Consider the following 115,343-nt stretch of genomic DNA (forward strand, 5'->3'; position numbering starts at 1 on the left):
GCACCCGGCTGGACGACGAAGAAGTGCGCCGTTCCTACTCGATCTGCACCGGCATCAACGACAACGAATTGCGCGTGGCGGTGAAGAAAGTCACCGGCGGGCGTTTCTCCGCCTTCGCCAACGAAGCCCTGGCGGCCGGTGACGTGCTGGAGGTGATGCCGCCGTCCGGCAGCTTCCACGTCGCCCTCGATCCGGCGCGCCACGGCCATTACCTCGCCGTGGCGGCGGGCAGCGGCATCACGCCGATCCTGTCCATCGTCAAGAGCACCCTGGAGGCCGAGCCGAACAGCCGCGTCACCCTGCTCTACGGCAACCGCGCCAGCGGCGGCGCGCTGTTTCGCGAACAGCTCGAAGACCTGAAAAACCGCTACCTGCAGCGCCTCAACCTGATCTTCGTGTTCAGCCGCGAACAGCAGGACATCGACCTCTACAACGGCCGCATCGACGCCGGCAAATGCGAGCAACTGTTCAGCCGCTGGCTCGACGTGCCCAACCTCGACGCCGCGTTCATCTGCGGCCCGCAGGAAATGACCGAGACCGTGCGCGATGCGCTGAAGGCCAAGGGCATGGCGGCCGAGCGCATCCACTTCGAACTGTTCGCCACTGCCGGCAACAGCGAACGCCGCCAGGCCCGCGAAGCGGCGCGGCAGGTGGATGCGGCAGTGAGCCAGATCACCGTGATCAGCGATGGCCGCGCCCTCTCCTTCGACCTGCCGCGCAACACCCAGAGCGTGCTGGAAGCCGGCAACGCCATCGGCGCGGAATTGCCGTGGTCGTGCAAGGCGGGCGTGTGCTCCACCTGCAAGTGCAAGGTCATCGAAGGCGAAGTGGAAATGGACAGCAACCATGCCCTCGAAGACTACGAAGTGGCGGCCGGCTACGTGCTGTCGTGCCAGAGCTACCCGGTGAGCGAGCGCGTGGTGCTCGACTTCGACCAGCTCTGAGTATCGCGAGCAAGCTCGCTCCTACACGCCCAAACGCAAATCCAGTAGGAGCGAGCTTGCTCGCGATAGGCCCCAAAACCAGGCAACACCGTTTCACCGGAAATACCCAGGGTCCGCTACCCATCGCGGGTAAACCCGCTCCCACAACACAACTACAACAAGATCAAGAGAGCGCCCACCCATGACTCCCAGTCATATCGAATCCATCAGCAATCACCCCGACTTCCAGCAACTGGTCCGGCGCAAGCGCCGGCTCAACGGCACGCTGACCGCCGCCATGCTGGTGATCTACTACGGCTTCGTCCTGCTCGTGGCCTTTTCCCCCAGCACCCTGGGCCAGTCCCTCAGTGGCGGCGTGACCACGGTGGGCATGCTGGTGGGGGTGTTGATCGTGCTGTTGTCCTTCGCCCTCACCGGTATCTACGTGTACCGCGCCAACAACGTCCTCGATCCGCTCAACGACAAGGTCAAGCAGGAGTGCGCGCAATGAACTGGACCGCCATCGGCATGTTCCTGCTGTTCGTCGTCTTCACCCTCGGCGTGACCCGCTGGGCCGCCCTGCGCACCCGCTCGGCCAGTGATTTCTACACCGCCGGCGGCGGCCTGACCGGGATGCAGAACGGTCTGGCGATCGCCGGCGACATGATCAGCGCCGCGTCCTTCCTCGGCATCTCGGCGATGATGTTCCTCAACGGCTACGACGGCCTGCTCTACGCCCTCGGCGTGCTCGCCGGCTGGCCGATCATCCTGTTCCTGATCGCCGAACGCCTGCGCAACCTGGGCAAGTACACCTTCGCCGACGTGGTCTCCTACCGCCTGGCGCAAACGCCGGTGCGCCTGACCTCGGCCTTCGGCACCCTGACCGTGGCGCTGCTGTACCTGGTGGCGCAGATGGTTGGCGCCGGCAAGCTGATCGAGTTGCTGTTCGGCATCAGCTACCTCTACGCGGTGATGCTGGTGGGCGTGCTGATGGTGTTCTACGTGACCTTCGGCGGCATGCTCGCCACCACCTGGGTGCAGATCATCAAGGCGGTGATGCTGCTCTCCGGCACCACCTTCATGGCGTTCATGGTGCTCAAGCACTTCGGCTTCAGTACCGAGGCGATGTTCGCCAGCGCCACCGCCGTGCACGCCAAGGGCGCGGCGATCATGGCCCCGGGCGGCTTGCTGTCGAACCCGGTGGACGCCATTTCCCTAGCCGTGGGCATGATGTTCGGCACCGCCGGCCTGCCGCACATCCTGATGCGCTTCTTCACCGTCAGTAACGCCAAGGAAGCGCGCAAGTCGGTGTTCTACGCCACCGGCTTCATCGGCTACTTCTACCTGCTGCTGATCGTCATCGGCTTCGGCGCCATCGTCATGGTCGGTACTGAGCCGTCCTACCGCGACGCCAGCGGCGCAATCATCGGCGGCGGCAACATGATCGCCGTGCACCTGGCGCAAGCCGTGGGCGGCAACCTGTTCCTCGGCTTCATCTCGGCAGTGGCCTTCGCCACCATCCTCGCGGTGGTCGCCGGCCTGGCGCTGTCCGGCGCTTCGGCGGTGTCCCACGACCTCTACGCCTGCGTGATCCGCAAGGGCAAGGCCACTGAACAGGAAGAGATCCGCGTCTCCCGCGTCGCCACCCTGGTGATCGGCGTGCTGGCGATCATCCTCGGGCTGATGTTCGAATCGCAGAACATCGCCTTCCTGTCCGGACTGGTGCTGGCGATCGCGGCGTCGGTCAACTTCCCGGTGCTGTTCCTCTCGATGTTCTGGAAAGGCCTGACCACCCGTGGCGCGGTCGCCGGCAGCATGGCGGGCCTGCTCTCCGCCGTGATCCTGCTGGTGTTGAGCCCGGTGGTGTGGGTCAACGTGCTGCATCACGACAAGGCGCTGTTCCCCTACAGCAACCCGGCGCTGTTCTCCATGAGCGCGGCCTTCCTTAGTGCCTGGGTGTTCTCGGTCACCGACCGCTCGGCCCAGGCCAGCGAGGAACGCGGGCGCTACCTGGCGCAGTTCATCCGCTCTATGACCGGTATCGGCGCCGCTGGCGCCAGCAAACACTAATTCACAAGAAAACGACTCGGGAATAATAACAATGAACCCTGTTCGCCTTCTGGCAGGACTCACCCTGCCCCTCGCCTGCGCCCCGGCCATGGCCGGCTTCGTCGAGGACAGCCACGCAAAAATCGAGCTGCGCAACCACTACATCAACCGCGATTTCCGCCAGGACAACGCGCCGCAAGCCAAGGCCGAGGAATGGGCCCAGGGCTTCACCGCCAAGCTGGAATCGGGCTTCACCGACGGCACGCTGGGCTTCGGCGTCGATGCCATGGGCCAACTGGGCATCAAGCTCGATTCCAGCCGCGACCGCCGCGGCACCGGCCTGCTGCCGTACGGTCGCAACAGCCTGGAGCCGGCGGACGACTACAGCGAACTGGGCCTGACCGCCAAGGTGCGCCTGTCGAAAAGCGTGCTGCGCCTCGGCACCCTGCAACCGCTGTTGCCGGTGGTGACCTACAACGACACCCGCCTGCTCGCCTCGACCTTCAAGGGCGGCCTGCTGACCAGCCAGGAACTCGACGGCCTGACCCTCAACGGCGGTCGCCTGACCAAGGCCAACCTGCGCGACTCGTCGAGCAATGACGACATCGGCTACGGCGCCGCCAGCAGCGACCACTTCGACTTCGGCGGCGGCACCTACGCCTTCAACCCGCAACTGGCAGTGACCTACTACTACGCCAAGCTGGAGGAGATCTACCGCCAGCAGTTCGTCGGCCTGGTGCACACCCAGCCGCTGGGCGAAGGCCTGAGCCTGCGCAGCGACCTGCGTTATTTCGACAGCCGCGGCGACGGCGCCGAACGCGCCGGCCGCATCGATAACCGCAACTTCAACGGCATGTTCACCCTGGCGGTGGGCGCGCACAAATTCAGCGGCACCTTCCAGCAGATGTCCGGCGACAGCGCCTTCCCGTTCCTCAACGGCGGCGACCCGTACACCGTCAACCTGGTCACCTTCAACACCTTCACCCGCGCCGGGCTGGACTCCTGGCAGGCGCGCTACGACTACGACTTCGCCGCCCTCGGCATCCCCGGCCTGACCTTCATGACCCGCTACACCGATGGCCGCCACGCCAAGGCGGCGGGCATCGACAACGGCCGCGAGCGCGAACGCGACACCGACCTCGCCTACGTCATCCAGAGCGGCCCGCTGAAAAACGTCAGCCTGCGCTGGCGCAACGTCACCTTCCGTTCCGGCAACGGCCTGACCAATGCCCTGGACGAGAACCGCCTGATCGTCGGCTACACCCTGGCGCTGTGGTAACAGCGCCGTCTTGAAAGAATCGGAGAACACACCATGCCTGCTGCCCCTACCTTGCAAAGCTTCATCGCCGGCCGCTGGATCGGCGAGCACGGCGCGCAATCCCTGCGCAGCGCCCTGGACGGCCACGTCCTGGCCCATGCCCACGAGGAGCGCCCGGACTTCGCCGAAGCCGTCGAACATGCCCGCCGGCGCGGTCGCGCGGCACTGATGAGCCTGGATTTCCAGCAACGCGCCCAGCGCCTCAAGGCCCTGGCGTTGTACCTGGCCGAGCGCAAGGAACAGCTCTACGCCCTGTCCCATCACAGCGGCGCGACCCGCGCCGATAGCTGGATCGACATCGAAGGCGGCAACGCCACGCTGTTCTCCTATGCCGGCATCGGCGCCCGCGAACTGCCGTCGGGCAACCTCGTGCATGAAGGCCCGGCAATCCCGCTGGGCAAACAGGGGCGCTTTGCCGGCAGCCATATCCTGGTGCCGCGCACCGGCGTCGCGGTGCACATCAACGCCTTCAACTTCCCGATCTGGGGGATGCTGGAAAAGTTCGCGCCGACCTTCCTCGCCGGCATGCCGTGCATCATCAAACCGGCCACCGCCACCAGCTACCTGACCGAAGCCGTGGTGCGCCTGATGGATGAATCCGGCCTGCTGCCGCAAGGCGCCCTGCAACTGGTGATCGGCAGCACCGGCGACCTGCTCGACCGCCTCGACGGCCAGGACGTGGTGACCTTCACCGGCTCGGCCGACACCGCGGCGAAGCTGCGCGTCAACCCCAACCTGATCCGCCACTCGGTGCCCTTCACCGCCGAGGCCGACTCGCTGAACTGCGCCATCCTCGGCCCGGATGTCACGCCGGACAGCGAGGAATTCGACCTCTACATCAAGGAGGTGGTGCGCGAGATGACCACCAAGGCCGGGCAGAAATGCACGGCCATCCGCCGCGCCATCGTCCCGGCCAAGCACCTCGATGCCGTGGCCACGCGCCTGCGCGAGCGCCTGAGCAAGGTGGTGGTGGGTGATCCGTCGGTAGAGGGCGTGCGCATGGGCGCCCTGGCGTCTCATGATCAGCAGGCCGACGTTGGCGAGCGGGTCGAACAACTGCTGCAAAGCTGCGACCTGCTGTTCGGCGCCCGTGACGGTTTCGAACCGCGCGGTGAAGGCGTCGCCAACGGTGCGTTCTTCGCCCCGACCCTGCTGTTGGCCCGGGATGCCCACGCCGAAGGCGGCGCCCACGACATCGAGGCGTTCGGCCCGGTCAGCACCCTGATGACCTACAACGATCTCGACGAAGCCCTCGACCTCGCCGCGCGCGGCAAAGGCAGCCTGGTGGCGAGCCTGGTCACCGCCGACCGCGCCGTCGCGGCCAAGGCCATTCCGGTGGCGGCGGCCTGGCATGGCCGGCTGCTGGTGCTGGACCGCGAAGCCGCCACTGAATCCACCGGCCACGGCTCGCCCTTGCCGCAACTCAAGCACGGCGGCCCCGGCCGCGCCGGTGGCGGCGAAGAGCTGGGCGGCCTGCGGGCGGTCAAGCACTACCTGCAACGCGCCGCGATACAGGGCTCGCCGAGCATGCTGATGGCGGTGACCGGCGAATACGTGCGCGGTGCCGAGGTGATCGAAACCGACGTGCACCCGTTCCGCCGCCACTTCGAAGACCTGCGCATCGGCGAGTCGCTGCTGACCCACCGGCGCACCGTCACCGAGGCCGACCTGGTGAACTTCGGCTGCCTGTCGGGCGACCATTTCTACATGCACTTCGACGAAATCGCCGCCCTCGAATCGCAGTTCGGCAAGCGCATCGCCCACGGCTACTTCGTGCTGTCGGCCGCGGCGGGCCTGTTCGTCAGCCCCGCGCCCGGCCCGGTGCTGGCCAACTACGGCCTGGACAACCTGCGCTTCATCAATCCGGTGGGCATCGGCGACACCATCCAGGCGCGCCTGACCTGCAAGCGCAAGATCGACCAGGGCAAGAAGAGCCCGCAGGGCATCCCGCAAGGGGTGGTGGCGTGGGATGTGGAAGTGACCAACCAGTTGGGTGAGCTGGTGGCGAGTTACGACATTCTGACGTTGGTGGTGAAACGCGAAGGTTGAGGAAACCGGGGGGGCCGCTGTGCGGCCCCCTTCGCTTCAACGACCAGGCTTTGTACGAAAAGTGCCTGCGCCCCCCCTCCAGTAGCCATGCGGAGGAATCGTTCCCCGGCAGAAACTACCGACGATTCTGTCGTAGTGAAAACCACGGGTATGAGCCTTTATGAGCAGCTCACTCACCCCCTTGTAATCCAGCGGCTTGGAGATATCGATATCCAGGGCTTGAGCCGCTATCAGGTCAAGCCACGGCACATCAGACAGCTCCCTTATGGCGGCTCTGAACTGCCTCAAAAGATAGTTATCAATACCTCTTGCACGGCGCGCTGATGGCACCCAATCAAGCCAACGAAGCCCCGCTTCGGCGGACTGCATCCCCAGCCCCGCCACCCCGTCAATCACTGTCTGCGATTTGTGCGAGCCTCCTCGGGCTGAATGCGCAAGGCTGAGGCTGTCGACCCTGCGACCATCGCCTGCCGCACTCATCCAGCTAGCACTTGCTCGGTTAGTAGACTTGCCTATTACACCCGGCGCATTGCCGAATGCCGTCACGATCCCGGCACCAGCCTCCATTGCCCCTGTCGCCATCCCGACGTACCCGAAAATTTTCGACAACTTGGGATCGCTGTCCTTGAGCAGCGTCGAGGCGATATCGAACGCTGCCGTTATGGCCGCAAGCCCGGTCAGCCCGATGCCGAGGGCAAGCGATCCTCCTGCCGTGAACGGCGCCGCGAGCACCCCCAGCACACTCGTCGCAATGTTGAATTCGGCGCTGTACATCCACGGGGCGGTCTCCAGGCGGCTGAACTGGGCGACCCGCTGATGACCCTGCGGATCACAGTAATTGACCGGGTCGCCGTTGCAGAAAACATAGGCCGCCGGGCCGCCCTCGCCGAACGGGCTCCAGTCATCAGGCGCCTGGAAACGCTGAAGAAGCGGGTCATAGAGGCGGTAGCCATTACCAAGGTGGTACAGCCCAAGCGCATTCTGCGGCTCACCTTTGAACCCCAGCCAAGTGAACGACTCACGGCTGGACTTGCGCTCGCCATAAGGGGTGTAGGCCTGGTAAGTGATCGTCTTGAGCTTCAGGTTGAAGCTGGCGAATACCGTCCCGGCGGCGTCGCGAAGTTCGAAGGTGTCGAAGCAAAGGCCTTGGGCGGGATTGACCCTACTGGCGGCCCTGACTTCCTGCATCCAGCAACCGGGGCTGTCGTTTTGCAACACCATCATCCGCCGCCCGCTGTGGTCGCGATTGAAGTTGACGAGATTTTGTTCGGTGCAGGCATAAATGCGATCGCCGCGATAATGATAATAATCGCGTCCATCCCCACGGACTCGGCCAAGGTCGTCGTACAGGAAGGCTTGCTCCATATCCTGATTGAGGCCATTGCGAGGCATCGCCTCTTCAGGGCTTTCTTCACCGGCGTAGCGTTTGACCTGGCCGTTGTCGTGGTAAGTGATTTCACGGCAGAAGCGATTGGTCACCCGGCCCCTGTCATCGTTTTGCATGCCATGCCCGTCAGCGCTCAGCAGCACCCCGGGTTTCAGCGGGTCATAGCGATAAGTCGTGGTACTCGTTTCGAGCGTGTCAGGGCGCTGCTTGTGCTCGGTCAAATAGTAATCGTCCTGACGCGACACCACGTTGCCGAACGCGTCGTAGCTGAAAACCTGCTTGACGTAACGCCTGTCATTACCCGTGTCTATCCCCTCACCCGTGCACGACCACGATGCCAGGCGCTTGAGTTCGTCATATTCATACTGATCGCTGCGCTGTTCCTTCTTGTTGATTGACAGGCTGCTCTTCTGCACGCGCCCATCGCCCAGTAAGGTCCGCTCGATCACATGAGGCGCGAAGCCCTCGCAGTCGAATGAGCGACTGATCTCCAGGCCCATCTCGTCGTAGCCGTAGGTCACCGTCATGGTGACGCCCTCGGCCAGGGCCTTGATGGTTTCCTTGGCCAGAAGACCGTTATCGGCGTACACGAACCGCGCCTCGCAACTGTCATTGGTCGACCCCAGCACTCGGCCGCAGGCATCGTACTGGTAGTGAGTCACGCCGCCCGATAACCCTTCGAACGTCAACAGCCTGCCACCCCGGCTGAGCACGGTGCGGGAGGTGTGGATGTAACCACCGAATCCCTGGTCGTAGGTTTCACTGAATTCCAGGCCCGTGACGTCGCGGGTGCGGGTGAAATGCTTGTCCGCCTGAGGCTGCTTGTCTGCATCACCCCCCGTGGCCCAGCGGCTGGTCCCTGCGTAGGTGACCGTTGTCTTGAAGCCGTTGACTGTCCGGCTGGTAATCCGCCCCAGGCCATCGACTGTCTGGCTTCCCAGCAGAACCTCGTCGTCGGCCTCTTTCACAAATCCGGTCGTTGCCACGGGCAAGCGCGATGCATCGGCATAGGTGTTACCGACCTCGACACCGCCGGTGGTGGTGCCGAGCAGGCGGCCAAAGCGATCATAGCGGTACGTGGAAGCAGCCCCGAACGCAGGCGTCATGGTCTCGGCCAGCCCCTGCCAGTTGTAGGCGATCGCCAGGCTGTCCCGCTCGGTCTCCTTTTTATCCGCAGCGACCTTGAGGTATCGGGCCGAGAGCAACTGGCCGGCGTCATTCACGGTGCTTTGAATCTTGAAGTGAGCCTTGCTCGCGTCCCCGAACGTTTCGGTCAGCACGCCAGCGTCCGGTTCGAACCGGCGTTGCACCTCGAAGCCGTTGGAGATCACCGTCTCGCTATCGGCTGTAATCACCATCCGTTGGGACTGGCGGTCGATTTCCTGGTCGCTGGCATCCTTGAGCACCTGGGTGATTGTCGTGCCGCTGTCGGTGTACGCCCACGTGGTGAGCTGCGTGCTGTGCCGTTGATGCTGGCTGTCGTAGTCGTACTCACACCGGCTGGCGCTACGACCCGCCGAATCATAGCTGTAGCTGTTCATCAACAGCCACAGCGCGCCCTCCTGCTCCCAGTGCTCGCGCACGCGGCCCAACTCATCCACCACGGTCCGGATGCCCTGTCCAGTCTCGGTGTCGTGGCGTTCATGGCGCCACAGATTGCCCTTGAGCGGGCTGGAAGCATGCGCCACCTCGCGCAGCACCTTGCCGTCCAGCGTCAGCGTTTCCTTGCTCAGCAGGCCACGCTCGTCATAGCTGAACGTAGTGACGACGCCCAGGGTATCGACTTGCTCAAGCTGCCGCCCGCTCAGCACCGAACGGGTCTGGCTTGTGGTGAGGGTGATTGCATCGGTGGTTTCCACCGTGGTTTTTACCGTCACCTTGCGCGCGTCCTCGGCAGCCAGGCTGTAATCGAACGCGGAGGTAACCCTGGAGCCTTCGATTTCCTTGCCGTCGCCGCCCAGCAAATAGGTGGCACTTGACTTGAGCAGTCCGAAGCCGGGTTTGCCGGCCTGGTTGTGGTAGAGCAGATCCTCGACCTGCATCGCCCCTTGCGGCCACGGCGTGTGCAGCCTGAACCCTCGGGCATTGGCTTTGCTTTGCGCCTCCAGGCTGGTATTCAGTTCGTCCAGCGACTCCTGCTGTTTCTCCTTCAATTTATTGTCGGTGGCGGCCTTGAGTTCCCTGGCAAACAGGTCCAGCACCGCCTTGGCGGCCTTTCTGGCAACGGCCAATTGTTCTGCCGATACATCCACTTCGTCATACTGTGGCGCGAGCACCGTCAACTTGCGCTTAGGAACAGCCGCGTGGGTGCGCCCACCCGGCACCGGCATCGGTTTAAAGGCTTCGTAGCCATAATAGGTCAGGCTCAAGGCATGCTTCTTATCGCCTTTCTTGCGGTACACCAGTTCTGATTCGACATGCGCGGCGAAGTTTTTGACATCGCCCGGATAGTTGATTTCAACGGGAAGTTGAAAGGCGCTTTGGGCATAGTTATTGTCAGAGGTTGACATCGAGACTGTCGATGTCAGCACTGTACCCCAGGTTAACCCGCCGTTGCCGAATGCAACAAAACCCAATCCGACAGGGTTCAGGTAGTCGACGACTTTTAAAAGAATCCCGAAAAAACTTGTATCCTGCTGGCTTTCACGCTTTTCGGAAACGCTATACGCCTGGTAATTGTTGTAGTAAGTCCATTCCGTCACCGTATCGCCTTGAATACGTGTAATCAGGTTGCCGCCCGCGTCATATTCCAGGATCAACTCGTCAACAATACTGCCCCCCTGCGTTTTTGTCGTTTTGACGACCGCGACGCCACGGGCATCATCAATTTCAACTGTCTGCTCGGTGGTAACAACCACGCCACCGGAGTGCAATGACTCGGAAAAAAGTTCTTCTCCGAACGTGTACACACGGGTTGCGACGCTATTGTTCTCCGCTGTCTCGGTATTTTCCGCACGCAGGGTGCAAGTAATCGACGTCTTGCCGCGCTGGTAGGTGTATTGCTCGACCCTGACTGCGCTACCTCCACCGGATGCAACCGAATGCTGGCTGACTTTGCCGTCGGTGTACGTCAGTGATTCGACGTGACAGCGAGTCTCAAGTCCCTCCTTGTCGCCTTCTTTCTCAGGGGCGAGGGTCACCTGGTTTTCCAACGTGAATGTCGCGAGCCGGCCTTCACTGTCGTTTTCAAGCTGGTAGCGCTGCTTGGCTGATGCGCCATTGACATCGATGCTCAACACCTCGCCTTCGCGAGAGAACAGGTAGCACGCCGTTTCCTCGCTATCCGGGAATAGCGTCAGGCTTTCGAGTTCAGGGCGCTCGTTTGTAGTTGTCCATGTTGCGCACAGCAGGCACTTTTTTTCACTCTCGATTGAAACCAATGTTGGATGCTTGCCCTTGTACTCCCACTTAAAGTTCAACGACCGCCCTGAGGGGAGAACATAATGGCTTAGCAGCAGAACCCCGGAAATATTATTATAGGCACCCTCACCTTCTTCTCCATCAGGAAACTCATAACCATATAACTCACTGACACCATTTTTATGATAAATAGCAAAGCACTGACTTTTCCCTTCTGCCCGCCAAGCTGACAATACACCCACTTTTGCGCACAGCGCCGACGCATCCAGCAGGAAATCAACACCTACCAGAGTTCCTTCATTAATAAGTGTAGGACTGACTATGCGTCCATCGCACAACCGCAAGTAACACGAACAATACCGTCCTTTATCTTCTTCAAACGTCCAAAAGCTTTCAAAAGTACCCTCTGGGAAAAACTTCAACATGGGACTGTCAAGATCCCGATAGATATCAATATCAAGCCCTGCACCCGCACCCTCATCGGCAAACAGACGCCCCAGTGGAATTTTCAACACCCCAAGCCCGGTTTGCGGATTAATTGAAATAGTGTGATAACGAGGAACCTCCTGCCCCCCACCAGTCACTGGTCCCTCAGAACTTCCTGATGCAGGATCCGCACCCGCGTCCTTCGGGATAGAGGGAATAACAGCGGCGCCTTTCTTTTTATCGGACATGACGTCTCCCTCGCGTGGTAATAACCACCCGGCTTTAAGCGCACCATAAACAAGCATTTACGATGACGTTAGATTCGAAGGCCGTCGGCAACAACTGATAAAAATGACAGGTCGCGATAACCCTTCGAAATAACAGCGCACTGGGATACTTCCAACGCCTCGACACGGCGACGGGCCTGGCAGCCAACACGCCATGCGCGGCAATCAACAGCGGATTGCTGCTGGAGCAACAGGCATTCCACAGCCGCCTGCTGCCCAACTAGCAGTCATCACCGAAAAATCACGTTTTATTGATGTAAATCAACACCTTATAAAACTGGCACAAACCCTGCTCTATCCCTGCATCTGCAACGCTCGGGGAGAAGCAGCATGTTCCAGATCAATCCAATCACTAAAGGCATCGGCCTCAGTCTGTTGTTGGCCGGCCAGTTCGCTCACGCCGAAGACGACACCACCACCACGTCACTCAAGGCCGTCACGGTCACCGCCCAGCACCGCGAGGAAACCCTCCAGGAAGTGCCGGTGGCGGTTTCCGCGGTCCAGGGCAGCAACATCGTCGCCGACGGCGTTCGCGCCATGGGCGATATCACCACCTTCATTCCCAACGCCTCGGCGAAGAACCCGGATGGCGACGGCCGTCCGCGCTGGTACATCCGCGGCCTGGGCACCGGCGACACCGGCGCCGCCACCGTCTACCCGGTGGGCATCTACGCCGACGACGTCTACCTCAATGCCCCGGTGGCTGGCGGCGGTCCGCTGTTCGACCTGGAACGCATCGAGATCCTGCGCGGCCCGCAAGGCACCCTGTACGGCAAGAACACCACCGCCGGCGCGGTCAATGTGATCTCCAAGAAACCCACCTTCGAGACTGACGGCTACGGCACCATCGGCTTTGGTAGCAAGAATGAACGCATCCTCAACGGCGCCATCGGCGGCACGCTGGTGGAAGACCGCCTGGCCGGCCGGGTGTCGCTGTACTCCGAGGAGCGCGACGGTTTCACCCACAACCTGACCAACGACCAGACCTACGGCGACGTCAACAAGAAGGCCGTGCGCGTGCAGTTCCTGGCCAAGGTCACCGACGACCTGGAAGCGCTGCTGAAGATCCACAGCCGCGAGTTCAAGGGCGACGGCAGCAGCGGCTCGCTGCCGCTGGGGCGTTATTACAACATCGGCTACCAGCGTCCCGAAGGCCGGCGCATCGAGTTGAACACCGACGAGGACTACAAACTCGACCACAGCGGCACCTCGCTGACCCTGAACTGGAACCTCGGCGACTACACCCTCACCTCGATCACCGCCTACGACTACCTGCGCAACCAGTCCCTCGCCGACGCCGACTACACCCCCTACGAAGTCAACGGCGCCACCGACAGCGACAACCGCTACGACCAGTACTCGCAGGAATTCCGCCTGGCCTCGCCGCAGCAGGAAACCCTGCGCTGGATGCTCGGCACCCACTACTTCCACGAAACCCTCGACAGCAGCGCCGTGCGCCGCGTGATCCCCGGCCCGACGCCCAACGGCACCGGCTCCAACCAGACCGGCGGCGCCGTGGGCTTCCGCGACCTGAACTACGACCACCGCACCGACAGCTATGCGCTGTTCGGCAACCTGGCCTACGACTTCACCGACAACCTCACGGTCACCGGCGGCCTGCGCTGGACCACCGAGAAAAAGGACATCGACCTCAACCTGACCCAGTTGACCCGCGCCACCGCCAACGGCCCGCTGATCCCGCTGACCGCCGCCGGCAGCAACGGCAACCAGGAAGAAGAAAAACGCTGGGACGCCTGGACCTACGACCTGACCCCGGAATACCGCATCAACGACAACCTGCGGGTGTTCTTCCGCTACGCCCACGGTTTCCGTTCCGGTGGCTTCAACACCGGCCTGTCCACCAGCCTGGCGCAGTTGACCACGGTGGACCCGGAAGAACTGGACGCCTACGAACTGGGCCTGAAATCGGAGTGGTTCGACCGTCGCCTGACGGTCAACGCCAACGTCTTCTACTACGACTACCAGGACATCCAGGTCAACCTGCTGACCGTGAACAGCGGCATCCTCACCACCGCGCTGACCAACGGCGCCAAGGGCAAGGTCAAGGGCGCGGAACTGGAGATCGAGGGCCAGCCCACCGATCGCCTGCACCTGCGCGCGGCGCTGTCGTTCCTCGACACCGAATACACCGACTTCAAGAACACCAACCCCACCACCGGCGCCGTCACCGCCGACTACAGCGGCAACAGCTTCGTCCGCTCGCCGCGCCACGTGGTGTCGCTGGGCGCCGACTACACCCTGCCGCTGGACATTCCCGGCAAACTCGTGGCCGGTGGCGATGTCAGCTACCGCGACAAGGAATACTTCCTCGCCGACCGCCAGAGCAGCGCCGATGAACCGCTCAACCAGCCGCACTACACCCTGGTCAACAGCCGCCTGACCTGGTTCAGCGCTGACGAAAAACTCAGCGTCACCGGCTTCGTCAACAACCTCACCGACCGCCGCTACCAGGTCCACGGCCGGCCCAACGGCACCGCCGGCCAATACGTCATCACTTACGGCGACCCACGCACCGTCGGCCTCAGCGTCACCAGCCGGTTCTGATCCCGCCCTCGCCGGCGGCCCGCGCCGCCGGCACCTCTTTCGTGTTACAGGAGTAGCCCCACATGTTCCGTCTCGATCCCTTGGCCGGCGCCATCGCGCTGGTCATCGGCAGCCTTGCCGTGCCCGTCGTTCAGGCTCAGGAGCCCGCCACCGGCAATGGCGCCAAGAGTGACAAACTCGACACCGTGGTGGTGGTCGGTACTCGCCGCAGCGACGTCACCGCGCTGGAAAGCGCCGCGCCGGTGGATGTGCTGAGCGCCGAACGCCTCGAAGAAACCGGCGCCAAGGACTTGTCCGGCGCACTCACCGCGCTGTCGCCGTCCTTCAGCTTCCCGCAATCGCCGCAGGGTGCCTTCGCCGGCTCCATCGCCCAGGGCGCCTCGCTGCGCGGGCTGGCCTCGGACCAGGTGCTGGTGCTGGTCAACGGCAAGCGCCGCCACAGCAGCGCCAACATCACCCGCCAGAGCCTGGCCAACGGCCGCGGCGCGGCGGCGGTCGATCTCAGCCTGATCCCGCTCAGCGCGGTACAGCGGGTGGAAATCCTGCGCGACGGCGCGGCCGCCCAGTACGGCTCCGACGCCATCGCCGGGGTGATCAACATCGTGCTCAAGGAAAACGATGACGGCGGCAACATCGGCTACCGCTTCGGCGGCTACGACAAGGGCGACGGCCTGCAGCGCAAGCTCAGCGGCTGGAAAGGCTTTGCCCTGCCCAATGACGGCTTCCTCACCCTGTCGTTCGACGCCGGCAACCAGGACCCGGCTAGCGACACCCGGCCGGACAACCGCATCTTCTATCCCGGCAGCACCAGCATCAACACGCCACGGGAGCAGAACAACCGCTACCGCACCTGGAACTGGGGCTCGGGCGGGGTTTCCGATCAGTACAACCTCGTCGCCAACAGCGAAATCGGCCTCGGCGACGGCCTGACCGCCTACGGCTTCGCCACCTACGCGCACAAGAACACCGACGCCGAAGGCTTCTTCGACCCGCCCACCACCCTGCGCAGCAACTACGGCAGCGTGGCGTTGTCGCGCTACCCGGACGGACGCCTGCCGATCACCCGCTACGCCCTCGAAGACTATGCGTTGACCGGTGGCCTGCGTTACGAGAACGAGCAACTGGGCAAGTTCGACCTGGCGGCCAACTACGGCAACGACACCCTCAAGTCCACCGACCGCGATGCCATCAACCCGAGCTGGGGCACGGCCAGCCCATACAACATTTACACCGGTGAACGCGAGAACGAGCAGACCAACCTGACCCTGGACTGGGTGCGGGACTTCCCCACCGACCTGCTGTCCAAGCCGCTGACCGTTTCCGCGGGCCTGGCCTGGCGCAAGGAGAATTACGCCCTGAGCGCCGGCGAGGCCGCCGGCTGGCAGAACGGCGCACTGTTCAACACCCTCGACCCGATCACCGGACGGCGCATTCCCGGTTATTACTCGGGGATCACCCAGGTCGATGCCGCCTCGCTGGAGCGCAAGGTCCTCGGTGCTTATCTGGATTTCGAAGGGCAGATCACCGACAAATTCCAGGCCGGCCTGGCGGTGCGCTCCGAGCACTACTCGGACTTCGGCGACACCACCAACGGCAAGCTGTCGCTGCGCTACGACTTCACCCCGCAGATCGCCGCCCGCGGCAGCATCAGCAGCGGCTATCGCGCGCCATCGCTGGTGCAGAGCGGCTTGTCATCGTTCAGCGTGCAAGTGGTCGAGCAGCCGGCGGGCAGCGGCAACTGGGTTGAAGTGCAGCAGCGCACCCTGCGTGCCGACAGCCCGGAAGCGGCGCTGCTCGGCGGGCGGGCGCTGAAGCCGGAAGAGTCCACCAACTACTCCCTGGGGCTGGTCTGGCGGCCATTGACCAACGCATCGCTGAGCGTGGACGCCTACCGCATCGACATCGACAACCGCATCACCCTCTCCGACCAGTTGCCGGCCAACGTGGCCGGGCCGATCTTCGCCGGCACGCCCTACGCCAACATCCAGAGCGCGGCGTTCTACACCAACATCGCCGACACCCGCACCGACGGCATCGAGCTGAGCGGCCAATACCAACTGGACCTGGCCGCCTATGGTCGCCTGGACCTGAACGCCGGCGTCGCCAAGACCCGCACGCGGATCACCGACCTGCGGGACGTGGGTGGCATTCGTGGCGACCAGATCGTCGGGCGCAACACCCAAGGCCTGATCGAACACGGCACCCCGGAGAACAAACTGACTTTCAGCGCCAACTGGCTGTACGAAAACTGGGGCCTGACCCTGACCCAGCGGCGTTACGGCGAATGGAAAAACCTCAACGCCAGCAACCCGGCACTGGACCAGACCTTCAGCCCGCAATGGGTGACCGACCTGGACCTGAGCTACCGCTTCGACCTCGGGCTGAAAGTCTCGGTGGGCGCGATCAACCTGTTCGACAGCCACCCGGACAAACTCAAGGGCGCGCAGTTGTACGGGGTGCCGAAGTACTCGATCACTTCTCCCGAAGGCGCCCAGGGGGCGTTTTACTACTCCAGCGTGAGTTACGACTTTTGACCGGCTGAGCCAGGGAGCGCGACGCGGTCCTTGGCTCGATGAACGCTTCATGCAACTGGGCCACCACGCCTTTGGCGCCGTAGCAGCGGAAGCGGAACTCGCCATTGAGGTGCCTCACCACCACGATCCCGGTGAGCCAGCCGAACTCGTATCCGATCGAGGTCATATTCGCCGTGGGGATATGCACCTCGTTGAGATGATCATGAACCAGGCGGTTGGCGAAGTTGGCCGAGAAAACCAGGACGTCCTGCGTCACCTCAACCGTTCCGCCAACCCACCAGCTTTCCATCTTTGGGGCCATCGGCACGGTGGTGAACGACGGTTGTGAGTGCGAGTCGAGGAATGACGACTCCTGAATGTAAGCGTTGACGATTTTTTTGAGATAGAGAGGTTGCATGTCGGCCCTGACTGAGGAACTGCTGAAATTCAGCGCTAGAAATGAATCGCGGGGCGGCCCCGCGATGTCATATTGCCAGACTATGACAGGGGTCAGTAGTAAGCGTTCCACTTCGCGCGCGGCGTATCGCTGGCAAGCCACCACAAGGGCATAGCATGCCGATAAAAGAGAATCCCCAGACAAAAAAACGGAGCCATCTGGCTCCGTTTTCTGTGCTTAGTAGTAAGCGTTTTCTTTCTGCGTGTGGTCAGTCACGTCGCGAACGCCTTTCAACTCCGGGATGCGCTCGAGCAGGGTGCGCTCGATGCCGTCCTTGAGGGTCACGTCGGCCTGGCCGCAACCTTGGCAACCGCCGCCGAACTGCAGCACGGCGATGCCGTCCTCGACCACTTCGATCAGGCTGACCTGACCGCCGTGGCTGGCCAGCCCCGGGTTGATTTCGGTTTGCAGGTAATAGTTGATGCGCTCGTTGACCGGGCTGTCATCGTTGACCATCGGCACCTTGGCGTTCGGCGCCTTGATGGTCAGTTGGCCGCCCATGCGGTCGGTGGCGTAGTCGACGACGGCGTCGTCGAGGAACGGCTCGCTGACGGCATCGATGTAGGCAGTAAAGCTCTTCAGGCCCAGCGCGGTGTCTTCTGGCTTCTCTTCACCCGGCTTGCAGTAGGCAATGCAGGTTTCGGCGTATTGGGTGCCGGGCTGGGTGATGAAGACGCGAATACCTATGCCCGGGGTGTTCTGCTTGGAGAGCAGATCGGCCAGGTAATCGTGCGCGGCGTCGGTAATAGTTATAGCGCTCATGGAATTTCCTCACAGACTTGGCGGCAGTTTACGCCAAGCGCGTCAACGAACAAAGTCCTAGCAATTATGTCGGGAAAGAAAGGACCAAGCCGCAAGCTACCAGCGGCAAGAAAAAGCAGCCAGCCGCGCCGCTGTTCTCTCTTGCCGCATGAGGATTGAGGCTTGTCGCTTCAAAGATTCTCGTACCGATTCATATCCAGAACCCCGGACTCCACCGGATCGGTCTCCTTGATGTAGCTGTTCAGGTCATGGAAGTACTGCCAGAACTGCGGGTGACTGCGGCGCACGCCCCAGCGCATGACGATCCGCTCGAACTTCGCCGTGTCGTCACGCGCTGCTTCCATGTCCTCGACGAACTCCGGCACATCGCTGGCCGGCACGTTGAACATGAAATTCGGGTAACTGCTCATCACCCCCGGGTAAATGGTCAAGGTGTCCAGCCCCGGCTGATAGCGGTATGCCTCGCCCAGCATGAAAGCAACGTTACTGTGCGCACGGTTGCGCAACATGCTGTAGACCTGCCGTTTGCCGCCCTGCCCCTCGATACGCAGCATCGTCGCCTCGGGCAACTGGCCAATCACCTTCAAGCCCGCCGCCGGACGCGATGCCAGCCGGCTCAGGGCCTGCTCGACATCACGGAATTCCTCGCTGACGGTGTTCCGCGAGCAATACGCGCCGGTACAGCGGTTGATCGGATCAGGCGAAGCATTGAGGCTGCCGGTGCGCTCGATCAGCTTGAGGCCGAAATCACGCGTGGGGTTGCGCGGATCGAGTTTCAGCGCGGTCGGCGTGCTGGTGTCGATTTCCTCGTAGTCCATCCACATCTTCACCTTGCCACTGTTCTGATACCAGTTGCTGAGGATGTCGCCACGCTGGTCAGCCGGCATCAGGCGCAGGAAGTTGACCTCCGCGCCGTTGCGGATCAGGTCGAAGTACAGGCGGGTCTGGGCCTGGTGCGAAACGTTGCCGTACACATCGAAATTGACCGCCAACTGATAGTAGGTGCGCTCGAGCAGCGGGTAGTCGAACAGCCACATCGTCAGCGGCACGTCGCCGATCAGGCCCTTGGTCACCGACGCACTGTCGAAGTGGCGGAAGATGGTCAGCAGCGCGTTGTCATTGCCCGCCCACAAGCTCGACCAACTCGGCGCCGGCATGTCGGCGTAGGTGTCGCGGCGCAGGCTTTCGTACTCGTTGCGCTTGTCGCGGTAGGCGTGCCAGAGGCTGAGAATGCTGCCAACGTCGTCGATCTGGCCGGGCATGGCCAGCAATGGCGTGGCTTCGGCACGGTACACCGCGTCAGTGATATAGCGGTCGTGGGCCGGCTCCTGGAACAGCGCCCAGAAGTTGTCGCGGATCACGTCGGTGGCGATCTGTCCGCGGCACACCGGGCCGCGGATAAAGGTGCGAACGAAGTATTCGGCGTTATCCAGCATGAACTGGTAACGCGCGACCGCCGGAATCGCCTCGAAGGTCTCGAACGGATTGGAACGGTGCCGCGGGCCATAGCCCGGCAGCGAGGCGGCGTGCCAGTCACCGCTGTAGAACAACTGTTTCACCCGCTTGAGCTTCTGCGGCCCCATCGGGTAGGTGATGTGGGTCTTGTGCACGATCACGCCCTGCACGGGCATCAGCCGGTAATAGAAATCGGTGCCCGGCGGGTCGTTGGGGCGGCGCGTGGCGATCAGGTCGACCGGCTGGCCGCTCGGTGTGCGCGAGCGCACCCACTGGAAGAAATGCCCCGGTTCGCCGCCGACGAAGTAGATGTGCGCGAGGAACAGATGTTCATAGAGCCAGCGCCCCACCAGCGCCTCGGTGGAACCCGGACGGTTGAGCAGTTCCTCCCATTCCGCGACCTGCGCCGCTTCCGTCGCGCTCGGCTGCACCGGGTTGTGCTCAACCGGCGTGCCCTGGGCCAGCCAGCGTTGCAGGGTCTGGTACTCGGCCTCGGTCAGGCCGGTCACCGCCAGCGGCATGCCTTCCTTCGGGTGCGCCCCGGCGTAGGCGTCGAATTCGCCGGGCAGCGGGCACATGTTGCTGCGGTTCAAGCCCAGGACGATGTCCTCGGGCAGCTTGGCATTGGGCGTCAGCGGCGTGGTGTGCCCGAGTTCGAGCATCCGCGCCATCAACGCGGCCTGGCTGCCCTGGCGATCCAGCACCGAGCTGAAACCCATGCGCTGCCAGGCGGCCGGGCCGCTGGCGTCATAGAACAACCGGGTCGGGGCGACCGCCTGGCTGCGGTCGCCCTGGTAGACGGGCACCTTCGACATGCCCCGACTGGCGCCCTCGGCACTGCCGAGGTTGAGCTGGCAGGCCGCGTCGTTGCAGGCGTGGCAGGCCACGCACTTCTCGGTGAAAATCGGTTGGATGTCCCGGGTATAGGAAATTGCCGGAGCGTTCTGAGGGGCTTGTCCGAGCGCCGCGCCACTGATGAGCAGAGCGAAGGCGCCGGCAAGAAAGCGATGCACCATGTGCCGTATGTCCTGATTTCATAAAGGCTTTTCACGATTCTACTTCGGGTCGCGGTGCCAACATGAATGAAATTCATGCAAATGTGCAACGCGTCTAAAAAGCGCGCAGCTTTGTTATCATCCCGCAACTTTCGTCTTTGTCTGACCCAGGTAGTCCCAATGTCTGACCGCAGCGCTCGTTTCCAAGCACTTCAGCAAGCACTCAAAGAGCGCATCCTGATTCTAGATGGCGGCATGGGCACTATGATCCAAAGCTATCGTCTTGAGGAAGAAGACTATCGTGGAACGCGCTTCGCCGACTGGCCGAGCGACGTCAAAGGCAACAACGACCTGCTCCTGCTGAGCCGCCCGGACGTGATCGCCGCGATTGAAAAGGCCTACCTGGACGCCGGCGCCGACATTCTCGAAACCAACACCTTCAACGCCACCCAGATTTCCCAGGCCGACTACGGCATGGAAGCGCTGGTGTACGAACTGAACGTCGAAGGCGCGCGCATCGCTCGCCAGGTGGCGGACGCCAAGACCCTGGAAACCCCCGACCGGCCGCGCTTCGTCGCCGGCGTGCTCGGCCCGACCAGCCGCACCTGCTCGATTTCCCCGGACGTCAACGACCCCGGCTACCGCAACGTCACCTTCGACGAACTGGTGGAAAACTACATCGAGGCCACCCGCGGCCTGATCGAGGGCGGCGCCGACCTGATCCTCATCGAAACCATCTTCGACACCCTCAACGCCAAGGCGGCGATCTTCGCCGTGCAACAGGTGTTCGAGGACGACGGCATCGAACTGCCGATCATGATTTCCGGGACCATCACCGACGCCTCCGGCCGCACCCTGTCCGGCCAGACCACCGAAGCCTTCTGGAACTCGGTACGCCACGCCAACCCGATCTCCGTCGGCCTGAACTGCGCCCTCGGCGCGAAGGACCTGCGCCCGTACCTGGAAGAACTCTCGACCAAGGCCGGCACCCACGTTTCCGCGCACCCGAACGCCGGCTTGCCCAACGCCTTCGGTGAATACGACGAGACGCCAGCGGAAATGGCCGTGGTGGTCGAGGAGTTCGCCGCCAGTGGTTTCCTCAACATCATCGGCGGTTGCTGCGGCACCACCCCCGGCCATATCCAGGCGATCGCCGAGGCCGTGGCCAAGTACAAGCCGCGGGAAATCCCCGAGATTCCGAGGGCCTGCCGCCTGTCCGGCCTGGAACCCTTCACCATCGACCGCAACTCGCTGTTCGTGAACGTCGGCGAGCGTACCAACATCACCGGTTCCGCCAAGTTCGCCCGGCTGATCCGTGAGGAAAACTACACCGAAGCACTGGAAGTCGCCCTGCAGCAGGTCGAGGCCGGCGCCCAGGTGATCGACATCAACATGGACGAAGGGATGCTCGACTCCCAGGCCGCCATGGTCCGTTTCCTCAACATGATCGCCGGCGAGCCGGACATCTCCCGCGTGCCGATCATGATTGACTCCTCCAAGTGGGAAGTGATCGAGGCCGGCCTCAAGTGCATCCAGGGCAAGGGCATCGTCAACTCGATCTCGATGAAGGAAGGCGTCGACGCTTTCAAACATCACGCCAAGCTGTGCAAGCGCTACGGCGCCGCCGTGGTAGTGATGGCCTTCGACGAAGTCGGCCAGGCCGACACCGCCGCGCGCAAACGCGAAATCTGCCAGCGCAGCTACGACATCCTGGTCAACGAAGTGGGCTTCCCGCCGGAAGACATCATCTTCGACCCGAACATCTTCGCCGTCGCCACCGGCATCGAAGAGCACAACAACTACGCCGTTGACTTCATCGAAGCCTGCGCCTATATCCGCGACCACCTGCCCTACGCCCTGTCGTCGGGGGGCGTGTCCAACGTGTCGTTCTCGTTCCGCGGCAACAACCCGGTACGTGAGGCGATTCACTCGGTATTCCTCTACCACGCCATCCAGAACGGCCTGACCATGGGCATCGTCAACGCCGGCCAACTGGAAATCTACGACGAGATTCCACCGGCGCTGCGCGAGCGCGTCGAAGACGTGGTGCTCAACCGCACCCCGGAAGGTACCGACGCCCTGCTGGCGATCGCCGAGGATTACCGTGGCGGCGGCGCGACCAAGGAAGTGGAAACCGAAGAATGGCGTTCGCTGCCGGTGGAAAAGCGTCTGGAACACGCGCTGGTCAAGGGCATCACCGCCTTCATCGTCGAAGACACCGAACTCTGCCGCCAGCAATGCGCGCGCCCGATCGAAGTGATCGAAGGCCCGCTGATGAGCGGGATGAACATCGTTGGCGACCTGTTCGGTGCCGGCAAGATGTTCCTGCCCCAGGTGGTCAAGTCGGCGCGAGTGATGAAACAGGCCGTGGCGCACCTGATCCCCTTCATCGAAGAAGAGAAAGGCGACAAGCCGGAGGCCAAGGGCAAGATCCTCATGGCCACGGTCAAGGGCGATGTCCACGACATCGGCAAGAACATCGTCGGCGTGGTGCTCGGCTGTAACGGCTATGACATCGTCGACCTCGGCGTAATGGTGCCGGCGGAGAAGATTCTCCAGGTCGCCCGCGAGCAGAAGTGCGACATCATCGGCCTGTCCGGCCTGATCACCCCGTCGCTGGACGAAATGGTCCACGTCGCCCGCGAGATGCAGCGTCAGGACTTCCATCTGCCGCTGATGATCGGTGGCGCCACCACGTCCAAGGCCCACACCGCGGTGAAAATCGAGCCGCGCTACAGCAACGACGCGGTGATCTACGTCACCGACGCCTCGCGAGCGGTCGGCGTGGCCACGCAACTGCTGTCCAAGGAGTTGAAGCCGGCCTTCGTCGAGAAGACCCGCACCGAGTACGTCGACGTCCGCGAACGCACCGCCAACCGCAGCGCCCGCACCGAGCGCCTGAGCTACGCGCAGTCGATCGCCGCCAAACCGAAGTACGACTGGGCCGACTATCAGCCGGCAGTTCCGAGCTTTACCGGCGTCAAAGTGCTGCAGGACATCGACCTGAACGTGCTGGCCCAGTACATCGACTGGACGCCGTTCTTCATTTCCTGGGACCTGGCCGGCAAATTCCCGCGCATCCTCACGGATGAAGTGGTGGGCGAAGCGGCGACCGCGCTGTACGAAGACGCCCGGCAGATGCTGAGCAAACTGATCGACGAGAAACTGATCAGCGCCCGCGCGGTATTCGGCTTCTGGCCGGCCAACCAGGTCGCCGATGACGATATCGAGGTCTACGGCGACGACGGCCAGCCGCTGGAGCGCCTGCACCACCTGCGCCAGCAGACCATCAAGCCGGACAACAAGCCGAACTTCAGCCTGGCCGACTTCGTCGCGCCGAAGGACAGCGGCGTCACCGACTACGTGGGCGGCTTCATCACCACCGCCGGCATCGGCGCCGAAGAAGTGGCCAAGGCCTATCAGGACAAAGGCGACGACTACAGTTCGATCATGGTCAAGGCCCTCGCCGACCGCCTGGCCGAAGCCTGCGCCGAATGGCTGCACGAGCAGGTGCGCAAGGACTACTGGGGCTACGCGAAAGACGAGCACCTGGACAACGACGCGCTGATCAAGGAGCAGTACGCCGGCATCCGCCCTGCCCCTGGCTACCCGGCCTGCCCGGACCACACTGAAAAAGCCACCCTGTTCCGCCTGCTGGACGGCACCGCCATTGGCGAAACCGGCCAGAGCGGCGTGTTCCTCACCGAACACTTCGCCATGTTCCCGGCAGCGGCGGTCAGCGGCTGGTACTTTGCACACCCGCAGGCGCAGTACTTCGCGGTCGGCAAGGTGGACAAGGACCAGATCGAAAGCTACAGCGCGCGCAAAGCGCAGGATGTGTCGGTGAGCGAGCGGTGGCTGGCGCCGAACCTCGGCTACGACAACTGATGATCTAAAAGCCGCTGCACGGCGGTTCGGGACACCGAACCGCCGTGAATGGCGCGCAAGCGGCTCTGCCAGCGTCCTCAGCGACTAGACTCTCTGTCAAACCTGAACAGGGAGCCCATCATGGAAGACCCAAGCCAAAGCAAACCACCTACCTTCTGGCAACTCCTGCACAGCACCCTCGCCGCCGCGTTCGGCGTGCAGAGCGGCAAGAACCGCGCACGCGACTTCACCCATGGCAAGCCCTCTCACTTCATCGCCATGGGCATCGCGTTCACCCTGGTGTTCATTCTGGTGCTGTACGGGCTGGTCCAGCTGGCCCTGCACCTTACCGCCCGCTGAAACGAAAACCGCCCGCGGGGTCCATGCCGCGGGCGGTTTTCATTTCAGGTCGCAAGATCACGGTTGTTGCGGGCAGCTTCAGCGCTCCATCACTGATGACTGACCCAATACACAGCGGTCACGACAACCAGGACAATCAGGCAGAGGATTGCCCAAGCGTCGACATTGCTGTCGCTTTTGACGGCTTTGGTCGGGTTTCCCATTGCATTGCCTCTTTTATTGGTGGTTATGGGAATGCATACCCCCAGCAGTAAAGTCCAGCAATGCCCATTGCTCAAGCAGGGACTTTGACGAGTCGACGGACGCCCTGTCCGACCTTAGTTTCGCCGGCTGACGGCACCTGCCAAGCCCCTCGTAAAGACCGATAAATGCCAGCCAATCTCACTTAGTCCAAATGGTTCTTTTCATATGCAAAAACATCACTTTTGCGCATAAATACAACCTGCTATCTTTCCCCGGCTCCGCATCCGGAGTGCGCGGCCGTGCGCGCGATTAGCTGCAAGCAGCTTGAGAACAGGACCCCTATGTACGTATACGACGAGTACGATCAGCGGATCATCGAGGACCGCGTCAAGCAGTTCCGGGATCAGACCCGCCGCTACCTGGCCGGCGAACTGAGCGAAGAAGAATTCCGCCCTCTGCGCCTGCAGAACGGCCTCTATATCCAACGTTTTGCCCCGATGTTGCGGGTTGCCGTGCCTTACGGCCAGCTGACCTCGCGTCAGACCCGCCTGCTGGCGAAGATCGCTCGCGACTATGACAAGGGCTACGCGCACATCAGCACCCGGCAGAACGTCCAGTACAACTGGCCTGCCCTGGAAGACATCCCGGACATCCTCGCCGAGCTGGCCACCGTGCAGATGCACGCGATCCAGACCAGCGGCAACTGCCTGCGCAACGTCACCACCGACCAGTTCGCCGGTGTCGCCGCCGACGAGTTGATCGATCCGCGCCCATGGTGCGAGATCGTCCGTCAGTGGACGACCTTCCACCCGGAATTCGCCTACCTGCCGCGCAAGTTCAAGATCGCCATCAACGGCTCGACCAGCGACCGCGCGGCCATCGAAGTGCACGATATCGGCCTGGAGCCGGTGCACAACGAAGCCGGCGAGCTGGGCTTCCGCGTTCTGGTCGGTGGCGGCCTCGGCCGTACCCCGGTAATCGGCGCTTTCATCAATGAGTTCCTGCCATGGCAGGACCTGCTGAGCTACCTGGACGCCATCCTGCGGGTTTACAACCGCTACGGCCGGCGTGACAACAAGTACAAGGCGCGGATCAAGATTCTGGTCAAGGCCCTGACGCCGGAAGTGTTTGCCGAGAAGGTCGAGGCCGAAATGGTCCACCTGCGCGGCGGCAGCAGCACCCTGACCGATGCCGAAGTGCATCGCGTTGCCAAGCACTTCGTCGATCCGGACTACAAGGCCCTCGACAACCTCGATACGCAACTGGCCGAGCTTGACCAGCAGCACCCGGGCTTCGCCCGCTGGCGCGTGCGCAACACCCTGGCGCACAAGAAGCCGGGCTACGTTGCCGTCACCCTGTCGCTCAAGCCTACCGGCGTCGCCCCGGGCGACCTGACCGACAAGCAACTGGACAAGGTCGCCGACCTCGCCGAGCGCTACAGCTTCGGCCAGCTGCGCACCTCCCACGAACAAAACATCATCCTCGCCGATGTCGAGCAGAGCGAGCTGCACACGCTCTGGCTGGAACTGCGCGAGCATGGCTTCGCCACGCCGAACATTGGCCTGCTGACCGACATCATCTGCTGCCCGGGTGGTGACTTCTGCTCCCTGGCCAACGCCAAGTCGATCCCGATCGCCGAATCCATCCAGCGCCGTTTCGACGACCTGGACTACCTGTTCGACATCGGCGAACTGGACCTGAATATCTCCGGTTGCATGAACGCCTGTGGTCACCACCACGTCGGTCATATCGGTATTCTCGGCGTGGACAAGAAAGGCGAAGAGTTCTATCAGGTCTCCCTCGGTGGCAGCGCCAGCCGTGACGCCAGCCTGGGCAAGATCCTCGGCCCGTCCTTCGCCCAGGACGCCATGCCGGACGTGATCGAGAAGCTGATTAACGTCTACGTTGAAAAACGCAACGAAGACGAGCGCTTCATCGACACCTACCAGCGCATCGGCATCGACCCCTTCAAGGAGCGCGTCTATGCAGCGAATCATTAAGAACAACCAGATCGTCGACGAAACCTGGCACCTGCTGCCCAAGGACGTGACCCTGGACCAACTGAGCAACTGCGACGACTACATCGTGCCGCTGCAACTGTGGCGCGAACACGCCCACGCCCTGAAAGCCCGCGACGGCGGCCTGGGCGTGTGGCTGGACAGCGACGAAGAAGCCGAGGAAATCGGTGAAGATGTCGCGCATTTCCAGGTCATCGCCCTGAACTTCCCGGCCTTCACCGACGGGCGCAACTATTCCAATGCGCGTCTGCTGCGTGATCGCTACAAGTTCACCGGTGAGCTACGTGCCATTGGCGACGTGCTGCGTGACCAGTTGTTCTACATGGCTCGCTGCGGTTTCGACGCTTTCGCCGTGCGCGCCGACAAAGACCCGGAAGATGCACTGCAAAGTCTCAAGGACTTCTCGGTGACCTACCAGGCCGCCACTGACGAACCGCTGCCGCTGTTCCGCCGCCGCTGATCGGTCAGGCAAAGGCCCCATTGCCGGGGAATGCCTGGTCAGTCTTCGCGAGCACGCTCGCTCCTACACCATCGACGCATGTGTAGGAACGAGCTTGCTCGCGAAGGGCTGCCCGGTAGCGGGCCTTTGTACATTCAGCCAATCCCGCCCCTAGAGTTCCTCGACCGCCTCGTCCTCCGCCTTGGTCAAGCGCGAAATACAGTCGACCTCAGCCTTGTGGTGAGCATCCCTCACGGCATTGACGACATTCAGGTAGCGCTGACCGCTCAGTTCCACCCTGCGTAACACTCCATTTCCGTCCAGCGGACTTTCACCGAGGGCGGTACTCAATACCTCCAGCACGCGCTGGTCCAGTGTGGGAACCGGGCCCTGGTAAATCTGCGCACAGTATTCCAGGTACTCCAACCCATCGGCCCATGGCGCCACGACACTTTCGAACTGCAGAGGAAAACGCCGTTTGAGGTAGCGTTGCCAACTCGCATCCGCGGCCATCCACTGTTGCCGGTTTGCAGCGGTCTCATTCACCAGCACCGCGTCCCTGACGTTCATCACCGTTCTCTTCGAAAGGTTCGCTTCCGCCCTGTAGTGCATGCCCTTCGACAGTTCGGGGTAGTTCAGCGCTTTCGCAAGGCCTTGGCGCAGTGCCAGGCGGATCTCGATGTCGTCCACATTCTCACGCATGAGCAACCCGTCACTGATGTCGTCCTGAACGGCCAGATCAGGCAGTGTCTCCTGCCTGATCAGCGCCCGGCGCCGCAACACCCGGCGCTGGGCCACAAGTTCGCTCAGGCGCTGCACTTCATGGCGCCGAAACAGTTTTCGGTAGAGGTGAACCAGCACATGGCTCAGTTCGATGTTGTTGGCCGCCTCCGCGCCAAAACGGTGAACCAGCGCAGTGGTTTCCAGCTCGCTGAAGGCATCCGTGCCGGCATCGCCGCAGGTAAACGGAAAGCTTCGGGCAATCTCGATCAGTTCCTCGCGCAGTTCGTCATGTTGCGAACTGTACTCAAGCAATTCCCAGACCCTGTCGTTCAGGCCAGATTTGTTGATCTGGTATTCCCGGGATTCGGCCAGACGGTCCAGAACGTCCATCAGTTCACTGTTACCGCGGCGAACGAACAGTTCGCTCCACAGTTCGCGCTGTTCGGCGGTACACCCCACCAGCCACGGCAAGGTCGGGTGCTGGAACTGCCCCGAGGCGTGAAAAATCGAGCCCGTGGCTTCGAGCCGCGCCACGCTCTCGGCCAGCAGCGGGTTGTAATTGACGTGCAGCCGGCTCTGATTGGTATCGCTATGCCGCAGAATCTCGGCGAAGCGGGTGTTCTCCAGCTCCGGGAGTTCAGTCATGAAGTTCGAACTCAGCTCGACCTGGCGCAAGCGGCAACGTGGCGAGCTCATCAGCCGGGAAAGGCCTTGGGGCCAGGCGGTGATGGCGCATGACTCCAGGTCCAGGTGCTGCAACATCGCCAGGTTGCCGACATCCGGCGCAAGCCCCAGCGGATTGGATGACAGTGACAGCACCCGAAGCTGCGAAAAGCGGCCGAATGCCCGTGCGCCATCGGCATCGAGGACGATCCGGTTACTGCCCAGGCTCAGACGCTCCAGCGGCAGGACCGACAATGCTTCGAGGTCGCTGGCACTCAACACCAACCCATTGAACCGCATGCTCAACCGGCACAGCGAAGGCAGGCCGCAAAGGTCGCGCAATACCGGGCCCGGAAGGCTCGCCAGGCGATTGCTGGTCAGGTTAAGCGACTGCAGTCCGTGGAACGAACGCAGGGGCGCGAACACATTCAGCGAGTTGGACAATGAATTGATACTCAGGTCGAGCGTGCTCAAGCTGGCCATGTGAGCAACCGACGCGGGAACGGTGCTCAAGTTATTGTTGAGCAATATGAGCTCACGCAACTCGCCGAAGCAGCCCAGAAAGCTCTCGGGGAGTTCTTCCAGCCCCATGCTCTCCATGTTCAGTAGTTTTATGTGATCGAATCGGGCCCCCAGTACAGGCAGCCGGGAAACGCGCTGCCCGGACAAGTCGAGGGTATGTGATCGCTCGCCGTCACCGGCAAGGCGCCAGGCCTCCTTCAGGCGCTGTCCTATCCGCCAGCGGTAATCACGCTCGATGGCACTGATCCGCAGCTCGAGCTGCCATTCGCGCAGGCTGTGTGAAAGCTCCCCGTATTCGTTTTCCAGCGCCTCGATCGCGGTGCCCAGATGCTCGTACTTCGATAGCAGACGGACCTTGAGGTCCCGTATCTGATTGCGGTTCAAGTCTGGGTAAAGCTCACTCAGCCTTCGCCCCGTTGCTTGAGTGCTCTGTGTGCCACCGAGCGTATAACCGATTCGCCCGTCAGCCAGCCGCATCGGTGAACGAAACCCTGGCTTCACCGGCTGCAGGCCCAACAACTGCGAAGCCTGCGAACGGTCGTCCGTCGCCAACCGGTACAGCAACGCCTGCAACGGCGGCTGTCCGGGCAAATCCAGCATCAGCTCGGCGCGCTTGTTGGCTGGAAGGGCTGCCAGGATGGCCGCGGCCATGGACTCGTTCTTGGCGAGCACCTGCCCGTCAACGTCGTACGTGACATAGCTCCCGTGCTCGCGCACGAACGTCCTCTTCAACGCCGCACCCGTGCCGCCTAGCTGTTCAAGCAAATGCCCGTCCGGGGTGTCTCTGCGCAGCTCGAAACGAACCCCGCCATTCCAGCTGGGCAGCTTTTCCACCAAGCGCAAGGCCAGTCGATCACTGTCCCGGTTTGCCATGGTTGACCGATACAGGCCCTCGAATGCTCGACTCAATCGAATCTGGCGCTGATACAGGCGGGCTTCCTCTGCCAGGGTCAGGGGAATCCGCTGATTGCCGTCCTCCAGGCCGCTGGCGTGGCTGAGCAGTTCATCGACGACCTCATCAGGCAGCGAGGCATACCGTTGCTGAAGAATCCGGGCCCTCGGCGACCTGGGCACCTCGCCTTGATCGTACAGGCTTTCGAATATCGTCCTCCGACGCCGGATGATACGTCTGACCAATCGCTCACGTACGACCTGCGCCCGCGTATCGGGCGCCACACCCGCGCCCAACAGGTGATTGATCTCGTCTTCATCAAGCTGCGCAACGATGGCTTCGGGCAGGCGGTTGTCAAACAGGTCCCGGGCAAGCACCTTGATCGATCGGCCCTCCGGCCAGAGCTGCCGCCCATAGGCCGTCGAAGTACCCGAGAACGCAGGCCCTTCGAACACTTCGATAACCCGCGCCGGCCAGCCCGGCAACTCTATCGCCAGCCCTGCACAGAAGCCCATGTCCACCCCGCCGGGCAAGCCGCTGCGCATGTGTTCGGCCATCCGGCTGATACGCTGATCCAGGCGCAGCCGTCGCAGGGTATCGACCAGCAACGGCGGGATCGGGGTGTTCTCCAGGTACACCCGACGCAGCATATCGTCGCTGATACCACTGATATCGGCTGCGTGCGCCAGCTCGATATCATCCAGCCCGTGAGTCACCGGGCCCATGCGGCACAACAGTTTCCGCCGGCTCCAGGTCAGGGGCTGCTCGCCCTTTGCTACCCAGGTACCCTGGCCGTTATGCCTGAGCTGCGGTTGATAGGCTTCGGCGTTGGCGGGATGGAGAATCCGCCATTCGCCATCCGCGCCCTGGGCGATCTCATGAACGCTATCGTGCAGGCGCAGGTAGCGTTTGCCGGCGAGCGCGTATACCCCCTGTGCGTCGCACACCTCTTTGGCCAGATCGACCTCACTGGCATAGGGCTTCAGGTCCGGCTTCCACAGACGAAGCTGGCCGTCCGGCCGACTGACCTGGATCAGCCCGTCCATGAATTCGCTTGAAGCGGCTCTCGACGCGTGATGACCGACCACGCCCAGCCCCGCCATCAGGGCGACATTCAACCCCACCGCTTCAAAAACCGACCAGGCCTCGTCCCGATCACCCTCCTCCCAGAGATGAACGCCATCGACCACCTGCGAGAACAATTGCTCTGCTGCCACGGCCGCCATGACCAGGTCGAGCCCGGGCACAAAGAACGCGGCGGCGTTAAGCAGGTCGAATCCCATGCTCTCCCAGTACGCCAAGCGGGCCTTGCGTGCTTGCTCATCGGCATCGGCGCTGGGGACGGCCAGCGTCCTGGCATCGGCCTTGAGCTTTTCGACATAACGGTCCTGCAGATGACCGAACAGCTCAGCCTCAATGGGCACCGCACTCAGACTGAGATTGGCGTTGGGATCAGGCTGGCGCTCATGCACGCCATTGGGCTGGCGAACCTGGTGGTACAACACCCCTTCGAGGCGGTGCATGACATGGGCTTCGCTGGCCTTGGGCACGTGCCGGCGCAACAGTGCCTGATAGTCGGGCAAGCGCAGCTTGACCCGCAGGTCGCGTATGGCAGCGCTGGCCGAGGGATACTCCTTCAATGGGCTCGACGGCGCTCCCGGCAAGTAGACCAGCAGCGGCTCAGCCCTGTCCCCTCTACCCAGCCCGCCGCTGATCAGCAACACCTGGGCCAATGCGGTCTCGAACATCGACAACTGCCAGTAACGGACCGGCCTGTCATTGAAGCGTGGGGCCCGCTCTCCTTCCAGCAACGCCAGCAGCATCTGCCGGGCCGACGGACCGATTTCCTGCTTCAGGAAGGCGATCTGCATATCAACCCGCAATTGATCCTTGCAGGCGACAACGGATTGCTCACGCACCGTGTTGCGAGTGGCAGGGCTATCGAACACCTGTGTCAGGTGCCGCTGGTACTGCCCGCCGAGGTCAAGATCGTGACACAGGCGGGCGAACCGCGCCGGCTCGATGGATAACTTCTCCCGATAGCGATAGCGAAAGCGGGGATAAGCACCCGGGCTGGCGGGAACCAGCTCCAGGCTGAACGCATCCTTGGGCGCCAGTGCGGTGCCGGCTTCGAATTCGACGTCACTGGCAAAGTTCTGCAGGGCGGCCTGCATCAGGCTTTGGCGCTGCGGAACGGTTCTGAGCATCGAGCCCGCCATGTCCGGCTCGCGGGTGATCTGGACGAATTCGTCCTTGTTCAAGTCGACCGCCACGCCCAGCGCAGCGGCGATACGCGCCTGGAGCAAGGGCTCGGCGAACTCGCCAATCCCTTTCAGCGGCTTGAGCGTGACGGCCAGGGCCTTTCTTGAGTGGCGGCGACGGGCCTGATACTCCAACAGGGCCTGACGCTCTACCTCGGGGGCGCTATTGAACCAATGCTCAGGTGCCGAGGCGCCGTTTTGCTCGGCCAACTGACTGTCGCGAAGACGCTTGAAGTCGGCAGGAGTGGAGTGCTTGAAGTAATCGGGCAAGCGCCCCTGGATAAAGGGCGCGTGCAGATCGGGGACAGCGAGGGGCTGGGCGGACGTCATCGCAGGTTTTCCTAAGGCAAATGAGCACGAAGGAAACCTGCTTGAGCTGCTGCAACGGTGCTACATACTGCTTAACGCCAGCGGCTGAGCCGGCTCCACAACCCTAGCAACGCGTTCTCGACCGAGCCGCTGGCCGCCAGCCCTACCCGTTCCTGCAGGCTTTTGCGCTCGGCATAGTGCAGGTGATAGAGGTTCGAATCACGCGCCCGCTCGCCAAGGTACTCGTCGCTGGTCTTGAGTTCGTCGACCAGTTGCTTGTTCAGCGCCGCCACGCCCAGCCAGACTTCACCGGTTGCGACATCATCGATGTGCAACTGCGGGCGATAACGCGAAACGAAGTCCTTGAACAACTGATGGGTCACATCCAGGTCTTCCTGGAATTTCTCCCGACCCTTCTCGGTATTCTCGCCGAACACCGTCAGCGTGCGCTTGTACTCGCCGGCGGTCAGCACTTCGAAGTCGATATCGTGCTTCTTCAGCAGGCGGTTGACGTTGGGCAACTGCGCCACCACGCCGATGGAGCCGAGGATGGCGAAAGGCGCACTGACGATACGCTCGCCGATGCAGGCCATCATGTAGCCGCCGCTGGCCGCGACCTTGTCGATACACACCGTCAGCGGCACGCCGGCCTGGCGAATACGCGCCAACTGGGACGCAGCCAGGCCGTAGCTGTGGACCATGCCGCCGCCGCTTTCGAGACGCAGCACCACTTCATCGCGCGGTGTTGCCAGCGTCAGCAAGGCGGTGATTTCGTGGCGCAGGCTGTCGGTGGCCGAGGCCTTGATATCGCCGTCAAAGTCGAGGACAAACACCCGCGGCTTGTCTTCCGCGGCTTTCTTCTGTTTCTTCTGTTCCTTGGCCTGCTGCTTGCGCAGGGCCTTGAACTGGTTCTTTTCCAACAGGCCCGACTCCAGGCGCTCACGCAAGTCCTTGTAGAACTCATTGAGCCGAGTAACCTGCAATTGCCCGCCGGCCTTGCGCCGTCCCTTGCCGCGAAGACCGGCGATAGCCGACAGCACAACCAGAACCGCGATCACCAGAGTGGCGGTCTTGGCGAGAAAGCTTGCGTACTCTGCAAGAAACTCCACGATAACTCCTTAGCTGACCTGCGCCGCGAGGGCGCGAAAACGATAGTGAAGCATACCGGCGCCGACAGGCCGTCGCCAGCGTAGGAAATTTCCAGCAACGCAGTTCAAACGCCCTTTTCAAACGCTTGTATGTTTTTTCGTTGACAGCCCGCCGGTGGCAACCTAACCTCGCCAAATCCTACTTACCCAGGCGTACGACGTGGGCAGCATCTACCTCATTCGACATGGCCAGGCCTCATTCGGTGCAGATGATTACGACGTGCTGTCCCCGGTCGGCACACGCCAGAGCAAAGTCCTCGGCGCACACATGGCCCAGCTTGGGCTGAGCCTGGATCGCTGCCTGGCCGGCGACTTGCGCCGCCAACAAGACACCGCGAGCCTGGCGATGGCCAGCATGCAAGCGGGCGGCGCCCTGGTGCCAACGCTTGAAACCGATGCCGCTTTCAATGAATTCGACGCCGACGCGGTGATCCGCGCGCTGCTCCCCGGCCTTCTGCCGGATGAGCCCGAAGCCCTGCATATATTGCGCAACGCCCGCGATAACCGGGCCGAGTTCCAGCGCCTGTTCGCGCTGATCGTGCAGCGCTGGCATGGCGGGCAACACGACACCGATGGCCTGGAAAGCTGGGCCGGCTTCGTCCAGCGCACCGGCGACGGCTTGCAGCGGGTCCTGGAGCAGGCCGCCAGCGGCGACAACATTGCGATCTTCACCTCCGGTGGCACCATCGCCGCCCTGCTTCACCGCGTCACCGGTATCAGCGCCAGTCAGGCTTTCGAGCTGAACTGGCAGATCATCAACACCTCGCTCAGCCAACTGAAGTTCCGTGGCGGCGAAGTGACCCTGGCCTCCTTCAACAGCCAAGCCCACGTGCGGCTATTGAGGGTGCCGGAACTCGTCACCTATCGATGAATTCCGGCTCACCGCGACCCCCTGCGTCGCTGAAATCACTTAATAAGGAAAACACCATGAGCGATGTCGCCAAAGCCGTTGAAGCCATGAAAGCCAAATTCAACCCGGCTGCCGCTGCCGGCCTGGACCTGGTCTTCGGTTTCAACATCACCGATGAAGACAAGCACTACGCCCTGATCGTCAAGGATGGCACCTGCGAAATCCAGGAAGGCGAAAACGCCGACGCCAACTGCACCTTGGTGCTGGACAGCGAAACCCTGAAAGGCATCGTCAGCGGCGAAACCGACGGCATGCAGGCCTTCATGGGCGGCAAGCTGCGCGTCGAAGGCGACATGATGCTCTCGATGAAGCTCAGCGAGCTGTTCCCGGCCTAAGCATCACGCCCATGGCGAAAAAAGAACCGAAGCCCTCACCCGCTTCGGTTTTTTTTCGCCCGCGAATCGGGCGGCATCAGGTGCGTTGATCGACCGGCAACACCCACGCCAATAAGGCATGGCGACGCTTGGCAGGTACTCACGCGAGAATTAGATTAGCCAATGTTCCATGGCTACCAAAATAAGGGAAAAGCATGACGCTCACCGACCAGTCCACCCAGGTCCGCCCCGGCGAAGAACTCGATCCCACCCTGATCGACCCGTACCTGAAGGCGAACATCCCCGGCCTCAGCGGTGTTCCGACCATCAGCCAGTTCCCCGGCGGCGCCTCCAACCTGACCTACCTGGTGACCTACCCGGAGCGCGAATTCGTGCTGCGCCGGCCGCCCTTCGGCCACAAGGCCAAGTCGGCCCACGACATGGGTCGCGAGTTCCGCATCCTCAACCAGCTCAACGCCGGTTTCCCGTATTGCCCCAAGGCCTACGTGCACTGCACCGACGCGTCGCTGATCGGTGGCGAGTTCTACGTGATGGAGCGGGTCAAGGGCATCATCCTGCGCTCCGACCTGCCGCCTGAACTGGGCCTCGACGCCCAGCGCACCGAGGCGCTGTGCAAAAGCTTTATCGATCGCCTGGTGGAACTGCACCAGGTCGATTACCACACCTGCGGCCTGGCCGACCTGGGCAAGCCGGACGGCTATGTGCAGCGCCAGATCGAAGGCTGGAACACCCGCTACGAAAAGGCCCTGACCCCCGACGCGCCGCGCTGGGAAGCGGTGATCGCCTGGCTGCGCGAGAAAATGCCGGCGGACCATCACCGCCCCGGCATCATCCATAACGACTACCGTTTCGACAACGTGATCCTCGACGCGGAAAACCCGATGCGCATCATCGGCGTGCTGGACTGGGAAATGACCACCATCGGCGACCCGTTGATGGACCTGGGCAACACCTTGGCCTACTGGATCGAAGCCAATGACCCGGCGCCGGTGCAACTGATGCGTCGCCAGCCGAGCAATGCCCCCGGCATGCTCACCCGCCGCCAGTTCGTCGACTACTACGCCGAACGCGCGGGCATCGAGATCACCAACTTCGACTTCTACTACACCTACGGCCTGTTCCGCCTGGCCGGGATCGTCCAGCAGATCTACTACCGCTTCTACCACGGCCAGACCCAGGACAAACGCTTCGCCCAGTTCATCCACATGAACAAGCTGCTGGAACACATGAGCCTGCAGGTCATCAAAGCGTCCAGCCTCTGACAACTACAACAAGGAACCGCCCATGTCCAAGACCCAACTGTTCGACCTCGACGGCAAGATCGCCTTCGTCTCCGGCGCCAGCCGCGGCATCGGCGAGGCCATCGCCCACCTGCTGGCCCAGCAAGGCGCGCATGTGATCGTCTCCAGCCGCAAACTGGACGGCTGCCAGCATGTCGCTGACGCCATCATCGCCGCCGGCGGCAAGGCTACCGCCGTTGCCTGCCACATTGGCGAAATGGAGCAGATCGGCGCTGTGTTCGCCGGTATTCGCGAGCAGTTCGGTCGCCTGGACATCCTGGTCAACAATGCCGCCACCAACCCGCAGTTCTGCAACGTGCTGGACACCGACCTCAGCGCCTTCCAGAAGACCGTGGACGTGAACATCCGCGGCTACTTCTTCATGTCGGTGGAAGCCGGCAAGCTGATGCGCGAGAACGGCGGCGGCAGCATCATCAACGTCGCCTCGATCAACGGCGTCTCGCCAGGCGTGTTCCAGGGCATCTACTCGGTGACCAAGGCCGCCGTGATCAACATGACCAAGGTCTTCGCCAAGGAATGCGCGCCGTTCGGCATCCGCTGCAACGCCCTGCTGCCGGGCCTGACCGACACCAAGTTCGCCTCGGCGCTGGTGAAGAACGAGGCCATCCTCAATACCGCGCTGCAACAGATCCCGCTCAAGCGCGTGGCCGATCCGAAAGAGATGGCGGGCGCGGTGCTGTATCTGGCCAGCGATGCGTCGAGCTACACCACGGGTGTGGCGTTGAATGTGGATGGAGGGTTCCTGTCCTGATTTTTCGGGCCTCATCGCTCCGGCTCGGCACCCCACAAGCCAGCGATGAGGCCCTCAACCCAACACAAAACCTGACGACAGCGGTAACATACAGCCCTTCCGGCGAGCCCATTCCCGCCTGCCCCTGTCGCTCAAGAAATCCCCATGCCTTTCGAACTCAGCGTTGACCTCACCACCCTCGCCATTCTCGCCGCCGTAGCCTTCGTTGCCGGTTTCATCGATGCCATCGCCGGCGGTGGCGGCCTGCTGACCACGCCCGCCCTGCTCACCGCCGGGATGCCGCCGCACCTGGTGCTGGGCACCAACAAGCTCAGTTCCACGTTCGGTTCGGCCACCGCCGGCTTCACCTACTACCGGCGCAAGCTGTTCCATCCGGGGCAGTGGAAGCACGCTCTGGTGGGCACCCTGGTAGGTGCGCTGATCGGCGCGGTCATCGCCCACTACCTGCCGGCAGAATGGCTGAACAAGATGTTGCCGGTGGTGGTCTTCGCCTGCAGCGTTTATCTGCTGTTCGGCGGCACGCCAAAGGCGCCGCTGGACGCCGATGCGCCCATCAAGAAGAAATGGCAGTTCCCGCAGGGTTTCACCCTCGGTTTCTATGACGGCGTCGCGGGCCCCGGCACAGGCGCCTTCTGGACCGTCAGCACGCTGCTGATCTACCCCATCGACCTGGTCAAGGCCAGCGGCGTAGCGCGCAGCATGAACTTCGTCAGCAACGCGGCGGCGCTGTCGGTGTTCATCTTCTCGGGTCAGGTGGATTGGCTGGTGGGGCTGTCGATGGGCTCGGCGTTGATGGTCGGCGCCTTCTTCGGTGCCCGAACCGCCATCAGCGGCGGTTCGAAGTTCATTCGCCCAGTGTTCATCACCGTGGTGCTGGCGCTGACCGTGCGCCTAGCGTGGCAGCACTGGTTCGGCCAGGCCTAAGCGCCGCGCCACATAGAGGTCGATCAGGTAGCGGGCGATGGAGCGCCCGGCCGGCAGTGGCGGCAGCGCATCGATGCGGAACCACTGGGCGTCCTCGATCTCGTCCGGCTGCATGACAATCTCGCCACCCGCGTACTCGGCATGGAAGCCCAGCATCATCGAGTGCGGGAACGGCCAGCACTGGCTGCCGACGTACTGGATGTTCTGCACCTCGATCGCCACTTCCTCGCGCACCTCGCGCACCAGACAATCCTCCGCCGACTCGCCCGGCTCGGCAAAGCCGGCCAGGGTGCTGTAGACGCCGGTGACAAAGCGCGGCGAACGCGCCAGGAGGATTTCGTCGCCACGGGTGACAAGCACGATCATGCTCGGGGAAATCCGCGGGTAGCTGCGCAGATCACAGGGCTGGCAGTACATCGCCCGCTCCAGCGGCACCTGGGTCATGGCCTGGCCGCAACTGCCGCAGAAGCGGTGCTCGCGGGCCCAGGTGGAAATCTGCGCGGCATAGCCGAGGATCTTGTAGGTATCGAAGTCGCCGTCCAGCATGAACTGACGCAACCCTTGCCAGCGGCACCCCGACAACGCCTGGGCGCCGTGCAACTCGATCAGGTAGACCGGCTGGCCATCGTAGTGGCCAATACCGTGTTCGAAGCGGATATCCAGCTCCTGGCGCTTGAGCCAGTCGCGGGGGAACAGCGCGCCGTTGGCGTCCAGCATGAATCCTTCGGCGCTGCGCACGACCGCCAGGCCGCCATTGAGAGTCGTATCCAGTACCGCTGTGGTCCAACGCGCTGACATGTTCCCTTTCCTTAGCGGGTCGCCGCCCTGCTCAGTCGGCGAACTCCGGCTTCTGTTTGCTCATGTGGGCGGCCACGGCCACCCGCAGGTCGGTGGATTGCAGCATGGCGGCGTTCCAGGTGGCGATGTACTCGAGCCCGTCGTCGATCCGGTGATCGCGCATATAGCTGAGCATCTCCTTGGTGCCGGCCACGGCAATCGGGGATTTTCCCGCAATTTCCGTGGCAATGGCAAAGACTCCGTCAAGCAGGCTGCCGTGATCGTCGAACGTCCGGTTGACCAGGCCGATGCGCCGCGCCTCTTCCGCGTCGATGGTGCGCCCGGTGTAGGCCAGTTCGCGCACCAGGCCATCGCTGATGATCCGCGGCAAACGTTGCAGGGTGCCGACGTCGGCGGCCATGCCCATGTCGATTTCCTTGATGGAGAACTGGGCATCGCTGGCGGCATAGCGCATGTCACAGGCGGCGATCAGGTCGATGGCGCCGCCGATGCAATAACCCTGGATCGCCGCCAGCACCGGCTTGCGGCAATTGTCGACGGCGTTGAAAGAGGCTTGCATCTGCAGGATCTTGCGGCGCAACAGGCGGGCGTTGCGGCCGACGTCCTTGCCCAGCTCGTTGGCCACCGAGGCCAGCAGCATCAGGTCGATGCCCGAGGAAAAGTGTTTACCGGCGCCGCTGATGACCACCACCCGTACGGCATCGGTCTCGTCGATCCACTGGAAGATTTCGACGATCTCGCTCCAGAACGCGGCGTTCATGGCGTTGATCTTTTCCGGGCGGTTGATCTGGACGTGGGCGATGTTGTTCGACAGCTCGACCTTGAACGCGGTGTAGTCGGTCACGGCGACGCTCCTTGAGCAGCAGATGTAGGAAAGCTCGGACTATATCGCAACCGCCACGCCGCACTTGTGCCAAAACCGGGACTGCGTGCCTTGATCTTGAGTGACGCTTGCGGCACCGTGCGCAGTTCTTTGAATCATTAGGAAACACCTTCATGCCCCGCTCCCTGGCCGGCGCCTTGGCCCACAATTTCCTCGGCCAATCGCCGCGCTGGTACAAGGCCACCTTGTGCCTGTTCCTGCTGCTCAATCCGCTGCTGCTGTTCACCCTCGGTCCGGTAGTCACCGGCTGGGTGCTGGTGGTGCAGTTCATCTTCACCCTGGGCATGGCGCTCAAATGCTACCCGCTGATGCCCGGCGGCCTGCTGCTGGTCGAGGCCCTGCTGCTGGGGATGACCACGCCACAGGCGCTGTACGAAGAACTGCAGCACAACTTTCCGGTGATCCTGCTGCTGATGTTCATGGTGGCCGGGATCTACTTCATGAAGGATCTGTTGCTGTTCGCCTTCTCGCGTATTTTGTTAGGAATAAAGTCCAAGTCATTGCTTTCAATGACTTTCTGCTTCCTTTCTGCTTTCCTGTCCGCCTTCCTCGATGCACTGACCGTGACCGCAGTGATCATCAGCGCCGCAGTCGGTTTCTACGCCGTCTATCACCGCGTGACCTCCGGCAGCAATCCGCGGGGTGAAGCACAGATCGACAGCGACCAACAGATTCCCGAACTGGCCCGGGAAGACCTGCAGCAATTCCGCGCCTTCCTGCGCAGCCTGCTGATGCACGGCGCCGTGGGCACCGCGCTGGGTGGCGTGTGCACGCTGGTGGGCGAGCCGCAGAACCTGCTGATCGGGCATGAGATGGGCTGGCACTTCCAGGACTTCTTCCTCAAGGTCGCGCCAGTGTCGCTACCGGTACTGGCGGCGGGTCTGGTGACCTGCGTGCTGCTGGAGAAGCTGCGCTGGTTCGGCTACGGCACCTTGCTGCCGGACCGCGTGCGCCAGGTACTCGCCGCCTACGCCGCCGAAGACGATGCCCAGCGCACCGCCCAGCAACGCGCCGCGCTGCTGGTGCAGGGGATTGCCGCGCTGATCCTGATCGTCTGCCTGGGGCTGCACATTGCCGAAGTGGGGCTGATCGGCCTGCTGGTAATCGTGCTGATCACCTCGTTCACCGGTATCACCGACGAGCACCGCCTGGGCCGGGCGTTCCAGGACGCCATGCCGTTCACCTCGCTGCTGGTGGTGTTCTTCGCCGTGGTCGCGGTGATTCATCAGCAGGCGCTGTTCACCCCGCTGATCCAGGCGGTGCTGGCGCTGCCGGCGGAGCAGCAGCCGGGCATGCTGTTCATCGCCAACGGCCTGCTCTCGGCCATCAGCGATAACGTGTTCGTCGCCACCATCTACATCACCGAGGTCAAGCAGGCGTTCCTCGACGGTGCCATGAGTCGCGAGCATTTCGAAACCCTCGCCGTGGCGATCAACACCGGCACCAACCTGCCCAGCGTGGCCACGCCGAACGGCCAGGCGGCGTTCCTGTTCCTGCTGACCTCGGCTATTGCGCCGCTGATCCGGCTATCTTACGGGCGGATGGTGTGGATGGCGTTGCCGTATACCGTTGTCATGGGCGGCTTGGGCTGGTGGGCTGTGACCTACTGGTTGTGACGCGCAAATCCTCGAAGAACGCCTTCTTCCCATCCACCTGCACCGAAGCCCGGGGCAGGTTTGCCTGCTCCCCGTTAGGCACTTCCACGTGCCAGTAGCAGTGGCGCACCGCCCGGGTAATCGCGACATAGGCCAGCCGCAGGATCTCTTCCTTCTGCGCCGTATCGAAGGCTTCCGGATCACCCGAGCGGCCCAGTCCCGCCAGTCGGTAGACCTGATTCTTGTACGGCGAACGGGTCACATACTGGCAATCCCCGAGCATGAACACCGCGTCCGCCTGCAGGCCCTTGGCGCTGTGATAGGTCAATTGCCGCAGCCGGCGCTGCCCAGGCGGCAAGCTAGAATCCACATTAACAACAGACTGAATATGCTCTGAAATCAATGCCTTATCAGAACCTTTTCGAAACAGGATCATGATCGAATCGCCGCGCCGGTAGTGCTCCATCACCTGCTGCGCCAGCGCTGCCTCGTCCCGCTCCTGCACCTGCACCGGCCAACGCTCTTCAGCCGCCGCCCCCACCGCCTTGGCCTTTTTGCCGGTAATCGACGGCGCGGACTTCACGATGTGCTCGGCGGCGTCGATGATGTGCTGGTGGCTACGGTAGTTGTCGGTGAGCATCACCCGGGTGCTGGAAGGCGCAACGAAGGTCTTGGCGAACTCCATGAAGTACTTCGGCGAGCTGCCGCGCCAGCCATAGATCGACTGCCAGTCATCGCCCACGCAGAGCAGCGAGGAATGCTGCGCTTTGCGCCCGACCTGCATGGCTGGCCCACGACGACGGATCTCACGCAGGCTGGCCCGCAGCCAGGAAACGATCTGCGGCGAGACGTCCTGGAACTCATCGATCATCAGGTGCGCCAGCGGCCGTAGCAGCGGGTCGGGCAGCAGGCGCAGGTTCTCGGGGTTGTTCTCGCCGAACAGGGCGAACATGCGGTTGTAGCTCATCACCGGCGGCGACTGCCCCAGCAGATGGTCCTCCAGCGCCTTCCAGTACAGGCTCAGGGCCTCGAAGAACTGCGCATCGCTATCGCCCTGCGGGAAGCTCATGCCACTCACCGCGACCGCGACATCCAGCCCCAGGTTTTCGATAAAGCCCGCCGCCGTGACGAAAGCATCCAGCAACGGCACCGCGGCCAACTCGCCCTTGACCTTGTAGTCGAAGCCCGGCCCGGCCACCGCATCGCCCGCCAGGGACGCCGTCAGGCGCTTGGCGGCAGCATAGTTTTCCAACCAAATCACAGGCTTATCGCAGAAAGCTTGAAACAGGGTGCGCTTGATCACCCACTCCGCCCACACCGGCAGCTTGGCGCTCGGGCGTTTGTACTGCTGGTTTTCCCCGGGATCGAAGCCCAGCACCACCCAGGCATCCAGCTCGGCGATATGACCATGGAAGTGGAAACGGCTGCCGTTGATTTCGACCGTCTCACGGCTCGGCTCGATGCCCTTGATGGGCCAGGCACCGGCGCCAAACCACAGGTCTTCGATGGTGTCGCACAGTTCTTCATCGCGACTGGCCGAGAGCTGGGTCACCGCCATGCGTTTCTGCACGTCGGGATGGTCTTTTTCCAGCGACTTCAGTTGCACCGCCTCGCGGCGCAGCCCGCCGATCAACGCGGCAAAACGCGGATTGGCCCGCAGCAGGTCGCGGTAGCACAGGTTGAGTTGCTGACGCTGGGCGTCGTTGATGCGCAGGTCGAAGGGGTTGCTCTCGGCATCGGCTTCCGCGCCGGCGGGCAGCTCGCTGCCGAGGGTCTCGAAAGCGCGCACCTGGCTGAATCCCGGCAGGCTGCGCACCAGCGGCAGGATCCGCGAGTGGAAGGTGCGCACCAGCTCCCGCGCCTGCGCCGGGTTCAACGCCACCTGCCAGAGGCTGAACACCTGCAGCAGACGGGCAATGAAGTCCTTGCGCGACTCGCGGGTGAACGTCACCACGGTCATGGCGTCCAGCTCGTAGCCGAGATAGTGGCGCAGCAGCAGGATGCGCAGCACCAGGGACGTGGACTTGCCCGCTCCCGCGCCGGCGATGACACAAGTGGAAGGCGTGTCGCTGAAGATCATCTTCCACTGCGCGGCGCTGGGTTGGGCGTGCTCCGGCAGGTGCCGGGCGACATCGGCCTTGAAGCGCTTCTTCAGCTCGGCGGTGAGCGGCAGGCGCCAGTCGTCGAACAGGCTGTCGTCAAGGCCGGGAATGCCATGGCCGTCGGGGCGAGTGTCGCGGATCACCAGCACCTGACGCCCGGCTTCGTAGCCATCGACACGCCCCTGGTCGTAACCCTCGCGCAGGCCATCAGCGTGGCCAGTGCGCTGACCACTGGCATGGCCCTGGAACCACGAATCACGGTGTTGCGCCCGCAGGCGGTTGAGGCCACGGCCAAGCAGGCGCGCGGTGAGGCGCCGAATCCACGGCAACTGGGCGGGAGGGGTCAATTCGAGGGGTTGCGGGGGAAGCTTGTCTGACACACCGGCTCCGGCTGGAAAATCACATAAGCCGGAAGTTTTACCCCATTCGGGCGCAATGGGACAGAACTGATTGTCTGGAAAATCAGGGAATTAGCAGAGGGATTTGAGAAAGGTCATCGCTGCGGCAAGGCGCCCGGCAAGCCGGCTCCCACAAGGTGGAAGCCGGCTTGCCGGCGATCGGGGTCAGGAAATCGCCTTGTCCACCAGCTCCTGCGCCTCGCTCACCAGACGCTGCAGGTGCGCATCGTCGATAAAGCTTTCGGCGTAGATCTTGTAGATGTCTTCGGTGCCCGACGGCCGCGCGGCGAACCAGCCGTTGGCGGTCATCACTTTCAGGCCGCCGATGGCCTGGTCGTTGCCCGGCGCATGGCTGAGGATCTGCTGGATCGGCTCGCCCGCCAGTTCGGTGGACTTGACCTGCTCCGGCGCCAGCTTGCCCAGCAGGGCCTTCTGCTGCGGGTTGGCCTTGGCCTCGACGCGGGTGGCGAACGGCTCGCCCAGTTCGGCGGTCAGTTCGGCATAGGCCTGGCTCGGGTCACGGCCGGTACGAGCGGTAATTTCAGCCGCCAACAGTGCCGGGATCAGGCCGTCCTTGTCGGTGGTCCAGACGCTGCCGTCCTTGCGCAGGAACGACGCACCCGCGCTCTCCTCGCCACCGAAGCCCAGCGAGCCGTCGAACAGGCCGTCGGCGAAGAACTTGAAACCCACCGGCACTTCGTACAGGCGACGGCCCAGACGCGCGGTGACCCGGTCGATCAGGCCACTGCTGACCACGGTCTTGCCGACCGCGGCATCGGCACGCCACTGCGGACGGTTCTGGAACAGGTAGTCGATGGCCACGGCCAGGTAGTTGTTCGGCGCCAGCAGGCCACCGGTCGGAGTGACGATGCCGTGGCGGTCGTGGTCCGGGTCGCAGGCGAAGGCCACGTCGAAACGGTCACGCAGGCCAATCAGGCCTTGCATGGCGTACGGCGAGGACGGGTCCATGCGGATCTGGCCGTCCCAGTCCACCGACATGAAGCGGAAGGTCGGATCGACCTCGGCGTTGACCACTTCCAGGTTGAGCTTGTAGTGATCGGCGATTGCCGACCAGTAGCGCACGCCCGCGCCGCCCAGCGGATCGACGCCCAAGCGCAGGTTGGCACCGCGAATGGCATCGAAATCGATGACGTTGACCAGATCGGCGACGTAGCTGCCGACATAGTCATGGCGATGGGTGGTGGCCGCCTTCAGTGCCTGCTCGTAAGGCAGGCGCTTGACGCCCTTGAGGCCGTCGGCCAGCAGTTCGTTGGCCTTGGCCTCGACCCACTTGGTCACATGGCTGTCGGCCGGGCCGCCATTGGGCGGGTTGTACTTGAAGCCGCCACTCTGCGGCGGGTTGTGCGACGGCGTGATGACGATGCCGTCGGCAAGGCCGGCGGTGCGGCCGCGGTTGTAGCAGATGATCGCGTGGGACACGGCCGGGGTCGGGGTGTACTCGTCGTCCTTCGACAGCATCACTTCGACGCCATTGGCCGCCAGCACTTCCAGAGCACTGGCCAGGGCCGGGGTCGACAGCGCGTGGGTGTCGGCGCCGATGAACAGCGGGCCATCAATGCCCTGGGCCTGGCGGTACAGGCAGATGGCCTGGCTGATAGCCAGCACATGGTTCTCGTTGAAACTCAGGTCGAAGGAACTGCCGCGATGGCCGGAGGTGCCGAAGGCGACCCGCTGGGTGGCCACGCCCACATCGGGCTGGCCAGTGTAGTAAGCGGTCAACAGACGCGGGATATCGACCAGTACGGAAGCGGGAGCCAACTTGCCAGCCAGAGGACTGAGCTTCATGCAAAACCTCAAGAAAAGAGTTTCGGGGTGATGAAATCACGCAGTTTACTGGCACTTCGACTACAAGGCGACGATGAAGATCCACGCCACCTGACTATTTATCCTGAGGCGCCCACCAGGCCGGAAACATCCCTTGCACGCGGGCTTCAGCGAAACGGTCGTCGATCAGCATGACGGTGCCACGATCCTCGGTGCCACGGATCACCCGCCCGGCCGCCTGGATCACCTTGCGCACACCTGGGTAGAGATAGGTGTAGTCGAAGCCTGAACTGAACAATGCCGCCATGCGCTGTTTGAGTTGCTCGTTCACCGGATTGACCTGGGGCAGCCCGAGGGTGGCGATGAAGGCGCCGATCAAGCGCGTTCCCGGCAGGTCCACGCCCTCGGCGAACGCCCCGCCGAGCACCGCAAAACCAATGCCGTGGCCGTTTTCGACAAAGCGATCGAGAAAGCCCTGACGCTGCTCTTCATCCATGCCCGAGGATTGCGACCACTGCTCGATGCCCGGATAACGCTCGGCCAGCAGCGCCGACACCTGCTGGAGGTATTCGAAGCTGCTGAAGAACGCCAGGTAATTACCCGGCTGATCGCGAAACTGGCGGGCAATCAGTTCAACGATGGGCGCCAGGGAAGCCTGGCGGTGCTGGTAGCGGGTGGACACCTCGCTGACGATACGCACCTGCAACTGCTCGGCCACGAAAGGCGATTCGACCTCCAGCCAGGCCGTGTCGGCAGGTATGCCCAGCAGGTCGGCGTAGAAATGCCGTGGGCTGAGCGTGGCGGAAAACAGCACGGCGCTGCGCGCGGCGGCGAAACGCGGGGCCAGCAGCGGTGCCGGCACCACATTGCGCAGGCACAGGGTCGAAAGGCTGCGGCGCCCTGCCCCGTTGCGCTTGCTGATGTCGAACAGGAAGTGCTCGTCGAACACCTCGCTCAAACGCAGGAACTGCAAAGACTGGAAGAAAAACTGCAACAGCGCCGGGTCCACCGCCTGGGGCGTGCGATTCATCAATTCCTGGACCAGACCGACGCAGCGCAGCAACGCCTTGAGAAACGCCGTCGGCAGCTCGTTGCCCGCCTGATACGGCGCCACCTGGTCCTTGTGCAGGCGGTTCCATTCGCGGTTGAGGCTCTGCAAGGCGCTGGCCATGCCCGCCGGCGGTTCGCGGCGCAAGGCCTGCAACTGGCCCTGGTCAAGGCTGGCGCTGTACATCTGCCGCGCCCGCTCCACCAGGTTGTGCGCCTCGTCCACCGCCAGCGCCAGACGCCATTGATCGGTCTGGGCAAGGCCGAACAGCAACGCACTCTGTTCGAAGTAGTAGTTGTAGTCCGCCACCAGCACATCGACCCAGCGTGCCAGTTCCTGGGCGAGGTAGTACGGACAGACCTGATGAGCCAGGGCCAGTTCGCGGACCTGGGTTTTGTCCAGCAGCGGCAGGCGCATCGCTGCCTCGCGGGCGGCTGGCAGGCGGTCATAAAAGCCTTTGGCCAACGGGCAGGCGTCGCCGTGGCAGGCGGTGCCGGGGTATTCGCAGGCTTTGTCGCGAGCGACCAGCTCCAGGCTACGCAGGGCCAGCTCGGGATCGGCCGCCATTACCTGACGCAGCGCATCCAGGGCCAGCCCGCGGCCCGGGGTCTTGGCGGTGAGAAAGAGGATCTTGTCCAGCGGCTGGCGGGGCATGGCCTTGAGCAACGGAAACAGCGTGCCGAGGGTTTTGCCGATGCCCGTGGTGGCCTGGGCCATCAGGCAGCGTCCGGTGCTGACCGCCTTGTACACGGTCTCGGCCAGCTCCCGTTGCCCCTTGCGAAACGCCGGCCAGGGAAAGCCCAACGCCTGCAGCCCGGCATCGCGCAGCGTCAGGCGCCGGCTTTGTTGCTCGGCCCACTGTACGAAGCGTCCGCATAGCTGGTGGAAATAGGCTTCGAGCTCGGCGGCGCTGGCGGTGCATTCGAAACGGGTTTCCTGGTCGCTGTCGACATCCAGGTAGACCAGCGCCAGGTTGATCGTTGCCAGGTTGCGCTGCTGGCACATCAGCCAGCCATAGACCCGCGCCTGTGCCCAGTGCAATTGCCGGTGGTTGTCCGGCTGGGTGTTCAGGTCACCGCGATGGGTCTTGATCTCTTCCAGGCAATTGCGGCCCGGCGCATAGCCGTCGGCACGGCCACGGACTTCAAGGCTGCCGAATACCCCGTCCAGCGCAACCTCGGCCTCGTAGTCGCTGCCGCGCCGCCCCACCACCCGGCGATGCCCGGCCACCCCTTCCTGCGCAGTGGGTGACGGGGTAAACCGCAGGTCCAGGTCGCCGACCTTGGCGGTGAACTCGCACAAGGTGCGCACCGCCACCCGATAGCTCACGGGCTCGCCCATTCGACGTGGCAGACATCCACCGGCAGCCCGTGGGTGGAGCAGAATTCGATCCAGCGCAGCTGGTTGTCCTGCAGGCGGTCGCCGGGGCCTTTTACCTCGATCATCCGGTAGCGTTTCTCTTCGGGCCAGAACTGGATCAGGTCGGGCATGCCGGCGCGATTGGCCTGGATATCCTCCAGCAAACGCAGGAAACACTGCTTGAGGTGCGCGGGCGGCAGGCATTCCAGTGCCTGTTCCAACAATCCCAGGGTCAGCAGTTCCCAGTACACGAACGGTGATTGCAGGCCGTGCTTGGCGGCGTAGTTGGCGAGAATGGTCTGGCGGTAGCGGCCATCCTCCAGTTGCCCGAGGCAATCGGCGAACAGCTCCGCGCGGCGAGCCTGGAAGCCGGCATCCAGCAGGTCTTGCGGGCCGCTCTGGAACGGGTGGAAGAACGCACCGGGCAGCGGCGCGAAGATCGCGCTCCAGCACAGCAGGCCGAACAGGCTGTTGAACAGGGTGTTCTCGACATAGTGAACCGGCGCCGCCTCGGCCTGTTCCAGGTGAACCTGGACGGCCCGCTCCACGCCCAGTGCCGCCAGCTCCTGCGAGAGACACAGGTCCAGGCGACTGATTACGTGCGGCTTGCGCCGTGACTGCGGCGGACCGCCGAGCTTGCGCTTGAGCCGCGGCAAAATCCGGCTCAGCGCCTGAGCTTCGGCGGCGTTGCCCGGCTGCTCCGAGGCCAGCAGCGCCAATTCGAGGGCTGCGGGGTAATCGCCGCTGCGCTCGAGCACGCGGATATGCCGCTCCCGCGCCTGCGGGTGGGCGCAGTCCGGATAGATCAGCAACGCCCGCGGCCAGTCGCCCTGGCGCTCGCAGTGGTAGGCAAGCTGGTATTGAACGCGTGCCCGGCGGCGCTCCAGCCACGGGTTGGCCGTGCTCAGGGCGGCCAGCTGTCCGAGCAACAGGTCGATATCCGGTTCGCTTTCCAGTTGCTCGGCACAGGCATGCAACGTCAGGCACAACTCGATATCGGCCCGCTCGCGCAAGGCCCGGGAATCAGTGCTGAAACCCACTTGCTCATAGCGCAGCAAACCCAGGTCGGCGAGGACGAACTCGGACCAATCCTGATAGAGATTGCCGAAGAACATCAGCCGCAGACGGTCGCAGAGCGCCTGCTGGCGCAGCACATAGATCGCCTCCTCGCAGTCCGGCCACCACTGCCGTAACGGCCGCGGCTCGGGAAACTGCTCGTGCAACTGCTCGAACAGCTCGTGCTTGGCGGCTTTGGGTCGGCTCAGCACGGCGGCAAAACAGGTACTGATTTCCTCCTTGAGCAATACCTCGAACAGCGCATCCAGCCCCAAGGGCGCGTCATCATCGACCCAGCCCAGCGCCAGCAAGGGTTCCAGCGCCTCGCGGGGCGCACCTATCTCGGCGTAGACCAGCCGGCGCTCACGGAACAGCACGCCTTTGCGCATCACCATCCGCACCAACAACGCCTGGCTGGCCTGCGGCAGGCGCTCGAATTGCTCGATGAAGGCGTGTTCGCCGGCATCCAGCAAATCGGTGTAGCGCGCACGCAGCCAGTCCAGCACTTGGCGGAAATTGTGCAAGTAATAAAGCGGGTCGTTGACGGAGTGGGCGATCACGAGCGGTGCAACCAACGGAAAACGGACACTGGTTATACATACAGATCAGCGCTATTGGCAACCGCACAAGATCAATGGTCGGGCGCGTCCGCGCATGCCTCGATCAGCGCCTTGCGCCGATACAGCGCCTGCAGCGTGGCCATTGGCAGCCCACTGGTGCCGGTCAGCCATTGCACCACCGACTCCGACGACGGCTGCCCGTGCAGGGCCTTGTGCAGATAAGGCAACGCCACCACCATCCCCGGGTGACAGCGCCGCAAAAAGCCCTCCAGCGCCCTGCCCTGGCTGACGAAGGGCGAGAACAGCAGGCAGATCAGTTGCGCCTCGCTGGCACCAAACGCCTGCGAGGCAAAATCTCCGGCAAGACGCCTTACCTGCAACAGGTCATCGGCCTTCTGCCAGGGCCCGAGCAACTGTTCACGCAGGGCCATCGGCAATTGCTCGCGCTGCATCCCCTCTTGCGCACGTCGCAAGCAGTCTTCAAGCCCATCCTGATAGCAGCGCCCGTCGACGAACTCGCTGCGCAGGCCCTGCAGATGCGCGCGCAACAACGGGTTGCCGGGCTCCGTGACGGGAAACGCGAACGACCATTCATCGTGGCGGTAGCGCAGCAATTCGAGCAGAAGCTGCCCGGAGCCACAGGACGGGTCGTGGACCAGGTCGTCCACGGCGATAAAGCGCGGCATGCGGCTGCGAGGTTCGGGCGCTTCGGGCTTTTCCGCTACACCATCGACAGATGCAGGCGCCCGGTATTCCTGGCGCACAGCGCAGGCCAGCTCGAACAAGGCGCGAGGAAAGGCCTCGACCGGCCGCACCCGCGGCAGCCCGACCTCACGCATCATCCGCAGGGCACCGGCAAGAAAGCGCTTGCGCCGTGGACCGGGGTCACCGCTGACCAGCACGTCGACACCGCCGTTCCAGGCTGCGCCGAGGCGATGCAGGTCGGCCAGGTCGAGGTAATGGCGGTGGGTCAGGGCCAGGTGCGGGTGGCCCGGCGTCAGATGACCCGCCATCAGCACCGCGTGGCGGTCCGCCTGCTGCTGCGGCCGGGAAATTGCCTGACGGGCATCGAAGGGACGCACCTGGCCATCATCGACCATCAGCAGCTCGACCCGCGGATCGTCATGCACCACCAGCGCGGCGAACGCCCGCTCGATGTTGCTCAGCACGACGGCGGGCATATCGGTATGCCGCGCCGTGGCCACCCGCAGGTTGAACGTGCCGGGCGAGCGCGCCGCCAGGCTCAGTTGCGCAGCCCTGAGAAAGGCCAGCGTGTGGGTGCTGTCCTGACTGCCGGTGTGCACCAGCATGACCTTCAACCCATGGATGCATTCAAGACCTCCGGCAATCACCATTAGCCGCTGGATCAGCAACTGCAAGGACGCGCGTTGGCCCTGGGTCAGGCGTTCGAGCAGTCGCTGCAGGACTTGCTGATAGACATATTGCATGGCTTGGTCATGAATCGCGCCCATAGTATTTCCCTGATATTTATTGCAACTATTGAAAACTGGAAACACACCCGAAAAGATGCCCAAAGAAGAAACTCTCCTTCTCTTCGGATTCAATTTTTACTTTCAATGTAGGAATCTAATTCCAGCTTGCAGGAAGTTTCTTACATCCCAACCAACACACTTAAACACGCACTCCCGACAGGCTTCGCCGGAAGCCCCGACACCCGGAACGCGCCTGCTCCGGCTGGAATTCAAGGCAATCAATAATTCAACGTACATATCTCGCTCCTTGAGACGACAACGGCAAGGCGGGTTTGATTACGTGCGGGAAGTCCTCTGCGGCCTGATGCAACTGATACTTTTGCACAGCGCAGCGTAATTCTACGGACACTGGAATACCTTTATTCCCACAGCAACAACATAGCCGAAGCAAAGTCCTTAGTCCGCATAAGACTAATAGGAAATTTCTGAAATTTTAGGAGGTAAATTTCACAAAAAAGCCCGAGCATATTCTCGGGCTTTGCAGGAGGGAGCTGAAAATGCTGTCAGGCGTCGGGCAGTTCCAGTACTACACGGCCACCACACGGGCACTCGTCCATATGCCGGTGAGCGTCGACGACACGCTCGAACGGGTAGACCTGGATGATTTGCGGCAGCAACTGGCGGTCAGCGGTGAACTGGTTGATATCCCGCAGCGCCCGGTGCAAGGCGACCTGGTCCTGGGTGATGCCCAACTCCGGCTTGCCGGTGAAGTTGCTGATGCAGTGGACAAAGAACTGGATGTTCTTCTGGAACGCCGCGCAGGCCGGGAATGGCGTCTGGTTGCCACCCTGCAGGCCGTACAGAACCAGGCTTCCGCGCGGTGCGAGGACATCGCCGAGCAGCGACATCTGCGGCCCGCCGAGCCCGTCCAGGACCATGTCGACCCCACGGTTGTCGGTGTACTTGTTGATCTGCATGAGCAGATCCTGCTCCTCGGTGACGATCACCTTGTCGGCGCCCAGCTTGAGCAGCGGCTCGCGCTGTTCGGCGTCGCGGGTGGCAGCAATCACCTTCAGACCCAGGGCCTTGCCCAGTTGCACGAACGAAGGGCCGGCGCAGTGGCTGGCATCAGTGACCAGCGCAGTCTGCCCGGCCTTGGCACGGGCCAGATCGACGTAGGCGAAATAGGCCATCAGCAGCGGCGTGTAGTGCACGCTGGCTTCGATGGGGGTCAGGATATCGGGGTAGCGGGTCAGCGCCAGCCGCGGCAGAACGATGATTTCGCCGTAGACCGGGTGATCGTTGGGGCTGCTGGCCGGGAAGCTGGCGACCTTGTCGCCCACCGCCAGGTCATCGACACCTTCGCCCACCGCCGTCACCACGCCCGCCATCTCATGGCCGATGCCGACCGGCAGACGCGCCTGGGACGGCGCCAGATTCTGCCGCCAGAGCACGTCATACCAACTGACGCCGATCGCCTGGACACGAATCTGCACTTCCCCGGCAGCCGGTGCGGGTGTTGGTTGCTCTTCGATCTTGAGCACCTCGGCCGGACCGAACTTGTGGAAACGGATCATGCGGGACATCGCAAACCTCGCCTAGTGAACCTCTAATGCCCTGAACTCTATCGGGGCTTTCACGGTTAGACCATCAGTGGTCATTAATAGTCGACATGCTTGTCATCGATTGGGCTCATGCCGGGCTGCTTGCCGTACACTGGCACACAGCCACAATTTACGGTGCAGGGTAACAGCCTTTGCTCGTAAGATTCACCCCTTGCCCCGAACCGCCAGCGAAGCGAAGCCGATGAACCGTAACGACCTGCGCCGCGTCGATCTCAATCTGCTGATCGTCTTCGAGACCCTGATGCACGAACGCAGCGTCACCCGGGCTGCGGAAAAACTCTTCCTCGGCCAGCCGGCGATCAGCGCCGCGCTGTCGCGGCTGCGCACCCTGTTCGATGACCCGCTGTTCGTCCGCACCGGACGTGCCATGGAGCCTTCGGCGCGGGCAACGGAGATCTTCGCCCTGCTCTCGCCGGCACTGGACTCCATCTCCACCGCCGTCAGCCGCGCGGCCGACTTCGATCCGGCGACCAGCACCAACGTGTTCCGCATCGGCCTGTCGGACGACGCCGAATTCGCCCTGCTGCCACTGCTGCTCAAGCGCGTCCGTGCCGAGGCGCCGGGCGTCGTGCTGGTGGTGCGTCGGGTGAATTACCTGTTGATGCCGACCCTGCTCGCCTCCGGCGAAATCTCCGTCGGCGTCAGCTACACCGCCGACCTGCCGGCCAACGCCAAACGCAAGGTGCTGCGACGCAGCAAGCCGAAACTGCTGCGGGCCGACAGCGTGCCCGGCTCGCTGAGCCTTGATGATTTCTGCAAACGGCCCCATGCACTGGTGTCCTTCGCCGGCGACCTCAGCGGCTTCATCGATGAAGAACTGCAAAAGCTTGGCCGCGAACGCCACGTGGTGTTGGCGGTGCCACAGTTCAATGGCCTGGGCAGCCTGCTTACCGGCACCGACATCGTCGCCACCGTCCCCGACTACACCGCCGACATCCTCACCGCCGCCGGCGGCCTGCGCGCCGAAGAACTGCCGCTGGAGGCGCGGACCTTCGAACTGCATATGGCTTGGCGCGGAGCGCAGGACAATGATCCGGGGGAGAAGTGGTTGCGGTCGAGGATTCAGATGTTTTTTGGGGATCCGGATAGCTTGTAATAGACTTCCACTGAATTCCAAAAAACCCATTAAGAACATAAAGTTACAGCAACAATAAGTCCAAGGCCGTCTGTCCAATCCCACCGGTTTCCAGAGCTCATGGGGGCATAATTGGGGGCAAATTTCGATTGTTATAAAAACGGTGCCCCCACCGATGGCCCTAGGCTCTGTACGAAATCCCGAGAAACCCAATCGGCGCTCCTCGGAAGCTGAAGTTTTGTAGAGTTTCCAGCCATCTACGGAAAGGAATCCTATGATGGCTAAGCATTACGAACTCTCGGATGAGGCCTGGGCTGTGGTTACTGATCTCTTCACCGAAACCCATGGCCGGGGGCGGCCCCGCCTGAGCGACCGCCTGATGCTCGATGGCGTGCTCTGGGTGCTCTGCTCAGGTGCCGCGTGGAGAGCTAAATCACAAATGGAGTGCCGACCCGTTCAGCACAGCACCATCTACTGAAGGAACGCGCACACGCAGTGCAATCAGCAGCGCGGCCAGCAGCATCAGCACGGCCGCCGCCACGAATACGCCTGCGCTGCCACCGAGGCTGAACATTGCCCCACCAGCGGCAGCGCCCGTGGCGATGGCCGACTGCACAGACGCTACCACCATGCCCCCGGCGCTTTCCGCCTGGTCAGGAACCGCGCTGGCGACCCAGTTCGACCACGCCACCGGCACACCCCCAAAGGCCAGGCCCCAGACCGCCAGCAGAACGGCCTGCCCTGGCACCGACGCCGGCAACAGGACCAGCGCCAGTGCCGCAACGCCCACCAGCGCAGGCATCAACACCAGGGTGGCCAACGGGTGGCGGGTAAGCATCCACCCGGCCACCAATGTGCCGACAAAGTTCGCCACACCAAAACCCAGCAACATCAACGACAGCCCCTGTGGGCCAATGCCGGTCGTACCTTCGAGGAATGGCCGAACATACGTGAACATCGCGAAGTGGCCGCTGTGCACCAGCACACAACCGAACATCCCCATTGCAATGCCTGGCCGCTGCAACACCTCAAGCACCGTGCGCAGGCGTGCCGGCTGACGCGGCGCAAGGCTCGGCAGCGTGAGTGACTGGAAAACCAGGGTCGCCACCCCCACCACCGCCGCTGCAAAGAACGCGCTGCGCCAGCCATAAAGCCCGCCCAGATAACTGCCCAGCGGGACCGCAACCACCGTCCCGATGGCGATGCCGCTGAAAATGATCGAGAGCGCTCGCGGCAACAAAGCCCCCGGCACCAGGCGCATCGCCACCGCCGCCGCCATGCTCCAAAACCCGCCAAGCGCGATGCCCAACAAGATGCGCATCAACAACAGCACCGCGAAACTGGAGGAAACGGCGACCAACAGATTGGAAGCGATCATCAACGTGGAAAAACCCAGCAACACCCAGCGGCGATCGATACTGCGAGTCAGGCCTGGCACCAACAGGCCGGCGAACAGCGCCACCACGGCTGTCACCGTGACCGCTTGGCCAGCCAGCGCTTCGGATACCCCCAACTCGGTCGCCATCGGCGTCAACAGGCTGGCCGGAAGGTACTCAGCGGTCAGCAAGCCAAACACGCCCATGGCCAACGAGAATACGGCCATCCACGCGGGGGTTGCAGGTTCTGCATCCGGCCCGGCGCCGGAACGGCTGTCGGGTACGGCATTGCATACAAGGTCAGTCATTGCACGGATCTCCCAATCTTCAAGTGCGACCCGCAGTCTAGGCGCGAGAATTCGGATGATCTATGATCGAAAAGCTCAACTTTTTGACCAAAACACCTGAACAATGCCGACAGACCCATTTGCCCTCTCTTCCGATCTCATCAACGAGCTGTTGCGCGGCATGCGCCTGCGCGGTGTCGAGTACCGGCGTATCCAGGCGGGCCCGGCCTTCGGCTTGGGCTTCGCTGCCAAACCCGGGCATGCCTGGTTCCACTTCCTAGCGTTCGGCAACACGGTGCTGCGCATGGAAGACGGGACAACCTATGCGCTGTCCGCCGGTAACGCCGTCTTCATCGCCCATGGCGCGGCCCATCAATTGCTCTCGCATACGCACGTGCCCGTGCAGGACATCGACCTTCTGGACGGTGAGCCTCTCGGCGACACCGTCAGCGCGGTGGACACCGGAACCGATGCCGGCCCCATGCCGGCCACGCTTTTGTTCAGTGGATGCATGGAATTCGAATTGGGCAGCCTCCATGGCCTTGGCAAGCTGATGCCGGGCCTGATGCTGATTGATGCCGGTGGCCAGCGTTACCCCGGGCTGGTGCCTATTCTCACCACCATGGAGCGCGAGGTCAGCGCCGCACGCGTTGGCTTCGCCGGTATCCTCGCGCGATTGGCCGACGTGGTCGCCGCCATGGTCGTTCGAGGTTGGGTCGAATGCGCCTGCGGCAACGCCTCCGGCCTGGTTGCCGCCCTGCGCGATCCGCGGCTGGCAGGTGCACTTCTGGCGCTGCATCAACAACCGGGCCGCGACTGGACCGTCGAGCAGTTGGCGGAGCAATGCAATGCGTCCCGCTCGGTCTTTGCGGAGCGTTTTCAATTGACGATCGGCATGACCCCGCTGCGCTACGTCACCGAAGTGCGAATGCGGCTTGCCAGCCAGTGGCTGACGCTGGAAAGGATGCCAATTGAAGAGGTCGCGCAGCGTTTGGGCTATACGTCTCAGGCGGCGTTCAGTCGGGCGTTCAAGCGTGTTACGGGCAAGACGCCTGGGTTGAGTCGGAGGTTGAGGCCGTCGGCTGCCACCTGAAGCTGAGTGGAATTATTAGTGGATGGGCCACAATGGGCGGCATTGGCATTATTCAAGGTAAACGAATGGCAACGGACGACGGCCAGCCAAGTGACGTCGAAGCCATCACCCGCCAACTGGTTGACGGTGTCCAGCACCGCCTTGTGCTCCAGCCGGCTGGAGATGATGTGTCGTCGCTGCCCTGCCGACGCGGCGACGCCCTTGAGGGCGAGGTTGTTGGATTCGGTTGCACCGGAGGTCCACACCACCGCCCCGGTGCCTTTATGGCGACCTAACCGTGCAGGAAGCGGTCAGTTTCTCGGTACAGCACATCGGCAGGGATCGCATGGTCTGCACCGGGTACCACAACCAGTCGGGCGCCCGGCAGGTGCTCGGCGATGATCTTCGATTGCACCGGATCGCAGATCCAGTCTTCAGCGCCGCAGATCACCAGCGCCGGGCATTTGACCCGAGCCAGTTGCTCAACCACATCAAACGCATGCCATACCTCGGGCTCGTACAGGTCGTTGTGCACTTTCGCCCGGTAGATGCCGGTGCGGCTGCGTTCGAGCAGGCCGTCCAGATCCGGGGCGACGCCGTCCGGCACGTACATCGGCGCCAGGGCGAACATGATCAGGCGGAACTCTTCGTCGTCCACAAGCGTGGGCGTGAAGATTTTCTGCAACATGGCTTCGGTGGCCATCGGCGCTTTCTTCGCCGCCCGTGCCTTGAGGTTGGCGGTGGCCTCCACCTCGTGCCGATAGCTCGGCGCGGTGCCGCGCAGGATCAGGTGCGACAGATGTTGCGGATACCGCACCGCATACGCCTGGGCAATAAAGCCGCCGAACGAGCCGCCCTGCAGGATCAGCTTGCGCCCGCCGCCGAGGGTCACGCGCAGTTGCTCGATGTCTTCGACAATCTGATCGAAGGTGAACGGCGGCGTCACGCTCGAATGGCCGTGGCCGCGCATGTCGAAGCCGATGACTTTGTAGCGGTCGCCAAACGCGGCGTGGGCGGCGAATACGCCGTCGTGCTGGCCTTGACCGCGACCGCCGTGGAGAACGATCAGTGGCTGTTCATTGGTTTCACCGGCGATCGAGTAGTTGAGGGTCGCGCCGTTGATGACGATGGATTGGTTACGCTTGATGTCCGGCATGTGCCTCGCCTTGCGGTTGTCGGGTTGGCCGGCACGCGCCAGCAGCGGCGCCAATGCGGCGCCCGCGGTGAGTGTGCCGAGGGTCTGGAGCACGGTTCTTCTGTGCATCGATGGTCCCTCAGAAGTTGTAGGCAAGGCGCGTGTACCAGTAGCCGCCACCAAAGCCGAACGGCGAGATGTAGCCGTATTGGCCCAGCCCGGTGCTGCTGGTGATGCCGTTCTTGTCGGGGACCACGTCGAACAGGTTGTTGGCCCCCACTTCCAGCGACACGCCGTTGCTGAAGTCGTAACCGACGTTCAGGTCGGTGATCCATTTGGCGCCGAAGGTACGGTCGGTGTCCTGGGTCGAGCCCGGCTGGGTCACTTCGCCAAAACGGGTCACCCGCAGGTTGCTGCGCCACTGGCCGACACGCCAGTCGGCACCGAGGATGATCTTGTCGCGCGGGTTGCCGCGCAGCAGGTAGCCCTGGGCCGAGTGGCCGAAAACGCCGCTGCCCGACGGCGTGGTGATGTCGTCCTTGATGCTTTCGATCTTGGTCTCGTTGTGGTTGAGCGCGGCGCTCCAGCGCACCTGGCCGAACTGGCCGTAGTCGGCGCGGTAGTCGGTCAGCAGGTCGACGCCACGGGTGCGGGTATCGACAGCGTTGGTGTAGAACTGCGCGCCGTTGAAATCACGCAGGCCGTAGGACTCCATCACCGCGACGACATCGCGGCCGGTGAGGATGTCGGACAGCACCAGGCGGTCGTCGATATTGATCTGGTAGACGTCCAGGGTGGTGGTCATCTGCGGCAGCGGCTGCCAGGTGAAACCGACGCTGAAGTTCTGCGATTTCTCCGGTTTCAGCGCCTTGGCGCCGAGTGCCTGGCCCACCGCCGAATCAGGCGCGAGGTGCTTGTAGTAGTACTGGGTGTAGCCGTTGGTGGTGGCCTGGTAGGAACTCACCGAACTCTGCTGGTAGACGCTCTGCGCCAGCGATGGCGCGCGGAAGCCGTTGCTCACGGTCGCGCGCAGGGCGAACTCGGGGGTGAAGTCGTAGCGGGTGGTCAGCTTGCCGTTGGTGGTGCTGCCGGCCGAGTCGTCATAGCGCTCGTGCCGCAGGGCCACCGCGGTGTAGAGCTTGTCGGTGGGATAAAAGCCGACATCGACGTAGCCCGCGTAGACATTGCGGTCGGCCTGGCCGGCATCGTCAGGGCTGACGCCACGCACGCTCGACGAGGTGTTGGGCTCCTGACCGGCGAAGGGACCGCTGGTGTAGACGTAGTCGCCGCGCGCCCAAGACAGGTACTCGCCCTGCCCCAGTTTCCAGTCTTCGAAGCGGTGCTCGACGCCGAACGACACTTGGGTCGGCTTGGCCAGGCCGATGTCGAACGCTTGGGTGAAATCGAGGTTATTGACCCACTGCTTGAACGTCTGGCTGCCCATGTAGAACGTGGTCGGGCTCTCGGGGCCGAAGCTGGCGTTGAGGTTGCGTGAGGTGGTCAGGCGAATGTAGTCGCGGCTGTAGCTGGTACTCAGGTCGGTGTTCCAGCCGGCCAGTTCGCCACGGGCGCCGAACACCACCTGGAAGTCGTCCTCGTCCAGCGGCCGTTTGGCCGAGGCGCCATCCGGGTAGATCTCGGTGATGTTGCCGTTGGCGGTGGCCTGGCGGAAGTTGGCGTGCTTGTAGCCGTCGCGGTGGCTCAGGGTCGAGAACGAATACAGCGAAGTGACATCGGACAGCGGCAACTCGGCGTTGTAGGCGAAGTTGGTGATCTTGCTCTCGGGGTTGCCGTAGCCTTCGTTGACCACCTCGTAGGCCTTGGGCACACGGGTCACGCCATTGGCCGCGAAGCCTTCGCGGACCACCGGTTCGGCCCGGGTGAAGCGGTCCTGGTTGCGGTTTTCCAGGGCCAGGTGGACGAAGCCGTCGTTGGGCAGGGCAAAGCCGTGGCTGACGCTTTCCTGGCGGGTGGAGCCATCGCCCAGGTAGTTCTGGCCGTAGCTAGCCGAGGCCTGTCCGCCGCTGTCTTCCTGCTTGAGGATGATGTTGATCACCCCGGCGATGGCGTCCGAGCCGTATTGCGCGGCAGCGCCGTCCCGCAGGACTTCGATGCGTTCGATCAGGTTGGTCGGAATCAAGTCGAGGTCGGCCGGGGTCGAGCCGCTGCTGGTCCAGGAGCCGCTCTGCAGCAGGCCGCTGTTGTGGCGGCGCTTGCCGTTGACCAGCACCAGCACCTGGTCGGCGTTGAGCCCGCGCAGGCCGGCGGCGCGGATCACGCCGCTGGCACCGGCGCCGCTCATGGCCGGCAGGTTGTAGGACGGCAGCAGTGCGTTCAGGGTTTCCATCAGGCCGTCGCGGCCCACGGTCTTGAGCTGCGCGGCGGGGATCACGTCGATCGGTGCCGGGCTGCTGATGACGGTGCGCTGTTCGCCCCGGGTGCCGGTGACGGTCACGGTTTCCAGCGCCGGATCGGTGGCAGTGGCCGCCAGGGCGCTCTCGCTGAGCAGCCCGACGCTGGCGAAGATGCACAAGGCAAGCGGTGAGTAAGGATGAGGGGTGCGGCTAAATGTTGGCATCGTTATAGGGCATCCAGTGGTACTGAAGTGGATACCGCGTACCGTGGTCGGCTGACGGCGTGTGCGCCTCTGGCGCACGTGGGTTTTTGGGGTTTTGGGTTCGGCAAGGCGGAACGGGTCTGCTGCTCAGGTATCCAGTCCATAGATGTCGCGGGCGGCGGCGGGCGAGATCCGCTCTTCGCGCAGGTCCTGGAGCACCTTTTCCCGTGCGCGCTGCCTCGGGTCGCCGACACCGCCGCCACCGGAGGTGATCGCGGCCGCGGTCTGGCCCGGCTGCAAGGTGCCGGTGCGGTTGCGCAGCGCGGCGACGCCAGCGCCCAGTTCGATCCGCGAGGTGCTGCCCGGCAAGCCACCGACAAGGCCCCACGGTGGCACGCGGTTGTGTGGCCCGCCGAGGTTGACGGTGGCGACATGATCGACCGGCGAAACGACCCGGCGGATGGCCATGCCACCGCGAAATTCGCCGGCGCCGCCGGAGTCCTGGACAAGTTCGTAAGCGTGGATCATCAGCGGGTGCTCGCTCTCCAGCGCCTCGACCGGGATGTTCGCCGAGTTGGTGCCATGCACGTGCACGCCGTCGATACCGTCTTGGGCAAAGCGTGCGCCGAGGCCACCGCCCATGCTCTCGTTGTAGACATTGAACTGGCCAGTGCGCGGGTGAACGCCGCTCATGGTCAGCACCGTGACCCCGGTGGACCCGGCCAGCACCCGCTCGGGGATGGCCTGGGCCAGGGCCGCGAAGAGCATGTCGGTCAGGCGCTGGGCAATATCGTGACGGCTGTACACCGCCGCTGGCGGCGCGGCGTTGACGATCGAGCCATAAGGCGCGCTGATGCGGATCGGTCGATGCAGACCGGCGTTGGCCGGCGTGTCGCTGTCGATCAGGGTCTTGACCACGTAATACACCACCGCTCGCAGCACCGTGGCGACCATGTTCAGCCCCGAGCGGGTCTGCGGCGGGCAGCCGTCGAAATCGAAGAGGATCTCCTCCCCCGTCACTTCGATGGCCACTTTGAGGGTGAGGATGTCCGGCCACAGGCTGGTATCGAAGTCGTGCTCGAACACATAGCGGCCGTCCGGGATCGCGGCAATCCCGGCGCGGGTCTTGCGCTCGCTGTAGTCGAGCAGCAGCGTGCTGGCCTCGGCCACGGTGGCGGCGCCGTAGCGCTCGCAGAGTGCCTGGACCCGCTCCACGCCGAGTTTGTTCGAGGCCATCTGCGCGCTGAGGTCGTTGATACGCTCGTGCGGCACCTGGCAGTTGAGCAGAATCAGGTCGAGGACATCCTGCTGCACCTGGCGCTCGCGGTAGAGCTTGATCGGCGGGATGCGCAGGCCTTCCTGATAAATATGGGCATGCCCACGGTCGACGAAATCGGAGTGGTGCGCCAGGTTGGCGACCCAGGCGAACAGCCGGCCTTCGACGAACACCGGCTCCAGCAGGACGATGTCATTGAGGTGAGTGCCGCCGCCGGTGTGGGCATCGTTGCCGATGAACACATCACCGGCGCGCACCGCACTGAGGTCGGCGCGCTTGAGGGTTTCAGCGACGATGCCCAGCAGCGAGCCGAGGTGCAGCGGGATCTGTTCGGCCTGGGCGATGATCAGGCCCTCGGTGTCGAAAATCGCCGCGGAGCAGTCGCGCCGCTCCTTGATGTTGGCCGAGTAGGCGGCGCGGATGATCGCCTCGCCCATCTGCTCGACGATGGTTGACAAGGCGCAGCCAATCACCTCGACGGTGATCGGATCGACCTTGCGGGCGACGGGGGTAACGGGCGGTGCGCTCATTCGCCTTGCTCCTCGATCAGGATGTTCAGATAGCGGTCCACCGTGGCCCGCTGGCCCTCCAGCACCAGGGTCGTGCTGTCCATCTGTTCGATGATCGCCGGCCCGTTGAGCGAGTGCCCGGCACCCAGCCGCTCGCGGTCATAAATCGGTGTGGCAACGAAGCCGCGAACCTGCGGATACCAGACCTCGCGCTGGCCCACCCGGGCCTCGGCGACGTCGCCCGAAGCCAATGGCTGCTCGACCAGCACCGCCTTGTCGACCTTGCCGGTCGCTTCGACGCGCATGGCGATCACATGGATCGGCTCGTTGGCGGCGTCGAAGCCGTAGATCTGCCGGTGCTCCAGTTCGAAGGCCTGGCGCACCCGCGCCAGCCAGTCCGCGGCAATCGGCCCCGGCGGGCTTTCGATCAACAGTTCATGGGCCTGACCGGCATAGCGCGCATCGACAAAGCGCTTGACCTGACGCGCCTCGACGGCGATCGCCTCCTGCTCGAACCAGTCGCAGGCCTGTTGCTCCAGGCCGTCGAAGCCCTGTTCCAACGCGGCGCCCCCGGCCTCGTCCAGGCGCAGCAGGCAGCCCTTGGCGAAATGGGTGCGGGCGTCGCTGAGCAACAGGCCCATGGCGCAGAGAATGCCCGGGTTGCGCGGCACCAGAACCCGGCGGATCTCCAGCTCGCGGGCCAGGCGCGCGGCGTGGAGCGGTCCGGCGCCGCCGAATGCCATCAGCACAAAGTCACGCGGGTCGTGGCCGCGCTCGATGGAAATCACCCGGATTGCCTTGGCCATGTTGGCCGTGACCACCGACAGAATGCCCTGGGCCGTTTCGAACAGGTCCATGCCCAGCGACTGCGCGAGGCGGTCGATGGCCTCGACGGCCTGGCCCCGGTTGATCGGCATGCGTCCGCCCAGCAGGTGCGTCGGGTTGAGCACCTGCAACACCACATTGGCGTCGGTGACGGTCGGCTCCAGGTTGCCCTGGCCGTAGCAGACCGGCCCCGGCCAGGCACCGGCGCTAGCCGGGCCGACCTTGAGCAGGCCACCGGCATCGACCCGGGCGATGGAGCCGCCACCGGCGCCAACGGCGTGAATATCCAGTTGCGGCACTTTCAGCGGGTGACCGTGGACGCTGGCGCGGGTCGACAGCGACGCGGCGCCGTTGCGGGTCAGGGACACGTCGCTGGAGGTGCCGCCCATGTCGAAGGTGATGATGTCGCCGATCCCCGCAGCCCGCGCCACTTCGACCGCGCCCACGACTCCGGCTGCCGGCCCGGACAGCACCGTCTTGACCGGGTACTGCGCGGCATGGCTGGCGGAGATGATGCCGCCGTTGCTCTGGGTCAGGCGCGGCGCCGCGGCAACGCCCAACGCGGCCAGCCGCGGTTGCAGGCGGCCCAGGTAATCGCGCATCACAGGGCCGAGGGCGGCGTTCACCAGGGTGGTGGAAAAGCGTTCGAACTCGCGGTACTCGGCCGCGACCTGATGCGAGGTGCTGACGAACACGTTCGGCAGGCGCTCTTCGAGGATCTTCGCGACCGTCGCTTCATGCTCCGGCGCCAGATGGGAAAACAGGAAGCCCACCGCCACCGCTTCCACACCCGCCGCCTCAAGTTGCGCGACGCGCTCCAGCACCTGACGCGGGTTCAGCGCCTTGGCCACCGAGCCGTCGAAACGCACCCGCTCGTCCAGCTCCAGGCGCAGGTCGCGGGAGGCCAGCGGGGTCACCTTGCGCACTTGCAGGTCGTACAGCGTCGGCCGGGTCTGGCGGCCAATTTCCACCACATCGCGAAAGCCCGCAGTGGTCAGCAAAGCGGTGCGCGCAGTGCGGCCTTCAATCAGGGCGTTGGTCGCGACCGTGGTGCCGTGGCCGACGTAGGCCACGTCGCCGGCGGGCTGGCCGCTCACCTGCAACACCTCGCGAATGCCGGCGACGATGGCCTCCGACGGGTCGGCGTTACTGCTGCTGATTTTCCAGACTTGCAGGGTGCCGCTGGCCGGATCGTAGAGGCAGATGTCGGTGAAGGTGCCGCCGGTGTCCACGCCTATTCGCAGGCCCCGGGCGGGTAGCGCGTTGCGCTTTTCAGTCATTCCCGCCTCTCCCGTTAAAATTCTCTTTTGACATGATTGAACGCCATGAATGCTTAATCCGAATACTAAAGAGCAAAGTGAAGGTTCACCAATGGTTTAATCGCATATCGTTATATCGGGTTCAGGAGCCGGAATCGGCGGATTTGGCAGCCTCTGCGGGCTGCATGTCGTAGGCGCGGACCCAGTCATCTGAGCGGGCCTGCCACTGGATGCGCGGCGAGGCGCCATAGGTGAACGGCTGCTCGTAGAGATACAGCACCGGCGCCTGCTCGCACAGGTGGGCGGTGGCCTCCTGGTAAGTGGCGCGGCGTGTCGCTTCATCGAGAACGCTGCGCCCGGCGGCGAGCAGGCGGTCGAGCCTCGCGTCGCGGTAATAGGCGTAGATGCTGTCGCTTTGCAGCAGCGACAGCACGCCGTCGGCATCGAGGCTGGGCCAGGCGTAGGCAAGCAAGGCCAGGTCGCCGAGCTTCTGCGCCTTGAGGTAGCGGTTGATCCAGGTGGAAAAGTCGTACTGCACCAGCTCGATATCCAGGCCGACATCCTGCAATTGCGAGGCGATCACCTGGGTCACCTCGTCGCCTTGCAGGTAAGTGTTGGCCGGTACTTCCAGACGCAAGCGGGTGCCTGCGGCGACACCCGCTTCGGCGAGCAGGCGCCGGGCCTTCGCCGGATCGTAGGGATAGGCCCGCAGGTCCGCGTTGTAGCCGAAGTAGACCGGCGTAAGCAGTTGGCAAGCGCTGACTGCCGCCTGGCCATCGAACAGCGCCGAGGTCATGCCTTGCTTGTCAATTGCGTAATTGAGCGCCTGTCGCACCCGCACATCGTTCAACGGCGGGCGCAGCGTATTGAGTTTGATGAACACCAAGCGAGTGCCCGGCGCACTGACGCCGGCCAGCGCCCTGCCGCTGCCCTGGATACGCCGCACCTCGCTCAGCGGGATGGCGTTGATCCAGTCGACCTCGCCGGCCAGCAGCGCCGACACCCGCGCCGAGGCATCCGGCAGGCTGTGCAGGCGCACCTCGTCGAAGGCCGGGCGCGGCTGCCAGGACTGCTCGTTACGCACCAGCGTCAGCACATCGCCCTGTTGTCGCGAGGCGATCCGGTACGGACCGCTGGGCATCACCTCGCGGGCGGGATCGTGGCTGGCGGTCCAGCGCGGCGGCAGCATGAACAGCATCGACAGTTGCGCCGGCAACGTCGGAAACGCGCCGTCGGTGACGATCACCAGGGTGTGCGGCCCTTCGGCATGGGCGCTGGCGATCTGCCGGAACCACGGCGCGATGCGCGACTTGGTCGCGGGATCACGCACCCGGTTCAGGTTCCACACCACGGCCTCGGCATCCAGCGGCTCGCCGTTGGCGAAGCGCGCCTGCGGCGCGAGGTCGAATTCCCAGCGGGTCGGCTCCAGGTTGCGCCAGCGCAAGGCCAGCGACGGCTGCAGGCGCAGGTCCGGCCCGCGCAGGATCAGCGCGTTGTACAGGTGACTGGCCACGCTCAGGTCGGTGGCGATGGTCGCGGACATGTGCGGGTCGAAGGTATTCACCTCGCCATTCAGGGCGATATCGACATGGCTGTCGGCCTGGGCCGGCAGCGCCAGGGCAATCAGCAGGGCAAGCAAGGCACGCATGGCTTATCCGAGAACATAGTGGTCAGGCCCCACCAGACGCAGGCTCGCGTCGTCGCCGATGGGGTGTTGTTGCGGGTCGAAGTACAACCGCTGGCGGGCCCGCTCGATGCGCGGGTCGGGCACCGGCACGGCGGACAGCAGCGCCTGGGTATAAGGGTGGCGCGGGTCGCTGAACAGTTGTGCGGTGGGCGCCAGTTCGACGATCCGCCCCTCGCGCATCACCGCCACCCGCTGACTGACATGGCGGACCATGCTCAGGTCATGGCTGATGAACAGGTAAGTGACGCCCAGTTCCTGTTGCAGGTCCATCAGCAGGTTGATGATCTGTGCCTGGATCGACACGTCCAGCGCGGTGATCGGCTCGTCGGCGACGATCAGTTTCGGTTTCAGCGCGATGGCCCGGGCGATGCACAAGCGCTGGCGCTGACCACCGGAAAACTCGCGAGCACGACGGTCGCCCATGGCCGGGTCGAGCCCGACCTTGCGCATCAGTCCGGCAACCTGGCGTTGCAGGTCATCAGCGTCAAAGAACGCCTTGTGCACCCGCAGTGGCTCGGCAACGAAATCGCCGACCGCCATGCGCGGGTCGATAGCGCTGTAGGGATCCTGGAAGATCACTTGCAGGTCCCGTCGCACCGCCCGCAAGCGCGCCGCGTCCAGGCCGTCGATGCGCTGGCCGGCGAATTCGACGCGGCCGGAGTCGGCCTGGTCCAGGCCACTGAGCAAGCGTCCGAGGGTGCTTTTGCCGGAGCCGGACTCACCCACCAGCGCCAGGGTTTCTCCCGGCATGATGTGCAGGCTGACATCCCGCACCGCAGGGGTGCTGGTCTGGCGCAGCCATCCGCCCTGGCGGAAGGTCCGCGACAGGCCTTCGGCCCGGAGCAAGGGTTGCAGGCTCATATACCGCCCTCCCGGGCAATGATCGATCGCAAGTCATACCAACTGGCTGACAGGTGCCCGGCCTCACCCTCAACCACCTGACGCAGGGGCGGCTGTTCGATGAAACAGCGCGGCGTGGCGTAGCGATTACGCGCCGCAAACGGGTCGCCCGGCCGCGCCGTGCGCAGGTCCGGCGGCTGGCCGGGGATGGCCTGCAGACGCTGGCGCTCGGGGCGCGGCAGCGAGCGCAACAGGCCCAGGGTGTAGGCGTTGCGCGGGTCGTAGAACAACGCATCGACCGGACCGCGTTCGAGGATGCGCCCGGCATACATCACCTGCACCGTGTCGGCGAGCCGGGCGACCACGCCGAGGTCGTGGGAAATCCAGATCAGGCTCAGGCCCAGTTGCGCCTTGAGCGCCATGACCAGATCGACGATCTGGGCCTGGACCGTCACGTCCAGTGCCGTGGTGGCCTCGTCGGCGATCAGCAGTTTCGGCCCGAGGGAAATCCCCATGGCAATCAGCACCCGCTGGCGCAGGCCGCCGGACAGTTGATGGGGGAACTGGCGCAGGCGCTTGTCCGCCTCGCCGATACCCACTTGGTCGAGCAACTCGCGGCAACGCTGGCGGGCCTCGCGCTCGCTCAGGCCGAGGTGATACTTCAGCGGCGCTTTCAGTTGCTGGCCGATGGTCAGCAGCGGATTGAGCGCAGTCATTGGGTCCTGGAACACGAAGCCGATATGACGGCCGCGGATCTGCGTCCACTCACGCCGGCTGAGGCCGCGCAGGTCGCGGCCCTCGAAGCGGATGCTGCCGCCCAGAATGCGCGCGGCGGGATGGTCGAGCAGGCCGGCGATGGCCAAGGCATGGACGCTTTTGCCGCTGCCGCTTTCACCGACGATACCGAGGGTTTCGCCGGCTTCGACGCGGTAGCTCAGGCGGTCGACCGCCAGCAGCATGCCCTGGGCGGTGTCGAAGCCGATGCTGAGGTTGTCGATTTCCAGCAACGCGCTCATCGCCCTCTCCCCGGTTGGTGCTGATCGAAGCGGCGCTTGAGCGCCCGGCTCAGCAGGTTGACGCTGAGCACTGCCAGCAGGATCGCCAGCCCGGGAAAGGCCACGACCCACCAGGCCTGGGCCATGTAGACCTGCCCTTCAACGAGCATCCGTCCCCAGCTTGCCAGCGGCGGCTGCACACCCAGGCCAAGAAAACTCAGCGAAGCCTCGACGATGATGACCCGCGCCACTTCCAGGGTGGCGATCACCAGGCACGCCCCGGCGATATTGGGCAGGATGTGGCGCAACAGGATGCGCCCGTCTCCCGCGCCGATGGCGTGGCTGCTGAGGATGAATTCCATGCCGCGCAACTGCATGACCTGGGCGCGGATCACCCGGGCGAAACCGGTCCAGCCGGTCAGCACCAGCACCCAGACCAGATTGCCCAGCCCCGGCCCTAACACCGCCGCCACCAGCAAAGCCAGAAGCAAGCCGGGCAGCGCCAGTTGCATGTCCACCAGGCGCATCAGCAGCGTATCTAGCCAACCGCCGACATAGCCGGCGAACATGCCGACGGTGATCCCCAGCACGCCACTCAAGCACACCGAGACCAGCGCCACGGCGAAGGTCAGCGCCGCGCCCTGGATGATCCGCCCGAGCAAGTCACGACCCAGTTGATCGGTGCCCAACCAGTGCTGCACATCGGGCGCGCGCAGGCGTTGGCCGAGATCGATATGCGCGGGGTCGACCAGCCCCTGCACGCAGAGCACGGCAAGCACCAGCAATAGCCCCGCCACCCAGACCGGGCGCAGGTTGTTCAAGGCAGCCTTCATCATCGACGCCCCCCATGGGCAATGCGTGGGTCCAGCCACTGGTTGAGCAGATCGACCAGCAGATTGATCGCCACGAACAGCACCGCCGCGACCAGCACGGCAGCCTGGATCACCGGAAAGTCCTGGCTGTTGATCGACTGCACCAGCAAGCGCCCGCTGCCCGGCCAGGAGAAAACCGTCTCCACCACCACCGCACCGCCCAGCAGTTCGCCGGCGACAATGCCGAGGAAGGTGACCACCGGCACCAGCCCGTTGCGCAGCACATGCCAGCGAAACACATGGCTCCACGGCAGGCCGGCCGCCAGTGCGGTACGCACGTGCTCGCCGTGCAGCGCCTCAAGCAGGCTGGCCTGGAGGAACCGGGCGACACTGGCGGCGATGAACGCACCCAGGGTCACCGCCGGCAGCACTAGATGGCTGGCCTTGCCGTAGCCGCCGCTGGGCAGCCAGCCGAGGTTCACCGCAAACAGCATCACCAACAGCATGCCCAGCCAGAAGCCGGGAGTGGCCTGAGCCAGCAGCACCAGCGGTTGCAGAATGAAGCGCGTCAGGCGATCGCCCCGAGTCGCCAGCGCAACCGCCGCCAGACCGCCACTCAGCACGCCGAACGCCAACGCCGAACCGCCCAGCAGCAAGGTCGCCGGCAGCCGTTCCAGCACCTGGGCGAGCGCCGGCTTGCCGCTGATAAACGACTGGCCGAAATCGCCCTCGAACACCTGGCCGAGGTAATGCAGGTATTGCTCCCAGAGCGGCAGGTCCAGCCCCAACTGGGCCCGCAGCGCATCGATCTGCGCGGCGCTGGCGCCGATGGGCAACAGCAGCGCCGACGGGTCGCCGATGAACCGGGTGATCACGAACACCAGGGTCACCGCGCCCCAGACGGCAACCAGCGCACTGGCCAGGCGATGCCACATCAGCACGTTCCTCCGCTGTCCGCGTTCATGCCGGTGCCGTGTCAGGCTGCGGCTCGCCCAGGTTGAGCATGAGCCGGTTGGCCCAGGCGAAGATCGCCACCACATGGACCAGATCGAGAATTTCGGCATCGCTGAGCTGCGCGCGCAGGTCACGCACCTGTTCCTCATGGTTGCCGGCGGGTTGCAGGGTCAGGGCGATGGCGAAGCGGATGATCGCCAGCTCGCGGTCGGTGTCGCCGGCACTCCACGGGTCGGCGAACACCTGGGCGATGACCGCGTTGCGCTTGGCCAGTTGTTCGTAGCGCTGGGCATGCACCGAGGCGCAATAGACACAGCGGTTGACCCGCGACACCACCACGCTGGCCAGCTCCCGCTCGGCCCGCGACAGGCCGCCCGGCGCATACATGATGGCGTTGAAGGCCAGTGAGCGGTGGCGCAGGATCTCAGGCTGATGGGCCAGGGTCAGGTAGTACTCCGAGACCAGCGCGCGGGGGTGGCTCTCTTTCAGCACGCTCAGTTGCTCGCTGCTGGCGGTGTCCTTGTCCACCAATGGCAGCCAGCTTTTCCAGACGAGGCTGGCGTTGGTGAAGCCCTGTTCTTCGATCACTTCACTCATGCCTGCGCCCTCTTTTCACCGATTACCGCCAGGCCGCCCAGCAGGCGCGCTTCGAACGCCAGGAACGCGACCAATTGCGCAAGGCTCACCGCCTCGACCGGCCCCAGGCCCTGTTCGAGCAGACCGTAGAGGGCCTCGCGATCACCCTGTTCGGGTGTCAGCGTGAGCACTCGGGCATAGCCCAGAATCCGCTGCAAGCGTGGGTCGCCCACACCTTCAAGGTCGTCGGCCTCGATCGCCGCCCGAGAGACCGGCGCGAGGCCGTCGTCCAGCAGTTGGCTGCGGTAATGCGCGGCCAGCGCGGGCTGGCGGTTGAGCACTGCGACGTACAAAGCGACCGCATGGCGGGTCAGCAGGTCGAGGGCCTGGTCGAGGCCGGGATCGAACAGCGCGGCGTGGCTGTCCCGGGTCGCCTGCACGACCTTGTCGCGGCTGGCGCGCAGGTCATGCAGGTACGGGCTGGCCGGCAACAGGCCGGACAACAAATCCGGCCCGGATGAAAGGGAAACGGTCATGGCACTACCTCGGAGGATGGGCGGGAATCACGGGTTCACAGCAGCTCTTCAGGCGCAAGGACACCAGCGGTCCATTCGTCCCCCTGCAACTCAGGTTCTTCGTAGGCCTGCATCTGCGCGAAATGCCAGGCGATGTCCTCACCGAACAACTGCCCAGCCAGCGCCTGGGCGATGCGTTTGGCGCCATCGCTGATGGCCGGGATATCCCCGGAAACACCGCCATAGGTGAGCGCCGCGGGGTAGTTGAAGCAATGCACCCGGCCAAGCCCCGGGCAACTGCCGGGACGGGCCTCCTGGAATTCGAACTGGGCGCCGAGGTCCGGCAACTGTGCCAGCTCGCTGGCGCCCTCGTTGCTAGCGAAGCCCGCGTGGTCCGACCAGACCCGCACATGGGGCGCAAGCCCCGCGAACTCCTCGCGCGTCGTCAGGTCATTGCGAAACCCGGTGGCGAATACGATGAAGTCGTAGGTCAGGTTCGCCCGCGGTGTGCGGACGAGCAGTTCGTCGCCCTCGCCCACCACCACCGATTCGATGGGGTTGTCGAACAGGAACCGTGCATTGCCGTGTTTCGATACGCGCAAGGTGCTGCCTTGCGGCGGCGGCACCTGCTGGACTTCCAGGTAGCGCCGAATCCGCCATTTCCAGGCGTCCGGCAGGCGCCAGTAACCGTGGGTCATGCCCGGACTGCCGGCGCCCTTGCCTTTGTTCACCCGCGGCAACTGCGCCCGGCGAATCAACACGTCGACCCGCTCTGCGCCGGCTTCCAGGGCGGTCGCCGCCGCGTCCATGGCCGAGGCCCCGCCGCCGACCACCGCCACACGCTTGCCGGCGAAGTGGTCGTCGCGCAGGCCATCCGCCGAATGCGCCCACAGGTGCCGGGGCAGTACCGCGGCAATCTCCGGAACCCAAGGGCCACCCAAGCCATCACGGCCGGTCGCCAGGACCACATGGCGAGCCAGCACGATGAAGTCCCCGCCCGGGGATTCGACCTGCAGGCGCACATGGTCTTCGCGGCTGGCGTCAACATTGGCAACGCGATGGCGGTTGCGCACTTCAAGCTTGAGCACCTGGCGATACCAGCGCAGGTAGTGCGCCCATTGCAGACGAGGAATCTTGTCGAGGGCGTCCCAGGCCGCAGCGCCGAATTGCGCCTGGAACCAGGCGCGGAACGTCAGCGCGGGCAGGCCCAGCGCCGGGCCGCTCAATTGTTTCGGCGAGCGCAGCGTCTCCATGCGCGCGGTAGTAATCCAGGGGCCTTCGAAGCCCTCATCCGCTTTGTCGAACAGGCAGGCCGGCACACCCAGATGCTTGAGTTCGGCGGCGAGCGCCAGGCCGGCCATGCCACCGCCGACGATCACGACCGGGAGCACGGGCTGGCCATCCAACGTTTGCTCCGGGATCCATTCCCTGGCGGGCAGGCCCAACCATTCGAGGTCTTCGGCAAGCCGCTGTTCAAGGGCATCCAGGCCCGGGGAAGGTGAAGATAGGGACATGTAGGTACTCGATGAAAGATCGCGGCCGTTGAATTCATTTTCTGCATTCAATCGGCAATTGAATTCTTAAACCGAATACTATTGGCGAGACTTAATTTCTCCAAAGACTAAAAAACGCTATTCATATGCCCGCAGGTTCAGTCACTGGCTGGCGTAGATCGACTGCATCAGCGCGTCATGACGGTTGGCCGGATGCACGATGACCCCGGGCATCAGCTCGTGGCAAGCCGCTTCCAGCGCCACCACCAGTTGCCGGGCGGCATCGGACAGCGGGCTGGCGAACGGCGTCACCAGGCCGAAGAAGAACGGAATGTCCACCTCGATCGGCCGCACCACCACGCCATTGAGCGGCACGCCAAGGGCGGTGAACGGGTCCGCCAGGGCGATGCCCAATCCGACCCGGGCCATCTGGATGGCGATCAGCGAAGAGTTGGTGTCGATGATATGCGCGGGCTTCACCCCGGCGGCTTCGAAGGCTTTATCGATACGCCGGCGGAAGCGGAACGGATTGGAAATGCTGGCGAGGGTATGGGCCGCCAGGCGCTCCATGCTGATCACCGCTTCGTCCGCCAGCGGCGAATCCACTGGCAACACCGCTACGCACGGCGCCTGGGCGATCCAGTGCAGCTCCAGCCCGCGGTGCTCCAACGGCAGACTGACCACGCCCAGGTCAACGGTCTTGGACAGCACCGCTTCGATCGCGGGGCCGGGCAGCATGCTGTGCACCTGCAATTGTTGCGGGCGCAGCGCCTCGGGCAGGTTGGCCAGGGTCTGCGGAATCAGCCCGGTGGCCAGCGCCGCGGTTGCGACGATGCGCAACGAACTGTTTTCGTTGCGGGCGATGCTCTGCGCTCGCTGTTGCACATGGCGAATGCCCTGCAGCGCGCTCTCCACCTCGGCGGTCAGCAGGAAGGCCTTCTGCGTCGGCGTGACTTTCGGGCCGCTGCGCTCGAACAGGGCGAAGCCGAGCTCCTGCTCCAATTCCTGGATCAACCGGGTGATGGTGGGCTGGGAGCGGCCGAGCATCTGCCCGGCGCCCGTCACGCTGCCGGCGGACATAACGGCTGCGAAAGCCTCGAGTTGGCGCAGATCCACGAATTCTCCTTGATAACGGCGATACCGTCTGGCCGTGTGGCCGGGTGCGCTGATTCTTCAATCAAGTGGGATTCATTGCAATCTAAAAGGTATCCGCGCAGCCCCGTGATACTGATCAACTGCGTTGGCCAGCCACTATCGAGGGTTGTTCCAGTGGCTCAGGTGCAGGCTGTCCTCGATCAGGACCAGCCCCGACTGCACCTCGTCCACCACCTGGGTGGTGACCTGCAGCAACTGGTCGATGGTGCCTTCGATTTCTCCTGCCGATTGCCGGGTCCGCCCGGCCAGGACGCGCACGCTATCGGCGACTCTGAGAGTCTTTAGGGGGGCGTCTGGCAGGCTGTTCGGCTGATCATTTCTGCCTTTCCACAAACCATGGAGCACCATTCACTTCCAATGGATGGCTACATTGGGGCATATCCGAGGGCATGCCTTGGATGGTTTGAAAGGGATGCCCCAAGCCTGAGGTCCCACAGCCCCTTTCTCGAAAAAGTCACCCTTTGCAGCTCCCTGCCGCCGTCGAGCGCGGGGCAAGGCTCGCATCGAGCCCACTGGAAGTTGTCATGCTGGGTGCACAAGCGAAGGGAGCGTCACTGCCCGTCACACTTCGCCGAGCAAATTCGTTAACATCTACACAAAGCCGCACCCTCTTTCCCTTTCAGTTGCCCAACCGGCCTTTACGGAGCCACGTGCAGTGTCATTGAAATTGACCGTAATCGATCAGACGCCCATCCATGAAGCCCGAACCTCGGTAACCGCCGCCGCCACGTCGCTGGAACTCGCCATCGCGTGCGAAAGCCTGGGTTACCACCGGTACTGGGTAGCCGAACATCACAACAGCATTCAGTTCGCCGGTGCGGCTCCGGAAATTCTGCTCACGCGGATCGCCAGCGCAACGACAAGGATGCGGGTTGGCAGCGGCGGCGTGATGCTCACGCATTACAGCCCCTATAAAGTGGCCGAAACCTTCGCGCTCATCGGTGGACTTTTCCCTGGGCGCATCGATCTGGGAATAGGACGAGCGCCTGGCGGTAGTCACCTGAGTTCGATTGCCCTCGCTGCCCCCGGCAGTGTTTTACAGCACGATCATTTCCCCCGGCAGGCCGCTGAACTCTGTGCGTTTCTGCGGGGTGATTTCCCGACGAATCATGCTTATTCAGCCTTGGCCTGCGACACCAGCCCTGCCACCCTGCCCTCGCTATGGATGCTCGGGTCAGGCGGCGGTAGCTCAACCCTGGCGGGGCAGTTGGGAATGGGTCTGGCGCTGGCAAAATTCATCGCACCGGCGACATGCTCTCCGGCGATTTTCAGGCAACATGCCGAAGCGTACCGGCAGTCCGGGATCACCACGCCCCCTCCTCGCCTGGTTGCACTTGCAGTGATTTGCGCAGCGTCGGATGACGAAGCGCGCTTCCTCGCCGGCACCGCCGTCTACAGGAAACTGATGGCAGGAAGCATGCCCCGCGAGCCTTTGTTGTCCCCTGGCGAGGTGCAGCGGCGATACGCGCGGATGACTCAGCAGGAGCGAGTCGAGTTTGACAACACGCTAGGCGACATGGTGGTGGGCTCGCCCGAAACCTGCTGGTCGAGGATTCGACACATCGCTGACGAATACGGCTGCGAGGAAATCGGTGTGGTGACGGTCACCTACAGTTTCGATGACCGGCTGCGAAGCTACCGACTGCTTTCCGAAGCATCCGGTCTCGGCGCACGCTAGCGCAAGCCCGGCTGACGCACCGAAGCATTGCGCTATGGAAGAGCGCGTCCACGGGCTCAAGAGTGAGAGGCTGATCCATTGAAGGGCCACGGCTGCGGCCCTCCGACAGGGTGGCCCTCGCCATACCGGGTCAATGACGAACGAACGAGCGGTGGTTACACACCACTTCGTCAATGATCGTGCGAAAGATCTTCAAGATCAGCGCCCGGCTCAAGCCATGCTGTGAAGCCAGGGCTGAGTAACGATGCTCCTGCTGCGACTCGCGCTCGGGGTCCACAGCCTGCCATCGCTGCCGGGCCTTGAGTCGCCCCACTCGCTCGGTGACCTCGAACCGTTGAGAAAGCAGGATGATCAGTTGCTCGTCCAGTTCGTCGATGGTGTGGCGCAAGCTTGCCAGTTCAATGTTGTCCATTTGCCTCTTTCTCCCTCTGCGCTACAGCGCGCTTCCCAGCAGTTTGTTGGCCAGCACCGAGGAGTGGCTTATCTTGCCGTGCAACTCCAGCGGACGTTCTTGCAGGATGGCGCACCACTTGCTCAGTACCTCGATGAAATGCTCGGTCTGGGAAAGCAGCGCATCCGTGTTGTTTTCAAAGATGCTGGTCCACACCGTCACATCCGATGAGGCCAGGCGAATCTGCTCAAAGAAGCTGCGACCGATGAACGAACCGGTCTGCGGGTTGATGGGCAACTGGTCGCCAAAGGTCTCCATCAGCGAGAAGGCGATCAGGTGCGGCAGATGCGAGGTCAACGCCGCGATCCGGTCATGTTGGCGGGCATCGACCCGGCAGGTCACCGCACCAAGCGCGCGCCAGAACCCCTCGACCCGTTCAATAGCGCTCTCCGCCGTGGTGGCGAGCGGAACCAGCAAACAGCTCTTGCCGACAAACAGGTCTTTGCGCCCGGCCCCCGGGCCGCTCACTTCACCGCCCGCCATGGGGTGGCCGGGGACGAATGAGACATGCGCCGGCAAACGGCCTTCCAGCTCGTTGATCACCGTCTGCTTGGCTGACGCGACATCCGTCAGCACAGCGCCGTGTTTCATACCCTCGGCCAGGGCCAGGACTACCGTCGCCACCGCCCCCGTCGGTACGCACACCACCACCAGGTCACAGTCCTGCAATTCCGCCAGGCTAGCGGCACACTGTGTCACCAGGCCCAGCGCCTCAACCTCACGGCAGACCTGGCGGTTGCCATCGAAAAGGTGCAGGTGAATGTGCGGGTAGTTCAGTTTCACCGCCCGCAGGATAGAGCTGCCCAGCAATCCCAAGCCAACGATACCCAGATGACGTATGCGTTCCATGCTCCCGCACTCCTTTGCTTGAGTGGTTTACCAATGCGAGCATGAAAATTAGTACGCGAGCGATCAATACGCAAGGTCGTAAAATTCTTCATTTGCCACTAACGGACGAGGCAGAAGGCGAATTTTCGCCTGTGAAAAGGCTGAAAAACCTCGATAATGGCGGCCGACGCCCGGATCACCGGCAAGCGGGGTGAATCGGCGTACACGTGGGAGCTCTGCTACAGTCAGGATGTCTATACATCCTGACTGTTCGCTTGTACCCACTTTAAATCACGCGATTAGCCGCCAAGGCATCGCAGCTGGCCCGTTGTCCCATCGTGAACCGGCGGGCAGGCTGCTTCGGCCACGACCACCGGAGAAGCGGCGATCAAATACAACAATAGGTGTAGCGATGTATTCAAGCTTACGTTCCCTTGCAGACGATACGTTTTGTCTGCGCCTGCAGCGAGCTGCCAGGGTCTGGCGCAAGGTATCCGACGAAGAATTGAGCAAGCTCAATCTGTCCGAGGCCACCACCACCCCGTTGTGGCTCATCAATAAACTGGGCGAAGGCCTGCGCCAGCGCACCCTCGCCGAACACATGGGGCTGGAAGGACAGTCCCTGGTGCGCTTGCTCGATCAACTGGAAAGTGCCGGCCTGGTGGTACGTCGCGACGACCCTTCCGACCGTCGTGCCAAGGCGCTCTATCTGACGGACGCCGGTCGCAAGCTGGCGGAACAGGCTGAGTTGGTCGTCAGGCACATCCGCGCCAAGCTGCTGGATGGCGTGCCCTCCGAACACCTGGCGATTGTCGACGGGGTATTTGACAAGATCATCACGGCCGCCGCCGACTGACCCCTTCCGCGCCGGAGCCTTCCCCACACCCGGCGCATTCCCCTCCCCGCATCCCCTTTCGCTCCATGAAAACTCCTTCTAGCAATACTTGCGAATAGCTCGCATGAGATCTAGCATCGTCGTGCAGCATCCGATTATCGCCAGCTTCAATCCATAGAGCGCCTTTCTGCGAGCAAGCCAAGGGACGGCGTTCGTCATGCTTTTATCAGCCCGTGGAGCCCATTCATGTCAGATTCGCTTGAAGTCAGGGACGCTACTCGTGAACGGACAGTTCCCGCTCCCACCCCCGCCGTGCACCGGCAACAGATCATCGACCTGCTCGACCCCGAGAGCTTCCAGGAACTGGACGCCCAGGCCGAGCACGATTGCGTGCATTTCGGCGCCGCTGCCCGCAAGACCCGCGGTGACGGCATCGCCACCGGCCATGGCACAATCGACGGTCGCCCCGTTATCGTCTACGGCCATGACGGCAGTTTCATGGGCGGCAGTTCGAGCCGCATCCACGCCCTGAAAATCGGCAAGGTTCTGGACATCGCGCTGCGCACCGGGGTCCCGGTGATCGCCCTCAATCATTCATCCGGCCTGCGCATCCATGAAGGTGTGGACGCCGATTCGCAATTCAGCCATGTGTTCTACAAGACTGTCAGGGCCTCGGGGGTGGTGCCGCAGATTTCCGTCGTCCTCGGCGACTGCATCGGCGGCGCCGCCTACACCCCGGCGCTGACGGACTTCATCATCATGATCGACAACCAGTCAGCGCTGTTCCTGACCGGCCCCGCGGTGATCCGGCGCGCCACCGGCGAGGAAGTGACCAAGGAAGAAATCGGTGGCGGGTTCATGCACGCCAGCGAAACCGGACTGGCCCATTTCCTCGTGGACAGTGTCGAGGCGGCACTGGATCTGACCCGGCAACTGCTGTCGTACCTGCCGCAAAACAACACCGCGTACCCTCCGCATGTGGAGGGTCCGACGACCCAGCGTTACCTGACCCCCGCCGTGGCTAGCCTGGTTCCCCGCGAAAAAAACCTGCCGTTCGATGTCCGCCAACTGATCGACGGCTTCGTCGATGAGCAGTCGTTCCTCGAAGTACAGCCGCTCTTCGCCCGCAATATCGTGATCGGTTTCGCCCGGCTGGGCGGCAAGAGCATCGGCATCATCGCCAACCAACCGTCCTGGCTGGCGGGCTGCCTGGACATCAACGCCTCGACCAAGGCCGCGCGCTTCGTGCGGTTGTGCGATGCCTTCGGGATTGCGCTGCTGACCTTGATCGATGTGCCCGGCTACCTGCCGGGGCGGCAGCAGGAACGCTCGAACGTGATTGGTGCGGGCGCCAAGCTGATGCACGCGTATTGCGAAGCCAGTGTGCCGAAAATCGCCGTGGTCCTGCGCAAAGCCTACGGCGGCGCTTATCCCACGCTGGCCAACCGTTCGGCCACCGACCTGATCTTCGCTCTGCCCGGCGCGGAAATCTCGGTAATGGGCCCGGAGGGCGCAGTCGACGTGATTTTCCGCAAGGACATTGCCGCATCCGCCGATCCCCAGGCACGCCGGGAAACCCTGATCGATGACTACCGCCAGGCCCACGCCAGCGCCGAGTATTCGGCCAGCCGCACCTACATCGAAGGCCTGGTCGAGCCCGAGCATCTACGCAATACGCTGATCGCCAATTTCACCCTCTTGCAAGACAAGATCCCGGGGCTGCCGGGTAGAAGACATTCGAACATCCAACTGTGAAGGAGCACGGTCATGGCTATTCCAAGGGACCCCAGCAACGACTATCACGAAGACCAGATCGCCCGACGCCTGGCCTGGGTCGCCGAGCAGACGGATACCCGCCTTCCCTATATCGGCGGAGCGGCAATCAGTGGCGAGCAGGTCAAGGGCACCTGTGAAAACTTCATCGGCTTCGTCGGCACGCCTCTGGGCATTGCCGGGCCGCTGCTGATGAATGGCGAACGAGCCAAGGGCGAGTTCATCGTGCCGCTGGCGACTACCGAAGGTGCGTTGGTGGCATCTTTCTCCCGCGGCATGAACCTGATCACCGACAGTGGCGGCTGCAATATCACCAGCCTGGACAACGCCCAGCCTTCGCCCGGACAGCCCGCGTATCGGTTTCTGGGCGACGCGCTGACCAAGATTTCCGCGTTCGTCCTGCACGACCCCAGTGATGCGCCGCGGTTCGACAGTTGGCTCAGGGCGCACATGGTCGAGATCGTCGAAACGGCCAACGCCACCAGCAACCATGCACGCCTGCTGGAGGTATCGCCGCTATTCCAGGGCGATCTGGTGGGTCTGGCGTTCACCTACGAAACCGGCGACGCGATGGGCCTGAACATGGCCACCAAAGCCAACGAAGCCGCCTGCCGCTATATCAAGAACCAATGCCCGGAGTGGGTGGATTACTATTTCAACACCCTGGGCGGTGACAAGCGCTTCGTGGCCGACCAGGCCAAGGGCCGTTATGTGTCTGCCAGCGTGAGAATTCCCAAGGCACTGGTGGAACAGCGCCTGCGCACCACGCCGCTGCGCATGCAACGCTTCCTGCATGCCTGCAACAGCCTGCTCGCGCAACGCGGCGCGACCGCGCCGAACATCCATGTTGCCAATGCGCTGACCGCGCTGTTCATTGCCTGCGGGCAAGACCCCGCGTTCGTCACGGTGTCGTTCAAAAACGCCTGCACCACCTTCGACGTGCTGGACAATGGCGACCTGCTCGCCAGCGTAACCCTGCCCAACCTGATTGTCGGCACCGTTGGTGGCGGCACGCGCCTGCCCGCGCAGCAAGAGTGCCTGCAGATGCTGGGTTGCACGGACGACGCCCGCAAGCTGGCGGAAATCGCCGCCGCCGTAGCCCTGGCGGGCGAAGTCTCAGTGGCGGGCGCCGTCAGCGCCGGCGAGTTCACCCGCGCCCACACCACGCTGGGCCGTGGCCAGAGTGCCGGGGCAACGCCTGCTCGACTGGCGGAGGTATGACGATGGTTCGTCGCGTTCTGATCTGCTGCCGTGGAGAAATCGCCCACCGTTTTATCCGCACCTGCCAACTGCTGGGCATCGAGACCGTGGTGATCTACAGCGCCGACGATGACCAGGCGCCCTTTGTTCTTGCGGCCGACAGCTCGGTCCGCGTGCAAGCCTGGGATCCCGCGACGCTGATCCAGACCGTGATCGACGCGGCCCTGGACAGCAACGCCGACGCCGTGGCGCCGGGCTATGGGCCATTGGCGGAAAACGCCGACTTTGCCCAGGCCTGCGCAGATGCCGGCCTGCTGTTCATCGGACCCAACGCGGCGGCCGTGCGCCACACCGGCGACAAGATTGCCGCGCGCGCCGCCGCCCAGCGTGCCGGGGTTCCAGTGGTGCCAGGCCTGACCATCGACGATGACGTCGAGACTGGCGCGCGTGCCGCCGACGCCCTCGGCTACCCGGTCCTGCTCAAAGCGGCCCTGGGCGGCGGCGGACGTGGCATCCGCGTGGTGACGCAGCCCGACGAGTTTTCCGGGGCCTTTGCCGAGGTACGCCATGAAGCGATCCGCGCGTTCGGCAGCGGTCAACTGTACCTGGAGAAATTCCTCGGGGAAGTGGTCCGCCACATTGAAGTCCAGGTACTCGCCGACCAGCACGGCCATTACCTGCACCTGGGGACACGGGAATGCAGCGTGCAGCGCCGTCGCCAGAAAATCGTCGAGGAAGCGCCAGCGCCGAACCTCAGTGACGAGGTCCGGCAACGCCTGCATGAGGCGGCGCTGGCTGTGGCCCGGGAGGTCAACTACGACAGTGTCGGCACCGTGGAATTTCTGGTGGATGCCAGCGAACAGTTCTACTTCATCGAGATGAACGCGCGGATTCAGGTCGAGCACCCGGTGACAGAGCAAATCACCGGGGTCGACATTGTCGAACACCTGATTCGTTCGGCCCAGGGCCAGCCACTGGGCCTGACCCAGGAGCAGGTGCGATTTCACGGGCATGCTTTCGAATTCCGCTTGTGCGCCGAAAATGCCCATGGCGATTTCTTGCCCACCGGCGGACGGGTCATCGACTACCGCATCCCGGAGGGCCCGGGAATTCGTGTCGATTCCGGGATTCAGATCGGCTCGCTGATGTCGCCGCTGTTCGACAGTCTGTGCCTGAAACTGATCGTCAGCGCCGACAACCGTGCCTTTGCCGTACGGCGTGCCCGTGCCGTGCTGGAGGAATGGCTGGTGGCGGGCTTCAGCACCAACCTGCCGGTGCACGCCTGGCTGTTGTCCTACCCGGCGTTCGTCGACGGCACGTATGACCTGTCTATCTGCAATCACTTTCCCTCGGCCCATGCCCTGCCCGCCGAAGACGCCCGGCTGCTGCATGCCGTGGCGGCACTGGCGCGGCACCTGGAGCTGTCTCCGGCAGCCGCGCCCGTGCCCGCCACGGCAAGTAACCAACCATCGGCCTGGACCCGGCGCAACAGCCACTGGCAGTTGGCCTGATATCCCTCAAGGAGCGACCCCGCATGAGCAGATCAGCGGCGCACAGCCTGCCCGTCACGACGCTGGCCGGCTGCGCAGAAGGCGACACCGGCACGGCACAGGTGCACATCGAAGCCCTCGGCGAACAGCGTTACCAAGCAGTGTTCGCCGATGGCAGCAGCCTCCTTTTGGAAGTTCTGCAGCAGGACGAACTGCCCCACAGCACCACCCGGCTGACCCTGAACGTGGACGGCCAACGCAAGACCGTGCATGTCACCGCGAATGGCGCGCAACAGTTGACCCTGAACCACGCCGGCAGCCAACGCGCCCTCACCTGGCACAGCGGCAAACGCCGGGGGGATGGCGACGCGACGCCCCGCCAGCACTTCAGCAGCAGTTTGCTGGCACCGATGCCCGCGCGCGTGCTGGAAGTGCTGGTCAGCGAAGACACCCTCGTCGAAGAGAACCAGCCGTTGCTGCGCATCGAAGCGATGAAGATGGTCATGACCTTGTCCGCGCCCGGTCGCCGACAGATCAAGACCCTGCACATCAAACAGGACGACGGCATCCTCGCCGGCCAACTGCTGATCACCTTCGCCAAGGTGGATTGAGCGCTGCACACCGCCCCCGAAGCAGCCGCGACGGGGCGCGACCCGGTAACTTTTCTCATATTCAATGGAGCTGAAATGACACTAGAAGCCCGCGTCACCCAGTACTGTGACGACCTGACCTTTGCTTCAATCGACGCCGCCTCCCTGGAAATCGCCAGCCGTTCGTTGCTCGATGCCCTCGGTGTTTCACTGGCAGGTGCCCGCGATGCGGGGGTCAAGGTATTGGCCGGAATCGTCGAGCAATGGGGTGGCCAGCCGCAAAGCCGGGTCCTCGGCCGTCAGCAGGCGCTACCCGCGCCGGCAGCGGCGATGCTCAACGGCGCGGCCGCCCGCGTGCTGGATTTCGATGACGTCGCCGACCCTCTGGGCACCCATCCCAGCGTGGCCATCCTGCCGCCGCTACTGGCGATTGCCGACCTGATCGGCCAGCCCATCGACCGCCAGGCGTTCCTCACGGCCTTTGTCGCCGGCCAGGACCTGTCCATTCGCCTGTCCCGGGCCCGCAAGGAAACCCTGCTGGAAAGCGGTCGCTACGACCTGTGCAAGGTCATCGCCGCCACGGCCGCCGCCGGCAAGCTCTACGGCCTGCGAGGTGCGCAACTGCATCACGCGCTGGGCATCGCCTACACCAGTGCCCTGGGCGAAACCCAGTGCATGATCGATGGCGCCTCGACGGTGTTCTACCAGCAGGGCCTGGTGGCGGCCAATGCGGTGCGCGCCGTGGTGCTGGCGGCCAACGGCTTTACCGGCGCGAGCCAGTTCCTCACCGGTCGCTGGGGCTACTACAACGCCTTCGAACCCGGCTCGGCACTGGACACCATCGAGGCCGGTCTGGGCAACACGTTCAGCAACACCGACGGCATTGCCTTCAAGCCCTACCCCACGTGCCGGCCCAATACCTCGGCGGTGGCCCTGGCCCTTGAACTGGTGCGCGGGCGCCGCCTGCAGGCGGCGGAGGTGGTGCGCATCGACGTGCTGACCAACCGGCAGATCTTCGACCTGGTCAGCGCCCCGATCGAACGCAAGCAAGCACCGACCACGGTCGTCGAGGCGCGCTTCAGCCTGGCTTACAACATCGCCGCGGCACTCACCAGCGGCGACCTGTTCATCGATGACTTCAACGAACAGGCGATCCTGCGGCCTGCGGTGATCGCCCTGAGCCGCAAGATCTTCCCCGATCACGACCCGTCCTGCGAGATCGCCGAACTGGGCACCCACGGCAAGATCAAGATCCGCATCGAGCTGGCCGATGGCACGGTCCTGCAAGGCGAAGTCAGCCACGCCAAGGGTAACCCGCTGAACCCGATGAGCCAGGAAGAGCTGCTGACGAAGTTCAACAAGTGCCTGGCCTGGTCGGACGCTGCCCAGGCCCGGGCACAGTCGGCAACCATCGTCGACTGGATCTTTGACCGCGACGCGATCAACCCTTCCTATCAGGTACTCGCCCAGGCCCTGCACGCCCCGCTGTAATCGACCCAAACGACAACAGGCACCTGTCAAAGGTGCCTGTTGTCGTTTTCCCCGGGACCGCTTGCCGTCAATAGACCTTTTCCACCTCCACCACCGCGATGCGCCGGACTTCATTGCGCTCCAGCGGGCCACCATTGATCTGCGCCAACAATTCACTCTCGCGCTGCCGCGCGCCGATGATCGAACGCGCCTTGACATGCCCGTAGCCGCGAATCGCTTCCGGCAGGCGCGCCCAACTCACCACCAGCGGCAAGTTTTCGGCGGTCAGCTTCGGCAGCAGCGAAAGCACGGTGTTCTGGTAGGTCTCGAGCAGGCGCAGCTCTTCCCGACGCTCCTTGAGCACAGCGAACGGGTCCAGCGCGGTGTGCCGTAAGAAACGCAGCCCCGCCAGCGCCCGGAAGACCGGAATGATCCAGCCGGAGACCTTGATCTTGCGCGGTTCGCCCGTGCGCTTGCGCAAGCCATCCAGCAACGGTGGGGCCAGATGAAAAGTCACCTTGGGCCGGCCGGCGAACGACTCGCCGAGGCTTTTCAGAAACTCGGGCGAACTGTGCAGCCGCGCCACTTCGTATTCGTCCTTGAACGCCATCAGCTTGAACAGGTTGTGGGCCACTGCATGGGCCAGCGTGGTATCGCCCAACCCCGCGGTAGCCTGGACGACCTGCTCGACCATCGCCCGGTAACGCGCGGCATAACGTTGATCCTGATAGTCCACCAAAAACGCACTACGCCGTTGCACCACCTGCGCCAGGGTCTCGCCCTGCGACACCACTGGCGCGGGGCGGATCTGCGGGGCCGGGTTGATCTGACTGTCGACGAAGGCCGGATCGGCCGCCAGCAGTCGTCCCCAGGCAAACGCCACGCGGTTGGACTGGACATCGCCGCCATAGATTTCCAGCGAGCGATCGAGGGCATCGAACGTCAGGGGGATGGCGCCTTGCTGCCAGGCAAACCCCAACAGCAGGATATTCGCCTGCATCGGGCCGACCACCGCCGTCGCCACCTTGCGCGCATCCAGCGACTGATAGCGCTCGGCCCCCACGGTGTCGATCAGGCGCTGCTCGATCGCCCCGGTTTCCAGGCGCACGGCCGGGTCCAGCAGCATCGCGCCGGCCTGGACTTCGCTGGTGCTGGCGACCACCCGGGACTTGCCCCGGCGTAGCACGTTCAAGGCTTCATCTTCAGAGGCAACGGCCAGGTCGGAGGCGATCAATACGTCAGCGCAGGCCCGGTCGATGCGGTGTTGGTGCAACTGCCGTGGATTCCGGGCCAGACGGATGTGACTGAACACCGAGCCGCCTTTCTGGGCGAACCCGGTAAAGTCCAGCACCGACACGTCCAGCCCTTGCAGGTGCGCGGCCATGGCGATGGTGCCCGCCATCGTCACCACACCCGTGCCGCCCACGCCCGTCAGCAGCAGTTCGAAGGTCCGCTCGAAGCCCACCTGTTCTGGCGTCGCCAGGGCGCCGGCGCGGACCAGCACATCCTCGGCCGGCAACTGCTTGCGGCGCGCCGTGGCAGGCGTGCCACTGACGGTGACGAAGCTTGGGCAGAAGCCCTTCACACAGGACTGGTCGAGGTTGCAGGAATCGGTGTCGATACTGCGCTTGCGGCCGAATTCGGTGTCCACCGGCACCACCGACAGGCAGTTGGACTTGACCTGGCAATCGCCACAGCCTTCGCAGACCTGCTCGTTGATCACCACCCGCGACTGCACCTTCGCGGGCGGCAAGCGCTTGCGCCGTCGCCGGGCTTCAGTGGCGCACACCTGGTCGAACACCAACACACTGACGCCGCGCAATTCCCGCAAACGCCGCTGGACACTGTCCAGGCTGTCACGGTGGTAAACCTTCACGCCCTCCGGCAAGCCTTCGCCTGATGGGTAGCGGCTCGGGTCATCCGCCACCACCACGACTTCGCGCACGCCTTCGCTCTGCACCAACTCGACCACCTGGCGCACGCTCAGTTTGCCGTCAACCGGCTGGCCGCCCGTCATTGCAACCGCGTCGTTGTACAGGACCTTGTAAGTGATATTGGCGTTGGCGGCGATGGCTTGCCGAATCGCCAGGTAGCCCGAGTGGAAAAACGTCCCGTCACCGATGTTCTGGAAAATATGTGGGGTCGCCACGAAAGCCATCTGCCCCAGCCAGTCGGCACCCTCGCCCCCCATTTGCACGCTGCCGCTGGTTGCGCGGTCGGGCATCCGCGCCGCCAGCGCATGACAGCCGATACCCAGCCGGGCCTCGCTGCCTTCCGGCAACTGGGTCGAGGTGTTGTGCGGGCACCCCGAGCACAGGTAGGGCGTGCGTTTGAGCCAGTGAAGTTCGCGCGACACCGGGCCTTCGATCCAGTAGCGCGGCGCATCGATGGCCAGGCCAAACGGCGCCAGACGTGTCGCCAGAACCCGCATGATCCGTGACGGCCGCAGCTCTTCGGTGACCGACAACAACGGTTGCCCGCGTTCATCCAACTTGCCGATGATCAGCGGCCGGTGCTCCGGTTTGGCGTTGAACAGCGCGCGCTTTAGCTGGTCTTCCACTACGCCGGCCTTCTCTTCGACGACCAGCACCCGCTCACAGCGCCGGGCCCAGGATTCCAACACCGGTGACAGCGGGTACACGACCCGCACGCCGAGCAGGGCGATCCCAGCCTTTTCCAGCGCGTCCAGTGTCACGCCGCCACGCTCCAGAGCCTCGCGCACATCGCCATACGCCTTGCCGACGGCCGCGATCAGCAGCCGGGGAAAGGCCGGTGCCACGTCCACCCGATCAAGGGGATTGGCGCGGATGAAACTCCGCGCCGCCTCGATCTTGTAGGAAAACCGCCGTTCAATCTGCATGCCTGGCAAGTCTGGCCAGCGCCAGTGCAGACCGTCAGGTCCGGGATCGATAGTCGGCGCGGTAAAGCGTGGCGCTTCGACGGTTTCGACTGAACGCGATGCCTCGACCGTTTCGGTGATCGCCTTGAACCCGACCCACAGCCCGGAACTCCGCGACAGGGCCCAGCCCCACAACCCGCAATACTCATAATCGTCGAGCCCGACCGGGTGGATCACCGGCAGCCCCCAGGCAATCAAGGCTTGGTCCGACTGATGGGACATCGACGACGAAACGCAACCATGGTCATCTCCGGTGACCACCAATACGCCGCCATGGGGCGACGAACCGTAGGCGTTACCGTGTTTCAGGGCATCGCCGGAACGGTCGACTCCCGGGCCTTTGCCGTACCACATGCCAAAGACGCCGTCGTGTAATCGGGTCGGGTCGCTTTCCACTCGCTGACTGCCGATCAGCGCGGTCGCCGCCAGGTCTTCGTTGATGCCCGGCTGAAAGCGGATGTTGGCCTTTTCCAGCAACGGCCTGGCCCGCCACAGCTCCTGGTCGAGGCCACCCAGCGGCGAGCCCCGATAGCCGCTGACAAAACCCGCCGAATTGATGCCCGCCGCGCGGTCCGCGGCAGCCTGGGCCAATAGCAGGCGTACCAGCGCCTGCTGGCCACTGAGGAAGATCTTGCCGGCGGGCTCTTCGATACCCCGCCGATAACGAGAGTCAAGCCCGTACGCCGAATCCAGAGTCATGTTCGAGTCCCTTCAGAGTGCGCTTGCTGTGGATAGGGGGCAGTGGTGCTGAGCAGCTTCAATCCCTGGCGAGCGATCACAATCGCCTCTCGTAGTACGGCCTCATCGCCGATATGGTTCATCAGCAGCAACACCAACTGGGCATGCAGCAAATGCCCGGCCGATGCGTCGAGGTCCTGGCAGGCGTCGGTCAGTAGCTGGAAGTAGCCATCCGGGTTGCTCAGGCGGCACTCGCTGGCAAGGCTGGTGGCCAAAGGGCTGGATAACGTGCTCATGACACATGCTCCTGTGCGTGGGCAGGCACTTCAGTGGCCGAAGCGATAGCAATGGCGCGCTCGATGGCGGCCACATCGAGAAAGCTCAGGGTGGTCAACACATGCTGGTCCGGGCGGATCACCGCCACCGCCCCCGGTTGCAGGCCGTAGCGCGACGCGACCAGGCCCGTGTGATCCCACACCTGATCGAGCCCCGGGTCGGGCCTGCGTGAAGTCAGCACCAGCACATCGACCGGATAGGCCGCGGCGATCGCCTCCGCTACCGGCGTCGGGCCGGGCTCGTACAGCAATACGGTAAAGCCCCGCCGGCCCAGATGGTTGAGCAGCCAGTCGGGCTTGCCGTGAACGGTTACGGGTGCATCCGGGCTCGCCGTCCCGGGCGCGATGCGGGTGGCGTCGTGCTCGCCGAACTGCTCGAACTGACCGACGCCAAGCAACCGCGCCGGCTTCGACAGCCGCCCGGAATTGATCAGCGTGCGAGCCCAGGAGGTGTTGCTGGCCAGCGCCAGGGACGCTTCGCGCAATACATGCACGGCGCTGCTGGGCGGGGTGATGAAGTCCGCGCTGCGGGTCGAGTTGAGGATGTTTTCGTCAGCGGCGAACACCCGCTCTTCGTCATAGGAGTGAATCAGCGCCGGTGACGCACCGTGGAGGATGATTCCGGCCAGGCGCCAGCCGAGGTTGTCCGCATCCTGGATGCCGCCATTGCCGCCACGCCCGCCAAACGGGCTGACCTGGTGCGCACTGTCACCGGCGAAGACCACCCGCGAATGCACAAAGCTCTCCAATCGCCGGCAGCGGAAGGTGTAGACACTGATCCAGTCGATGCGTAGCGGCGTCTGCTCGCCGAACATCGCTCGCAGCCGCCTGGCGACCCGCTCTGGTTCGCGCTCCACGGCCGGATCGGCGTCGGCGCCCAGTTGGAAATCAACCCGCCACAGGTCATCCGGCTGTTTGTGCAGCAGCACCGAATGGTTGGGATGAAAGGGAGGGTCGAACCAGAAACGTCGCTCGGCGGGAAAGTCGGGCTTCATTTCCACATCGACAATCAGGAAGTGATCGTCGAATACCTTGCCGATAAAAGGCAGGTCCAGCGCACTGCGGACCGCCGACCGCGCGCCGTCGCAAGCGACAAGCCAGTCACAATGCAATCGATAGGCACCGTCGGGGCACTCGACACTCACGGTCGCCCCCTCTGCCCGCTGCTCGACGCCCACCACTTTGCTCAGGCACTGCAACTCCACCAGGCCAGTGGCCAGGCACGCCTGGACCAGCCATTCCTCGATATAGGTTTGCTGGATATTGAGGAACGCCGGATAACCAAAGCCGGGCTCCAACTGAAAGTCGAAACTGAACATCTCCTGGTCTTTGTGGAAGACCCGGCCAAGCTGCCAGTCGACGCCTTTTTCCCGCAAGTTCTCCGGCAACCCCAGGCGCCCGAGGATTTCCAGACTGCGCTGAGCAAACACAATGGCCCTGGATCCTTCCGTCAGAGTCTGCCGGGCCTCCAGAACAACGCTCGCTACGCCGCGCCGGGCCAGGTCGAGCGCCAGGGTCAAGCCCACGAGGCCGGCACCGACAATCGCCAGGGGCACCGTTCGGGCCGTAGTGAGTTGAAGATCCGGGGGAGTGGAATAGATCAAGCTGGACGGCTGGTGCATGAATCGTCGCCTCCGATGGCAAGTTGTCGCGTTAAAGCAGGTCCTGGCAAAGGAAGTTAGCTCCCTGACGCGTAGTACGCAAGCACGCCTTTCTTGAAGTTTTATAGTGTAAAAAACTATGTTTATAACGTTTATCAGTCTGTAACTTTTCCCTGCCACAGCGTGCATCCAGACGATAAACGCCGCCAGCACATGGCCATCAATACCCATATATACAAGAGATACAGCCCGAAAACGCCACGCTTAGGCGCGGTGGAGCGCTTCGACATAAAACTCCGAAAAACTATATTGCAAGCGATCTATTCGTGAACTACTTTCTTTTTCGACATGAAGTCATGTTGAACACAAGCCCAGGCGTACCTGGACGTCGCGGTCCATGGAAGGGCGATGATTTATTCAGGAGATGCAATGCTCGACATCACTCAGGAAAACCCGGCATCGACACTCGATTCCGCCGTGGGCACCGAACCGCTGACCGTGCTGTGCACGCTGTTGTCACGGGCCGACAACACGCCTTTGAATCAGCGACGCAAAGGTCCGCTGCAAATGCTCGACCTGTATGGCGAGGTGCTCGGTGACCCGGCCAATACCGTGAATGCCTTTGAGGCACAGCCCAACCTCAACTTCGAAAAGTGGACCGAGTACTGGCGCAAGACCCACGGCCCACGCTTCACCCACGCCCTGCCCACCCAAGCGGACGGCCGCCATCCCTTGCTGCGCTATGACCAGATACACCGCCTCAGCGCAGGCCCTTCGCACCTCTCGCCACTGCCCTACCTGCCGCCCCTCGACAACGACGGCCGACTGTTCGACAGCGTGATCGGCCGTGTGCCGCCCTACGCGCGCCCGGATTGGGACGGTATCGCGTACCTCGGCTTCGCCAACACCGACGCCTTGCAAGTCACCTTCGGCCACGAGGAAATCTCCCGAGCGATCCTCCCCGAAGACCAGGTGATCTTCCGCGAGCTGTGCCCGATCCTGTGCCGTCAGCACATCCTCATACCCAGCGCGACATCTCGCGAATCGATCCTGTTGATCAGCCTGATACGCCGTAACCGGGCACTCAGCCGCGACCAGTTCCAGCGCCGCTGGCTACAGGAATACGCACCCCGCTTGCTCGAGCAACCGGCGACCCGGCGCCTGGTCAAGCGCTATGTGCAATTGCACAACATCGGTCCGGTCGACGCGGACCAGCCGCTTTATCACGAAGTGGCCAAGGACATCGACGGCGTGGCAATCAGCGCTTTCAGTTCGATCATCGACCTGGAGGAGTTCCTGCTTGATCCGGGCATCGCCGCGCTCACCCAGGCCCAGGCGCCACTGATCGATACGCAGCAACCTGAGTACTGGACTGGCCTCGCCTTCCAGGTCATCAACCAACTGCCCGGTGAAACCCGCACCGCCAGCCCCGCGCCTGCTCGACGGGATGTCAGCGCGCACGCCTGACGCACGCAGCGTCCTGATTCACCCGATCCCCTTATGGAACAAGCGGAGAAGTACCGATGCCCAATGAATGGTCACCCTCGTCCTGGCGTGAAAAGAACGTACTGCAATTGCCCGAGTATCCCGACCCCGAGCGTCTCGCCGCGGTCGAGGCGCAACTGCGCGGCAGCGTGCCGCTGGTGCTGGCCTCCGAGATCCGTTCACTGAAGGCTCGCCTGGCCCAGGTCGCCCGTGGCAAGGCATTCCTCCTGCAAGGTGGCGACTGCGCGGAATCCTTTGCCGAGTTCCATCCGGGCGGCGTCCGCGACCTGTTCAGGGTTTTCCTGCAGATGTCGACCGTGCTCGCGTTCAGCACCGGGGTGCCGGTGGTCAAGGTCGGGCGGATTGCCGGGCAGTTCGCCAAGCCGCGCAGCAGCCCCGACGAAACCATTGACGGGGTGACGCTGCCCAGTTATCGCGGCGATATCATCAACTCCATCGAGTTCAACGCGCAGGCTCGCCGGCCCGATCCCGAACGAATCCTGCAGGCGTACAACCAGTCCAGCGCCACCATGAACCTGTTGCGCGCCCTCGGCCGCAGCGGCTTTTCCGACATGCGTCATGTCCAGCAATGGAACACCCGTTTCATTGCCGGCGCCCCCGAGGGCCAGCGCTACCGAGTGATTGGCCGCCGGATCGAGGAAGCCCTCAAGTTCATGAATGCTTGCGGTGTCTCGCCAGAGTCTGTCCAGGCGCTGCGTGAAACCGAGCTGTTCACCAGCCACGATGCGCTGCTGCTCAACTATGAAGAAGCCTTCACCCGCCTCGACTATGCCAGCGACGAATGGTACGACTGCTCGGCGCACATGCTGTGGATCGGCGAACGCACGCGGGGTGTCGAGGATGCCCACGTCGAGTTCCTCAAGGGAGTGAAAAACCCCATCGGCCTCAAATGCGGGCCGACCCTGCGGGAAGACGACCTGTTGCGCCTGATCGATGCGCTCAACCCGGACAACGAGCCTGGGCGCTTGACCTTGATCGTACGCATGGGCGCCGACGTGCTCGCCGAACGCCTGCCGCAGTTGGTGCGCGCAGTGAAGAACGAAGGGCGCGAGGTGATCTGGTCGGTCGATCCGATGCATGCCAATACCATCAAGTCCAGCACCGGCTACAAAACGCGGCGGTTCGCTTCGGTGATCACCGAAGTCGAGCGTTTTTTCGATGTCCACCAAGCCGAAGGCACCCATGCCGGCGGCGTACATCTGGAGATGACCGGTGCCGATGTCACCGAATGCACCGGGGGTGGACAGCGCATCTGCGACGCGGACTTGAGCAATCGCTACCACACCCATTGCGACCCACGCCTGAACGCCACCCAAGCCCTGGAGCTGGCCTTTTTGATTGCCGAGAAACTGAAGATCGAAAAGCCCGAACCGGCGATCCTTGAACTGGCCCTCTGAAACCTTTTCCGCAGCCACTAAAAAGCCCATCCGACCGCGGTCGGATGGGCTTTTCAACTACCGCCGATCAGATCTCCGTCTGCATCGCTTCGCGATCGAAACGGTTGATCTCCGCCAGGCGGTTTTCAAACACCTTGGTCGGCCATTGAGGATCCGCCAGCAGCATCCGTCCCAGGGCCACCAGGTCCACCGCACCGGACTGCAACTGCCCTACTACCGGCGCCAGGTCCGCCTGCCCGGCGTCGGGGTTTTCATTGCCGCGCAGTTGCGCGATGGAATAAGCCTTGTCCAGGCCCACGCTACCGACCATCATCACCGGCTTGCCGCTGAGGCGTCGGGTCCAGGCGGCCAGGCTATCGCTGCTGCCCTCGAAGGCCGGCTCCCAGAAGCGTCGGGTACTGACGTCGAAAACATCGACGCCGGCCTCCACCAGGATGTCGAGAAAGACCTTCAGCTCGGCGGCGTTATCGACGATCCGCGCCCCGTAGTCACTGATCTTCCACTGCGAAAAACGGAACATGATCGGATAATCCGGGCTGGTCGCTTCGCGCACCGCCTGGACGATTCGTGCGGCAAGGCGGGTGCGGTTTGCCAGAGAGCCACCGTAGTCATCATCGCGCTGGTTGGTCTGGCTCCAGATAAAGCTGTCGATCAGGTACTCATGGGCGCCATGGATTTCCACACCGTCAAAGCCTATGGCCCGGGCATCCCTCGCGGCCTGTGCGTAGGCCTCGATCACCTGCTCGATGTCATCGAGGCTCATCGCCTTCACTTGTACCTCCCCGCCCTCGCTGATTTCCGAGGGACCATAACCGGGCACTAACGGGTCCGGCGCCTGGCCGAGGCGGCGGATCGGACCGACGTGCCACAACTGCGGGACGATGCGCGCACCGGCCTGATGCACCGCCTCCACCACCCGCTTCCAACCTTCCAGGGCCTGGGGCCCAAAGAGGTCCGGCACATTATTGTAGCCACTGGCGGCCGGATGGCCGATGCAGGTGCCTTCGGTGACGATCAGGCCCACCCCGCCTTCGGCCCGGCGCTGGTAATAGGCGACGGATTGCTCCCCGGGCACCCCGCCCGGTGAGCGCTGGCGGGTCATAGGTGACATGACTATTCGGTTTCTCAAGGTGTGCGGCCCGAACGCAATGGGCTTGAACAGCGCTTGGTGCTGGGATTCACGCGCTTGACTCATGGTGTGCTCCTGGACTGACTCGCGGAAAAAGGAACGGCACGCGTCACCACCGCTTACGCGGTGCTGGCCAGGAATCCGCCGTCGATGCGCAGGTTCGCTCCATTGATATACGCCGCTTTCGGGCTTGAGACGAAGGTCACCAGGTCGGCCACCTCGTGGGGTCGTCCCAGGCGACCGACCAGGGTGGGTGAAATCTCCGAGGCGATCTTGCGCTCAATCGCATCCCAGTCGCCTTCCCAGGCATTCTTCTGCGCCACCGAGTGCCAGTGGTTCTCGGCGGCCGGGGTCAGGACATCCCCCGGACTGATGCAATTGGAGGTCACGCCAGTGCCACCGAACTCCTTGGCCAAGGTCACCGCCAGGCTGACACAGGCGGCCTTGGTCGCCGCATACGCGCCAAAACTGGCGAACGGGCGGGTCGCCGCAATACTGCCGAGGGTAATGATCCGGCCCCAGCCGCGGTCGATCATGCCCGGAGCCAGCAACCGGACCAGACGCACCGCCGAGCCGACGTTCTGGTTGTAGAGGTTCAGCCAGTCCGCTGCCTCGCTTTCCAGTACCGGCGTGGGCGGGAACGCGCCGGCATTGGCCACCAGGATATCGATGCCGCCGAACGCCGCCAGTGCGGCATCGACCACTTGCTGCGCCTGGTCGTCGTTGGTCAGGTCACCACAGGCCAATTCCGCCCGGCCTCCCGCCAGGCGGATAGCGTGCACCACCTCCTCGCTTTCCGGCCGTCGCCGGCCATGAACGACCACTTCGACACCTTCGGCGGCCAGCGCCAGGGCAATCGCCTTGCCGATGCCGCTGTTACTACCCGTCACCAACGCGCGTTTACCCGATAGTTGTAAATCCATTTATCCACCTCAACGATTGGTATACCCAGTGTTCAGTTCTTTACCGGCGCGCCGCCCGTGCTATCGACTTTCACCGTCAGCACGCACAACACCGCACACACCGCCGTCAGCACGGCGATCAACACCAGCACCGCACTGAACGATTGTTGATAGACCGTGGCCAGCAGTTGCCCCAGCACACCCTCATCAGGACTGGCCGCCTGCTCCAGCACCGAATTCAGTTGACCACTGGCGATCCGGCCTGCCCAATCGCTGGTCTGCGAAGGACTCAGCAGCGGACTTTCAGCCGCCAACTGGCGCAAGCCCGAGGCCGTGTATCCCACCAGCAACGCGCCAATGATGGCGATGGCCACGGCCTCGCCCGCCACGCGCATGGTGGTGAAGATACCGGCGGCCATCCCGGCCCTTTCCTTCGGCACCACGCTCATGGACAGGCCGTCCATCAGCCCCCACGGCAGCCCGCTGCCAATGCCGATGAGCAGCATCGGCAGAACAATGCTCCAGATACTTGCGCCCGGCGTCAGGGTCAGCGCCAGCCAGCAATGCCCCAGGGCCGCCAGCAACAGGCCGGCACCGCACAGGTATCCAGGAGCGATGTGACGCGACAGCGAGCCGGCCAGGAACGGCACGATCAGCATTGGCGCGGTCAGCGGCAGGATGGCCAGGCCGACTTCCGTCTCGTCGTAGCCCTGAATGCCAATGAACCAGATCGGCAGAAAGACCAGCAGAGCGACGAAGCAGAAGCCGGTGGAGATCGGCAGCAGTTGCACACCGACAAAACGCGGAAAACGGAACAGGCTCAGGTCGAGCATGGCCTCGCGCGATTTCAGTTCGACGAGGATGAACAGCAGCAACAGCACGCCACTGCCCGCCAGCAGCGCCACGACAGAGGCGTGACCCCAGCCTTTTTCCGGCCCCGAGACAATCCCCAGGATCAGCGCGCCGAGGGCCAGGGTAAACAGGGCGATACCCCACCAGTCGATACGCTTGGCGTTGGGATCACGCGACTCATTGACCTTCTGGAAACTGAAGACGAACACCAGCAGCGAGGCCAGGGCAATACCGAAAAACAGCGCGCGCCAGCCCAGGTGAGCAATCAGCACGCCGACCAGCATGGGGCCGAAGGCCAGGCCGATACCGAATGAGGTGCCGAGGAAACTGAAGGCCTTCAAGCGCAAGTGATCGTCGAATTCCTGGGCGATCAGGGCCGAGGCGGATGTCAGCGTCAGCGCCCCGGCAATGCCTTCGATCCCGCGGAACACGTTGAGGAACGTGATAGAGGGCGCGAGTCCGATCAGCAGCGATGTGAGAAAAAACAAAAGCAGCCCTGAAATAAAGCATCGCTTACGACCAAATCTGTCTGCCAGCGCCCCTCCCGCCATCACGCAACTGCCGAAGGCGACGTTGTAGGCGTTGACCACCCCGCCCAACTCCAGCAATGAACCGCCCAGGTCCCGGGCAATCATCGGCGTGGCGATTGCAGGCCCGGTAAAGACGATGGGAATGATGATCCCGGCCGCGCACAGCGGAATAAGTACGGAGTATCGGTTTTTCAGAACGGGTTGCGTGTGTTCTTCCAGGAGCTCTTGAGAAATGCCCATTCAGTCATGCCCTCGACTCAAACAAAATCCTATCGACCTCGGCAAGGTCGTCCTGGCCATTGGCCGGTATTGCAGAAAACGCGAAATTTATGCTCTCACGCTGATAGATCGCATGCAACTCAAAAAATGGTGCTCATTGCGTGTCGTCCACCGGCGGGGGGGCCAGGGTTCTCGACGATTCGCCGCGTATTCCGCAACAACCGGACTAACCTTTCCTTGAGCCGTCAGGCCGTCCTGGCATTCGACTATCGGCTATAAGGTCGATGAACCATCTGGTTAATTAGCTAGCTAAGCGTATAATCGCCCGCATTCACACAGCGAGATGTTCCGCATGAATCAACCTTCTCAGGCCTCTGGCCTCAGCAAATTCATCCTCATCGGGCTGGGCGTGGTCGTCGCCTTGCTCGGCCTTGCACTGGCCGCGGGCGGGGTTCGCCTGACCGCTCTGGGCGGCAGTTGGTACTTTCTCATTGGTGGCCTGGCCATGGCCGTCGCGGGGGTGTTGATTGCCCTGCGCAAGCCGGCCGGCGCCTGGCTGTTCGCGGCGTTCCTGATCGGCACCGCCGTCTGGGCGCTGGTGGACACCGACCGCAGCTTCTGGCCAATGTTCTCCCGCCTGTTCATGTTCAGCGCCATCGGCTTCGTCGTCGCGCTGGTCTACCCGACGCTGGTGCGCGCTTCCGGCGGCACCGCCGGGCGCGGTGCCTACGGCGTCGCGGGCGTGCTGGCGATCGCGCTGGTGTGGGCGGTGGGCAATATGTTCGTCGCGCACCCAAGCGTCGCCGCCAACGGCAACGGTCCGGGCCTGACGCCGGTGGACCCGGCCAAGGCGCAGAAAGACTGGGCCCACTACGGCAACACCGAAGGCGGCAGCCGCTTCGCGGCGCTGGACCAGATCAACCGCGACACCGTCAACAAGCTGAAAGTGGCCTGGACCTACCAGACCGGCGACGTCGCCATCAGTGACGGCAACGGTGCCGAAGACCAGCTCACCCCGCTGCAGATCGGCGACAAGGTGTTCATCTGCACCCCGCACAACAACCTGATCGCGCTGGACGCCGACACCGGCAAGGAGCTCTGGAAAAACCAGATCAACGCCCAGTCCAAGGTCTGGCAGCGTTGCCGTGGCATGGCCTACTTCGACGCCACCCAGGCCGTCGCGCAGCCGACCCAGCCCAACAGCTCGCCGATCATCGCGGCCACGGTTGCGGCCGGCGCCAACTGCCAGCGTCGCCTACTGACCAATACCATCGACGCCCGCCTGATCGCGGTCGATGCCGATACCGGCGAGTTCTGCCAGGGCTTCGGTAACAATGGCCAGGTTGACCTCAAGGCCGGCCTGGGCAACGTGCCCGATTCCTACTATCAACTGTCCTCCGCGCCGCTGATGGCCGGCACCACCGTGGTGGTCGGCGGTCGCGTTGCGGACAACGTCCAGACCGACATGCCCGGCGGCGTGATCCGTGGTTTCGATGTGATCACCGGCGCAATGCGCTGGGCCTTCGACCCGGGCAACCCGGAAGACAAGCAGGCGCCGAACGGCGACAGCACCTACGTGCGCAGCACGCCAAACAGTTGGGCGCCGATGTCCTACGACCCGGCGATGAACACCGTGTTCCTGCCGATGGGCAGTTCGTCCACCGACATCTACGGTGCCGAGCGCACCGCGCTGAACCACAAATACGGCGCCTCGATCCTCGCGGTCGATGCCAGCACCGGCGCCGAGAAGTGGGTCTACCAGACCGTGCACAACGACCTCTGGGACTTCGACCTGCCGATGCAGCCAAGCCTGATCGACTTCACCAAGGACGACGGCAACACCGTGCCGGCGCTAGTGATCGGCACCAAGGCAGGGCAGATCTTCGTCCTCGACCGCGCCACCGGCCAGCCGCTGACCAAGGTCGAGGAAGTCCCGGTAAAAGCCGCCGGCATCCCCAACGAGCAGTACTCGGCCACCCAGCCACGCTCGACCGGCATGCCACAGATCGGCGCGCAGACCCTGACCGAGTCGGACATGTGGGGCGCCACCCCGTATGACCAACTACTGTGCCGCATCGACTTCAAGAAGATGCGCTACGACGGTCTCTACACCGCGCCGGGCACCGACCTGTCGCTGAGTTTCCCCGGCTCCCTCGGCGGGATGAACTGGGGCAGCCTGTCCACCGATCCCGTGCACGGTTTCATCTTCGTCAACGACATGCGTCTGGGCCTGTGGATCCAGATGATCCCGTCGGCCAACCAGGGCAAAGCTGCTGGTGGTGGTGAAGCGCTGAACACCGGCATGGGCGCGGTGCCGCTCAAAGGCACGCCGTATGCGGTGAACAAGAACCGCTTCCTGTCGGTCGCCGGCATTCCGTGCCAGGCCCCGCCATACGGCACCCTGACCGCCATCGACATGAAGACCCGCCAGGTCGCCTGGCAAGTGCCGGTCGGCACCGTCGAAGACACCGGTCCGCTGGGCATCCGCATGCACCTGCCGCTGCCGATCGGCCTGCCGACCCTCGGCGGCACCCTGTCGACCCAGGGCGGTCTGGTATTCATCGCCGGCACCCAGGACTTCTACCTGCGCGCCTTCGACAGCGGCAACGGCAAGGAAATCTGGAAATCCCGTCTGCCAGTGGGCAGCCAGGGCGGCCCGATGACCTATGTCTCGCCGAAGACTGGCAAGCAATACGTGGTGATCACCGCCGGTGGTGCGCGTCAGTCGACCGACCGCGGCGACTACGTCATCTCCTACGCCCTGCCGTGACCTGACCCCGCGCCCGCCCTCGCGGCGGGCGCACGTTTGTCCCGCGCGGCTTCGGCCGCGCGTTCTGTTTTGGCTTTACCCCGGGAATCTCCTTCATGTTTTCTGTTCTTTCCGACCGCCGTGCTGCCCTGCTGCTGGCGGCCTGCTGTCTGACCCCCGCCTTCGCTAACGCCTCCGATGTGTTCGACCGCTCGACCCTGACCGGCGACTGGGGCGGCCTGCGCAACCAACTGGACGCCGACGGCATCCGCTTTACCGGCGACTACAGCGGCGAGACCGTGTACAACGCCGACGGCGGCCTCAAGCGTTCGGCGCGCTACTCGCAGAACCTCAAGCTCGGCGTGCGCTTCGACCTGGAAAAACTCTACGGCCTCGACAACGCCGGCGTGGTGCAGCTGACCATCAACGACCGACGCGGCAACGACGGCTCCGGTGACCTGGTCGGCAACCGCCTGCCAGTACAGGAAAACTTCGGCGGCCTCTACACCCGCCTCACCGAACTGAGCTACGAGCGCAGCCTGTTCACCCCGGCGCTGGACGTGAAGCTCGGCTACATGGCCATGGGCAACGACCTCGGCGGCCTCGACAGCGGCATTCTGTGCAACTTCATGAACGCCGGTTTCTGCGGGCATCCGCTGAACATGTCCGGCGGCAGCGGCTGGACCAACTACCCCAACGCCCGCCTCGGCGTGCGCCTGAAGTACAGCTTCAACCCGGCCTGGCAGGTGCGCGTCGCGGCCTTTGCCGTCGACCCGGAGAGCAACGGCAACTCCAGCCGCGCCTGGCATGTCACGCCCAAGCACAAGACCGGCACCGTGGTGCCGGTGGAGCTGGTGTACAAGAAACTCGATGGCCTGGCGGGCGAATACAAACTGGGCTGGTACTACGACAACTCTGACGCCACGCGCATCGGCAGCAATGAAAAAGTCGCCGGTCGTGGCGGCCATTACCTGCTGCTGGACCAGGCGGTATGGCAATCCGGTGCGCTGTCGGGGCAGAGCCTGCATGTGTTCGGCCAGGCGGCGGCGGCGAGTTCGGCGGCGTCGCCGTTCAGCAAGTGGTACAGCACCGGCGTGGTGCTCAAGCAGCCGTTCGCCAGTCGCCCCAACGACACCGTTGCCCTCGGTTTCGGCCGCGCCGTGCCTAATCCGCGCAGCCGCGAGGTGCAGGAACAGAACGCCCTCGCCAACGGCCAGGACTTCCCCAACCTTGGCAACGCCGAGCGCCTGATCGAACTGAGCTACGGCTACCAGGCCACGCCCTGGCTGATGCTGCGCCCGGATGTGCAGTACATCATCGAGCCAGGGGCTTTCTCGGGCAGTGATATCGATAATGCGCTGGTGTTTGGATTGCAGGTGAAGGCTTCGCTTTGACGTAGCCAGCGATAGCTGGCCGGCCGGCAACAGGGTTGTTGCGGCCGGCCTCATCGCCAGTAAATCCAGCAAAATTTCATCCCCCCTCCTATACCCCCCGGTATATGTACAGAACGGCGCCCGCCGCCGTACCTTGCCTATCACTCCGGCAAGCGTCCCTCACAACAATCCCGCCCCCGGAGCCGGCGCCAGCCTTGTGCTTCGGCGTCGCCCTGCAGCATCCCTGTCCAACTGCCAATAAACCGAACAAGAGAAGAGGCAGCAATCATGGAAAATATCGGCACGTACATCATTTACCTGATCATGGCCTGCGCCGTCATTGGCGCCATCGCCTCGATCGTCGACGCCGAGTCGGCGCTCGGCAAGGAGTTCACCGCGGGCCTGCACAGCATCGGCCCGATCTTTATCCCCGTCGCCGGGATCATGGCCTCGATTCCCTATATCTCCAGCTTCATCGCCACCTTCATCGCGCCGATATTCCTGTGGATGGGCGCCGACCCGGGAATAGCCGGCCCGATCTTCATCGCCTCGGACATGGGCGGCTATCAGCTGGCCCACAGCCTCGCGCAAAGCCCCGAGGGCTGGATACTCGGCCTGCTGACTGGCTTCCAGTCCGGCGCCACGGTGATTTTCGTCATTCCGGTGGGGCTGGCGATGCTGCGCAAGGTCGATCACAAGTACATGGCGCTCGGGGTCATGGCCGGGCTGTTGACCATCCCCCTGAGCATCCTGGTGATTGCCATGGTGACCCAATTCCTCGGCCTCGGTGTGCGGGCGGATGTCGCCACCACCGGCGCCGCCACCCAGGCCCTGCACTTCACCCTGCCCATGTTGTTGCGCAACCTGATGCCGCTGATCCTGTTCTGCCTCGCCCTCGCCGCCGCCCTGCGCTACCTGCCCGGACTGATGGTGACGCTGTTCCTGAAACTGGGTCAGCTCATGTATCTGCTGGTAACACTGGTGCTGGTCGCCTCCATCGTCGAGTACTTCACCTCCGCCTTCAGCCACCTGTTCGGCGGCTGGGGCTTCGCGCCGATCATTGCCGACCAGACCGACCAGTTCCGCGCCCTGGAAATCGCCGGCTATATCGGCATCATGCTGTGCGGCGCGTTCCCGATGGTGTACCTGATCAAGCGCTTCCTGTCCCGGCCGATCGAGAAAGTCGCGACACGCCTGGGCCTGTCCGCAGTGGGCGCCGCCGGTGTGCTGGCGGCCTCGTGCAATATCCTGGCGATGTTCCGTCTGGTGCAGGACATGCCGGCCAAGGACAAGGTGCTGGTCATCGCCTTCTCGGTCTGCGCCGCCTTCACCTTCGGCGATCACATGGCCTTCTCGGCCAACTTCCAGCCCACCCTGATCCTGCCCCTGATCATCGGGAAATTGACCGGCGGCGCCCTTGGCATGCTTCTGGCTTACTGGCTGGCGGTGCCGAAAGCCGTGGAAATGGATCTTTCGGACATCGCCGGGCAAGCGCACTTCGAGGCCGCGCCCCGGCTTGTTTGAGCCCGAAACCAGAAGGCGTGGCAATCACAATGAGAGTTGAAGAAGCGACACGCCTGTCGGCGGTCATACGCGCGGCAGGCAGCGAGGCACTGGGTGGTGCGCTGGATGAGATGGTCCGGCGCACGCTGGCGTTCGATATGAGCTGCGCCTACCTGTTCCGCTTCAACCACAACGCGCTGCTGATCCACAACGGCTACAACCAGTCGGTGCCGGAAAAGACCCTGGCCGCCTACCTGCGTGGCGGCTATCTGCTCGATCCGTTCTATGTCGCCTGCATCAACGAACACCCCGCCGGCCTCTGGCGCATGAGCGACCTGGCCCCCGACAGCTTCTTTTCCTCGGGCTTCGCCATCTCCAGGGACCTGCACCCCTGCGTGTCGTCCGAACAAGGCAGCGAGATCGAGGAAGTCGGCTTCATCGTGCCCATCCGCCCGCAGGTCGCGGTGGTCTATTCACTGATGCGCAATCTCTCCAAAGGGCCGTTCAGCGACGACGAACTGACGGAACTGGGGCGGATGGCGCCGGTGCTGTCAGCGGTCTTCGAACTGCATTGCCGGCTGGCCCTGGGCGACCAACTGGTGGACCCGCAACGCAGCGATGTGATGCTCGAAGACGCTTTCATCGACATGCTCCAGGGACAACTGACCGATACCCAGCGCTATGTCGCCAAACTGGTGTTGCAGGGACATAGCAGTACCTCGATCGCACGCACCCTGAATATCTCTGAAGGCACAGTAAAAGTGCACAAGCACAATATCTACCAGCGTCTGGAGATCTCCACTTACGCGGAACTTTTCCGTTTATTCATCAACTACATCGCCAGAACTTCCTGAACAGCGACCGTTACTGTCCCGGGCCTCTGCAACAGGCACCGGGGTTTTTTCGTGCGCGAATCCGGTGCAACTTCCAATGGATTTAAATCACTCCATCTATACCGCCAGGTATATGGTTTTCAGCAACTTTCCCGTTCATTCTCGATACCACAGCGCCAGTTGCTGCCCTCCAATAAAAGCACTTCATTACGTGGCCTGTTCCACGTTCAGGAGAAACACAATGAGTGGACGCCTCAACGGCAAAGTTGCCCTTGTCACCGGTGGTGCGGGAGGCTGCGGCCTGGCCGCATCGGAACTGTTCGCCGCCGAGGGCGCACGCGTCGGAATTGTCGACCTGCCGAGCAGCGACGGCAGCCGCATCGCCCATGCCCTGCGGGAGGCCGGTCATGACGTGGTGTTCGCGGCGGCAGATGTGTCCGACGCGGCGCAAGTGGCCGCCGCAGTGGCCAGTGTGGAAGAAGCGTTCGGCCCGATCACCGTCTTGATGAACCACGCCGGCATCCTTTGCGCCAAGCCCTTCCTCGACACCACCGAAGAGGACTGGGACCGGATCATGGCGGTCAACGTCAAGAGCATGTTCCTCGTGACCAAGGCCGTGTTGCCGGGAATGCTCGCGGCGGGCGGCGGCAGCATCGTCTGCACCTCGTCGATCTCGGCGGTGGTGGGTACGCCGATGGAGGTGCTGTATTGCACCAGCAAGGGCGCCACCCATATGTTCGCCCGGGCCATCGCGGTCGAGTACCGTGATCGCGGGATCCGTTCCAACGCCATCTGTCCCGGCTTTATCGCCACCGCTCACGGCCTGCGTGAAATCGACACCCTGGGCAAATACGGCGTGGATGTCACCGAGGCGGCGATCGCCGTAGCCCAGGGCCGCCTGTGCCGCCCCGAAGAAATCGCCGCCGCCGCGCTGTTCCTCGCCAGCGACGACGCCAGTTTCGTCAACGGCGCGCACCTGTTCGCCGACAACGCCTACACCGCTCTCTGATCAGAACAACAAGCAGGAGATCTATCGTGACCACCTCGTCGAACAACATGCACATCAATGAGTTCGGACTGGAGCACGCCCACTGGCGTAACTGGGCCGGCAACCAGTCCTGCATCCGTGCCGAGCGCGGCGCGCCGACCAGTGAAGACGAACTGTGCAGCCTGGTCAGCGACGCAACGCGCCGGGGCCTGAACGTGCGCGTCGCCGGGTCCGGGCATTCGTTCACGCCCGTGGCGCTGACCAACGGCCTGCACCTGACACTGGGCAACCTCAGTGGCATCCGCCATATCGACTACGAGCGCAAACGGGTAACCGCCGGTGCCGGAACCACCGTCAACGCCTTCGGCAAGGCGCTGCGGGATGCCGGGTTTTCGATGATCAACCAAGGCGATATCGACAGCCAGTCCATCGCCGGCGCCCTCACCACCGGCACCCATGGCACCGGCCTGCAACTGGGCAACCTGGCGTCGTCGATCGTCGGCATGAAGCTGATCCAGCCGGACGGCCGCATCATCGTCGTCGACGAAAGTACACCGGACCTGCTCCAGGCCGGGCGGGTGTCGCTCGGCGTGCTGGGCATCGTCTCCGAACTGACGATGCAGGTGACCGACAGCTTCCATCTGCACGAACGCATCTGGCGGGAAGACTTCGAAAGCGTGATGGAAAAGCATGACGAACTGGCCAGGACGCACCGGCACTTCAGCTTCTTCTGGTGCCCCACCGAACGCAGCCGTCACTGCTACTGCCTGCCCGACACCGCGGCCACCTCCAGCAGCGACCGCACCACCGATGTCTGCGAGGTCAAGGTGATGGACATCACCGACCGCCCGCCGCTTGAAAGTGCCTTCGAAAAAATCGCCTACAGCTCCGACGTCTACCCCATCGAATACCTGCCCAACTTCCATGAACTGGAATACGCCGTGCCGCTGGTTCACGCCAAAGAAGCGCTGCGGGCCGTGCGCAAGACCATGCTCGAAGACTTCCCGGAAGCGATCTACCCGATCGAGTACCGCTTCACTGCGGGCGACGGCGCCTGGATGAGCCCGTTCTTCGAGCAGGACAGCGTGACGATTTCGGTCTCTGGAGAACCGGGTACGGACTACTGGGGATTCCTCCGTGCGGTGGATGCCATCCTGCGCAGTTATGGGGGCCGGCCGCATTGGGGCAAGCTGCACTTCCTCACCGGTGAGGATGTGGCGGCGATCTATCCACGGGCCAAGGACTTCCGCGCCCTGCGCCGCGAACTGGACCCGGAAGGGGTGTACCTCAGCGAGCATTTGAGTCCGTTGTTCAGGTAGGCCAGGGCTGGCAACAACATCGTTCCGACCGGCCTCATCGCCGACAAGACTGGCTCCCACAGGGTTCTGCGCTCAGCCGGCACCCTGTGTCGCTTGCCAGCGATGAGGCCCCGTCAGCCCCGCAAACCTCTCAGACCAACCGCTCGAAAATCGCCCCCTCCACCCCCAACACCTCGCCGCTGCTGGAGTAGATCCCCACCCCTGTCTCCCAGACATCCTTGATCCGCCCCTGCGCGCAGCGGATGCGGTAGCTGAGCTGATACGGCTCGTGCTTGAGCAGCGCGCACTGCACGCAGTACCAGATGTAATCGGCGTACTCATCAAGGATCAGCGAGCCGAAACTGCGCTGCGGGTTGCTGGTGAGGTAGTCGGCGGGGTAGCCAGTCAGGGGCATGCAGCCGGCGCTGACGTACTCCATGTACCAACTGCGGTCGTTCTTGCCGCGGTAGATCAGGCCCGGCAGTTCATTCAGCAGGCCAAGGGCGAACGGAATCGGTGCAGCCGGCGCCGTGGTTGCACGCTCAGCGGGCACGCCACGGTGCACCCGTGTCGCCAGTGCCAGGCGCGATTCCATGCGGAATTTGCGCAACAGGTTACGCACGTAGATTTTCACGGTCCCGTCGCTGATCCCCAGCTCCCGGGCGATCTGCTTGTTACTCAGGCCCGCGCCGATCAGCGTCAGGGTCTGGCCCTCGCGCTCGGTGAGTGCGTCCCGGCCGGGCATCGACAGCGTGGCGTTGTCCATCCCTCTACTCCTGCAACCCTGGGGAATTGCCTGAGGGATAGCAACTTCCATGCCCTTTCATGGCGACTACTCCTTTTGGCATACCTCCTCTAGCGGATTGAGCGAAATTTCTTGCGGGGAAATTATTTACCCCACGAAGAAACACGACTTCATCCGCCGAGGTGTCCATGAGCAGTGTCGCCACCGTCCATCCGTTCAGCGTCCCGTGCTATCCGGCCAGTCCGTCCCGCCCTGCCATCGATCTGCTGGTGACCCGCGCCAGGGACTCCCAGATAACAGACGAACGCCAATTGGTGCTGACCGACTTCGCCGACAGCGCCGCCCTGCACCACGCCCTGAGCAGCCGCCTGGCCCAGGCCCGCTGCGGCCTGCGCCTGGAACTGCGCGGCGACGAAGCGTTTATCTGGCCGCTGCACGCCGTGGCACGGCAAGCCGGCCTGCAAGACGACGAAATCGTCCTCAGCCATGTGCAAGGCAGCCGCCTGGTGTTCTGCGTGCACTGCGCCCGCTGCCAGCCCGCCAGCCCCGAAGACAGCCTGGTCTGCGGCCACTGCGGTGTGCACCTGGAGGTGCGCCGCCACTTCTCGCAACGGCTGGGCGCCTACCTCGGCGTCTGCGCCGATGCCGAGCAACCGTTCGCCGAGGTGCGCCCATGATCGACGTCCGTATCGCCGCCATCCGCGAACTCACCCCGGTGATCCGCGAGTACCGCCTGGAAGCCCTGACCGGCGAGCTGCCCGGTTTCTCCGCCGGCAGCCATGTGCAAGTGCACCTGCCCAATGGCCGGCGCAACGCCTACTCGCTGCTGGGCGACCCGGCCGACCGGCGCCAGTACCGCATCGCCGTGCGCCATCAGGACGCCTCGCGCGGCGGCTCGCGTTTTATCCATCAGGAAATGAACGCCGGCGACCAGCTCGCCATCAGCGCCCCGGCCAATCTCTTCCCGCTGTACAGCAAGGCGCGCCAGCACCTGCTGGTGGCGGCCGGCATCGGCATCACGCCGTTCCTCGCCCATAGCCGCGAACTGCTGCGCCGTGGCGAAGACTTCGAACTGCATTACGCCTACCGCGCCGGCAGCAGCGATGCCTACCTGACCGAACTGCGCGCGCTGGTTGGTCCGCGTCTGCATGAATACCCCAGTGGCACCCGGCGCTTGGACCCCGCCGCCCTGCTGCGCGATCGCCCGCTGGGCGCCCACGTCTACAGTTGCGGCCCGCAATCGCTGTTGCTGGCTATCCAGGAGCAGGCCGCCGCCTTCGGCTGGAGCCCACGCAGGGTGCACAGCGAAGCCTTCGCCGCGGCGCAACCCGGCCAGCCGTTTCGCGTCGAGCTGCTGCGCAGTGGCCGGCACCTGCAGGTCAGCGCCGAGCAAAGCCTGCTCGAAGCCCTCGAAGCCGCAGGTGTGGAGGTGCCCAACCTGTGTCGCGGCGGGGTGTGCGGCCAGTGCCAGACGCCGTACCTGAAAGGCGACGTCGAACACCGCGACCACGTTCTCGCCGCCGCCGAGCGCGCCAGCAGCCTGATGCCCTGCGTATCCCGCGGCTGCGGCAGCCCGATCCTGCTCGATATCTGACCCCGGAGACGCCACGCCATGACCCTGACTTTCACGCCGAACGAAACCTACCGGGACGACTTCAGTTTCCACAACAGCGCGGCGGCCATCGCCCGCTTTCCCTTCCCGTTCCCCGAAGACCAGTACATGTACTCGGTGAACATCGAGCCGGCGGTGTCCCGCGATCCGGGTTCGGTGTTCGAACACACCTTCGATGTGGACGAGCACTACGTCTCGGAAATGGCCGAGCGCGCCCGGGTGCTGGAACAGGACCCGGAGCGCTGCATGGTCATGCCGCACATGGTGCCGGCGGCCTGGGACATCCTCGAAGTGCTGATGGAACACCTCGCCCGCGACTACCCGGAACACTTTCAACTGACCCGCCACGGCGACGCCTGGCACTGGCGCAACCTGGCGCTCGGTATCGACCAGCGCTTCACCTACGGCGACCCGACCACCCTGCCCTGCGAACCACTGGAATACATCACCCGGCAGATGCAGGGCGATTTCGCCCTGCTCGACCAGCGCGACAACGACCTGTTCATGGACGCCGGCATGGTCACCTGCCCGGCGGACTGGTCGCTGCGCTTCGACGCCGGCATGAGTTTCAAGCAATGGCATTCGCCGGTGCCGATCGCCAACCAGATGGGCGTATTCGACCGCGCCCTCAAGTACCTGGTGAACATCCAGGTCGGCCAGCCGGTGCGCCGGCTGAACTGGACCCTAACCATCAATCCGCGCCTGGACACCTCGCCCGAAACCTTCCATCAGTGGGGCAGCGATCGCGGCAAGGTCACCGCCGACAACGCCGGCGAGCTGGTGCACCTGCGCGTGGAGCTGCAACTGATGCTGCGGCTGCCGCGCTCCAACGCGCTGCTGTTCGGCATCCGCACCTACCTGATCAGCCTGGATGAGCTGGTCACCAACCCGGCCTGGGCGCAGCGCCTGCACCGGGTGATCCGCGACCTGCCCGAGGCCATCGCCGACTACAAAGGCATGACCCGTTACCGCCAGCCGCTGGTCCAGTGGCTGAGCCGCTTCGACCCCGAAGCCTGACCCCGATTCATCACAAGAGGAATTTCCCATGAGTAACTCATGGCGCATCAGCGCGCTCCGCGAACGCCACCTGGCCCTTGGTTCGAAGCTGGAAGACTGGAACGGCATGGGCACCGCCTGGACCTACGCCAGCGACCTGGCCGATCACCACGAGGCCATTCGCACCCACGCCGGCTTGATGGACGTGTCCGGGCTGAAAAAGGTCCACTACGTCGGGCCCCATGCCGAAAGCCTGCTGCAGTACGCGACCACACGGGATATCGCGAAGCTCTATCCGGGCAAATCGGTGTACGCCAGCCTGCTGGATGAGGACGGCACCTTCGCCGATGACTGCATCGTCTACCGCACCGGGCCCAACGCCTTCATGGTGGTGCACGGCGCCGGCATCGGCCACGAAATGCTGATCCGCTCGGCCCAGGGCCGCCAGGTCGCGGTGCTGTTCGACGACGACCTCCACGACCTGTCGCTGCAAGGGCCCAAGGCGGTGGACTTCCTCGCCGAACACGTTCCCGGCATCCGCGACCTGCCGTACTTCCACCACCTGCAAACCAAGCTGTTCGACCGCCCGGTGATGATCTCCCGCACCGGCTACACCGGCGAGCGCGGCTACGAGATCTTCTGCAAGGCCGCCGACGCCCCGCTGATCTGGGACAGCATCCTGGAAAAAGGCCAGGGCCACGGCATCATCCCGTGCGCCTTCACCGCCCTCGACTGGCTGCGGGTCGAGAGCTACCTGCTGTTCTTCCCCTACGACAACTCGCAGATGTACCCCTTCGCCGACCAGAAAGCCGGCGACACCCTCTGGGAGCTCGGCCTGGACTTCACCGTGTCACCCGGCAAGCGCGACTTTCGCGGTGCCGGCGAGCATTACCGGCGCCAGGGCCAGGAGCGCTTCAAGATCTTCGGCGTGCTGCTCGACGGCCATAGCGCCGCGCAGAACGGCGACACCCTCTGGCACGACGGTCGTCAGGTCGGCGTGATCACCTGCGCCATGTACTCGCGCCTGACCGAACGCGCCATGGCCATCGCCCGCGTCGAGCCGCACATCGCCAGCCAGGGCCTGCCCCTGGAAGTACGCGGCAGCCTCGTCGCCAAGGCCATCGCCCACAGCCTGCCGTTCGACGATCCCGAGAAGAAAAAGCGCACCGCCAAAGGCTGAACGCTTCCGACCTTGCCTGCACGAGAACCACCGACATGACCCACTACATCCTCAAGATCAGCTGCCCGGCAACCTCCGGCATCGTCGCGGCGGTCACCACCTACCTGGCGGGCCGCGAGTGCTACATCAGCGAACTCGCGCAGTTCGACGACGAACTTGCCGGGCGCTTCTTCATGCGCGCGGTGTTCCGCTTCAACGACGGCGTCAAGCCCGACCTGGACGCCCTGCGCCAGGGCTTCGTCGACGTCGCCGTGCCCTTCGCCATGGACTGGGACCTGTTCGAAGGCAACCGGCCGATGCCGGTGCTGCTGATGGTCAGCAAATACGACCACTGCCTGGCCGACCTGCTCTATCGCCACCAGAAAGGCGAGATGGACATGCGCATCACCGCCATCGTCTCCAACCACCTCGACCTGCGGCCGATGGCCGAGCGCGAGGGCATCCGCTTCGTCTACCTGCCGGTGACCAAAGACACCAAGACGCAGCAGGAAGCCGCGCTGCTGCAACTGGTGGAAGAGACCGGCACCGAGCTGGTGGTGCTGGCGCGCTACATGCAGATTCTGTCCGATGACCTGTGCCGGCAACTGTCTGGCCGGGCGATCAATATCCACCACTCGTTCCTGCCCGGGTTCAAGGGCGCCAAGCCCTATCACCAGGCCTACGCCCGCGGCGTCAAGCTGATCGGCGCCACCGCGCACTACGTCACCTCCGACCTCGACGAGGGCCCGATCATCGAACAGGAAGTGCAGCGCGTGGACCACGCCTGGCTGCCCGACGACCTGGTCAGCATCGGCCGCGATACCGAGACCGTGGCCCTGTCCCGCGCCGTGAAATACCACCTGCAACACCGGGTGTTTCTCAACGGCGAACGGACCGTGATTTTCCGCTGATACCGCGCGCCACACGAGCGATGCAAAACCTGTAGGAGCGAGCTTGCTCGCGAAGGGCCCTCACTGACCGGCCTGGACAGTTTCAGTTGCCGAGGCTGGGGCTGCGTTGCAACGACCTTCGCGAGCGAGCTCGCTCCTACAGAACCCCTTGAACCAACAAGTGATGTTCTTCCGAGAAAACTCACATGGAGTACCCCCATGAAACTGCGTGTTGCCATCATCGGCGCCGGCCCCTGCGGCCTGGCCCAGTTGCGTGCCTTCCAGTCGGCCCATGCCCAGGGCGCCGAGATTCCCGAACTGGTCTGTTTCGAAAAACAGGCGGACTGGGGCGGCATGTGGAACTACACCTGGCGCACCGGCCTGGACGAACACGGCGAGCCGGTCCACGGCAGCATGTACCGCTACCTTTGGTCCAACGGGCCGAAGGAATGCCTGGAATTCGCCGACTACAGTTTCGACGAGCACTTCGGCCGGCCCATGGGTTCCTACCCGCCGCGCGAGGTGCTGTGGGATTACATCCAGGGCCGCGTGGAAAAAGCCGGCGTCCGCCCGTGGATCCGCTTCAACACCGCCGTGCGCGACGTGCATTTCGACGCCGAGAGCCAGACCTTCAGCGTCACCGCCCACAACTACGCGCAAGACCTGACCTACAGCGAAACCTTCGATTACGTGGTGGTCGCCAGCGGCCACTTCTCCACGCCCAACGTGCCCTGCTTCCCCGGCTTCGAGAGCTTCGCCGGCCGCGTACTGCACGCCCACGACTTCCGCGATGCCCTGGAATTTCGCGGCAAGGACGTTCTTATCGTCGGCGGCAGCTACTCGGCCGAAGACATCGGCTCGCAATGCTTCAAGTACGGCGCCCGCAGCATCACCAGTTGCTACCGCAGCGCACCGATGGGTTACCAGTGGCCGGAGAACTGGGAAGAAAAACCGCTGCTCACCCATGTCAAAGGCAGCACCGCATTCTTCATCGACGGCAGCAGCAAACACGTCGACGCGATCATCCTCTGCACCGGCTACAAGCACCACTTCCCGTTCCTGCCGGAAGAACTGCGCTTGAAAACCGGCAACCGCCTGTGGCCGCTGAACCTCTACAAAGGCGTGTTCTGGGAGCAGAACCCGCGGCTGATCTACCTCGGCATGCAGGACCAGTGGTACAGCTTCAACATGTTCGACGCCCAGGCCTGGTACGCCCGCGACGTGATCCTCGGGCGCCTCGCCCTGCCCGACCCGCAACGGATGCAGGCCGAAGACCTGGCCTGGCGCGAGACAGAAGAAAAACTCGAAACCGCCCAGCAGATGTTCGAGTTCCAGGGTGAGTACATCCGCCAGTTGATCGAGGCCACCGACTACCCGAGTTTCGACATCGCCGCAGTGAACGAAACCTTCCTGAAATGGAAGAAAGACAAGTACGAAAACATCATGGGCTACCGCGACAAATGCCACCGTTCACTGATCACCGGCACCCTCGCCACGCCGCACCACACCCCTTGGCTGGAAGCGCTGGACGATTCCCTGGCGGCCTACCTGGCCGATGACCCGCGCAGTGCGTTGAAGACGCCGGACCCGGTCCCCGGCGCGATGACCCCCTCGTAAGCGCGCAACCCCTCAGCCAAGGAGCCTTGCATGCAAAACCCCGTGATATCCCGGCCGCTAGAGCCGGCGCTGTTCGCCCGCGCGGCGAGCCTGGAACGCCACCGCGTCGCCCCCGGCGGCTTGACGGTGATTGGCCTTGAACCGGGCGACCGGCTGGAGGTGATCGACCTCGAAGGCGACCAGCGCGCCGAGTTGCTGGCCTTCGCCGGCAGCCGCCCGGCGCTGGGCGCCCTCGGCCTGCGGCCAAGCCCCGACACCGGTTTCATCAGCCACCTGCTGCACGACGGCAGCCGCGAAGCCGCGTACATGACCGAGGGCCTGGTGCGGCGCGGTATCGACTGCCGGCACCTGCCGGAGGCCGCGCGACTGTGGCCCGCCGGCACGCCGGCTAATCACAGCCGCCGCTTCCATGCCGCCGAGGCGCTGCTGGTGATGGTGGCCGCGCCCGGCGGGCCGATCGCCGTCGACAGCCAGGCGCGGGCCAGCGAGCTGCGCCTGCTGATCCACCGGGCCAATCCGCGCAAAGCCCTGGCGCCGCCGCTGCCCGCACCGCTGGGCGAGGTGGTGGACGAGTTCACCATTCGCCCAGGCTCGGCGCGGGACTATGCGGTACGTGCCGGCCAGTACATCCAGGTGCTGGACGTCGCCGGGCGGCAGTGCTCGGACTTCGTCGCCTTCGACCGTCGCGGCCTGGACGCCGGCCGCGAAATCGACCTCGACCCGACCGTGACCCGCACCCTCAACGGCAGCGCCTATCCAGGGCCCGGCCTGTATAGCCGCTTCTACGACCGCAACCTGCAACCGATGCTGGAAGTGGTGCGCGACACCGTGGGCCGCCACGACACCTTCGCCCTGGCCTGCACCGCGCGCTACTACGAGGCGCAGGGGTACTTCGGCCATGACAACTGCAGCGACAACCTCAGCCGTGCCCTCGCCGCCCACGGCGTGACAGGTCGCCCCGGCTGGCCGGCGATCAATTTCTTCTTCAACACCGGGGTCGACGCCCACCAGCACCTGACCCTCGACGAACCCTGGTCGCGCCCCGGCGACTACGTGCTGCTGCGTGCCATGACCGACCTGGTCTGCGCCAGCAGTTCCTGCCCGGACGACATCGACCCGGCCAACGGCTGGCTGCCCACCGACATCCATATCCGTGTGTATAGCGAAAAGGAGCGTTTCAGTATCGCCATGGCCACTCGAAAAACGCCCGACGCCGACCCGGTGCTGACCCGCGAAAGCGGCTTCCACCCCGGCACCTCCGCCCTCACCCGCCAGTTCAGCGAATACCGCGGCTTCTGGACCCCGACCCAGTTCGACGGCTACGGCACCCTCGCCGAATACCACGGTTGCCGCGAACGCGTGGCGGTGATGGACCTCTCCGCCCTGCGCAAATTCGACGTGCTCGGCCCCGACGCCGAAGCCTTGCTCGATCACTGCCTGACCCGCGACGTGCGCAAGCTGGCGGTGGGTCAGGTGGTCTACAGCGCGATGTGCTACGACCACGGCGGCATGCTCGACGACGGCACCCTGCTGCGCCTGGGCGCCGATGCCTTCCGCTGGATCGGCGGCGAAGACCACGCCGGCGACTGGCTGCGCGAGCAGGCGGCGAAGCTGGGCATGAAGGTGTGGGTCAAAAGCGCCTCGGAACAGATCCACAACATCGCCGTGCAAGGCCCGCTGGCCCGTGCCCTGCTCAAGGAGATGATCTGGACCCCGGGCACCCAGCCGAAACTCGAAGACCTCGGCTGGTTCCGCTTCCTCACCGGGCGCCTGGACGACTACAACGGCCCGCCGCTGATGGTCTCGCGCACCGGCTACACCGGCGAACTGGGCTATGAAATCTGGTGCCACCCCAGCGACGCCCTGCGCGTGTGGAACCGTGTCTGGGAGCTGGGCGACCCGCTGGGGTTGGTCCCCCTCGGCCTGGCGGCACTGGACATGCTGCGCATCGAAGCCGGGCTGATCTTTGCCGGCTACGAATTCTGCGACCAGACCGATCCGTTCGAGGCCGGCATCGGCTTCTGCGTGCCGCTGAAAAGCAAGCAGGCCGACTTTATCGGCCGCGAAGCCCTGCTGCGCCGGGCCGCCCATCCGCAGCAGAAGCTGGTGGGCCTGGAACTGGACGGCAACGAACCGGCGGCCCATGGCGATTGCGTGCGGGTCGGCCGGGCCCAGGTCGGGGTGATCACCAGCGCCACCCGTTCGCCGGTGCTGGGCAAGAACATCGCCCTGTGCCGCCTCGACGTCGCCCACTGCGAGCCGGGCACCCGCGTCGAAGTGGGCAAGCTCGACGGCCAGCAGAAGCGCATCGGCGCAACCGTAGCCGCCGGCACCGTGGCCTATGACCCGGACAAAAGCCGGGTGCGGGCGTGAGGACGAAACTGGAGGAGAAATTGCTAGGTGTAAGTCGAGGGACTGTCCCCACCGTCAAGGAGTAGCGAGCGATGTGGTTCAGCAAAGCGTCCAGTGAACTGGCCAATGAAGTCAGCCAGTGGCTTGAACACCTGTCCAGCAACGGCGGCGGCGCGCTCAATCCGCCGGTTCTGCAGCGTCAGCCGCGCTTGGCCGGCGCCCTGCAGCACCTGCAACGGGATTGGACGGAGCTGCAGCGGGTCCGCCAGCAGGCCGAGCGCCAACCGCCGCCGCCCTGCACCGCCGAGGAGCACGCTGCCCTCGAACGTCGCGTGGCGGAAGCCGAAGCGCGGGCGGCGGCCCTCGTCGCCGAACGCGACGACGCCGAACAGCGCTGCCTGACCCTGGAGGCCGAGCGGCAGCGCTGGGACGAAGAACGCCAGGTCTGGGACCTGACCAAGCGCACCCTCACCGAAGGCTGCTGGGCGATGAACGTGGTCAACGGCGACCCGGACCATCCGCAGAACGTGATCCGCTGGTCCGAGCAGTTCCGCAACCTGATCGGCTACAACCGCGAAACGTTCCCCGATGGCTGGGACAGCTACTTCGGCGTGGTCAACGCCGACGACCTGAAGAACGTCATGAAGGTATTCAACAGCGCCATGGTCGACAGCCAGGGCGACGGCCTGTACGCCGTGGAATACCGCATGCGCCACAAGACCCGTGGCGAAGTCTGGTTCCGCGAGCGTGGGCGTTGCCTGCGCGACGCCCAGGGGCGGCTGACCTGGGTGACCGGTGCAGTGCGGGAAATCAGCGACGAGAAAACCGCCGCCTCGCTGCATGACCGCGAGCAGGCCAGCATCCAGGCCACCTACGGGCAGATCGCCCAGGTCGCCGGGGTGATTCGCGGGATTGCCGAGCAGACCAACCTGCTGGCGCTGAACGCCGCCATCGAAGCGGCCCGCGCCGGCGAAGGCGGTCGCGGCTTCGCCGTGGTGGCCGATGAAGTACGCAACCTGGCGCGCCGGACACAAGAGTCGGTGCAGCAGATCCAGACCATGTTGCAGAGTCAGTGACACAGCATCGCTGCGGTTCGGCGCCCCGACTAGCTCGCTCCTACGCGATTTCTGTAGGAGCGAGCTTGCTCGCGAAGGACCACCAAGCAACAAATCCAAAAACAAGAAACCAGCGTCGTCCCCTTCCCTCTGCCCACCACAACTATTCCAGCGACAACGCATCGAGGATTGAGTGATGGAAGAACAGAAAACGCCGACCCTGGAGGAACTCAAGGGTCTGATCGAGATGACCAACACCCTCAATATGGAAATCTTCTATTGGTGGTGCATCGCCCTGATGATCCTGATCCACGCGGGGTTCCTCTCCTACGAAATCGGCGCCTCGCGCCTGAAGAACGCCCTGGCCGCCGGGGTGAAGAACATCCTCGCCTTCGGCTTCATCGTCCCCACCTTCTTCCTCTTCGGCTGGGCCATCTACAACGCCTTCCCCGACGGCCTCGTGCCGCGCATGGACGCCCTCGCCGCGGCCATGCCGTGGAGCCAGAGCATGGGCCCGAACATCAAGGACAACGCCACCGGGATTTTCTGGGGCGCCTTCGCCCTGTTCGCCGCGACCACCGGCTCGATCCTCTCCGGGGCCATCATCGAGCGGGCGCG

General features: G+C 63.8%; 79 protein-coding genes and 5 pseudogenes (2 of these 84 cut by a window edge). 45 read left to right on the plus strand and 39 right to left on the minus strand.

Going from position 1 to position 115,343, the window contains the following annotated elements; translation table 11 throughout:
• From paaE to paaZ, 5 genes and pseudogenes are all read left to right on the plus strand, one after another.
• Nucleotides 1–944 carry the 3' portion of a 1,2-phenylacetyl-CoA epoxidase subunit PaaE gene (gene paaE, locus CKW37_RS07555; RefSeq protein WP_095155064.1) on the plus strand. The gene continues 133 nt to the left of window position 1, outside the view, so only the last 944 of its 1,077 coding nucleotides appear in the window; its start codon lies off the left edge, out of view; its stop codon occupies nucleotides 942–944.
• 181 nt (nucleotides 945–1,125) lie between these two features.
• The gene (locus tag CKW37_RS07560; protein WP_095155065.1) at nucleotides 1,126–1,434 is read left to right on the plus strand and encodes a DUF485 domain-containing protein; all 309 of its coding nucleotides are present in this window, start codon (nucleotides 1,126–1,128) and stop codon (nucleotides 1,432–1,434) included.
• Nucleotides 1,425–2,993 (plus strand): annotated as a pseudogene (locus CKW37_RS07565) (cation acetate symporter); the annotation flags it as partial. The gene CKW37_RS07560 and the pseudogene CKW37_RS07565, both read left to right, overlap by 10 nt.
• Before the next feature lie 31 nt (nucleotides 2,994–3,024).
• Entirely contained in the window at nucleotides 3,025–4,251 is a 1,227-nt protein-coding gene (locus CKW37_RS07570) for an OprD family porin (RefSeq protein WP_095155067.1), read from the plus strand.
• A gap of 33 nt (nucleotides 4,252–4,284) precedes the next feature.
• Entirely contained in the window at nucleotides 4,285–6,339 is a 2,055-nt protein-coding gene (paaZ, locus tag CKW37_RS07575) for a phenylacetic acid degradation bifunctional protein PaaZ (protein ID WP_095155068.1), read from the plus strand.
• A gap of 36 nt (nucleotides 6,340–6,375) precedes the next feature.
• Here paaZ and CKW37_RS07580 read toward each other — a convergent pair whose 3' ends face one another.
• Nucleotides 6,376–11,760 carry an RHS repeat-associated core domain-containing protein gene (locus CKW37_RS07580; RefSeq protein ID WP_159985231.1) on the minus strand — a complete coding sequence of 1,795 codons (5,385 nt, stop codon included), beginning with the start codon at nucleotides 11,758–11,760 and terminating at the stop codon, nucleotides 6,376–6,378.
• A gap of 369 nt (nucleotides 11,761–12,129) precedes the next feature.
• On the opposite strand from CKW37_RS07580, the gene CKW37_RS07585 reads away from it, so the two are divergent.
• Both CKW37_RS07585 and CKW37_RS07590 read left to right on the plus strand, forming a co-directional pair.
• A complete protein-coding gene (locus CKW37_RS07585; RefSeq protein ID WP_095155070.1) occupies nucleotides 12,130–14,364 on the plus strand; it encodes a TonB-dependent receptor in 2,235 nt (744 codons plus the stop codon).
• A gap of 62 nt (nucleotides 14,365–14,426) precedes the next feature.
• On the plus strand, nucleotides 14,427–16,898 hold the full coding sequence (locus tag CKW37_RS07590; protein WP_095155071.1) for a TonB-dependent siderophore receptor: 2,472 nt from the start codon (nucleotides 14,427–14,429) through the stop codon (nucleotides 16,896–16,898).
• Here the strand turns inward: CKW37_RS07590 and CKW37_RS32350 are convergent.
• The 3 genes from CKW37_RS32350 to CKW37_RS07600 form a co-directional block, all read right to left on the minus strand.
• Nucleotides 16,837–17,295, minus strand: coding sequence for a hypothetical protein (locus tag CKW37_RS32350; RefSeq protein WP_143501925.1), 459 nt, complete (start codon nucleotides 17,293–17,295; stop codon nucleotides 16,837–16,839). The two genes, CKW37_RS07590 and CKW37_RS32350, sit on opposite strands and share 62 nt — an antisense overlap.
• A 216-nt stretch (nucleotides 17,296–17,511) precedes the next feature.
• Nucleotides 17,512–18,096: a Fe-S biogenesis protein NfuA gene (nfuA, locus tag CKW37_RS07595; protein WP_095155072.1), complete on the minus strand. Its 585-nt coding sequence runs from the start codon at nucleotides 18,094–18,096 to the stop codon at nucleotides 17,512–17,514.
• A 170-nt stretch (nucleotides 18,097–18,266) separates the two neighbouring features.
• On the minus strand, nucleotides 18,267–20,567 hold the full coding sequence (locus CKW37_RS07600) for a fatty acid cis/trans isomerase (RefSeq protein ID WP_095155073.1): 2,301 nt from the start codon (nucleotides 20,565–20,567) through the stop codon (nucleotides 18,267–18,269).
• Between the two features lie 159 nt (nucleotides 20,568–20,726).
• Between CKW37_RS07600 and metH the strand changes: the two genes are divergently transcribed.
• From metH to CKW37_RS07620, 4 genes are all read left to right on the plus strand, one after another.
• Nucleotides 20,727–24,434 carry a methionine synthase gene (gene metH / locus CKW37_RS07605; protein WP_095155074.1) on the plus strand — a complete coding sequence of 1,236 codons (3,708 nt, stop codon included), beginning with the start codon at nucleotides 20,727–20,729 and terminating at the stop codon, nucleotides 24,432–24,434.
• Between the two features lie 120 nt (nucleotides 24,435–24,554).
• Nucleotides 24,555–24,773, plus strand: a complete 219-nt coding sequence (locus tag CKW37_RS07610; RefSeq protein WP_095155075.1) for a DUF2970 domain-containing protein — start codon at nucleotides 24,555–24,557, stop codon at nucleotides 24,771–24,773.
• Between the two features lie 524 nt (nucleotides 24,774–25,297).
• Nucleotides 25,298–26,956 carry a nitrite/sulfite reductase gene (locus tag CKW37_RS07615; protein WP_095155076.1) on the plus strand — a complete coding sequence of 553 codons (1,659 nt, stop codon included), beginning with the start codon at nucleotides 25,298–25,300 and terminating at the stop codon, nucleotides 26,954–26,956.
• A complete protein-coding gene (locus CKW37_RS07620) occupies nucleotides 26,940–27,434 on the plus strand; it encodes a DUF934 domain-containing protein (RefSeq protein WP_095155077.1) in 495 nt (164 codons plus the stop codon). The genes CKW37_RS07615 and CKW37_RS07620 overlap by 17 nt, the downstream gene beginning before the upstream one ends.
• Nucleotides 27,435–27,584: 150 nt before the next feature.
• Here CKW37_RS07620 and CKW37_RS07625 read toward each other — a convergent pair whose 3' ends face one another.
• Both CKW37_RS07625 and sohB read right to left on the minus strand, forming a co-directional pair.
• Nucleotides 27,585–32,804, minus strand: coding sequence for a dermonecrotic toxin domain-containing protein (locus CKW37_RS07625; RefSeq protein ID WP_095155078.1), 5,220 nt, complete (start codon nucleotides 32,802–32,804; stop codon nucleotides 27,585–27,587).
• Nucleotides 32,805–32,875: 71 nt separating this feature from the next.
• The gene (gene sohB, locus CKW37_RS07630; RefSeq protein ID WP_095155079.1) at nucleotides 32,876–33,892 is read right to left on the minus strand and encodes a protease SohB; all 1,017 of its coding nucleotides are present in this window, start codon (nucleotides 33,890–33,892) and stop codon (nucleotides 32,876–32,878) included.
• A 199-nt stretch (nucleotides 33,893–34,091) separates the two neighbouring features.
• Between sohB and CKW37_RS07635 the strand changes: the two genes are divergently transcribed.
• The 5 genes from CKW37_RS07635 (at nucleotide 34,092) to CKW37_RS07655 (ending at nucleotide 38,152) form a co-directional block, all read left to right on the plus strand.
• Nucleotides 34,092–34,802 (plus strand): histidine phosphatase family protein, encoded by a 711-nt coding sequence (locus CKW37_RS07635; RefSeq protein ID WP_095155080.1) that lies wholly within the window; start codon nucleotides 34,092–34,094, stop codon nucleotides 34,800–34,802.
• A 56-nt stretch (nucleotides 34,803–34,858) separates the two neighbouring features.
• On the plus strand, nucleotides 34,859–35,176 hold the full coding sequence (locus CKW37_RS07640; protein WP_036995189.1) for an SCP2 sterol-binding domain-containing protein: 318 nt from the start codon (nucleotides 34,859–34,861) through the stop codon (nucleotides 35,174–35,176).
• 194 nt (nucleotides 35,177–35,370) lie between these two features.
• On the plus strand, nucleotides 35,371–36,438 hold the full coding sequence (locus tag CKW37_RS07645) for a phosphotransferase family protein (protein WP_095155081.1): 1,068 nt from the start codon (nucleotides 35,371–35,373) through the stop codon (nucleotides 36,436–36,438).
• Nucleotides 36,439–36,460: 22 nt separating this feature from the next.
• Nucleotides 36,461–37,228, plus strand: a complete 768-nt coding sequence (locus tag CKW37_RS07650) for an SDR family oxidoreductase (protein WP_095155082.1) — start codon at nucleotides 36,461–36,463, stop codon at nucleotides 37,226–37,228.
• A gap of 144 nt (nucleotides 37,229–37,372) precedes the next feature.
• Nucleotides 37,373–38,152, plus strand: coding sequence for a TSUP family transporter (locus CKW37_RS07655; RefSeq protein ID WP_095155083.1), 780 nt, complete (start codon nucleotides 37,373–37,375; stop codon nucleotides 38,150–38,152).
• Here CKW37_RS07655 and nudC read toward each other — a convergent pair.
• Nucleotides 38,120–38,950, minus strand: a complete 831-nt coding sequence (gene nudC, locus CKW37_RS07660; RefSeq protein WP_095155084.1) for an NAD(+) diphosphatase — start codon at nucleotides 38,948–38,950, stop codon at nucleotides 38,120–38,122. The genes CKW37_RS07655 and nudC overlap by 33 nt on opposite strands.
• Nucleotides 38,951–38,981: 31 nt before the next feature.
• A complete protein-coding gene (locus CKW37_RS07665) occupies nucleotides 38,982–39,794 on the minus strand; it encodes a crotonase/enoyl-CoA hydratase family protein (protein ID WP_095155085.1) in 813 nt (270 codons plus the stop codon).
• A 152-nt stretch (nucleotides 39,795–39,946) separates the two neighbouring features.
• Between CKW37_RS07665 and nhaB the strand changes: the two genes are divergently transcribed.
• Nucleotides 39,947–41,449: a sodium/proton antiporter NhaB gene (gene nhaB, locus CKW37_RS07670; RefSeq protein ID WP_095155086.1), complete on the plus strand. Its 1,503-nt coding sequence runs from the start codon at nucleotides 39,947–39,949 to the stop codon at nucleotides 41,447–41,449.
• Here the strand turns inward: nhaB and CKW37_RS07675 are convergent.
• The 6 genes from CKW37_RS07675 to CKW37_RS07700 form a co-directional block, all read right to left on the minus strand.
• On the minus strand, nucleotides 41,406–43,910 hold the full coding sequence (locus CKW37_RS07675; protein ID WP_095155087.1) for a UvrD-helicase domain-containing protein: 2,505 nt from the start codon (nucleotides 43,908–43,910) through the stop codon (nucleotides 41,406–41,408). The genes nhaB and CKW37_RS07675 overlap by 44 nt on opposite strands.
• Before the next feature lie 183 nt (nucleotides 43,911–44,093).
• On the minus strand, nucleotides 44,094–45,734 hold the full coding sequence (pgm, locus tag CKW37_RS07680) for a phosphoglucomutase (alpha-D-glucose-1,6-bisphosphate-dependent) (protein WP_095155088.1): 1,641 nt from the start codon (nucleotides 45,732–45,734) through the stop codon (nucleotides 44,094–44,096).
• 94 nt (nucleotides 45,735–45,828) lie between these two features.
• Complete coding sequence (locus tag CKW37_RS07685; RefSeq protein ID WP_095155348.1) at nucleotides 45,829–48,090, minus strand: ATP-dependent DNA helicase; 2,262 nt, start codon at nucleotides 48,088–48,090, stop codon at nucleotides 45,829–45,831.
• Nucleotides 48,087–49,736, minus strand: coding sequence for a VRR-NUC domain-containing protein (locus CKW37_RS07690; RefSeq protein ID WP_095155089.1), 1,650 nt, complete (start codon nucleotides 49,734–49,736; stop codon nucleotides 48,087–48,089). The genes CKW37_RS07685 and CKW37_RS07690 overlap by 4 nt, the downstream gene beginning before the upstream one ends.
• A gap of 71 nt (nucleotides 49,737–49,807) precedes the next feature.
• Nucleotides 49,808–51,184 carry a hypothetical protein gene (locus CKW37_RS07695; protein ID WP_143501927.1) on the minus strand — a complete coding sequence of 459 codons (1,377 nt, stop codon included), beginning with the start codon at nucleotides 51,182–51,184 and terminating at the stop codon, nucleotides 49,808–49,810.
• A gap of 548 nt (nucleotides 51,185–51,732) precedes the next feature.
• Nucleotides 51,733–52,755, minus strand: coding sequence for a zinc-dependent alcohol dehydrogenase family protein (locus tag CKW37_RS07700; protein WP_095155091.1), 1,023 nt, complete (start codon nucleotides 52,753–52,755; stop codon nucleotides 51,733–51,735).
• Between the two features lie 220 nt (nucleotides 52,756–52,975).
• On the opposite strand from CKW37_RS07700, the gene CKW37_RS07705 reads away from it, so the two are divergent.
• Together CKW37_RS07705 and CKW37_RS07710 are read left to right on the plus strand one after the other, a co-directional pair.
• A complete protein-coding gene (locus CKW37_RS07705) occupies nucleotides 52,976–53,890 on the plus strand; it encodes a LysR family transcriptional regulator (RefSeq protein WP_095155092.1) in 915 nt (304 codons plus the stop codon).
• A 256-nt stretch (nucleotides 53,891–54,146) separates the two neighbouring features.
• A pseudogene (locus CKW37_RS07710) lies at nucleotides 54,147–54,296 on the plus strand (transposase); the annotation flags it as partial.
• A 6-nt stretch (nucleotides 54,297–54,302) separates the two neighbouring features.
• Here CKW37_RS07710 and CKW37_RS07715 read toward each other — a convergent pair.
• Nucleotides 54,303–55,553 (minus strand): MFS transporter, encoded by a 1,251-nt coding sequence (locus CKW37_RS07715; RefSeq protein ID WP_095155093.1) that lies wholly within the window; start codon nucleotides 55,551–55,553, stop codon nucleotides 54,303–54,305.
• 103 nt (nucleotides 55,554–55,656) lie between these two features.
• Here CKW37_RS07715 and CKW37_RS07720 point away from each other — a divergent pair, with 103 nt between their 5' ends.
• Complete coding sequence (locus CKW37_RS07720) at nucleotides 55,657–56,625, plus strand: AraC family transcriptional regulator (protein WP_095155094.1); 969 nt, start codon at nucleotides 55,657–55,659, stop codon at nucleotides 56,623–56,625.
• A gap of 80 nt (nucleotides 56,626–56,705) precedes the next feature.
• Here the strand turns inward: CKW37_RS07720 and CKW37_RS33160 are convergent.
• From CKW37_RS33160 to CKW37_RS32770, 15 genes and pseudogenes are all read right to left on the minus strand, one after another.
• Nucleotides 56,706–56,879: pseudogene (locus CKW37_RS33160) on the minus strand (aminotransferase class V-fold PLP-dependent enzyme); the annotation flags it as partial.
• Between the two features lie 17 nt (nucleotides 56,880–56,896).
• Nucleotides 56,897–57,868 (minus strand): alpha/beta fold hydrolase, encoded by a 972-nt coding sequence (locus tag CKW37_RS07730; RefSeq protein ID WP_095155095.1) that lies wholly within the window; start codon nucleotides 57,866–57,868, stop codon nucleotides 56,897–56,899.
• 10 nt (nucleotides 57,869–57,878) lie between these two features.
• Nucleotides 57,879–60,317 carry a TonB-dependent siderophore receptor gene (locus tag CKW37_RS07735; protein ID WP_095155096.1) on the minus strand — a complete coding sequence of 813 codons (2,439 nt, stop codon included), beginning with the start codon at nucleotides 60,315–60,317 and terminating at the stop codon, nucleotides 57,879–57,881.
• Between the two features lie 126 nt (nucleotides 60,318–60,443).
• Nucleotides 60,444–62,102, minus strand: a complete 1,659-nt coding sequence (locus CKW37_RS07740; protein ID WP_095155097.1) for a hydantoinase B/oxoprolinase family protein — start codon at nucleotides 62,100–62,102, stop codon at nucleotides 60,444–60,446.
• On the minus strand, nucleotides 62,099–64,186 hold the full coding sequence (locus tag CKW37_RS07745; RefSeq protein WP_095155098.1) for a hydantoinase/oxoprolinase family protein: 2,088 nt from the start codon (nucleotides 64,184–64,186) through the stop codon (nucleotides 62,099–62,101). The genes CKW37_RS07740 and CKW37_RS07745 overlap by 4 nt, the downstream gene beginning before the upstream one ends.
• 121 nt (nucleotides 64,187–64,307) lie before the next feature.
• Nucleotides 64,308–65,813: an ABC transporter substrate-binding protein gene (locus CKW37_RS07750; protein ID WP_095155099.1), complete on the minus strand. Its 1,506-nt coding sequence runs from the start codon at nucleotides 65,811–65,813 to the stop codon at nucleotides 64,308–64,310.
• 3 nt (nucleotides 65,814–65,816) lie between these two features.
• Entirely contained in the window at nucleotides 65,817–66,713 is an 897-nt protein-coding gene (locus tag CKW37_RS07755) for an ATP-binding cassette domain-containing protein (RefSeq protein ID WP_095155100.1), read from the minus strand.
• The gene (locus tag CKW37_RS07760) at nucleotides 66,710–67,708 is read right to left on the minus strand and encodes an ABC transporter ATP-binding protein (protein ID WP_095155101.1); all 999 of its coding nucleotides are present in this window, start codon (nucleotides 67,706–67,708) and stop codon (nucleotides 66,710–66,712) included. Before CKW37_RS07760 ends, CKW37_RS07755 begins: the two co-directional genes overlap by 4 nt.
• Nucleotides 67,705–68,523 carry an ABC transporter permease gene (locus CKW37_RS07765; RefSeq protein WP_095155102.1) on the minus strand — a complete coding sequence of 273 codons (819 nt, stop codon included), beginning with the start codon at nucleotides 68,521–68,523 and terminating at the stop codon, nucleotides 67,705–67,707. The genes CKW37_RS07760 and CKW37_RS07765 overlap by 4 nt, the downstream gene beginning before the upstream one ends.
• Entirely contained in the window at nucleotides 68,520–69,434 is a 915-nt protein-coding gene (locus CKW37_RS07770) for an ABC transporter permease (protein WP_095155103.1), read from the minus strand. The genes CKW37_RS07765 and CKW37_RS07770 overlap by 4 nt, the downstream gene beginning before the upstream one ends.
• A 25-nt stretch (nucleotides 69,435–69,459) precedes the next feature.
• Nucleotides 69,460–70,050, minus strand: coding sequence for a peroxidase-related enzyme (locus tag CKW37_RS07775; protein WP_095155104.1), 591 nt, complete (start codon nucleotides 70,048–70,050; stop codon nucleotides 69,460–69,462).
• Nucleotides 70,047–70,565 (minus strand): CMD domain-containing protein, encoded by a 519-nt coding sequence (locus tag CKW37_RS07780; RefSeq protein ID WP_143501931.1) that lies wholly within the window; start codon nucleotides 70,563–70,565, stop codon nucleotides 70,047–70,049. Before CKW37_RS07780 ends, CKW37_RS07775 begins: the two co-directional genes overlap by 4 nt.
• Nucleotides 70,566–70,600: 35 nt before the next feature.
• On the minus strand, nucleotides 70,601–72,058 hold the full coding sequence (locus tag CKW37_RS07785; protein ID WP_095155106.1) for an FAD-dependent oxidoreductase: 1,458 nt from the start codon (nucleotides 72,056–72,058) through the stop codon (nucleotides 70,601–70,603).
• Between the two features lie 141 nt (nucleotides 72,059–72,199).
• A complete protein-coding gene (locus CKW37_RS07790; RefSeq protein ID WP_095155107.1) occupies nucleotides 72,200–73,153 on the minus strand; it encodes a LysR family transcriptional regulator in 954 nt (317 codons plus the stop codon).
• Nucleotides 73,154–73,288: 135 nt separating this feature from the next.
• Entirely contained in the window at nucleotides 73,289–73,450 is a 162-nt protein-coding gene (locus CKW37_RS32770; RefSeq protein WP_159985233.1) for a hypothetical protein, read from the minus strand.
• A 397-nt stretch (nucleotides 73,451–73,847) separates the two neighbouring features.
• Here CKW37_RS32770 and CKW37_RS07795 point away from each other — a divergent pair, with 397 nt between their 5' ends.
• Nucleotides 73,848–74,870: an MsnO8 family LLM class oxidoreductase gene (locus tag CKW37_RS07795; protein WP_159985235.1), complete on the plus strand. Its 1,023-nt coding sequence runs from the start codon at nucleotides 73,848–73,850 to the stop codon at nucleotides 74,868–74,870.
• Nucleotides 74,871–75,000: 130 nt separating this feature from the next.
• On the opposite strand, the gene CKW37_RS07800 is transcribed toward CKW37_RS07795, so the two are convergent.
• The gene (locus CKW37_RS07800; protein ID WP_095155109.1) at nucleotides 75,001–75,282 is read right to left on the minus strand and encodes a chorismate mutase; all 282 of its coding nucleotides are present in this window, start codon (nucleotides 75,280–75,282) and stop codon (nucleotides 75,001–75,003) included.
• A 21-nt stretch (nucleotides 75,283–75,303) separates the two neighbouring features.
• Nucleotides 75,304–76,170 (minus strand): prephenate dehydrogenase/arogenate dehydrogenase family protein, encoded by an 867-nt coding sequence (locus CKW37_RS07805; RefSeq protein WP_095155110.1) that lies wholly within the window; start codon nucleotides 76,168–76,170, stop codon nucleotides 75,304–75,306.
• 484 nt (nucleotides 76,171–76,654) lie between these two features.
• Here CKW37_RS07805 and CKW37_RS07810 point away from each other — a divergent pair, with 484 nt between their 5' ends.
• From CKW37_RS07810 to CKW37_RS07835, 6 genes are all read left to right on the plus strand, one after another.
• Nucleotides 76,655–77,005, plus strand: a complete 351-nt coding sequence (locus tag CKW37_RS07810; protein ID WP_218241237.1) for a MarR family winged helix-turn-helix transcriptional regulator — start codon at nucleotides 76,655–76,657, stop codon at nucleotides 77,003–77,005.
• 225 nt (nucleotides 77,006–77,230) lie between these two features.
• A complete protein-coding gene (locus tag CKW37_RS07815) occupies nucleotides 77,231–78,739 on the plus strand; it encodes an acyl-CoA carboxylase subunit beta (protein ID WP_095155112.1) in 1,509 nt (502 codons plus the stop codon).
• A 12-nt stretch (nucleotides 78,740–78,751) separates the two neighbouring features.
• Entirely contained in the window at nucleotides 78,752–79,978 is a 1,227-nt protein-coding gene (locus CKW37_RS07820) for a hydroxymethylglutaryl-CoA reductase (protein ID WP_095155113.1), read from the plus strand.
• Nucleotides 79,979–79,980: 2 nt separating this feature from the next.
• The gene (locus CKW37_RS07825; protein WP_095155114.1) at nucleotides 79,981–81,468 is read left to right on the plus strand and encodes an acetyl/propionyl/methylcrotonyl-CoA carboxylase subunit alpha; all 1,488 of its coding nucleotides are present in this window, start codon (nucleotides 79,981–79,983) and stop codon (nucleotides 81,466–81,468) included.
• Between the two features lie 23 nt (nucleotides 81,469–81,491).
• On the plus strand, nucleotides 81,492–82,058 hold the full coding sequence (locus CKW37_RS07830) for an acetyl-CoA carboxylase biotin carboxyl carrier protein subunit (RefSeq protein WP_095155115.1): 567 nt from the start codon (nucleotides 81,492–81,494) through the stop codon (nucleotides 82,056–82,058).
• Between the two features lie 75 nt (nucleotides 82,059–82,133).
• A complete protein-coding gene (locus CKW37_RS07835) occupies nucleotides 82,134–83,528 on the plus strand; it encodes an MmgE/PrpD family protein (RefSeq protein WP_095155116.1) in 1,395 nt (464 codons plus the stop codon).
• A 67-nt stretch (nucleotides 83,529–83,595) separates the two neighbouring features.
• On the opposite strand, the gene CKW37_RS07840 is transcribed toward CKW37_RS07835, so the two are convergent.
• The 3 genes from CKW37_RS07840 to CKW37_RS07850 are packed head-to-tail and all read right to left on the minus strand — an operon-like array spanning nucleotide 83,596 to nucleotide 89,041.
• Nucleotides 83,596–87,105 (minus strand): indolepyruvate ferredoxin oxidoreductase family protein, encoded by a 3,510-nt coding sequence (locus tag CKW37_RS07840; protein ID WP_095155117.1) that lies wholly within the window; start codon nucleotides 87,103–87,105, stop codon nucleotides 83,596–83,598.
• A complete protein-coding gene (locus CKW37_RS07845; RefSeq protein WP_095155118.1) occupies nucleotides 87,102–87,380 on the minus strand; it encodes a DUF2783 domain-containing protein in 279 nt (92 codons plus the stop codon). Before CKW37_RS07845 ends, CKW37_RS07840 begins: the two co-directional genes overlap by 4 nt.
• Nucleotides 87,377–89,041: an FAD-dependent monooxygenase gene (locus CKW37_RS07850; RefSeq protein ID WP_095155119.1), complete on the minus strand. Its 1,665-nt coding sequence runs from the start codon at nucleotides 89,039–89,041 to the stop codon at nucleotides 87,377–87,379. The genes CKW37_RS07845 and CKW37_RS07850 overlap by 4 nt, the downstream gene beginning before the upstream one ends.
• Before the next feature lie 408 nt (nucleotides 89,042–89,449).
• On the opposite strand from CKW37_RS07850, the gene CKW37_RS07855 reads away from it, so the two are divergent.
• Nucleotides 89,450–90,487, plus strand: coding sequence for an EthD domain-containing protein (locus CKW37_RS07855; RefSeq protein WP_218241239.1), 1,038 nt, complete (start codon nucleotides 89,450–89,452; stop codon nucleotides 90,485–90,487).
• 56 nt (nucleotides 90,488–90,543) lie between these two features.
• Nucleotides 90,544–91,923 carry a class II 3-deoxy-7-phosphoheptulonate synthase gene (locus tag CKW37_RS07860; RefSeq protein WP_095155120.1) on the plus strand — a complete coding sequence of 460 codons (1,380 nt, stop codon included), beginning with the start codon at nucleotides 90,544–90,546 and terminating at the stop codon, nucleotides 91,921–91,923.
• A gap of 67 nt (nucleotides 91,924–91,990) precedes the next feature.
• On the opposite strand, the gene CKW37_RS07865 is transcribed toward CKW37_RS07860, so the two are convergent.
• The 3 genes from CKW37_RS07865 to CKW37_RS07875 are packed head-to-tail and all read right to left on the minus strand — an operon-like array spanning nucleotide 91,991 to nucleotide 95,576.
• Nucleotides 91,991–93,118 carry an NADH:flavin oxidoreductase gene (locus CKW37_RS07865; RefSeq protein WP_095155121.1) on the minus strand — a complete coding sequence of 376 codons (1,128 nt, stop codon included), beginning with the start codon at nucleotides 93,116–93,118 and terminating at the stop codon, nucleotides 91,991–91,993.
• Nucleotides 93,119–93,171: 53 nt separating this feature from the next.
• Entirely contained in the window at nucleotides 93,172–93,975 is an 804-nt protein-coding gene (locus tag CKW37_RS07870) for an SDR family NAD(P)-dependent oxidoreductase (RefSeq protein ID WP_095155122.1), read from the minus strand.
• 32 nt (nucleotides 93,976–94,007) lie between these two features.
• Nucleotides 94,008–95,576, minus strand: coding sequence for an MFS transporter (locus CKW37_RS07875; RefSeq protein ID WP_095155123.1), 1,569 nt, complete (start codon nucleotides 95,574–95,576; stop codon nucleotides 94,008–94,010).
• 331 nt (nucleotides 95,577–95,907) lie between these two features.
• Between CKW37_RS07875 and CKW37_RS07880 the strand changes: the two genes are divergently transcribed.
• From CKW37_RS07880 to CKW37_RS07905, 6 genes are all read left to right on the plus strand, one after another.
• Complete coding sequence (locus tag CKW37_RS07880) at nucleotides 95,908–98,325, plus strand: glucose/quinate/shikimate family membrane-bound PQQ-dependent dehydrogenase (RefSeq protein WP_095155124.1); 2,418 nt, start codon at nucleotides 95,908–95,910, stop codon at nucleotides 98,323–98,325.
• Between the two features lie 95 nt (nucleotides 98,326–98,420).
• Nucleotides 98,421–99,698, plus strand: coding sequence for a carbohydrate porin (locus CKW37_RS07885; protein ID WP_095155125.1), 1,278 nt, complete (start codon nucleotides 98,421–98,423; stop codon nucleotides 99,696–99,698).
• Nucleotides 99,699–99,965: 267 nt separating this feature from the next.
• Complete coding sequence (gene eutH, locus CKW37_RS07890) at nucleotides 99,966–101,201, plus strand: ethanolamine utilization protein EutH (protein ID WP_095155126.1); 1,236 nt, start codon at nucleotides 99,966–99,968, stop codon at nucleotides 101,199–101,201.
• Nucleotides 101,202–101,230: 29 nt separating this feature from the next.
• On the plus strand, nucleotides 101,231–102,034 hold the full coding sequence (locus CKW37_RS07895; RefSeq protein ID WP_095155127.1) for a helix-turn-helix transcriptional regulator: 804 nt from the start codon (nucleotides 101,231–101,233) through the stop codon (nucleotides 102,032–102,034).
• A gap of 220 nt (nucleotides 102,035–102,254) precedes the next feature.
• Nucleotides 102,255–103,022, plus strand: coding sequence for an SDR family NAD(P)-dependent oxidoreductase (locus CKW37_RS07900; protein ID WP_095155128.1), 768 nt, complete (start codon nucleotides 102,255–102,257; stop codon nucleotides 103,020–103,022).
• A gap of 26 nt (nucleotides 103,023–103,048) precedes the next feature.
• A complete protein-coding gene (locus CKW37_RS07905; RefSeq protein WP_095155129.1) occupies nucleotides 103,049–104,320 on the plus strand; it encodes a D-arabinono-1,4-lactone oxidase in 1,272 nt (423 codons plus the stop codon).
• A 130-nt stretch (nucleotides 104,321–104,450) separates the two neighbouring features.
• Here CKW37_RS07905 and CKW37_RS07910 read toward each other — a convergent pair whose 3' ends face one another.
• Nucleotides 104,451–105,065: a LuxR C-terminal-related transcriptional regulator gene (locus CKW37_RS07910; RefSeq protein WP_095155130.1), complete on the minus strand. Its 615-nt coding sequence runs from the start codon at nucleotides 105,063–105,065 to the stop codon at nucleotides 104,451–104,453.
• Between the two features lie 167 nt (nucleotides 105,066–105,232).
• Here CKW37_RS07910 and CKW37_RS07915 point away from each other — a divergent pair, with 167 nt between their 5' ends.
• The 10 genes and pseudogenes from CKW37_RS07915 to CKW37_RS07955 form a co-directional block, all read left to right on the plus strand.
• Nucleotides 105,233–105,721 carry a dimethylamine monooxygenase subunit DmmA family protein gene (locus CKW37_RS07915; protein WP_095155131.1) on the plus strand — a complete coding sequence of 163 codons (489 nt, stop codon included), beginning with the start codon at nucleotides 105,233–105,235 and terminating at the stop codon, nucleotides 105,719–105,721.
• Entirely contained in the window at nucleotides 105,718–106,638 is a 921-nt protein-coding gene (locus tag CKW37_RS07920; protein WP_095155132.1) for a PDR/VanB family oxidoreductase, read from the plus strand. Before CKW37_RS07915 ends, CKW37_RS07920 begins: the two co-directional genes overlap by 4 nt.
• An 18-nt stretch (nucleotides 106,639–106,656) precedes the next feature.
• Nucleotides 106,657–107,673 (plus strand): DUF3445 domain-containing protein, encoded by a 1,017-nt coding sequence (locus CKW37_RS07925; RefSeq protein WP_095155133.1) that lies wholly within the window; start codon nucleotides 106,657–106,659, stop codon nucleotides 107,671–107,673.
• Nucleotides 107,674–107,701: 28 nt separating this feature from the next.
• Complete coding sequence (locus CKW37_RS07930; RefSeq protein ID WP_095155134.1) at nucleotides 107,702–108,832, plus strand: aminomethyltransferase family protein; 1,131 nt, start codon at nucleotides 107,702–107,704, stop codon at nucleotides 108,830–108,832.
• Nucleotides 108,833–108,867: 35 nt separating this feature from the next.
• Nucleotides 108,868–109,722: a formyltetrahydrofolate deformylase gene (gene purU / locus CKW37_RS07935; protein WP_095155135.1), complete on the plus strand. Its 855-nt coding sequence runs from the start codon at nucleotides 108,868–108,870 to the stop codon at nucleotides 109,720–109,722.
• A gap of 198 nt (nucleotides 109,723–109,920) precedes the next feature.
• Nucleotides 109,921–111,318 carry an NAD(P)-binding domain-containing protein gene (locus CKW37_RS07940; protein WP_095155136.1) on the plus strand — a complete coding sequence of 466 codons (1,398 nt, stop codon included), beginning with the start codon at nucleotides 109,921–109,923 and terminating at the stop codon, nucleotides 111,316–111,318.
• Nucleotides 111,319–111,348: 30 nt separating this feature from the next.
• Nucleotides 111,349–113,691 (plus strand): DUF1989 domain-containing protein, encoded by a 2,343-nt coding sequence (locus CKW37_RS07945; protein ID WP_095155137.1) that lies wholly within the window; start codon nucleotides 111,349–111,351, stop codon nucleotides 113,689–113,691.
• 467 nt (nucleotides 113,692–114,158) lie between these two features.
• Nucleotides 114,159–114,491: pseudogene (locus tag CKW37_RS33560) on the plus strand (PAS domain-containing protein); the annotation flags it as partial.
• Nucleotides 114,471–114,734: pseudogene (locus tag CKW37_RS33565) on the plus strand (methyl-accepting chemotaxis protein); the annotation flags it as partial. The pseudogenes CKW37_RS33560 and CKW37_RS33565, both read left to right, overlap by 21 nt.
• 187 nt (nucleotides 114,735–114,921) lie before the next feature.
• Nucleotides 114,922–115,343: the start of an ammonium transporter gene (locus CKW37_RS07955; protein WP_095155139.1), read on the plus strand. The gene runs 940 nt beyond the window's last position; the window shows 422 of its 1,362 coding nt (coding positions 1–422); the start codon lies at nucleotides 114,922–114,924; its stop codon lies beyond the right edge, outside the window.

Origin of the sequence: Pseudomonas sp. Irchel 3E13, assembly GCF_900187455.1 — a bacterium.
Classification (GTDB): Bacteria; Pseudomonadota; Gammaproteobacteria; order Pseudomonadales; family Pseudomonadaceae; genus Aquipseudomonas.

Bases quoted from the DNA above. Each gene is read 5' to 3' on its own strand.
- CKW37_RS07560 (WP_095155065.1), top strand. From the start codon at position 1,126: ATGACTCCCAGTCATATCGAATCCATCAGCAATCACCCCGACTTCCAG.
- CKW37_RS07570 (WP_095155067.1), top strand. From the start codon at position 3,025: ATGAACCCTGTTCGCCTTCTGGCAGGACTCACCCTGCCCCTCGCCTGC.
- paaZ (WP_095155068.1), top strand. From the start codon at position 4,285: ATGCCTGCTGCCCCTACCTTGCAAAGCTTCATCGCCGGCCGCTGGATC.
- CKW37_RS07580 (WP_159985231.1), bottom strand. From the start codon at position 11,760: ATGTCCGATAAAAAGAAAGGCGCCGCTGTTATTCCCTCTATCCCGAAG.
- CKW37_RS07585 (WP_095155070.1), top strand. From the start codon at position 12,130: ATGTTCCAGATCAATCCAATCACTAAAGGCATCGGCCTCAGTCTGTTG.
- CKW37_RS07590 (WP_095155071.1), top strand. From the start codon at position 14,427: ATGTTCCGTCTCGATCCCTTGGCCGGCGCCATCGCGCTGGTCATCGGC.
- CKW37_RS32350 (WP_143501925.1), bottom strand. From the start codon at position 17,295: ATGCAACCTCTCTATCTCAAAAAAATCGTCAACGCTTACATTCAGGAG.
- nfuA (WP_095155072.1), bottom strand. From the start codon at position 18,096: ATGAGCGCTATAACTATTACCGACGCCGCGCACGATTACCTGGCCGAT.
- CKW37_RS07600 (WP_095155073.1), bottom strand. From the start codon at position 20,567: ATGGTGCATCGCTTTCTTGCCGGCGCCTTCGCTCTGCTCATCAGTGGC.
- metH (WP_095155074.1), top strand. From the start codon at position 20,727: ATGTCTGACCGCAGCGCTCGTTTCCAAGCACTTCAGCAAGCACTCAAA.
- CKW37_RS07610 (WP_095155075.1), top strand. From the start codon at position 24,555: ATGGAAGACCCAAGCCAAAGCAAACCACCTACCTTCTGGCAACTCCTG.
- CKW37_RS07615 (WP_095155076.1), top strand. From the start codon at position 25,298: ATGTACGTATACGACGAGTACGATCAGCGGATCATCGAGGACCGCGTC.
- CKW37_RS07620 (WP_095155077.1), top strand. From the start codon at position 26,940: ATGCAGCGAATCATTAAGAACAACCAGATCGTCGACGAAACCTGGCAC.
- CKW37_RS07625 (WP_095155078.1), bottom strand. From the start codon at position 32,804: ATGACGTCCGCCCAGCCCCTCGCTGTCCCCGATCTGCACGCGCCCTTT.
- CKW37_RS07640 (WP_036995189.1), top strand. From the start codon at position 34,859: ATGAGCGATGTCGCCAAAGCCGTTGAAGCCATGAAAGCCAAATTCAAC.
- CKW37_RS07645 (WP_095155081.1), top strand. From the start codon at position 35,371: ATGACGCTCACCGACCAGTCCACCCAGGTCCGCCCCGGCGAAGAACTC.
- CKW37_RS07650 (WP_095155082.1), top strand. From the start codon at position 36,461: ATGTCCAAGACCCAACTGTTCGACCTCGACGGCAAGATCGCCTTCGTC.
- CKW37_RS07655 (WP_095155083.1), top strand. From the start codon at position 37,373: ATGCCTTTCGAACTCAGCGTTGACCTCACCACCCTCGCCATTCTCGCC.
- nudC (WP_095155084.1), bottom strand. From the start codon at position 38,950: ATGTCAGCGCGTTGGACCACAGCGGTACTGGATACGACTCTCAATGGC.
- nhaB (WP_095155086.1), top strand. From the start codon at position 39,947: ATGCCCCGCTCCCTGGCCGGCGCCTTGGCCCACAATTTCCTCGGCCAA.
- pgm (WP_095155088.1), bottom strand. From the start codon at position 45,734: ATGAAGCTCAGTCCTCTGGCTGGCAAGTTGGCTCCCGCTTCCGTACTG.
- CKW37_RS07695 (WP_143501927.1), bottom strand. From the start codon at position 51,184: ATGCAATATGTCTATCAGCAAGTCCTGCAGCGACTGCTCGAACGCCTG.
- CKW37_RS07700 (WP_095155091.1), bottom strand. From the start codon at position 52,755: ATGTCCCGCATGATCCGTTTCCACAAGTTCGGTCCGGCCGAGGTGCTC.
- CKW37_RS07705 (WP_095155092.1), top strand. From the start codon at position 52,976: ATGAACCGTAACGACCTGCGCCGCGTCGATCTCAATCTGCTGATCGTC.
- CKW37_RS07715 (WP_095155093.1), bottom strand. From the start codon at position 55,553: ATGACTGACCTTGTATGCAATGCCGTACCCGACAGCCGTTCCGGCGCC.
- CKW37_RS07720 (WP_095155094.1), top strand. From the start codon at position 55,657: ATGCCGACAGACCCATTTGCCCTCTCTTCCGATCTCATCAACGAGCTG.
- CKW37_RS07730 (WP_095155095.1), bottom strand. From the start codon at position 57,868: ATGCACAGAAGAACCGTGCTCCAGACCCTCGGCACACTCACCGCGGGC.
- CKW37_RS07735 (WP_095155096.1), bottom strand. From the start codon at position 60,317: ATGCCAACATTTAGCCGCACCCCTCATCCTTACTCACCGCTTGCCTTG.
- CKW37_RS07740 (WP_095155097.1), bottom strand. From the start codon at position 62,102: ATGAGCGCACCGCCCGTTACCCCCGTCGCCCGCAAGGTCGATCCGATC.
- CKW37_RS07745 (WP_095155098.1), bottom strand. From the start codon at position 64,186: ATGACTGAAAAGCGCAACGCGCTACCCGCCCGGGGCCTGCGAATAGGC.
- CKW37_RS07750 (WP_095155099.1), bottom strand. From the start codon at position 65,813: ATGCGTGCCTTGCTTGCCCTGCTGATTGCCCTGGCGCTGCCGGCCCAG.
- CKW37_RS07755 (WP_095155100.1), bottom strand. From the start codon at position 66,713: ATGAGCCTGCAACCCTTGCTCCGGGCCGAAGGCCTGTCGCGGACCTTC.
- CKW37_RS07760 (WP_095155101.1), bottom strand. From the start codon at position 67,708: ATGAGCGCGTTGCTGGAAATCGACAACCTCAGCATCGGCTTCGACACC.
- CKW37_RS07765 (WP_095155102.1), bottom strand. From the start codon at position 68,523: ATGATGAAGGCTGCCTTGAACAACCTGCGCCCGGTCTGGGTGGCGGGG.
- CKW37_RS07770 (WP_095155103.1), bottom strand. From the start codon at position 69,434: ATGTGGCATCGCCTGGCCAGTGCGCTGGTTGCCGTCTGGGGCGCGGTG.
- CKW37_RS07775 (WP_095155104.1), bottom strand. From the start codon at position 70,050: ATGAGTGAAGTGATCGAAGAACAGGGCTTCACCAACGCCAGCCTCGTC.
- CKW37_RS07780 (WP_143501931.1), bottom strand. From the start codon at position 70,565: ATGACCGTTTCCCTTTCATCCGGGCCGGATTTGTTGTCCGGCCTGTTG.
- CKW37_RS07785 (WP_095155106.1), bottom strand. From the start codon at position 72,058: ATGTCCCTATCTTCACCTTCCCCGGGCCTGGATGCCCTTGAACAGCGG.
- CKW37_RS07800 (WP_095155109.1), bottom strand. From the start codon at position 75,282: ATGGACAACATTGAACTGGCAAGCTTGCGCCACACCATCGACGAACTG.
- CKW37_RS07805 (WP_095155110.1), bottom strand. From the start codon at position 76,170: ATGGAACGCATACGTCATCTGGGTATCGTTGGCTTGGGATTGCTGGGC.
- CKW37_RS07815 (WP_095155112.1), top strand. From the start codon at position 77,231: ATGTCAGATTCGCTTGAAGTCAGGGACGCTACTCGTGAACGGACAGTT.
- CKW37_RS07820 (WP_095155113.1), top strand. From the start codon at position 78,752: ATGGCTATTCCAAGGGACCCCAGCAACGACTATCACGAAGACCAGATC.
- CKW37_RS07825 (WP_095155114.1), top strand. From the start codon at position 79,981: ATGGTTCGTCGCGTTCTGATCTGCTGCCGTGGAGAAATCGCCCACCGT.
- CKW37_RS07830 (WP_095155115.1), top strand. From the start codon at position 81,492: ATGAGCAGATCAGCGGCGCACAGCCTGCCCGTCACGACGCTGGCCGGC.
- CKW37_RS07835 (WP_095155116.1), top strand. From the start codon at position 82,134: ATGACACTAGAAGCCCGCGTCACCCAGTACTGTGACGACCTGACCTTT.
- CKW37_RS07840 (WP_095155117.1), bottom strand. From the start codon at position 87,105: ATGACTCTGGATTCGGCGTACGGGCTTGACTCTCGTTATCGGCGGGGT.
- CKW37_RS07845 (WP_095155118.1), bottom strand. From the start codon at position 87,380: ATGAGCACGTTATCCAGCCCTTTGGCCACCAGCCTTGCCAGCGAGTGC.
- CKW37_RS07850 (WP_095155119.1), bottom strand. From the start codon at position 89,041: ATGCACCAGCCGTCCAGCTTGATCTATTCCACTCCCCCGGATCTTCAA.
- CKW37_RS07855 (WP_218241239.1), top strand. From the start codon at position 89,450: ATGCTCGACATCACTCAGGAAAACCCGGCATCGACACTCGATTCCGCC.
- CKW37_RS07860 (WP_095155120.1), top strand. From the start codon at position 90,544: ATGCCCAATGAATGGTCACCCTCGTCCTGGCGTGAAAAGAACGTACTG.
- CKW37_RS07865 (WP_095155121.1), bottom strand. From the start codon at position 93,118: ATGAGTCAAGCGCGTGAATCCCAGCACCAAGCGCTGTTCAAGCCCATT.
- CKW37_RS07870 (WP_095155122.1), bottom strand. From the start codon at position 93,975: ATGGATTTACAACTATCGGGTAAACGCGCGTTGGTGACGGGTAGTAAC.
- CKW37_RS07875 (WP_095155123.1), bottom strand. From the start codon at position 95,576: ATGGGCATTTCTCAAGAGCTCCTGGAAGAACACACGCAACCCGTTCTG.
- CKW37_RS07880 (WP_095155124.1), top strand. From the start codon at position 95,908: ATGAATCAACCTTCTCAGGCCTCTGGCCTCAGCAAATTCATCCTCATC.
- CKW37_RS07885 (WP_095155125.1), top strand. From the start codon at position 98,421: ATGTTTTCTGTTCTTTCCGACCGCCGTGCTGCCCTGCTGCTGGCGGCC.
- eutH (WP_095155126.1), top strand. From the start codon at position 99,966: ATGGAAAATATCGGCACGTACATCATTTACCTGATCATGGCCTGCGCC.
- CKW37_RS07895 (WP_095155127.1), top strand. From the start codon at position 101,231: ATGAGAGTTGAAGAAGCGACACGCCTGTCGGCGGTCATACGCGCGGCA.
- CKW37_RS07900 (WP_095155128.1), top strand. From the start codon at position 102,255: ATGAGTGGACGCCTCAACGGCAAAGTTGCCCTTGTCACCGGTGGTGCG.
- CKW37_RS07910 (WP_095155130.1), bottom strand. From the start codon at position 105,065: ATGGACAACGCCACGCTGTCGATGCCCGGCCGGGACGCACTCACCGAG.
- CKW37_RS07915 (WP_095155131.1), top strand. From the start codon at position 105,233: ATGAGCAGTGTCGCCACCGTCCATCCGTTCAGCGTCCCGTGCTATCCG.
- CKW37_RS07920 (WP_095155132.1), top strand. From the start codon at position 105,718: ATGATCGACGTCCGTATCGCCGCCATCCGCGAACTCACCCCGGTGATC.
- CKW37_RS07925 (WP_095155133.1), top strand. From the start codon at position 106,657: ATGACCCTGACTTTCACGCCGAACGAAACCTACCGGGACGACTTCAGT.
- CKW37_RS07930 (WP_095155134.1), top strand. From the start codon at position 107,702: ATGAGTAACTCATGGCGCATCAGCGCGCTCCGCGAACGCCACCTGGCC.
- purU (WP_095155135.1), top strand. From the start codon at position 108,868: ATGACCCACTACATCCTCAAGATCAGCTGCCCGGCAACCTCCGGCATC.
- CKW37_RS07940 (WP_095155136.1), top strand. From the start codon at position 109,921: ATGAAACTGCGTGTTGCCATCATCGGCGCCGGCCCCTGCGGCCTGGCC.
- CKW37_RS07945 (WP_095155137.1), top strand. From the start codon at position 111,349: ATGCAAAACCCCGTGATATCCCGGCCGCTAGAGCCGGCGCTGTTCGCC.